Origin of the sequence: Veillonella sp. (genome assembly GCF_041333735.1) — a bacterium.
Taxonomy (GTDB): domain Bacteria; phylum Bacillota; class Negativicutes; order Veillonellales; family Veillonellaceae; genus Veillonella.
This window is the reverse complement of sequence record NZ_JBGKFB010000001.1, coordinates 576715-670000: the sequence shown is the minus strand read 5'-3', so window position 1 is coordinate 670000 and position 93286 is coordinate 576715. Positions and strand designations below refer to the sequence as shown.

The following is a 93286-nucleotide window of genomic DNA, read 5'->3' as shown; positions in this document are numbered from 1 at the left end:
AAACTAAATCTACACGGTAACGCGGCACGACGTGCCAATGTTACCGAACCGTAAATCAGTTGGGTAACTCTAAATTTGTGTAAATACAACTCCTTTCAAAGTATTTATTTATAAACATATTAAAACCCCTATAATCCATCATATCGGCTTATAGGGGTTATTTTTTATACTAAGCTTATCTTTACTTGTTTATCTAAGGCAAATGCAATTTTGCACATAGTAGTTAAACTTGTATTGGCTCCTTTTTCTATACGGGCAATTGTTGACTGTGGAACACCAGATTTTTCAGCTAAATCACGCTGTGTTAAACCCGCAGCCTCTCGTGCTTTTAAAACGGCTAACGCGTTTTCTAATTTGGCTTTCTCTTCTAAATAGTTTTCTGTTAAGGCTGGATTATTTATATCTTTTTCAAATATCTTATCTAAAGTCTTTAGTGGCATAATATTCCTCCTCAAATTCGTTATGACCATTTGGTCTAGTATAAGATATGAATTTAGGTTTCTCCATCCCAATCCTTCTTTCTCTCATGATAGCATATATGCATTCAAACCTCAATTTGCCTATCTATAATAAGTATTAATTAACGTGTTTTGGGATACGTAATTTTTCAATAGATATGTTATACTAAAATTCAAATTATATTTTCATAGGAGGTCTTATGACTAAGAAAATTGCAGTTCTAGTGAATGAAGATACAATGCAACGCTGTTCTTGTGGCGGTTGCTTAAAAGCATTTATGAATAAAGCGGATTCCTTTGAGCGTTATGCAGATGAGGATATTGAGTTGATAGGCTTCACCCATAGTGGTGGCGATCTAGCCAAGAAAATCGAGTCTTTCAAGAGTAGAGGGGTTACTACGGTGCATCTTTCTACGTGTACACGTGGTAAGAATGAAAATTATGAAAGCATCGCAGAGCAGTGTGCAGAAGCGGGCTTTGATGTAGTTGGCTATACGCATGGCGGCGCCATTTCTAAAGATGGTAAAGAAGCGGTTATACTTTCAGCTAAACCAGTACCATCTGATGAATAGTTTGCAACATTTTATTCACTTGTTATAGATGAATCAGCTGTATTGAGTGTATTAGTTGTGATAGATCAATTATTTAGAACTATCACGCAATTGTTTATAGCTTAATGATGGCTGATAAATGAATGATTGTTCCATTATTCATTCTATATTTACCATGAAGAGATACTATATACATAGTGTGTAAATCTAGTGTGATAATTTGTTTTATTACTATATGGTTAATCAATTCGAGAGGTTGAGAGAATGAACAAGAAACTTACAGCAGCTACGTTATCTGTGGCTATGGCAGCAACAATGGCGCCTGCTATTATGCAAACAGCACCTGTGAATGCGGCATCTAGTGCAGTACAAACATTGGCTGGTGGCGCTGTTGCTATGGCTTATGTATCTACTGCATTAAATAAAATGGATAACTCTGAACAAGGTCAACAAGAAAGCTTGGCACGTACTAAGGAGAAAACTGGTTACTTGAACGATAGTGCAGCGCAAGCACGCGTACAACGTATCCTGAAAACCTTAGAGGCTTCTCCTAGCGTAAAACGTTCTTATGTTGTCTATGCCAACCCTGATACAGAGTTTAATGCCTTTGCAACGCTTGGTCGCGTTATGTCTGTTAATAAAGGTGCTTTGGATACCCTTGATGATGATCAATTGGCCTATGTAATGGCCCATGAAATTGCTCATGGTGAGCATAAAGACATTATCAATGGTGCTAAAAAGCAAATCGGCCTTTCTACAGCTGTAGGTATTGCGGCGGGTGGTAGCGAAGGGGCCGCGTTATTATCTAACGTAGCAGGCAACTACTTGTCTAACCAAGTATTTACAATGAGCCAAGAAAAAGCAGCCGATGAACTAGGATTCAAGATTTTAAGCGAATCTCCATATAATGTGGGCGGTGCAGCTGGTTCTATGGCGGTTCTACGCAACAAGGTAGGGGAACACTATCGTGAAGGGCTTTCACAAGTAGTGGCACCTAACAACCATCCTAAGTTGTCTGATCGTGTAAATAACAATATTTCCCGCATGTACACATACTCTGGAAATCACGTAAACGTGTCTAATGGCGCTGTTTACGTCAATGGCGATAATATCTATAGCCCAGCAGGCAGTGGCCGCTATACAGGGGAAGAACGGGCGTATTACATGGCTGGTAAATTGGCACGGTTGTACCATAACAACCAAATTACACCAGGCTCTGCATCTTACAGCGGTGGTACTGTAACAGTAGCAGGCCAATCCATCGTATCTACGCCAAACTCTGACGTAGCATTACAAGTGGCGACAAACCTTAATAATGCCTTTGTTAAACCAGCAGGTGCGGCAGTTAATGCTAAAAACCCTGTGAAAGTGAAACAAGAGAAACCCAAAAAGGTAAAACAAGAAAAGGCTAAACCTGTGAAAGCAGAACAAGCTAAACCTGCTAAAGGTAAAGAAGTAAAACCTGTGACTAAGGCTTCTACAACAAAACATACTGCTAAAGCTACAAATCATTCAAACTCTACGAACAGTGGACGTAAAACAATCGATAGATAATTTAACTATTTAATTGTTCGATTGTTCATGTCGTATGCAAGACCGAGCTCAATGGGGCTCGGTCTTTTCTTTGTATCAATGATGATATCCCGTGTAGACCGCGCTTAGTTTCATACTGTATACTTAACATATAAATTATCCTTAAATCGTAAGTTGTAGATGAGAGAGGGCTGCTTATGAATCAGAAATCGAGCATACTTAAAGCCTTAAAATGGATTGTATTTAATTATGTCTTTTTAGGTATCCTTATAGTGATTGGTTTGGTTATTGCTATATCACCTGGATTATTAGGCGATGTTATACCAAGACATGGCACGGTAGGCAAATGGTTAGCCGCGAGGAACCAAATGGAGGTTGTAGATAATCAGGGGACGTCTATGACAGTACCTGATTATGTGGAACGTATCGTTACACTAGGGGAGAATACGGTCGATATTGTCGAATCTGCAGGTGGGGATTATTACATTGTCGCCAGTGATGGTTCTTCCTATGCAAGTTCGGTTAAGATTAATGGTCGCGTAGAGCAAACGGTAGATTCTATTAAGTCCTATGACCCACAGGTTGTAGTCGCATCTGATACGGTGCCACCGAGCTTTGTGGCTTCATTGCGGTCAGCAGGTATTCCTGTCTTTGTATATACAAAAAAGGACAGTTTAGATGGCATCATAAAGACAGCGCAATCGATGGCGAAGCTATTCCATGAGAAAGATCGGAGCAGCGCATTTTCCGGATATACTCGGATGGTTAAGAAATATGTAGAACCGCACCAAAATGATAAAAAGCCAGTTATTGCTTTGTATAATAGCAATCATGGCGTGTATCGGTCGGGCATTGTGCGGGACATGATTGAAACAGTACATGGTATAGATGGTGCTGGGAACCTTGTTATATTGGAAAGCGGCAAGGACCCTAATATGTTATCTGATGTTTGGTGGTATCGTGATCATAAAACGACGGTGGATATGACGAAATCGATGGGCACAAAAGCAGATTTAATCCGTATTAATCCTGATGTTATCTTTGTGCCGACACGCTATCTAGATAAGTTGCCTGAATACAAACAAGATGTAGAGGCCATTATGAAAGATCCGGATTTACAGAATATAACAGCTGTTAAAAAAGGCTATGTATATCCTATCCATGAAATGTCTTTGATGAGTTATTCCACAAAAACCTTTTCAGCGATGGAACAAATGGCAAAATGGCTCTATGGACCTAGCACCTATGAGGGTATTGTTAAATATAATGGTATATGAGGAGAGAGCATATGCAGTTAAAACGTTTATTAATCATATTAGCCGTCTTTGTAGGCGTATTAGTAGTGGCTATTATGGGCATGTATAAGTCTTGGAATGCTTTCACCAGTGGCGGAATCTTTGGCATGTTGAGCTCAAAGGGCATTTATAAGATGGTAGATGGCACGAGTGAGACGGTCATCCTTGATCATAAGGCAGAGCGCATCGTAGCAGTGGGGCCTAATGCAGCAGATCTTGTATCTGAACTAGCTGGTGATTCTATGGTGGCTAGCACTGCAGCACCGTACCAAACATCGAATGGTGTAAAGCAGCGCGTGGCGCCTAATGTGAAAGCTATTGAGGCATTAAAACCAGATATTGTAATTGTTGAAGATGACAATGGAGCTACAGACCTCGTTAGGCCTCTACGAGAAGCAGGTGTAAAGGTAGCACTGTTAAGAGCGCCTAAGACGGTAAACGAGGTAGAGGACCAAACAAAAGCAGTAGGTCAGCTATTGGGTCGTGAAGATAAGGTGGCAACGTTAGTTGGAACTATGATGAATTATATTCGGGATACAGAATCACTGCGCTTTGCTCGTCGTGATGAGCAAAAGAAGACCGTTGCCGTTTATAATGAAAATGGCCTATATGGGGCTCCAGATACACTGATTCAAGATATGCTCAAATATGTAAATGTAGACAATGCGGCCACTAAAGTCGGTGTGAAAAGGTCTTATGTAGGTAAAAAAGACGATCTTATCAAGGCTGACCCCGATGTTATCATCGTGCCGATGGACATAAAAGCAGCAGATTTTAATCGTGATGCGGTACTCAATAGCTACTACAATGATCCTACATTAGCAAACCTTAAAGCCATTAAAAATAAAAAGGTCGCTATTCTAGCTAATGAATCAATACTAGCTAAAACCTATCATATTGGTCGCGGTATTTACTTCATGGCACAAATGGTATATGAAAGATAAGAACATAAGTCTGTATTATAAAACTATAGATTTTCTATAGTAAAAGCACTATAATATTAGGTATCTATATATATCAATATATTAGTACTTTATCTTTGTAAAGAACAGAACTACGGCATGTATGTAGTGGTTTTGTTACTTTTACAGTTAATATAGCCTCCCTATCGAGGCAGTTTCTTTTTTAGAGGAGTTGGATCTGAATGAAACAACCAGAATTGTCGCCGTATATGATGGCTCGAAAGCCATCTGGCATTCGCCTAGGACAAATTAAATTCTTGGAACGTAAGAACCCACCAATTTTGGTGAATGGTTCTATTGGTAATGTAATGCGTCCTATGCATCCCGCCATGCAGCGTCGGTTGTTCGATTTGGGCGGTGTGAATAGCCCGTTCCACACAGGCATTGTACCGTATGTACCAACTACAGGTACCGATGAATGCCGCGAAGCATTCCTTCATATTTTACGCAGCCAAGGCTTTGATACAACAGGACTTAATGTACTTGTAACAGACGGTGCATCCATGGCCATGGAAATTATCATGCTTGGCGTATGTGGTGGTGCTGGTGAAGAGGAACGTCCTCTATTAATGTTCAACCCATCCTATACAAACTATGATGCGGTAGGTCTTCGCATTGGTCGTAAAACAGTTACTGTGGAGCGTCAACTTAATGAAAATGGTGAATTTGAATTGCCATCCGTAGAAACTGTAGAACAACGTATCATCGATACAAAACCAGGTGCGTTGCTCATCATTCCTTACGATAACCCAACAGGTCAATTATTCAGTAAAGAAACTTTGATTGAATATACAAAATTATGTGTGAAACATAATTTGTGGATTATCTCTGACGAAGCCTATCGCGAATTGGCTTACGAAAAAGGGAAAGAAACATCTAGTATTTGGGCTTTAACTGATAAGGATGTGCCTGGCATTGAAGGCCGTCGTATTAGTCTTGAAACAGCTAGTAAGGTATGGAACGCTTGTGGCCTACGTATTGGTGCCATCATTACGGATAACAAATTATGCTATGAAAAATCTGTAGCCGAATATACAGCGAACCTTAGTGCTAATACATTAGGTCAATATATCTTTGGTGCTTTGGCTCATGAAAGCTATGCAGAGCTTCATAACTGGTATGAGCAACAACGTGATTACTACCGTCAAATGATTTTTGAACTTCACGAAGGATTCAAAGCGGTAGAACCTGATTTCATCGTATCTCGTCCAGAAGCGTCGATTTACTTCGTTATTGACGTACGCAAGGTAGCGAAACCTGGCTTTGACGGTGTGGAATTTGCCTCTTGGTGTGCTGAACACGGTGCTATTAGTCTTGATGATGGTAAAGAATATACACTTCTCATGGCTCCACTCAATGGTTTCTATAGTGGTAAAAAAGGCGAAGATAATCCAGGTAGAACACAATTGCGCGTATCCTTCTGTGAAAATCCAGACCTATTGCGCTTGGCACCTGAATTATTATCTAAACTATTCAGAGCCTATGAAGCACAACGATAGAAGAAGTATAATTCTAATATAATAGATGCCCTCCTGTTGGAGGGCATTTTTAGTTGAACTATTGATTGCCATAATATTGTTAGTAAAATTAATAAAATAATGATAGAATTATGATATAAGGAGGTGTATATATTGATTAATATTAGACCTGTATCAGACTTGCGTAATAAATTTCCTGAAGTTGAAGAAACCGTTATTACAACAAATTCGCCTGTATTTTTAACTAAGAATGGATATGGAACTATGGTGTTAATGAGTATTGAACAATATTCAGCATTAACAGATCCTATTGAGTACGCCTTGGATGAAGCTGATTCTGCAGCAAAAGAAAGTAAAATTCGATACTCTGGTGCCGATGTATTTCGTCGCGTAAGGGAGAGAATCGATGGAGCGGAAATATAAACTTACGATTTTACCATTATTTGAAGAGGAGCTTAATCATATTGTTGATTATATAACTTATGTTCTGCATAATAGAGAAGTCGCTCATCAACTAATTACAGATATTGAGGCTGCTATATACACAAGATTAAGTTGTCCAGAATCTTTTGCCGTATATCCGAGTAAGAAAATGCGTGAGTATCCATATTATAAAATTATAGTACGTAACTTTTATATCTTTTATGTAGTAATTGAAGATGTAATGGAGGTTCGTCATATTTACTATAATCGGCGAGATTTACAAAATATATTAGATGAGTAAAAATCAAAAAGAGCTATAATTACATGTATTATAGCTCTTTTTCTTTTATCCCTAAGTATAGTGAATAAGGGAGAATTTTATTTTCTGTTTTCATCATAATCGGATCCCTTAGTATTGATTTCGGCAGCGAATTGCTCGCCAGGTGCAGAGGTTTCCTCTGTTGTAGGATACGAAGTGTCTTCTAAGTTAAGCGTTTTTAATAATTTATCGATATCATCCGATTGAATGAATACCTCTTTATCATCCGATTGGATGGATACCTCTTTGTTATACCATTCGCCGAACTCACGAATTACTTTTTCGTTACGGCGGAAATAGGTATACTGATCAATTTTGCGAGACTCTACGAGTTCCGCATTTTCTAAGATGCTCATAAATGTAGAGATGGAAGATTGAGATACACCACAGCGCTTTTGAATACTCTTAACGCTCACACTGTTAGGGAAATCGATAAGAGTTTTAGTGTGTACTTGTACACCGAATTCTTTCTCTGGGTGCTTTAGCCACAATATAATATCTAACCGATGTGGATTTGATAATGCTTTCAAGATTCTTAACGGGTCCATATGGCCTCCTCTGGTAATTCCAAAATAATGAGTGCCTAACCTTGACCGTGGTCTTGCATTATGCGGTCGTATTATACGCGTGTTGCTCCGTATAGGGTTTTTCCTACTTTTATCATACGCTACTTTGACTGTGAAAGCTAGATAAACTTATAAATTTCACGAATTGATGAATTTTGTTGCACCTGTTGGTAATGAATAGTATGCAATAGTATAAGTATATAATGAGTATATATACATCCTATAGAGCTATTTACAACATAATGTTAAAAAATATAGAATATATTCATTTTTCTGTGGTAATTTTTAGAGGTATTTTGGTTCTTAATAGAGAAATATATATACTATATGAACTTATGTAAGTCTAAGCTTTGATTTAAAGGAGCTGAGTATATGGCAATTGATCGCAATGAAACATTTGACGTTATCGTTGTTGGTGCAGGCCCAGCAGGCTCTGCGGCGGCGTTACGCCTCGCGGAGCAACGGGTAAAGGTTTTACTCATTGAACGCGGTACCGCACCAGGCGCTAAAAATATGATGGGTGGACGTATCTATACGCATTCTTTAGAACGGTTAGTACCGGACTTTAGAGACCGTGCCCCATTGGAACGTAAGGTAACAAAAGAACGCATTTCTATTGGCGCTGGCAATGAAATGACGACTATTGAATACAGCTACGAAGATGGACAACCTAACGAGGAATCCTACGTAGTATTACGCGCCAAATTCGATAAATGGCTCGCTGAAGAGGCTGAGAAAAAAGGGGCTCTTCTCGTATCCAATGTACAGGTAACAGACCTCATTACTGAAGGAGAAGGCAAAAAACAACGTGTTGTAGGCGTTCGCTGCCACGATGATGAAGTATATGCAAAACTCGTTATCATCGCAGAAGGCTCCAATACATTATTATTAGAAAAGTCTGGCCTCATAGCTCCTACTGATCCAAGTACAATGGCAGTAGGTGTAAAAGAGGTATACAAACTAAAGAAAGAAGATCTTGAAAATCGACTCATGCTGTCTGGTGATGACGGGATGGCATGGCTCACTTTAGGCGATATGACCTCTGGCTTATTAGGCGGTGGTTTTATTTACACAAATAAAGATAGCCTTTCTGTAGGTATGGTTGTAGGCCTTGAAGATATTGGCAAAGCCGATCGTTCTGTAGACGATATGCTGTCAGCTTTCACAAGCCATCCAAGAATCGCACCATTATTGAAAAATGGCCAATTGAAAGAGCATAGTGCCCATCTCGTACCAGAAGGTGGCTATAAATCTATGCCTAAGTTGGGCGGTAATGGGTATATTATCGTTGGTGATGCGGCGCGTATGTGTATGAACCTTGGCTATACTATTCGTGGTATGGACCTTGCCATCGAGTCTGGTATGTGTGCAGCAGATGCGGTTAACGTAGCGTTGCGCGACGAAAATATGGACCGTGTGGCTAAGTTGTATGAACGTCAAATCAAGGATTCTTGGTTGCTGAAGGATTTGAAGCGTTACAAGAATATGCCAAAATTCCTTGCTACACATCCGCGTATTTTCAATGAATACCCAGCATTTGTTAACAATTTGATGCACGACGTATTCACTGTAAACGGTGATGGTGCAGTGCCAATGATGAAAAAAATTATGCGCCGTGTCGGAGACATTGGCCTATTTACCTTGATTCGTGATGCTTGGAAAGGGGTGCGTTCCCTATGAAATTAGAAGAGCGTTTGGGCGCCAATAAATATTATGTAGATGAAACGTCTCCTCATATCTTGGTGGATGGCGCTGGTTTTAGCCACGAAGAGAAAATGAAACTCGTAAACGGCTGTCCTGCCGGTCTATATACATTACAAGAGAATGGCGATTTAGCCTTTGATTTCGCTGGTTGCTTAGAGTGTGGTACATGCCGCGTTCTTTGTGGTGAAACAATCGTAAAAACATGGAAATATCCGCGTAACGCTAAGGGCGTAGAATTTAGACAGGGGTGAGTGTATGGAGTTATTAGTATGTATCAAACAGGTTCCAGATACATCTGAGATTAAGCTGGATCCGGAAACAAATAATCTCATCCGCACAGGCTTGCCTAGCATTGTAAACCCTGACGATATGCATGCGTTAGAGGCGGCATTGGCGGTAAAAGACCAATATGAAGGTAGTCGTGTAACAGTTGTCAGCATGGGGCCTCCACAAGCAGAAGAAGCACTTCGTCAATGTTTAGCCCTCGGTGCTGATGATGCGGTACTCGTTACAGACCGTGCGTTCGGTGGTGCAGATACATTGGCTACAAGCTATACCATTGCGTCTGCCATCCGTCATATTCAACGGACTATGAACCGTCAGTTCCAAATCATTTTCTGTGGTAAACAGGCAATCGACGGCGATACGGCACAAGTAGGCCCTCAAATTGCAGAGGAACTCGGTATGGCACAAGCTACTTATGCTTGTGAATTATCTGTAGATCAAGCAGCTCAAAAAGCAGTGGTGAAACGACAACATGAAAATGGCTATGAAATCGTAGAGGTTCCATTGCCGTTATTGGTTACAGCCACAGCTGAGCTCAACGAGCCACGCCAACCAGGCCTTTGGAGCTCTATTTATGCAAAACGTTATACCATTACTCACGTTACATTGCGCGATATGCCGCATATTGATGAAAGCCGTATTGGTCTTAACGGTTCCCCTACGCGTGTGCGCAAGGTGTATCAACCACCTCTCCGCGGCAAGGTAGAAATGTTACCATCTATAGAGGAAGGGGCTAAAAAGGTTCTCGAATTGGCTTATCATATTAAGCCAGAAAAATTTGCTCATCTATTAGTGCCAAATGATGCACCTGTTGAGGTGGCTGAGGACAATGATGAGGGTGTAGATGTAAAAGACCCTGTGCAACGGGCTGCGTCTGTTGAAAGCGTATCCCCTAGTGAGTTTAAGGCGGTAGCAGCTGCTAAAGGTGATGAAGGTTCTAAAGGAGGTGACCGGTAATGGCCGTGACAAATTTTGATGAATATAGAGACGTCTTTGTCGTAGCTGATACCATCGATGATGTGGTACATCCGGTTACGTATGAACTGATTGGCCAAGCTCGCCGTATCGCTAAGGAATTGGGCCAACTCGTTCAAGTTATGCTATTGGGCGAGAATGTTCAAACCGAAGCAGAGGAACTCGTAGCACATGGTGCCGATATTGTTCACGTTTTTGAAAGTCCCCTTTTGAAATACTATACAACGGATGGCTATACGAAGGTCTTAACAGACTTCTTTGAAGATCATAAGCCTAATATTCTCTTGATTGGTGCCACTAACAACGGTCGTGACTTGGCGCCTCGTATGTCTGGTCGCATGCAAAACGGCGTTGTGGCAGACTGTACAATCTTAACGGTAGATACGAATGAAGGCCTTGTTGAATGGACACGTCCTGCCTTGGGTGGCAATATTTTGGCGGAAATCATTTCTCCAAACCATCGTCCTCAAATGGGTTCCGTACGTCCTAATGTATTTAAAAAGCCTGAACGTATTGCAGATAGCTGGGGCCGTATTCAAATTGAACAATTTGACCTCAAGCCTGAAGATATTCGCATGAAGCGTCTCGATTTCATACCGTTCAGTAAAGATGGTTACAATATCCAAGAAGCGGATATCATCGTAGCTGGTGGCCGTGGCATGGGTTCTAAAGAAAACTTTGATAAGCTTTATGAACTAGCCGATGCTATCGGTGGTGTTGTAGGGGCTACACGCCCACTTGTGGAAAAAGGCTGGATTGAATTGCCATATCAAGTAGGTCAAACAGGTAAAACTGTAAGCCCTAAACTATACTTGGCATTTGGTATCTCCGGTGCTATCCAACACGTGAGCGGCATCTCCGGTGCAGACACAATCGTGGCTATTAACAACGATCCAAACGCAGAAATCTTCCAGCACGCTAACTATGGCATCGTGGGGGATTGCATGGAAGTGTTAAATGATATGTTGGCGCATCTGAAATAAAAGCTAGCGTATTTGAGCTCTATAAATTAAATTAAATAAAACAATAGGGATACCTATCCTCAGCCTTCATGGGTACGCGTAGCGCCCAAGGCGGCTTCGAATAGGTATCCCTATTTGCTTTCTAACTGTAGTAGAGCTCAAATATTTTGTCTTACATACAGATGCGCCAGCATATTATTCTAGGGAATAGTAGAAGGCTCTAAAGCGAGCTAAGTCGTTTTCAGAAAGGGTATCCTCTTTTTATTATCATATTCATAAATCCATAAGCCACTTTATGTATTCTTTTAAATCCTATCTGCGCCGACATATCATTTAGGGGAAAAGGAGAGAATGCTACGCGTAGCGCCCAAGGCGGCTTCGAATAGGTATCCCTATTTACTTTCTAGCTGTGGTAGAGCTCAAATATTTTTGTCTTACATACAGATGCGCCAGCATATCATTCTAGAGAATAGCGGAAGGCTCCAATGTATACACTATTTTTATCGATTATAGGGGGTAGGGTAGCGTTTTTTTATTTTCATAATGGTATAATTAACTTATTAGAATAAAACGGATTGATGATGTGGAGGCTTTTATGGCTCATAATATTTTTGTCACTGGTGCAACGTCTGGTATCGGTCTTTGTATTGCTGAGGCTTATGCAAAGCATGGCGATAATGTGTTGATTTCTGGTCGTCGTGCTGAGTTATTGGGCGAGGTACAGGCTCGTTTGTCTAAGGAATATGGCGTGCGTGTTGAGACTTTAGTTCTTGATGTGCGTAGTCGCGAGGATGTTGAAAGCAAGGTTCCTGCAGCTATCGAGGCTTTTGGTGGCGTCGATGTGCTCGTTAATAATGCGGGTCTTGCACAAGGGCTTGATCCTTTCCAAGATAGTGCTGTTGATGATGCGGTGACTATGATTGATACCAATGTGAAAGGCCTTTTATATGTAACAAAAGCAGTACTGCCTTTTATGATTGATAAAAATGAAGGTCATATTGTAAATATGGGTTCTACTGCAGGCATTTATGCATATCCTAATGGTGCAGTGTACTGTGCTACAAAGGCGGCGGTAAAGACATTAAGCGATGGCATTCGTATGGATACCATAGCTACAGATATTAAGGTTACTACCATTCAACCAGGCATCGTAGAAACTCCATTTAGCGAAGTACGATTCCACGGTGATGCGGAACGAGCTAAATCTGTGTACGCTGGCATTGAGGCTGTTCAACCAGAGGATGTGGCCGATGTAGTATTGTATGTAACGAACCAACCTAAACGCTTGCAAATCTCTGATGTGACCATTATGGCGAACCAACAAGCGGCAGGCTTTATGGTACATAAGAAATAGCTTAATACTTGATAGTTTGGGTAAAAGTAACTAGTCATATCATAGTTGATAAATGATTTTATTTACCTATATTAATAAAAACCGATATATGATGAATATTACTTGAATTCCCCAATTATTTAGGATATATTTATTAAGCGTGTTTTGATAAATATAATTTTGCAAAATGTATTTTGTGGAGTATATTATTATGACCTCAATACTAAAGAAATCTTTTTTGATGGCGTTAGCTTGCATCTGTATAGGTACCTATGGAGTTGTTAAGGGTCAAGATGCTATGGATGCACAAACTAAAGTTTCTGGCCCCTTAGAAATGTCTGTTGAAGCAGCTGTTCCTGGCGTTGTTATGCCAAGTCCTGTACATGTGTTCACCACTGTAGAAGCAGCGTCTGAATATATAGGGTTTAGACCTCAGATGCCAAAGCTGTTGCCAGTAGGATTTAATATTCAATCTGTCATTACTATTGAGAAAGACATTTTGCAGGTTGTGTACGTGTATGAACCCGGTATAGATCCGTACGTAAATAAGGCCGGTGGTGCTCTTATTTTTTATCGTACCTCTACTACATTAAAAGGTGATATCAGCGATGACCATAAGATTCATAAGGTTATAGAAACTGAAAGTGTAGATGGTACAAAGGTTACTTTCAAAGGTGGTAAGAAAATGGTTTATCTTGCATCGTGGATGAAAGATGGACAAAATCACTCTTTAGAATTTCAGCGTCCCGTTACACGAGATGTGGCGAAGGCTATTATCCATAATATTGTTGAGGAAAAATCACATACAAAATAAATGTGTTTTTAATAATATTTTTATTGACCGAAGGGAGATTATACTCATGGTTAAAAAATTTGTATTAATGGCAGTTGCATGTGCTTGTGTAGGTTCTTACACTGTTGCTGGTGCACAAGGTACTTTTGATGTAAAGCCAGATCCAGCTAAACCTGTAGTTGCAGAACAGGCAGCGCCAATGGTTGGTATGCCAAGCCCAATTCATGAATTCGCTACTATTAATGAAGCTGCTAAATACATGAATATTATGCCTCATCTACCTAAAGTATTACCTGTAGGCTATAATATTGAGTCTGTAAGCACAATCAATAAAGATGTTTTGCAAGTTGTGTATGTTTACCAAGCTGGTGAAGATACAACGCGGAACCAAGCGGCAGGCAAACGTATTGTGTATCGCGTAGGTACTACAAAAGGTGATATCAGTGGTAATCATAAGGATTATCGCGTTACAGCTACAGAAAAGGTAAACGGTACAAAGGTTACTTTCAAAGGTGGCGAAAAAATGGTATATCTCGCTGGTTGGACAAAAGATGGTCAAAACCATGCGATGTACTTTGAACGCCCTGTAAATCGCGACATGGCAAAAGCGATCATTGCTAATACTGTAGCACCTACAGCACATACAGCATATACAAAATAATATAACAGTCTAGCCTAGTGGGATAGGCATGCGAGCTGTGGTGAAGCACTCGCATGGACACTGTAAGGGTTATATAAGAAGCGGCTCCTCTCACGAGGGGCCGTTTTTGTATATAAAAAGGCCATCAACAGTGTGTCGATGTCCTCTTAATAGGTAATATATTGTTAAGCAATTTCCGTTTTCAAATCGATAATATTTTTTGCGGCTACGCAACTAGGGCAGTCACAGAATTCTGCGCCTTCTGCTTTGATGTCTTTAGCGTGTTGTAATAGGTTAGCAGCACCTTCTTTGCCAAGGATTTGTGTAGCGAGCTCAGAGCCTGCAAAGCCAATTGTTTCGTCGATGAGGGCAATGTTTTGTTCTGCTACGGATACGAGTTGTTTTGTAAGCTCTACTTGTTTTTCTGTGCCTTCTGCATCAAGCCAAGATTGAGCGAATTCTTTTACTTTAGGATTGCTTTGTGGTGCATCTAATAACGCTTGTACGAGTTGTGTTAATTGTGTATGTGTCATGATTATTTCCTCCATATAACTACTAACTATAGTTTTGGAATAGTGCATTTAGTATCATATGGGCACCTGCTCCTTTTGATGGGGCCATTATAACATCTACGGTTATTTTGAATAGTAGAATAATTTACGATAGATACTATCAAATATGATAGATTTATTGCAAATTCTACATAAAATTTTATTAGATCAATTATGAAGGGATTTTCATAATTTGTGGCGAATAATAAAATGTAAGTGTTTAGGACTCGTATTATCTTAGGTGTATCATTGGGGGCTAACTATGTGTATATCTGTAAATAGAATTATTTCGTGTCAAGACTTATTAGATTTAAAGCCAGATGAATTTAATCCTTGTGCTGTAATTATTTCTGACAGTTTACCTGTTGATATAGTTTTAGATTCAGAAATATTTATACATGAGGCTTATGATTATATAGTTGTAGGGGATAAAGACGAATTTATTAATCATATCTATGAAGATAAATTGAAGAAGTATTGTCAGGATAAAATTATACGTGAACGACACATCACCCCCATAATTAAACATCTGGAGAAGATTATAAGAACAATACCTTATGAGTATATTGAAGGTAATGAAGACGATCTAGAACGACTTAATTATGATATTACTCATATGCTTTTATTTGAATTAAAAATTAGTATGGATAAGTATCAGGCATTAACTTTTGAAGCAAATTATGAGGATGAAGACTATAGTCCAAATTGGGATTCTGATACAATTTATTCGAGAGCAGGATATACTGTAAGATATGGTGAGCATGCTTCTAAACGATTATCTATTTTATTTAAATTAAGTGATCTTTATGGTAGAAATCTTAGGTGGGATTTTGAGCGGTATTGTTGGTTTATTGAAAAATACCGTAGCAATTCTAAAGCTGTTTATGCTAACAAACGTCGAAGAAGAGACTTAGAGGCTTTACGATATTATGAATCTCATGATGGGCTTATAAAATATACAGAAGACTTTGGTCATAACATAGAGTAAGCTGAATGATTAGAGGAGCTGTGTAGCTTTGAATTTGAACAAATACAAATGATACAATCAGTAATGAATCAGAATATTTGATGATATCATTGTTAAGGGGTATGGTTAGTAAATGAGAAAAAATTATTTTGAAATACTAAAAGGGACTAGCGTAAATCCTGTTGTAGAATTGAATAAGTTGCAGGGGTTACTAAAAGAAAAGTTTTGGGGTGAGCATTATCCAGAATCTGTCTATGAACTAATCTCTAATAATTTTAAAGAATATAAACATAGAGGGCATATATTATCTTTGGATGAACTACTAGAGACTATACTCGCAATTCCCATGACTGAAGAAGAACGATTATTTTGTTTTTCTGAAATGTACTTGGATTTATTATCAATACTTCCCTATAAAAAATCTATAAATCTAATTCGTCAGGTACACTGTATTGAGGAACAAATAGAACGGACGGTTAATTTATTGGGACATAAAGTGATTTATATAGATAATAAAAGAATTATTATTGAAGATAATGTATTTGCTAATGAGTCTGCTCAGGTTGTAACAGAATTTGCTGATGAAAAAGAGGCATTAAGCATTCTAGAGTATAATCACTTTTCTAATAAAGGGAATATTGAGAGAAAGAAAGAGATTCTCAAGAGAATTGCTGATCTATTAGAACCTTGGAGAAAACCACTTAATAAATCTAATGAATTAAAAGGTTTATTAAAGGTAAATAATGATAAAATTCAAGCTTTAGAGAAGTTGTTCTATATGTACAATAAATTTAATATTCGTCATAATAATGAGGAACAAATGCTTACTGGGTTATCTAATCAAGAAATTGAATCTTGGTATGATAAGGTTTATACATTATCTTTATTTATAATATTAGGTAAAGATGTAGCTCAAATTTTAACTGACTTCAGTAAGTTGACTGAATAAAAATTTTATTTCAGCGTATACAGAAGTCTTAAAATATAAAGGTAAAGTAAATGAAAAAGACTATATGGATTCTACTTGTATTAGCTTTTATAGGTTCCATCAATGTTGTTTCCGCAGATGATTTGATGCGGTTCCGTCTTAATGGTAATTCGATTTATGACCAACCTTATGGTGATCGGAATGAGTTTCCTTGTCCAGATAGACTTGGAAGTTGTACTATGACTGATGAGGATTATAGAAGCACTCGTAAAGGTCAATCGCTAGAGGTGTTTGATACTATATATGAGGCTAAGCAACATTTGAACTTTAAGCCGCAGTTACCAAGTGGTTTAGAGGGATTACGTCCTGTACATGTATCTATTGTGGATCACGATGTATTACAAGTAGTGTATGCCTATCATGAGCTTTTAAAAGGAAAATACTTTGACCGTGTAGATGATATGCCAAAGTATATTAAATATCGCGTATCGACTCTATCAGGTAATATCGCAGGTGACTATAAAGATTACGTGCCTCAGAAAATAGAGGTTATAAATGGCATAACCGTGACTTATCGAATGGTAGATGGCGCCGTTTACTTAGCATCTTGGGAACATGAGGGGCAGAGCCATGTGTTCTTATTTAATGAGCCTATTTCTGTTGAGCGGACTAGAGAAATGATTAATAGTGTAAGTATAAATTGAGCTATTTATTGTACTATCTTTTTAAGTAAGATTAGCTTATTATATACATATAAAGAGCGCCCCTTAACGTGATTAGGGCGTTAGGCTCATCTAAAATTGAACAAAATTATGATGCCGCCTAACCTGTTAGAGGACTGCACTCCTCAATATGTTAGGTGTTTATCGTTGTACTATTTAAGTAGTGCAATGATAGTGACTACTGATAACAGAACTATGATAATTACATAGGTAACTTCATGTTTGGTCATAGTCTCATATGAACGAAAAATAGCAGGGTGGTAGCCCTGCTATTTTTATTATTGTCTTTAGACTGGTTCGTGACGTAGTCGCGAATCATAAAACCACCCGCTATGCGGGTGCGGCAACGAAAGTTATACAAAAAAATCACCTTGCTTAAGTATAATGTAGGTGTTCAAGCCGCATTATATGCAAAAGAAAGGTGATTTTATATGGCAACAAAGACACAGAGCCTTGCGCACACAAAATGGTTATGCAAATATCACATAGTATTTACACCTAAGTATAGACGTAAAGTTATATATAATCAATACAGAAATAGTTTACGTGAAATATTGAGACGTTTATGTGAATATAAGGGCGTCAAGATTATAGAGGGGGAGCTTATGGCTGATCATGTGCATATGCTAGTATTAATCCCACCCAAAATATCAGTATCATCTTTTATGGGATATTTAAAAGGTAAAAGTGCACTAATGATGTTCGATAAACACGCAAACTTAAAGTATAAATTTGGAAATAGACACTTTTGGTCCGAGGGTTATTATGTTAGTACAGTAGGTTTAAATGAGGCTACAGTAAAGAAATATATACGTGAGCAAGAGTTACATGACCAAATGAAAGATAAACTTAGTGTAAAAGAATATGAGGACCCTTTTAAGGGTAGCAAGTAATACACATCCCCTTTAAGGGGAACGTTACGAGTCAATGGCTATGCGGCTTGAACGTAGTGAAAGCCAGCGCCTTTAGACGCTGGCCTAGTACTACGGGCTTATAGCCCGTGAGCAAACCACCCGTTTTACGGGTGGTTCTGATTGAAAAACTATTTTAAGTGTAGTATATTCTAGATAGCCAATTGATAGTTGTGCAATTAACTACAAAATCCCCCGGAGCGGCAACTCCGAGGGATTTTGTACATTATATATGAAAATGAAGTTATTCATAGTGACAGTATTTTACTTTTTATGGTAGAATAACGATAGAGCAAAGTGTTGATTAAATGCACTAAAGAAGCCCTTGCAAAGGATGCCGGTCCTAGCAAGGGCTTTTTTGTCAGATAGTGGTGACAAACCAAGGTTAGTTACCAATGATCGATAGTAGCCAATCTAACCATTTGCAAATATAATAACTTATTATATTTACCATGATAGCTACAAGAATCGTTGAGAGCGTGTTGATTTAAATGCACCTCCTTTCCGTTACCTGATTTGGAAAGGAATTGGTAACACCTATAGTATAGCAAAATACTTTTTACACAAATAGCGATATACAGTCCTCTTTGTTGTGGTTGATATTAAAAATAACGGAGCTTTTATGAACGCAGATAATTACAAGATTTCAACGTTGCCATATATAGAAAATGCTAGCAATGAGATAATGGAAAAGTACAATATAAAAGCACAATATGAAACGGAACCACCTCATGGAGATGCTATATATTCTATTTCTATAAAGGGGAAAGTATTACCGTTTTGGATTTATGGTAGGGACGTTACTTTCATAGGTAATAGTATGGTTATGGTCGAGTCTGTAAGATGCAAAACCTGGGATTCCATTGAAACCATTATTATTGATTTAGAGAATGAAGTGTATGCTAGTTTAAAGGAATGGTATACAGATATTTCATTTGTTAATAATCGAATAGAGTTTTCCAATCAAGTGGTAAAAATGGATAAACGAATTTTAAATAATTTTGAGAATTTAGAGTGGATAAGCTTTTAAGAGTGATTGCGTAGAGGATTTATTGACTACACTATAGTGAAGTGTTATTCTATATATGACAAGGGATGTCAATATGTGACATAGTCTCATATGAACGAAAAAATAGCAGGGTGGCAGCCCTGCTATTTTTATTGTGCTAGTTACTAACGAGAATGGGGTTATAGGACAAAACGTGTTGGTTTTATAGGCGATGGAGCCAGTAAATTACTGGCTCCATCGCTATTTTAAGTTCTTTTGATAAACTTAGAGGGTGGACAAAATGTGTTGGTAAAAAGTCCCAAAATCCTTGATTTTACTGGCTTCAATAAGGTTATATCTTCTTAGAAAATCGTGTTCTAAGTGGAGGGAATAATCATGCTGGTAAGATGTATAAATTGTGGATTTTCTTGTCAAAAATATGGGAAAACTAAAGCTGGATCACAACGATGGCATTGTAAGCAGTGTAACATCACCTTTACACAAACTATTGATAATACTACTAAATGTTTTCATCGATTTCTAAATTGGTTATTTAGTAAAGAAACATAACAGGACATGCCTGGGCAGGGCCGTACATTTCGTAGACAGATAGCTGATTTCTGGCAAATATGGCCTATGCCGCCCAAAATTGAAACCTCGAGAGATGTGGTATTCGTTGATGGTATTTACTTAGCTAAAAAAGCTTGTATTTTGATCTGTTATGATGGTGAATATGTATTAGGGTGGTATTTATGTAGGTCAGAACAGTCTCGCTTATGGCAAGCTCTTATGCAGCGAATAGCGACCCCCATTGTGGTCGTTTCTGATGGTGGACCTGGTCTTAGAAAAGCATTAAAAAAAGTTTGGCGTACCGCCAAGCTTCAACGTTGTATTGTTCATGCCGTATGGTAAGTACATCGTTACACTACTAGGCGGCCTAAGACATTAGCAGGCATTATGTTAAAAGATTTAGCAAGCGATTTATATAACGTAAAAACACAGGAAGATGCAAAAATATGGATTCAACGATTATTTAATTGGAGGGTGACTTTTAAAGAGTTTCTAAATGAAATGACACGTGATAGTAATGATAATTTAAGAGCTACGCATGAACGATTACTAAAAGCCTATAACTCTCTAGTGGTATTAATTAATACAGAGACAATGTTTCGATATTTAGATGAAACATTGGTGTTGGATAAAGAATGTCCGAGGACTAATAACCCTATTGAAGGCGGAGTAAACGCACAACTCAGACGTTTATTGCGTTACCATCGAGGAATGTCTGTAGAAAAACGTATAAAAGCGGTCTTTTGGTGGTGTTATTTACACTCACCAAGACCGCTTTCTGCAAAAGAAATACTTAAGGTAATGCCAACTGATGCAAGTATTTCTACAATATAGAGTTCTATGAATGAAAGAGCCCAACTTCAAGGCATAATTCCAACTTGGGGGGATGCCATTTCTTGGGGTGATTTGCATAACTATGACAAATTATCTTTCAATGATTGGGATTAAAGTACCAACACGTTTTGTCCTATAACCCCCATTTTCAGATGAGATATTAATAGGTCGAGGTATTACCTCTAGAATTAATATATTCCCTCGTGCTATATTACATATGAGTAGTATTTTTACGTTCATATGTATAAGGAGATACTCTATGTTTAACTTTTATAGTGAGTTATTATTACGTTTACAGAAACAATTTGTATCCGAACATGAATCTGATTTCAAATCTATTGAGGATTTGTTAGAAGCATTTATGACTCAATATAATCGTGGTGATTTTAATAATACGATAGAAATGAAATTACGTGATTTATATGAGGCTGCAGAAGAGGCTGATACGAATGAGAAATCAAGGAAGTTATACAATGAAATCCTTGCATTATGTCCAGATGAAGTAGATGCTAAACGAGAACTCATAGCCCTTGAGTTACATCCAAGCTTTCAAATTTATCAGTTGAAACAGCTAGTAGAATCGTTGAAAAAACCAAAGAAAATAGATTGGAATATAATAGAGACGCGTCCTTATATGCGTTGCCTCATCGACATGGGGATGATATATTTAGAATATAATATGTATAATGATGCGATTGCCTGCTTTACGCCAGTTTTTCACGGAGACAAGCAAGATCATTCAGGATTTCTTGTGTATATGATGGTTGCTTGTTGTGGCGCTGCCAACTGGGATCGCGGCCGCAAGGTATATCAGCGATATCTTGCGTGTTGCGATGATATACAAAATGCATTTAATCAGGCTCCGGATATCATGTTGCCTATGCATATGCTGTATATTCTATTGGCTTTGGAGTGTGGTGAAAGCAAGATAGCCCATGATGTATTAGCAGATCTTGTTGATGAATATGAAGATATTGATTGGTTATTACAAGATGCAACGCGCTGGAACGATTTTGTAGAAGATCATTTAGAGGCTATTATGTATATGGTAGACCAAGTGAGCAACATAGATTATGACCCACGAGAATTAATAAGCTTATATACTGCTATCTCATTTTTACCAACTCAATTAGTGGATTTTGAAAGTCCATTATGGCAGACTCTATATGATGCGTATGAACGTGTTACCGGTCGAACTGTTATAAATCGGTACTCTAATGATAGTTATATGGGAAAACGCGAGTCCGCTCATATGAGCCCCGTAGAGGTTGCTAAAGGTGGGGCTTTGCGTGGAAATCCGGTATATGACAATATACGGTTCGGTGCACAAATTACACTTTCACAAGCCGGCCTATACACAGTAGATGATTTTAAAACAATTACTAAACAAGAAGTATTGATGCTACCGGGCATTGGTAAAAAAACAGTGGAACAACTAGAGCATAATGGTGTTATATTTAAAGCCTAAGATGTGACTTGAATTTAATAGCGATCCTAGGATAACGAAGGGCTATTTGTCTTTTTCATAATTAATATAATCCCTTTGATGAGTATCTTGGTACTGATCAAGGGGATTTTAAATTACTACAGGGTTGTACTAATTTTTGTCCTATAACCCCATTATTACGCTAATGTTAGAGCGTTGGGCTAGTTGCTAAATAAAAGAGCTAGAAAAGCGTCTAACCACTTGCAAATGTAGTAGGCGAATACATTTACCATGACGGCTAGCCAAAACAAATAAAATAGCTGCCACAAATACGAAATAGACATCGTAATTTATGACAGCTATTTGGCAGTACATGGTCGATCTTATAGTGTAATTATTTAGTTATATTCTATTTTTTAAAAGCCTCACCGATGGAATAAATTCCGTCAAATAAGAAACCGAAAGCGATAAAGTAGATAAATACCTCACCGGAAGCAATCGGCTTAAATATGAGTAATAGGCCTAATAGTAAAAGAATTAGTGCAAGCCATTTTGCATTACGTCCCATGAGTGATACCATGCTGTCGGACTTTCTTGATTTAATGAAAATAAAGATGGCGTCAATTACCATCCAGATGCCGATTGTGCTTGGGAGTACTAATGGTAGGAATGCAAATCCGCCGGATATTAAATAGATACCGAATAGAGCATTGATAATGCCGCTGATAAGATACCAGCCGCTACGTAATTCAGACGATAACGTAAAATAATTTATAATAGAGCTGACCGCACTGACGAAAAAGATAATAGAAAAAAGCCAGGCAAAAGCTATGAGATTAATAACGGGATTTAAGAGTAAGAATATCCCCAGGATAATGCTTACAATACCCGATAAAATAAAGAAGAATTTACTTGAACCACTCATAATAATTCCTCCAATCATTGGTACTGCCTATTTACACTATACGTGAGATCATGGGGGATGACGTGAGATCATGGGGGATGTCAAATTGTAACGATAAAACTGTGTTTTCACAAAACTCACATGTCCATCCTGTTGACACAGTTCTATAGAATACCGTATAATACCTTTATATCTTAAATACGAGCTATGAATGGGTATAAAGGTTTACAAATCCTGCTTTCAGAGAGTTGCCGGTTGGTGCGAGGCAATAGAGGTTGTACGCTGACACTCTCCCGTGAGCTTTGGTGGCGAATGCAGCAGTAGTCATCGACGGTGGTTCCGTTATACCCGCAACGAGTCCCAATTAGGGTGGTACCGTGTTATGAATATAACGCCCCTTTGAGCAACGACAGTTGTTCTGAGGGGCTTTTTTTATTGTAAAAGTCTAGTAAAATTACTGATTTGATGTATCTACATTGGCTTCAGCCGAAATAGCGTTGAAATCGGCGATTTTACTAAACTTTCACAATAAATAGATATAATACAGCGTTATGTTTTATTAGTATAGAAAAGGTGAAGATTATGGATCAAAATCGCGTATATTTCTTCGATACAACCCTTCGTGATGGGGAACAAACACCAGGTGTGTCTTTACAAACTCCTGAAAAAATTGAAATTGCGAAAGGCCTAGTACGCCTCGGCATCGATGTAATCGAGGCTGGTTTCCCAGCAGCATCCCCTGGGGATTTTGAAGCAGTACAAACGATTGCACGCGAAGTGAAAGGCGCAACAATTTGTGCGTTGGCACGTGCTAATGAAAAGGACGTACAAAAAGCGATTGATGCGTTGAAAGATGCGGAACGTAGCCGTTTGCATGTATTCATTGCTATTTCTGAACTTCATATGGAATATAAATTAAAAATGACTCGCCAAGAGGTATTGGATAAGGTTAAATCTGTATTGGCATATGCAAAAGGTAAGGTTGATGAAATCGAGTTCTCCGGTGAAGATGCGGCACGCTCTGATTTAGATTTCGCATGCCAAGTATTTGGTGTTGCCATTGCTGGTGGTGCAACAATTATTAATGTACCAGACACAGTAGGTTACATGAACCCTAATGAGTTCGGTGATAAGATTCGTTACATCAAAGAACATACACCAGGTATTGAAAATGCAATTATCTCTGTTCACTGCCATGACGATTTAGGTCTTGCTAATGCAAATACGTTAGCCGCTATTAAAGCAGGTGCACGCCAAGTAGAAGGCACAATTAATGGCCTAGGCGAACGGGCTGGTAACGTAGCGATTGAAGAAGTTGTAATGGCTCTTAAAACACGCCATGATTACTTCGGCAATCTTCAAGTGAACATCGATACAAAACAATTTACGAAAGTTTCTAAACTAGTAAGTCGTTTGACAGGTGTCGTAGTTCCACCAAACAAACCAATCGTAGGTTCTAACGCTTTTGCTCATGAGTCTGGTATTCACCAACATGGTATGATGAGCAATCCTGAAACATATGAAATCATGACTCCTGAGTCCGTAGGGGCTGAAAAAACAGACCTCGTATTGGGCAAACACTCTGGCCGTCATGCCTTCGCTGATCATTTGGCAAAACTTGGGTTCCAATCTTTCACAGAAGAGAAAATCAACGACCTCTTTGCTAAATTCAAAGAATTGGCAGACCGCAAAAAACAAGTATACGATGATGATATCATCGCTCTTGTAGTAGACAACTTACATCACAAAAAAGCATTTGAGCTTGTGGCTCAATACTACAAATTGGGTGAAAAAGGCTATGCTTACGCAGACGTTCGCCTCATGACTCCAGAAGGTGAAAAAGCCGATGCTGCCGTTGGTGACGGTCCGGTAGACGCATCCCTTAAAGCGGTTGAACGTGTGGTTGGCTTGCCAATCAGCTTAAAAGACTACCAAATCCGTGCTATTACAGCAGGTAAAGATGCCCTTGGGGAAGCAACCCTTAAGGTAGAATATAACGGTCGTTTGTACCATGGTCGTGGTATCAGCACCGATATCGTTAAATCAAGTGTAAATGCATATATTAATGCAGTAAACTCAGTATTCCTAGCTATGGAGCTAGAACAAGAGGAGGAAAAATAATATGGGTATGACCATTACTGAAAAGAATATGGCTCGCCACGCGGGTCTTGATGTTGTAAAACCGGGCCAAATCATCGAATGTCATTTGGACGCTGTTTTGATGAACGACATCACATTCCCACCAGCTCGTAAAGAGTTCTTGAAAATTGGCAAACCTGTATTTGACCGTCATAAAATCTACTTGGTACCTGACCATTTCACACCAAATAAAGATATTCAATCCGCTACACAAGCAAAAGTAATGCGCGATTTCGTACGCGAACATGGCATTACAAACTACTTTGAAGTTGGTCGCATGGGTATCGAGCACGTTATTTTGCCAGAAAAAGGTCTTATCGGTCCTGGCGAAATGATGATCGGTGCTGACTCCCACACTTGTACATATGGTGCGGTAAATGCATTCTCCACAGGCGTAGGCTCTACCGATGCGGGCGTTGCTATGGCAGAAGGTAAAACTTGGTTCAAAGTACCTGAAACTATTAAGGTTGAACTTATCGGCAAACCTAACAAATGGGTAACTGGTAAAGACGTAATCCTTGATTTGATTGGTCAAATCGGCGTAGACGGTGCTCGTTACATGGCTCTTGAATTTGCTGGTGAAGGCGTACAACATATGACTATGGCTGATCGCCTTACAATCTGTAACATGGCTATCGAAGCAGGTGGTAAATGTGGCGTATTCCCTTACGATGCAGTGACTGAAGAATACATTAAAGGTCGCGTAAATCGTCCTGTAGAACCTATTAATGCTGACCCTGATGCAGTATATGCCCAAACAATTACAATTGACTTGTCCAAATTACAACCAGTGGTAGCGTTCCCTCATTTGCCATCCAACACACATTACATCAACGAAATCGACAAAGATATTAAAATCGACCAAGTTATCATCGGTTCTTGTACAAATGGCCGTTACGAAGACTTGGTGGCTGCTGCGGAGATCTTCAAAGGTCGCAAAGTAGCTCCATTCGTTCGTTGTATCGTAATCCCTGGTTCCCAAGATGTATACGACCAAGCTATGAAAGATGGCTTGTTAGACATCTTCATTCAAGCTGACTGCGCTGTGTCCACACCAACATGTGGTCCATGCCTAGGCGGTTACATGGGTATCATGGCTGAAGGGGAACGCACAGTTTCCACAACAAACCGTAACTTCCGTGGTCGTATGGGTCACGTTGATTCTGAAGTATATTTGGCAAGCCCTTACGTGGCAGCAGCAAGTGCTGTATTAGGCCGCATTGCAGGCCCTGAGGAGGTTTAATATGGATTTTGAAAGCAAAAAAATCTGGCGCTATGGCGACGATGTAGATACAGACGTAATCATTCCAGCTCGTTACTTGGCAATTGCTGATTGGAACGAATTGGCTGAACATGCGATGGAAGATATTGATACAACTTTCGCTCCTAATGTGAAAGCTGGCGAAATCATGGTAGCAGGTAAAAACTTTGGTTGCGGTTCCTCTCGTGAACACGCACCAGGCGTTATCAAAGCAAAAGGTGTACCTGTTATCATTGCACACTCCTTTGCACGTATCTTCTTCCGTAATGCCATCAACATCGGCTTACCTGTAATTGAAATCGGTGAACAAGTTGATCGTATCGATGCAGGCGATGCTATCGGCGTAGACTTGTCTAAAGGTATCGTGTACAACTTGACTAAAAACGAACAATACCAAGGCACTGAATTGCCACAATTCATTCAAGATATTGCGGCAGCTGGCGGTCTTGTGAACTTTGCGAAAAACCGCAAGTAAGGGCGAGCCGAACACTCGCCTCAAGCCTCCACTGGCCAGGTCTGACTTCGGCCTGCGGCCTCCGCAGGGCCAAAGTCGTTTTCGACGAGCATTCGGCTCTCGGGAGTGTGAAGGCTCGGCACCGGCTATATAGACCTGAATAGTGCAATAAAGGCTGATGCGTTTGTGGTTCATCTATGAGCATTTGTTATATGGAGAGGTATTATGAGTGAAAAGAATATCGTATTGATTCCTGGTGATGGTATCGGTACTGAGATTATTGCAGCAGCGAAGGCTGTGTGTGATGTGGCTTTTGAGAAAGCCGGTGTAAAGGTTAATTGGATTGATAAAAAAGCAGGCGGTGCGTCTATTGATGCATACGGCGTTCCTTTGACTGAGGATACTATCGAGGCTTGTAAAGCAGCTGATGCTGTATTGCTTGGTGCTGTAGGCGGTCCTAAATGGGATAATGTAGATCCTTCTATCCGTCCTGAAAAAGCAATCCTTGGCCTTCGCAAGGAGCTTGGTTTATTCTGTAACTTGCGTCCTGTAAAAATCTATCCGTCCTTGCAAGAGTATTCCCCACTTAAAAAGGAACTCGTACAAGATGTAGATTTTGTTATCGTTCGTGAGTTGACTGGCGGTATTTACTTCGGTGAACGCGAAGAGGCACAAGGCGAAGGTGCTAACGAGTTTGCTTGGGATAAAGAAACTTACAGCCGTTACGAAGTAGAGCGCATCATGGACATCGCTATGGAAACAGCTCGTAAACGTAACAAAAAGGTTGTATCTGTAGATAAAGCAAACGTATTGGCTTCTTCTCGTTTGTGGCGTAAAATTGCCCAAGAGAAAGCGGCAGCTAATCCAGATATCGCAACAGATTACTTCTATGTAGATAATACAGCGATGCAACTCGTTGTAAATCCTGCACAATTCGACGTTATCGTGACAACAAACTTGTTCGGCGACATCTTGTCCGACGAAGGCGCTGTTATCTCCGGTTCCATCGGGCTTTTACCATCCGCATCCATGGGGACAGGCACAGCATTGTACGAGCCAATCCACGGTTCCGCACCAGACATCATGGGCCAAAACTTGGCGAACCCATTGGGTACCATCTTGTCTGCAGCTATGATGTGCCGTCATTCCCTTGATTTACCTCAAGTGGCTGATGCTATTGAAAAAGCTGTTGAACAAGTGCTCGTTGACGGTTACCGCACAGGCGATATCTACCGCGAAGGCTTGAAACGCGTAGGTACCACAGAAATGGCACAAGCTGTTATTGAACGACTTTAATATTATGAAAGAAGAGAGAGGGAAAGTCCCTCTCTTTTTGACAGGAAGATGTCATGTTACCATATTTTTTATTAGCTTTATCAATTGGGTTAGAGTTATTTGCAACGACAATGTTAAAAGCATCTGATGGCTTTACTAGACCGTTGCAGACCATTGCGTGCGCACTGGGATATGTAGGATCTTTTTATACGTTAACACATGTGTTGAACTATATTCCGCTAAGTGTTACGTATGCTACTTGGTCTGGTGTGGGTCTCGTGGTGACGACATTGATTTCTGTCTTTATATTTAGTGAAGGAATTAATATTTATACTGTATTGGGAATCGCCTTAATTGTAGTAGGCGTTGTGATTCTTAATTTATGGGGTCGATGATCTTTCCTGATATGGTTTAAAATGTGTAGGTATGACAGAAGTGGCACAAGCTGTTATTAAACGTTTGTAGTCATGTAAGGCCGTGCATCTTGACTAGTTCTCTGATTTCTGTCATATAGTCAGATGCATGATCCTATATCATGTGCGGTAAAAGAACGCTTACGACATTGCATCGCATTTGGTGAGGTATTTTTTAGCTTGTATTTAGTATAGTTTTAAAATGAGGTGTTTACCATGAAATCAACTATGTACAGAAATCTCACTATTACTGCGTTATTAATGGCTTTAGCAATTATGATTCCTATCATAATGCCATTGAAAGTCGTCATACCACCAGCCTCTTACACACTGGCGAGTCACGTGCCAATCTTTTTGGCTATGTTTATGTCGCGTAAATCGGCAGCCTGTGTAGTTATTGGCTCTACGTTAGGGTTCTTTGTAGCAGGATTTCCTATCGTTATTGTTATGCGTGCAGCATCACATATCTTTTTTGCTTTGCTAGGTGCCTGGTATCTTAAAAATCACAAGGAAGTATTATCTAATGCTTTTTCCTTTGTGACTTTTAACTTTGTGTGCGCTTTGATTCATGCTGTTGCAGAAGTATTAGCTTGTTTGTTATTTTATACTACAACTACTGCTCCAAATATTGATATTATTTATGTCGTATTTGTTCTTGTTGGTGGTGGTACTATCATTCACAGCATGGTTGATGGATATATTGCATTATATATCTATAAAGCTATCCCAGGATTATCTAAGACTGGGAATGAATAATCGGACGTTATCCTAGATTATCTAAGCCAGATAATAAGCAATCCACTATTAAAACTGCATATAGTCGAACCACTCATGGGAAATCTATTGTACGCTAATGTATAGAATTTGATTATCTATGAGTGGTTTTTTAGAATAATTATCAAATCTGTACCTGCAGATACAGACTTAATTATGCGATATGATTATAATAAAACCATAGTTAATGACCGAGTTGTGATATATGCATAGGTATATAGATGAACGCACATATATATAGATATATAAGTCAACATATATATACATAAATACCACATAGGCCATACATAGTATTGATTGTGAAAGACTTTCACAAGAATTATGGAGGTTATTATGAGAAAGCATATAAAAAATAACGTATCTTGGGTTGGTAAAATTGACTGGGAATTACAAGAGTTCCACGGTTCTGATTACAGTATTAATAATGGGTCTAGCCAAAACGCATACTTGATCGAAGAGGAAAAGACTGTCCTCATTGATACTGTTTGGAAACCTCATTCCACAGAGTTTATCGATAATTTGGCATCTGAAATTGATTTAAATAAGATTGATTTCATCGTATGTAATCACGGCGAAGTCGATCACAGTGGTTCTTTGCCAGCATTGATGGAAAAAATCCCTAATACTCCGATTTATTGCACAGAAAATGCGGTTAAGTCCTTGGTTGGTCAATACCATCATCCAGAATGGAATTTCAGAACTGTAAAAAAAGGAGATTCCGTAGATATCGGCAACGGTAAGTCCTTGGTATTTGTGGAAATGCGCATGCTCCACTGGCCTGATTCTATGGCAACGTACATGACTGGCGACAATATCTTGTTCTCCAATGATGCTTTCGGTCAACATTTCGCCGTAGAAGAGTTGTGGGCCGACAAGGCTGATCAATGTCGTTTGTGGGCAGAGGCAATGAAATACTATGCCAATATTTTGAACCCGTTCTCTCCATTGGTAAAAGCAAAGGTTGAAGAAATTCAAAAGCTAAACTTGCCAATCGATATCATCGCTACAAGCCATGGTGCTATTTGGCGTGAAAACCCATTGCAAATCGTAGAGAAATATTATGAATGGTCTCAAGCATACCAAGAAGACCAAATTACAGTTGTATATGATACTATGTGGGATGGCACTAAAAAACTAGCCCATAAAATTGCCGATGAGGTCGCTAAACAATCCCCTGATACACGGGTTAAGATCTTTAATATCAGTAAAACCAATAAAAATGACATCATGACAGAGGTATTTAAGTCTAAAGCCATTGCTGTTGGATCTCCAACAGTAGGAAATAGCGTTATCTCTTCTGTTGCAGGCTGGCTCGACTTCTTACGCGAGTTGAAGTTTAAAAATAAAAAGGCTGCTGTATTCGGTACCTACGGTTGGTCTGGTGAATCTACAAAGGTACTTCGTGAAGAATTAACTAAATATGGTTTCTCTGTGGTAGAACCTGAAATCAAATGTAACTGGAACCCAGATGCTGATGATTTTGGCAAAGCAGAAGACCTTGTAAAAGCCTTGTTGGCTTAATATATAAAAAGCTCCTAACGTTCATATAACGTAGGAGCTTTTTAGTTTTATGCTGGATATGGAAAGAGTGTTGACGATTTACATATAGAGTTAGACGTATTTTTGTAAACTTATGCGAAATATTTAGGTGATTTGTGTATACTTATCTACTTATTTAATCAGATGTGTTATGCTGTTATGAATAAAAATAAAAATAGTATAAAATCCAAAAAAATGATTAAATATTCTGTTCCGTAAAAATTCAGAAAATGTTCATGAAGTTAATGTGAACAGGGAATAATTGGTAAGTCTAAATATCTGTTTATCTTATTAAAGTAATAATAATTTATAAGTTATACAAAGTATATTCTGTAGAATCCTTAAAAGTATGTGATTTTTATTACTCATAAGAAAAAATGATGAAAATATTAATATAACAAAGAATAGTAGTAATCATGCTATTTTTTTGAATTATGAAGAGTTATTAATGAACTTTATATGGGAAAAAGGCTTGTTTATATCGTAAAACTTTGATATTCTAGGCTAGTAAACAATATAAATTTTTCTTAAATTGAATTGAATATATTTCTTATGTGAGAAGTGAGAAGTATATTTTTTCAGCCCGTGGAGAGAGGCGGAACTTAGAGAGATTGAAAAATTGTATTGTGTTTGGTTAAGAATTTTAATTAAGTGAGGGTGTAAGATGAGAGAAAACAAACATTCCAAAAAATTAGCGTTTGCTGTATTGGCTGCTGCTGCAGCTGTAGGTGCTACGGTTACTCCTGTAAGTGCCGCTAATCCTGTAACTGAAGCTAATGGTTTCATTACTGCTGCTGTAGGTGATCAAGTAAATCAAACACCGGCTGCACACAATGCTGTAAGCTATGGTTTTGTTGCAAATAACTCAGCTACAAGCATCGCTGTAGGTCAAGATAATAAAATTACAAGTGCTAATGGTTCTAGCAGTGCATATGGTAACCAAAACACAGTTAATGGTGATCAAGCTAACGCATTTGGCGATGGCAATACTGTAGAAGGTGCTTATGCACAAGCATTTGGTGATAGCAATGTTATTAATGGTACACATGCTATCGGCTATGGTTACAAAAACACTGTAAAAGAATCTGATGCTAATTTCCGTGACCGTGATTATGATAATGAATCTGATGACCGTACTAAAAAACTTGGAGATTGGAGAAGTAACTCCGTTGCTATTGGCTCTGAAAATACAGCAGCTGGTAGTTCTGCACTAGCAGTAGGTCATGAATCTAAAGCTTTGATGAACGAAGCTATTGCTGTTGGTCATAGTGCTAATGCTGAACGTACTTGGTCTACTGCAATTGGTACACGCGCTAATGCATCTGAAGTTCGTTCTCAAGCTATTGGTTATGAAGCAAAAGCCGCTGGATACAAGGCTAACGCTATTGGTTCTGGTGCTCAAGCCACTGGTGCACATACTAATGCAATCGGTTCTTCCGCTATTGCTTCTGGTGATCATGCTCAAGCTTATGGTGCTGGTGCACAAGCTCAAGGTGAACGTGCAAATGCTTTCGGTTCTGATGCACATGCTACAGCTAACTATGCTATGGCAATTGGCGATCATTCTGTGGCGACTGATGCAAACTCAGTTGCTATTGGATATCAATCTCAATCTGCTCCGGCAACATCCGTAAGCAGTGCTTCTGTTGCGACAACTAGCATTACAAGTGGTGCTCCAATTGCAACTCATACATATGGTAACTTTGCTGGTGTAGGGTCTGCAGCTAAAGGCTCTGTATCTGTAGGTCAAGTTGGTCAAGAACGTCAAATTAAAAATGTAGCCGCAGGTGAAATCTCTGCTACATCTACAGATGCTGTTAACGGTAGCCAATTGTTCTCCGTGGCAAAAGACTTACAAAATCAAATAGATAATTCCACACCAGGTGCAATTAATAACAATATCACTAATTTGAACAACCGTGTTGGTGATGTTGAAAAACGCGTTAATAAAGTAGGTGCAGGTTCTGCTGCATTGGCTGCATTGCATCCATTGGACTTCAACCCAGATGACAAATGGACAATCGCTGCTGGTTATGGTCACTACCACAATGCTAACTCCGCTGCATTAGGTGCTTTCTACCGTCCTAACGAAGACACAATGTTCTCCGTTGGTGGTACAGTAGGTACTGGCGAAACTCAATTGAACGCTGGCGTATCCATCCGTCTTGGTAAACGTTCTCCTGAGTCCCGCTCTCGTGTAGCTATGGGCCGTGAAATTGCTGAATTGAATGCACGTCTTCAAGATATGGAAAACAAATATAACAACTTGTTACAAATCTTGACTCCACATGCAATCGACCCTAGCAAAACTGCTGAATTCCCAGATGTTCCTCGTAATCATTGGGCTTACCAATACATTAGCCAATTGGCTGGTAATGGTATCCTTGTTGGCTACCCTGATGGCACATTCAAAGGCGACGTTAAGATGACTCGTTACGAATTCGCTACTATGTTGTACCGTGCACTTCAAAATGGTGCTCCTATCGATGACAACATGAAACGTGCTATGGATGAATTTGGTCCTGAATTACAAAATATTCGTCTTAACCACTTCCGTGTTGACCGTATTTCTGGTGCTGACAACGATCGTCATAAAACAGAACGTGTTCGCGTTAACAATGAACCTCATAACCAACGCGACGTATACGGTTCCCGTATCAATCAATAATATATTGATAACTTCCCCTCGAGCTTGTGAAAGCTCAGAAACAGGATGTATCTCGGTGATACATCCTGTTTTTTTGTGCTTATGTAGAATTGATATATTAATCCTGAAATATAAATAGTAAAATTAATATTTATACATCTTATGTATATTGGATAACTTTCATAATAGAAATATGCTAGTATTACAATATATCATTCTGTATTTTCTTAATAGATATAAAAACTTCATATAATATTTATGTAAAAAGATTGCAAGTAAATACATATAGGTGTATAATAACGTTCATAAGTAATAAATATACATAGTTAGTGAATAAAAATATAGATATGAGGGAAAGACCATGAAAGAATTTAGACAATTAACACTAGCAGATACAGCGGAATACCATAAGGTATTAATTGACGGGTATGCAGCTATTAAGGACTATCCAATTACATTCGATGCCATTGACTTTACAGAGGAAGAATCTAAGGATTGGATCGAAACCTATCCTGTATATGGATTGTATATAGATGGACATCTTGTTAGCTCCATTACATTCTGTATGCCATGGGTGAAATATTCTACACCAGATAAATTTCCACATATTGCTCACTTTGTAACAGCACCTGAGTTTAAAGGAAAAGGCTATGCTCGGGAAATTCTTGGCTATGCGGAAGAATTATTGATCAAGAAATTTAAAACGCCAGCTGTTACATTGGGGACTGCCAAAGAACATCCTTGGTTGCCTAAGATGTATGAATCCTTCGGATTTAAAGCATATGACCAAGTGCATTTTAGAGGAAAACAACATACAACCGTATTGTTTAAAAAAGATTTGATTTAATTGCGTTAAAAACGTGGAAATGACAACTTTCATAGTGAAAAATAGTAACAAAAAGGACTGCTCTTGAACTGCACCCCAAAAATTGGACACAATTTTTGGAGGTGCAGTTTTTTTATGTCAAAATATTCAAAAGAAGTAAAAGAAAAGGCTATCTATCTTTCTGAAAAAGGATGGGGTCGCTTTAGAATTGCTAAAGAGCTTGAAGTTCAAGAAAGTACTGTAAGAAATTGGCTATACAAGTTTAAACTTAGTCATAATTTGACCCATAAAATTGGTAAACAAGTATTTTCAGCAGATTTTAAACGTAAAGTTCTTGAAACTAGGTGGAAGAATAAGTTATCCTTTAATGAAACAGCAGAATTATTTAATTTAGATAATCCTAGTCTAATTTCTATATGGCAAAAGCGGTATTTAGACGAAGGAATTTTGGGGTTGTACCCCAAGCCTAAAGGTATACCATCTATGAAACCGAAAGAACTAATATCTCCCACAAAAGAGCAAAGTATTAAATCAGACAAAGAACGGATTAAAAAACTAGAAGCTGAAATTGCTCGGTTGAAATATGAAATGTCTTTTTACGATGACTTTATGAAAGAAATGCGTGAAATTGCTAAACCTAATAGAGCTGTAAAAAAAAAGCACAAACAATTGCCATCGAAAGATTAAGGAAAATATATCCCCTTCAGTTTATGCTTGAGTACTTTAGTATTAGTCGTAGTACATATTATGCACGTTTAGCTAGCATAAAAAAGGGAGACAAATATGCAGAGGAACGAGAAGCTATTCGCACACTTGTGGCGATGAATAAAGGTCGTTATGGGTATCGCCGAATTACAATAGCATTACATAAATTAGGTATTCATATAAACCATAAAGTTGTAATGCGTATTATGAAGGAAGAAAACTTAACATGTAAAGTTCGACTAAAGAAATACCGTTCATATAGAGGTACTGAAGGAAAAATTGTTCCTAATATTATTAACCGAAACTTTACTGCAACAAAGCCAGATCAAAAATGGACCACAGATATTACTGAATTCCACTTGTTTAGGCGTAAGGTTTACTTGTCACCAATCTTAGATATGTATAATGGTGAAATTGTATCTTATGAAATATCAGAACGACCTGTATTAACACAGGTATTATCTATGCTGGATAAAGCCTTTAGGAATAGACCAAATAGCAAAGGCTGCATCCTACATTCAGATCAAGGTTGGCAGTACCAGCATAGTACTTATCAAAAAACATTAAAAAATCACGCTATCATCCAAAGTATGTCTCGAAAAGGTAACTGTTTGGATAATAGCGTGATGGAAAACTTCTTTGGTTTGTTGAAGTCAGAGTTGTTATATTTAGAAAAGTTTGCTTCCTACGAAGATTTTATCAACAAATTAAAGGATTATATTAATTATTACAATACCAAACGCATTAAGCTCAAATTAAAAGGAATGAGTCCGGTAGAATACCGAACTCATTCCCATAAAGTAGCTTAATTATATCTGTCCAAGAAAATGGGTGCAGATCATCTAGGCAGTCCTTTTATGGTATAATTATGTATAAATATTATATTGGCGAAAATCGATATATAAGAAGTGTTGTAGAACGGATGTAGGTATATCAGTATAGTGAAAGAGAAAGGAAGACTATGAAAGAATTTAGACAATTAACAGACGCAGATGTGAATGTATATCACGAGGTATTACTTGCTGGTTATGAAGAGACAAAGGATTATCCAATCTCTTTTGATGCTGCGGATTTTACGCTTGAAGAGTCTCGTGAATGGGTTGAAACGTATCCTGTATACGGTTTGTTCGTAGATGGCGAGCTTGTTAGCTCCATTACACTTAGAATGCCGTGGGTCCGTCATTCTACGCCGGATGTGTACCCGCATATTGCGCATTTTGTAACATCCCCAGCCCATAAGGGGAAAGGCTATGCCCGTGAAATGCTCGCATCTATTGAAGACTTATTGCGTACTGTGTATAAAACGCCATATGTTACATTAGGCACGGCTGCTGAACATCCATGGTTGCCTAAAATGTATGAAAGCTTTGGATTTAAAGAGTTTGATCGCGAGCGTTTTGCCGGAAAATTACATACTACCATCTTCTTTAAGAAGGCTCTATAATCTATACACCTCGTGAGGAAATTCCTTATGAGGTGTATTTTTTTGTACAAGATAATACAGAATTTTTACATTTGGATATATAATATATACATATATATTATATCTATGCGTTCAGCTTTGAATGGTAGATGGTTTTTGAAAGGATGTGAGACTATGTTAGTCTTATCTGGTATTTTAGTGATGGTCATCGGTTTGATGCTACGCTTTAATGCCTTGTTAGTTGTCGTAGCCGCAGGTTTTGTAACGGGCCTTGCAGGTGGTCTCAGTATCAACGATATCGTTGGTGCCATTGGAGAGGCTTTCGTTAAAAATCGTTATATGTCATTATTCATTTTGATTTTACCTGTTATTGGTCTTATGGAACGTCACGGCTTGCGTGAACGGGCAGAAATTTTGATCGGTAAGATCAATGCTGCTACTGCTGGTCGTATCTTTATGATTTACTTATTTGTACGCCAAGTAACAGTAGCCTTTGGTATTAACATGTCCGGTATGGTTGCTATGGTTCGTCCATTGATTGCGCCTATGAGTGAAGCTGCGGTAGCGCAAGGTCGTCCAGTATCTCAACGTACCCTTGATAAGGTGCGTGGTATAGCTGCTTCTGCAGATAATACAGGTAACTTCTTTGGTCAAAACTTGTTCCTTGCTGCTGGTGGCTTGTTGCTCATCAAAGGCGTTATGGAACAATTAGGCTATTCTGTGGAGTTAACAGATATGGTATTGTACGGATTGCCAACTGCTGTTTGTGCATATATCGTTAACTTCATTCGCTTTATTATCTTCGACAAAACAATTCAAGCCTATGTAGCTCGTGACGAAGCGGATATGAAAGCTGGTAAATTAGTACCTAATGAATTTAATATCCTTGTTACACCAGAAGAATTAGCGAAAGGGGGCAAATAATATGTTAGAAATACTCTATAAAATGCAGCCCTTAGATTATGTATATCTTCTTGTAGGGATTATTCTATTTATCTTTGCCATTCAATCATTTTTAGATAAAGAACATAAATATCGCATCGGTACAGGATTATTCTGGCTCTTGTACAGCGTGTCCTTTATTTTTGGTTCTTATCTTTCTAAGGAAATTAATGGTTGGCTCGTAATTGCTATGGCAGTTATCGTGTTGGTAAAACAACTTGGCAAGGGCAATTACTTTGAATCTGCTCTCGAATTTAAAAAAGGCGAAGCACTTCGTATTGGCAATGTTATTTTCGTACCAGCTTTGCTTGTTGGTATCATTACCTTCGTAATCGGCTTCTTTACTAAATTAGGCGCTCTTGTAGGTCTTGGCATTGCTGCAATTATTGCAATGTGTGCTGCTCTTTACATCACTAAGGGTTCACTTAACCAAGGTTTCCATGAAGGCCGTCGTCTTATTGATGCTATCGGTTGGACTGCTATTTTGTCCCAATTATTAGCGGCCCTAGGCTATCTATTTAATTTGGCTGGCGTTGGTAAAATTATCTCCAGTGCCGTAGCAAGCGTAGTGCCTGCAGATAATGTATTTCTCGTAGTTGTAGCATACTGCATCGGTATGGTTATCTTCACCATGATCATGGGTAACGCTTTTGCAGCCTTTGCGATGATTACAAGTGCTATCGGTATTCCAATGCTCGTTGTAGCTCATGGTGCTAACCCAGCTGCTGTTGGTGCTATTGCAATGCTTGCTGGTTATTGTGGTACATTGATGACACCTATGGCGGCAAACTTTAACATCGTACCAGTAGCGCTCCTTGAAATGCGCGACCAATACGGCGTTATTAAAGCCCAACTTCCAATTGCATTAATTATGCTCGTATTAAACATCCTATTAATGTATTACTTTATTTAACCTTTATCTTTGAAAGAACGATATTCTTATGATATTGGATGCTATATACAATCTACTATCTACTATGATGTAGTTTTGTGTATGATTGTTTTTATGAAAACATGTGCTTATTGATATAAATCATAGAATATCGTTATGAGGTAGTGTGATGAAAACAATTTTGATTACCGGTTTTGATCCATTCGGCGGTGAACCTATTAATCCTGCTTGGGAAGCGGTAAAAACAATGGATGGTTATACTGATGGTGATTATAAGGTAGTGACTCAAATGGTTCCTACTGTACGTTATACATCTGTTGATACTGTGAAAGCAGTGGCTGAAGAGTGCCAACCAGATTCCATTCTATGTGTTGGTCAAGCAGGTGGTCGTCCTGATATTACAGTAGAACGCGTTGCTATTAACTGTGATGATTTCCGTATTCCAGATAATGGGGGCAACCAACCGGAAGATGAACCTGTTGTAGCCGATGGTCCTAGTGCATACTTTGCGACATTACCAATTAAAAACATCGTTAATGCATTGCACCAAAACGGTATTCCAGCTAAGGTTTCTAATACAGCAGGTACCTTCGTATGCAATCACTTGATGTATGGTGTATGTCATTATGCAGCGCAAAAGGGCAATATCAAGGCGGGATTCATGCATATTCCGTACTTGCCATCCCAAGTAGTGGATAAACCAAATCAACCAAGCATGGCTGTTGAAACTGTACGTGCCACATTGGAAACTATTGTTCACGTATTAGCTCATGGTGAAAGCTACAAGGCACAAGATATTAACTATACAACACCTCACGAATAAAAATCTTACAATTGTTAGTGGTTAATAAACATAATAGATTTTATTTTAGACATCAAATGTGTTTTGTATAAAATAATGTATAAGATATTGTGTGATATCTATATGAGAGAAGGTCTTTTTAATGAATAAAAAGTTGGTAGCAAGTTTAGTTTCCTGTATGGTATTGGGTTCTGTAAGTGTGTATGCAGCCAATCCATTTTCCGATGTAGATGCTTCTAGTTGGGCGTATCAATCTGTTGAGCAATTAGCAAATGCAGGTATTATTAACGGGTACCCAGATGGAACCTTCAAAGGTAACAATCCTATTACGCGATACGAAATGGCTCAAATGGTAGCTAAAGCGATGGCTAACCAAGATAAAGCCAATGCGGAACAACAAGCGATGATTAATCGTTTGGCCGATGAATTTGGAAATGAACTCAACACATTAGGTGTACGAGTAGCCAAATTAGAAAATCAAGTAGGGAATGTAAAGGTGACTGGTAACTACCGTTTGCGTTACCGTGGTAGCGAATTGAAAAATGATACCTATGCGTATGGTAAACATTCCTCCTTTGATTATCGTGCCCGTGTAATCTTCAATGCTAAAGTTAATGATAAAACCGATGCTGTTGTACGTATTCAAGGTTCTAGCGAATTCGGCAATAGCAATGCTACACAAGGTAAAATTAATCTTGCCTATGTAGATCATCATTTCGGTAAAGACACAACATTGCGCGTAGGTCGTCAATTATATACACCAGGTCTAGGTCTTATGTATGATGATCTCGTTGATGGTGCTCGTCTTATGTACAAACATGGCAAGCTTGATGTATCCGCTAGTTATGGTTACTGGTTGGGCGGCGCTCCTACTTACCAAACCAGAGAAAATACAGTTACGGCAGCTATGGTTGAAGTTAAAGGTAAACTTAATAAACATGTTACCCTTGGTGGTATGTATGGTCGTTTCCACGATGGTAAATTGTACCAAGGCCAAGATGTGGATGCACTTACTGGTAAACAAGTTAAATCCTTTATTGATTCTCCATACAAAAATATTTGGGGACTCAATGCTAATATGAACTTTAAACGTTGGAATGTATTCGGCGAATGGCTTACAGCACCAGGTGTTTCTGACTCTCATGCTTGGATGGCTAGCCTTGGCTATGGTAACTATGACATTAAGAAAGCTCATACTTATAGCGTTCGCGGTCAATACTACTATGAAGAAGCAAATTCTCCAATCTTCAGTAGTGCCTTTGCTCCTGCCTATAGCTTCTACAATCAACACTATGTAGATAATAAAGGTGTCGGCCATGTACGTAATGGCTTTAAAGGCTTCGTAGCTAATGTAAACTACGTACCATTCCAAAACGTATCTATCGGCGCTTACTATGGCTTCGGTAATAAAGATATGGATGGTAATAAATTAGGTGATTACTGGCGTACAGATGTAAACTTCATGTTCTAATTACATAATCTAAATAAAGCTCGAGTTATATCTAGAAAAGATTTAGCTCGGGCTTTTTATTTTCAATAATCATTATAAATTTTAAATACCTATTATTGACATAGGTATTTAAATAATGTAATATAGTCGCATAATCATATTAAATTAGTAGGAATAAGTGAGGGATATCACAGTAGCTTTCAAAATAAGAATTGTAAAGCGAATCGAGATGACCTCTATAGGAGTATAGAATGAGTGAACACGTAGATGTAAGCAACATCAAGGATCCTAGTATCGCGGCAGCTCGAAAAGAAGTTGAGTTCCAACGTGCTATGAATCCTTGTCCTATCGATTTTTCTGAGTTTCAGTCTAGTAATCCTCGTTCTCAAGGGGAGCAAAAGGAGTATGAAGGTAAAGATGCATCGAATTTTAACCGTCGTCAAAAATATTCTGATAGCGAAGAACCTCAATTCACAACACCTTTTGGGAGTGAACCAGGGCTTCTACCTGTAGAAAAAGACCGTTACCGTCTTGTATGGTCTAAACATTGTCCTTGGGCTCACCGCATTGCCATCGCTATCGATTTGCTTGGCTTAGATACAGTAATCTCTAAAGGCACAGTTGATCCATTGCGTCCAGCAGGGGTTATTGCAGACTGGTTCTTTACCCTTGATAAAGATGAAAAGGATCCGGTACTAGGCATTCACTCCTTAGGTGAAGCATATCGCAAAGGTGATCCGAACTACGACGCACGTTCCACAGTGCCAGCCATTGTAGATGTTACAACTGGTGCGGTAGTAAACAATGACTACCATGCGTTGACCACTGAATTAGCATTGGGCTTTAAAGATTTCATCTCTCCTGATGCACCAGATATTTATCCAGAGGAATTACGTGCCGATATCGATGCGTTGAATGTTATTATTTACGCTGATTTTAACTTAGCGGTAAACTTGGCAGCTCTTGTAACAAATCAAAAAGATTACGAGTACTACTACGATCGTATTTTTGCTCGTTTGGACTGGCTTGAAGAACGCCTTAGCAAGCAACGTTACTTGATGGGCGATACGATTACAGATCCAGATATCCGTATCTTCCCAACATTGGCTCGCTTTGACCTCGTATTCTACCAAAAATACTTAGTTAACAAAAAACGTCTCGTAGACTATCCAAACCTTTGGAACTACGCGAAGGATTTGTACTCCAATCCAGCATTCGGTGGTACAACAGACTTCGACTCTATGCGTAAACGTTTCTACTACGTAGACCATACGCCATTTGAAGATCTACCACGCCTTGTTCCAAAAGGTCCAGACGACTCTGTTTGGTTAGAACCAAACGACCGTGCTGAAAAATTTGGTAAATAATAGATTTAATTTTAAATAACTGAAAGGGAACCCATGGATTTAGTCACAAAGACGATTGTGAACTACATAGAACAAACGGATGTGACGAACCGTGAGGACCTCCTGTCAGTGGCTCGTATTGCCTTTTTAGATTATCTGGCATCCTTAGCTCCGGCTGAGACGGAACAGACCGTTCAAGACTTGGCTCGGTTCATCGGGACTAATGGAGAAAATGTATCTAAAGCCGATAAAGCCTTATATTATGGCTTTGCTTCGCATTATCTAGATTTTGATGATGCGCAGGCGAATTTGGCGGGTCACTTCAGTACTGTTTTATACTCTGCTTTATTGGCAGTGCTCGAGCCCACAGATACGTGGCATGATTTTCTTCGTGCCTATATCATCGGGGCCGAGCTTGAGGGGCTTATTGGTTCTCTCATCAATCCTGCCCATCGGACCCAAGGATGGCATTCTACGGGGACTGTTGGTGTGATTGGGGCAGCGGCCGCTATAGGCGCTTTGCGAGGCCTTCATGGTGAAAGCTTGGCTCAGCTCCTGTCTCTGGCTGCTACTCAATCGGCGGGCATGTTCTTTCAAAGTGGTACAGATGGTAAGCCGCTCCATGCGGGACTAGCAGCACGCAATGGCGTATGGGCTTACGAACTGTTACAACATACATCACTTCAAACAAGTACAAAACCATTTGACCCTGAACGGGGTTGGTTTAAGACCATCGGTAATATTACTGTTACATCAAATGACATCGCTAGCCGTTGGTTAGCACCAGGACAACTCATTGAGCCTGGTTTATGGATGAAAGTCCACCCGTATTGCTCGGCAGCCATTTGTGGCGCTGAAGCAGCAGAAATCGTGGCACATAGTATATATACTACATCTTCTTCGTATGTGTCTAAGCACTACAACGTTTCACCAGATGCAGAGGAGCAAGGTAAACGTAGACTATGTGCCACCCTCGTTTCTTCCCTTTGGGATGATATAGATAGAGTTACTGTTCATTTCCCACCTGGCGCTGATGCGGCATTGCGCTATACATCGCCAACAACAGGTCGAGAAGGGCAGTTTTCCATAGAATACGTCGTGTACCAAGTCCTCGCGTATGGGGCGGTACAGGATGAACTATTTAAGATAGATACCATAGACCAATCAGTACGAGACTATATGTCGCGTATAGAGCGTGTTTATGATGTGCCGAAGGTATCCCAAACTGAGCGGATTACGAAAGTAACCGTTACTTTGAAGAATGGTGATACTTTCACAGAAACGGTGAATAATCCAAAAGGATCGCCGAATAATCCTCTTACCTTGGAGGATATACGCATTAAATTAGGCCTTACATTAAAGGCTGATCAAATAGATAGAATGATTGAGGCTTTCACCCATACCAATGAGGTGGAGCCATTCCTGCAGACATTGCGAAAAGAAGGAGTTTTACATGTTTAATACAAAGAAATTAACGAAATTATTCGCCATCGGCGCATTGGCCCTAGGCGTGCTTATTGTTGCTGGTTGCGGCGACGATACGTCTAAGGACGCAAAGGTAAACCCTGATGCGAAAGTGATTAACGTAGCGACACGCGGTACGGTTCGCCCGTATTCCTACACAGATGATAACGGCAACCTTACTGGTTTTGACGTAGAATTGTTGAAAGAAATTGAGCGTCGTAATCCAGACCTTCACTTCAACTTCAAACCGATGGCCGTTGATGCTGCCTTCGTAGCAATGGATGCAGGCCAAGTGGATATGATCGCTAATCAAATGCGCCGTAATCCAACTCGTGAAGCAAAATACTACTACACAAACGAACCTAATAACTTCTCTACACGTAAATTAGTAGTTAAAAATGACCGCAACGACATTTCTAAACTAGATGATTTGAAAGGCAAAAAAATCGCCGTTACTACATCTTCTGAGTTCAACGAATTAGTAAAACAATTCAACGAAACAGCAAATCCACCAATCGACATTATCTACACAGATAAAGCGGGTGCTGAAACATTGAACCTCGTTGCTACAGGCCGTGCCGATGCAGCCGGTGAGTACGAATACGTTATTAATTCTGCTATTAAAGACCGTGGCTTGCCACTCAAAGCGGTAGGTGATGTATTGGCAGTAGTACCAACTTATTTCTTGTCTAAACGTACAGATGACATGAAACAAGTGAACGAAAAAATCGATAAAACGATGAAAGAAATGCGTGCTGACGGTACGTTGAAAAAACTTTCTGAACAATATCTTGGTGGGGATTACACATTCGATCCAACACAAAAATAACGAATAGGCCGCCTTGGCGGCCTTATTCTATTATGTCTAGAAGCGAGGTGCTATTGTGGGCAAGTATTTTGATGTGTCCTACATGATCCAAGCGTTTCCACAGCTCTTGAATTATGTGCACGTAACGGTGCTTATCACCGTTATTTCTGCCATCTTAGGTGTTATTTTAGGCTCTGTTATAGCCATCATTCGCCTCAAGAAGGTTCCAGTATTAAACCAATTATTTATCGTATTTATCTCCTTTATGCGCGGCACGCCGTTCTTGGTGCAGCTCTTCCTCATTTACTTTGGGGTACCAGAAATCATGTCCCACATGGGGCTTAACATGAAAAATGTGCCAGGCCTCGTATTCGTGTACGCCGTATTTACATTACATATTGCAGCGTATAGTGCTGAAATCATGCGTTCCAGTATTGATGCGGTGGCTCCTGGTGAGAAGGAAGCTGCTAAAAGTCTTGGTATGACGGAGTTCCAAAGCTATGTGCGCATCATCTTGCCGCAGGCTTTCACCATGAGCATTCCACCGTTGACGAACCTCGTTATCGGCATGTTGAAAGGGACAGCGCTCATCTTTAACGTCGGCGTTGTCGATATGATGCGTAAGGCGGACCTCATGGGCGGCAATAGTCAGCGCTATCTTGAGCTATTCGTCGATGCAGCCATCATTTATGGCATTCTCATTATCATCGTGTCCCTCTTGGGCCGATTGCTTGAAAAACGTTTTACCGTTGCGGGCAAGGAAACGCAACGCATTTTGATCAGTGAGGAGTAGGGGCTAATGGGACATATTATTGATTCAACCTATATTTATGGCACCTTCTTTGCTGTCATTCCTTATGTGAAAGTAACCCTCATGATTACCTTCCTCAGCGTTGGTTTAGGTACAATCCTAGGGCTATTAAGTTGCGTGCTACAACAAAATAAAGTACCTGTGCTCAGTCAGCTCAGCTACTTGTATGTATTATTGTGCCGTAGTATTCCGAACATGGTTCTCTTATACCTCGTGTACTATGGCTTGCCAATTTTATTCCTCGCACTAGAGGATCAAACTGGGGTACATGTGCCATTTGAAAAGGTGCCAGCTACCTTCGTAGCCGTTGTAGGCTTAACCTTGCATACAGGGGCGTATTTGAGTGAAATCTTCCGGGCTGCGTTGCAATCGGTACCGAAAGGTCAAATGGAAGCGGCTCAAGCTATTGGTATGACGTGGTTCCAAGCGTTTCGTCGTATCGTATTGCCACAAGCGACAGTCTTTGCATTGCCACTATTTACTAACCAATTCCTTAACACCATGAAGAGTACGAGCATCGTATTCGTTATTACTGTTATTGAATTGTTCGGTGCTGCAAAGTTATATACAGAGGAAAATTCGCAGTATTTTGAGGCCTACATCGTAGTGGCCGGTCTATTCTGGGTGATGGGGATTGTCTTTGAATTTATCTTCCATCGTTTAGAAGTCTATGCAAGCAAGTATAAACGAGGTAATGCATTATGATAGATATTAAACAAGTTCACAAATCCTTCGGGAACCGTGAAATTTTAAAGGGCATCGACCTACATGTGCCAACAGGGTCTGTAACGGTTATCCTTGGCCCATCTGGCAGCGGTAAGACGACGTTTCTTAGAACGCTCAACTTCCTTGAAAAGGCCGACGCAGGGACGATGCAATTGAATGATATTTCTGTAGACTTACATAAAGCGTCTAACAAGGAAATCTTAAACGTACGCCGCAATACATCTATGGTGTTCCAGTCTTATAACTTATTCTCTAATAAGACTGTTATTGAAAACATCATGGAAGGCCTTGTAACAGTTAAGAAAATGAAAAAATCTGAGGCTTGCCAGATTGCGCAACGCTTCCTCAAGGAAGTAGGCATGGAAGGTTATGACGATTACTATCCTGTACAATTATCTGGGGGCCAACAGCAACGTATCGGCATCGCTCGTGCCCTTGCGATGGATCCAGAGGTTATCCTCTTTGACGAACCTACATCAGCTCTTGACCCAGAGCTCGTAGGGGAAGTATTGGCTGTTATTCGCAAAATTGCTAAAGAGTTAGAGGTAACGATGATCATCGTAACCCATGAAATTGGCTTTGCTAAAGAAGTGGCTGACCAAGTCGTCTTCATGGAAGGCGGCGTCATCGTAGAACAAGGTGATCCTCAAGTGGTCCTTGAACATCCTAAAGAAGAACGAACACGTAAATTCTTGAGCCGTTACCTTACACTAGATAGTGAATTGCCTCTTGATAGCGCAGCTTTATAAACGAGGTACATAATGAAAGAATTTAGACAATTAACCGTAGATGATGCGGCTGAGTACCACGAGGTGTTGATTGCAGGATATGCAGAGAATAAGAACTATCCTATATCTTTCGATGCCATCAACTTTAGCCAAGAAGAGTCTCGTGCATGGATCTTAAAATATCCAGTATATGGCCTCTACGTAGATGGCTCTTTGGTATGCTCTATTTCATTCCGCATGCCTTGGATTCCCAAGGCTACACCAGATGTATATCCGCATATTGCGCACTTTGTGACGGCCCCTGAACATAAGGGAAAGGGCTATGCTCGTGAAGTCCTCGCCGAAGCAGAAGACCTACTGCGTAATGTATATAAAACACCAGCCGTAACGTTAGGCACTGCTGCAGAACACCCGTGGCTTGCCAAAATGTATGAAGGCTTTGGGTTTAAAGAATATAAGCGAGTACAACTACCAGGAAAGGTACATACAACTATATTCTTTAAGAAAACATTGTAATATTTCGCCCCGATATAATGGTATAATAAACAAAATATTGCTGTTTCTGGAGTGTGATGTACTATGTATGAAATCGTAAATGAACCAAATTTAACAATTGCTTTTGATATGGATGTAGAGCTATCTGAATTTGGTGTATTTGGCGTATATATTAAACGAGGCTATAATATCTGTTCTGGCTATATTGATCCTAGTGATTGGTCCGGAATTCGCAAAGGCTATCAAGAATTAGTTGATTTGTATGAGAACTGTAGAGGCAAAGCAACCTTTACATATGTATTAACTGGAGAAGGGGATACCCTAACATTCTCGTTAGATCAAAAGGGTGCTCTAACGATGGAGATTAACATCTGTACCACTTATAATTACAAATGTCATATGACTATTGAAAGTTTAGATCAAACGTATTTACCAAAGTTTATTGAGTTCTTTAAAGTGTTTTTAGAGAAAGAGCCGAAATAAAAAGAGTCGCGTCTTTAAGATGCGACTCTTTTTCTGTACCCAGTTTCTATATACAATTATTTTGTAACAACTTTAAGATCTACAGGGATTTTAGCTTCTACAGCTTCGCCTTTGATAACTTTTTGAGCTGTATCAATAGCGATTTTACCCATTTGGTCTGGTTGTTGAGCAATTGTTGCAGCCAATGTGCCGTCTTTAACAGCTTTGTCTGCATCAGCAGTACCGTCAAAGCCTACGATGAAGATTGTTTTGCCTGCGGATTTAGCTGCTTGGATAGCGCCCAATGCCATTTCGTCGTTATGAGCGAAGATAGCTTGTACATCAGGGTTAGCTTGCAAGATATTTGTTGCTACGTTCAACCCTTTTGTGCGGTCGAAGTCAGCACTTTGTTTTGCTACTACTGTTAAGTCTTTGTCAGCTACGTTGTGGAAACCTTGGCCACGTTCACGTGTAGCGGAAGCACCAGGGATACCTTCGATTTCTGCAACTTTTGCAGCTTTGCCTACTTTGTCAACGATAAGTTGTGCAGCCATTTCGCCGCCTTTTACGTTATCGGAAGCGATGTGAGCAACTACTTTGCCTTTGTCAGCAGAACGGTCAACAGTGATTACAGGAATGTTTTTAGCATTTGCTGCTTCTACGGAAGTAGAGATAGCTGCAGAGTCTACAGGGTTGATGATCAATACAGAAACGCCGCTTTCAAGCAAGTCAGAAATATCGTTTGCTTGTTTTGCAGGGTCGTTTTGAGCATCAACGATTTTAACTTTAAGACCAAGCGCTTTAGCTTGAGCCTCAACGCCTTCCTTCATAGTTACGAAGAATGGGTTGTTCAATGTGGAAACAGAGAAGCCGATAGTGCCGGATTTTTTGTCGCCGCCGTTATCAGCACTTTTACCACAGCCTGCTACAAGACCGATAACCATAACGGCCATCGCCAACAGTAACAATAGTTTTTTCATAGGAACCTCCTAGGCTTTCTTACGGTCTGCAAGAACAGCCAGTAAAATAACAATACCTTTTACAACTTGTTGATAGAAACTGGAAACGTCGAGAATATTTAACCCATTGTTGAGGGTACCGATAATTAGGGCACCAATTAATGTGCCAACGATATGACCACGACCACCAGCAAGGCTTGTACCGCCAAGAACTACCGCCGCGATAGCGTCAAGTTCGTAGCCTGTACCTGCTGTAGGTTGTGCAGAGTTAAGACGAGAAGTGATGATTGCACCAGCGATACCACAGAGCATACCAGTCAAGGCATACACGAAGATTTTAACGCGGTCAATCTTGATACCAGCAATGTAACTTACCTTTTCACTACCACCTACGGCATATGTTTTACGGCCTAAGGATGTGCGGCTCAATACAAACCAGAGGATGATGAAAGCGAGGAACATTGTAATGGCTGGAACTGGAAGGCCTGCAATATCCCCTTGGCCAAAGCCGTGGAATAGAGGGTCTTGTGTAAGACCGGAGATTGGGTTACCGTCTGTGAATACTAGCGTCGCACCACGGTAGATGGTCATGGTCGCCAAGGTAGCGATAAATGGAGCTACGCGGCCATAGGTAATAACGAGACCGTTAATACCGCCCAATACAAGGCCTGCACCGGCTGCTAATACGATAGCCAATACAGGGTCAGTACCAGTTACGATGAGGTTGGCCATCACTGCACTAGAGAGGGCGAGGATGGAACCAACGGATAAGTCGATACCACCTGTTAAGATGACGAAGGTCATACCAAAGGCGATGATCGCATTGATGGATACTTGACGCAATAAGTTACGCAAGTTAGAGAATTCAAGGAAACTGTCGTTCATGACAGAGATAATTACAAATAATAGGATGAGGCCGATGAGGGGGCCTAATTTTTTTACATATTGTAGCGCTTTGCTGTCCATTATTGTCCTCCTGTGGCTAATGTCATAATCGATTCTGGTGTTGCATCGCAGCGGTCCAAGATACCTGCTACGCGACCTTCATGAATGACCATAACGCGGTCGCTCATGCCTAGCACTTCAGGTAACTCAGAGGACACCATGATAATGGACACACCATCGTTCGTTAATTCGTTCATTAAATCATAAATATCACGTTTTGCGCCGATATCGATACCTCGCGTCGGTTCGTCCATGATGATAATGGATGGCTTTTTACCAACCCATTTAGCGATAACTACCTTTTGTTGGTTACCACCAGATAGGGAGGACGCCGGTTCGTGAATAGATTGTGTTTTAACGCCTAGTTTTTTAGACAATTCGTCAGCAAAGGAATTGAGCTTGCCACTATCAAGTACATGAGATGGACAAATTTCGCTAAGGTTCGGCAATGTAATATTGGAACCGATGGAAAAATCGAGGATCAAGCCTTCGCTCTTTCTATTTTCTGTGATGAAAGCAATGCCAGCTTTGATGGCATCTTCTGGTTTTTTACAGTTCAGAACGGAGCCGTTAACTGTTACGGTACCGCCATTGTGTTTATCTACACCAAAGATAGCGCGCATGATTTCTGTACGGCCAGCGCCCATAAGACCTGCTACGCCGAGGATTTCGCCTTTGCGCAAGGAGAAGGAGATTTCGTTGTCGAAACCTTCTGGTTTAAGGTTATCGACGCTCATCACAACTTCGCCTGGTGTAGTAGTACGAGCAGGGTAGAACTCGTCAATAGAACGACCTACCATGTGGCGTACCACTTCGTCTACAGAAATCTCAGCTGTTGGTTTTGTAATGATGGTGTGACCATCACGCATAACCGTGATGGTATCGCATTCACTAAATACCTCTTCCATACGGTGAGAGATATATACGATAGCCACGCCGCGGGCTTTCATTTTGCGCATCATTTTGAACAATGTCGCCGTTTCACGCTCTGTGAGGGCTGCTGTCGGTTCGTCCATGATGACAACCTTGGCATCTAACATCAAGATACGAAGGATTTCTGTCATCTGTTGGTGACCGACGGAGCAAAGGCCTGCTTCCGTTGTGAGTGGCAACTCGATGCCTAGTTCTCGGCATGTATTTTCCGCCTCAGCGAGCATCGCTTTTTTATCGAGCATACCGAATTTATTGCGCTTGGGTCTCATTAAATATAGATTTTCTAACAATGTTAGATTTGGCCAAATGTTGAGCTCTTGGTGGATGAACGCCACGCCGTTTAGCTCGGCCTCTCTCGGGTTCGGGAAGGTGCGCTCTACGCCGTTAATGGTGATGGTACCAGCGTCCGCCTTGTGAATACCGGTGAGGATATTCATGAGCGTGGACTTGCCGGCCCCATTTTCGCCCATCAAGGCGTGAACCTCGCCCTCCTTGAGGGTAATACTTACATCGCGCAGAACTTGGTTTGTACCAAATGCCTTCGCAATGCCTGACATAACAATTTCCATAACTACTCCTATATGACTGGTGAAAGTATCGTTTACTTATGCGTTACGTTTCATATGCGCTTGTCTTACGGACGGTCGCTAAAGATGCAATCGGCACGTAAGATAATATTTGCATATGGAGATGCTTCACCAGTTCGAATGATGCATTTGCATTGTTTTGTGGCTTCTTTGAAAGCTTCATGGCTTGTTTCAATCCATTCGTATTGATCGGATGGGAAGGTAGACTCCAAGAAGTCGTAAGCCTTAGGATTATTTTCTTTAATTTCTCCTGCCACATGAACTGCTTCGGATTTCATATGCTTAGCGATGATGGATACTACTTGCTCGAAGCTTGGTACGCCAAAATCTAAGGCTAAGTCAATTTTTTGAACCCCTTCAGGTACTGGTAATCCACAGTCTGAGATACAAATTGTATCTGTGTGACCAAGATCTGCAAGCACCTTAGCGATATGACTATTTAAAATGCCGTGTCGTTGCATGGTAAACTCCTTTTTCTATTCAATAGGTTAATTTTCCGCTAAGAATGCAGCGACCTCGTCCTTTGTAGGCATGCCGCCTTGGGCACCTAATCGTTGGATGGAGAGGGCTGCGGCCGCGTTACCGTAGTGCAATGCATCGGCTAAGCTTTTACCATTAACGATAGCTGTTGCAAAGGCACCGTTGAAGGTATCGCCTGCGCCAGTAGTATCTACCGGTTCAACCTTGAAGCCAGATACAGTGTGGATTTCACCGTTGTCGGCGTAGCCTACACCCTTGCTACCAAGGGTAACGATGATTTTGTTTTCGTTCGCTAGTAATGTTTCCTCTGTAGATTGGTTAGGGTAGAGGGCAGATAGCTCGTGCTCATTTGGCGTAATATAGGTTGCCAATTCTAACCACTCAGGATTGAGGTCAGCCGCTGGAGCTGGATTTAAGAGGACTTTCACATTAGCCTCGTGGCAACGACGAACGATGTATTCGATTGTGGGAATAGGAATTTCGTTTTGCACCATTACGAGATCCGCTTGCTCGATAGCAGACCAAGTGTTATCTACTACGCTTTTGTTGACCTTGGCATTAGCGCCTGCAATCACGATGATGCTATTATCGCCTTCAGCCAATGTGATGTGGGCTGTACCTGTTGTAGTATTCGGCACAGTAACGATGTAGTCTGTATTGATATGATTTTCCTTTAGGTTATCCATAATCATTTGGCCGTATGCATCTTCGCCGATGCAACCAACCATAGTAACCTCTGCACCGAGACGGGCGGCAGCTACCGCCTGGTTTGCACCTTTACCGCCATGTGCGATATGCAATTCGTTGCCCATGATTGTTTCGCCTGCCGCCGGACGTTTATCGGCGAGCACTACAATATCCATGTTGCAACTACCAATAACAACAATGCGATTCATAATAACTCCTTAATAAGCCTTAGCCCAAAGTGGGACTAAAAATGGATATCATTAATTTTTATACATAGAGTAACAGACGTTTTATACAGCAAAATGTATATATAAATGTAATCGATAACCGTAGAGACGGCTACTTTCACATATCTATTAGTATAACTTAATCATTTATTAGTATAGCGTAAATAAGCAACTTTATCTATATAAATAACTATAAAATATGGGCATAAGAAAAGGTATACCCAAAATCTATATTACATGAGTAAAAATGTACCGATTAGATTTTGGATATACCTTATTATTTAAGAATTAATATAGTTATATATTAGTGAAAGCTTGGTTTGTCGTAGTGTGTGCCTGGTTCGCCAATACCGATGCTTGCACGATGGAATGGTGTTTCGTCATCTACATGTAAGATGTCGAAGATGGCTTTTACTACAGCTTCCCGTGTAACTTGGGCATCGTTAAATTGAACGCCTTCAGGGATGAGTTCATAATTTGTATTTTCTGGATCATTGTAAAGCCATGTAAGGCGTAAGATTGTGTAGTTTAAATTGGATTCGCGCAACACATTGCGTGCTTGACGTTCGCCTTGGACATAGCTGATAGGCAAGCTGTCGAAGGTCCATTTTTCAAGTGCTGCAGGGAATTCACCAGAAAGACCAGCCATAGAAAGACCGATAACACGGCGTACGTTTTTACGGCTCAATGCTTTCACAATAGCCGCCATATCGCTACCAGACTCCATAGCACCTACAAATACAATCTCTGCATTTGTTACAGCTTGTTCTAGTTTTGCAGGATTTTGGAAGGAACCCTCGATAACAGTAACGCGTTCATGCTCTAAAATCTCTGGGTGTAAACGAGTACTCAATTGGCGACCATATAATGTAAGGTGCATATCTGTATATGTTAATAATGTAGCAGTCAACTTTTGTGCAATTTGGCCAGCGGCCCCTAAAATTGTAATATATTTGTACATATAGACCTCCTATGTCCTAGGCATAAGTATTTATACGCATTATATCACAACTATATGACGAGAAAGTGAGAATAGAAATTTAATTATGATAGTAAAAGTTAGTTTTCTAAGCTGTAATATATTATTAGATGTGGTATAATACAAAACAAGAAGAGCCAATTAACGTTCTGGAATGCGTTAGGCTCATCTCCTGGGAAATAAGAAAATGAGAAATGGCCTAACGTCCAATTTGGGGTGTTAGGTCATTCTTATTTTACAATAAGAATGACTAATGTTGCGAATGCAATCATTAACGATATGGCTTCAAATGTTTTGGGAGAAATAGTAAAGAAAGAGATGTAATTATGGATATTCAAGATTATGAACGTGTAATGGCTACGATAAAACTTATGGGCACTTTAGAGGCGGGTCGTAAATCTGGTGAAGAACAAGGCTGGATTTCAGCAGATCAACTAAAGAGTGAATTGGGGATTTAATAATGAATAATCAAATTAACTATGCACCAAAAGCACTATCGTTAATAGATGGTGCTTTTTATCATATGATAAACATAATGGCTATTGATAGCATCTAGTCTCTCACAAATCCTCAAAGAATGTTAAATCAAATACTATATATTTATATTAAGAAATAGTAGATTTATAAAATGATTTTAATGATAGCATGAAGATGTATGGATATTCTTTATAATTGATATAAATTATGATTTAATGATATAAAAGCTAGATTTTATTCAAATTTAATCTGCAATTGAAAGAGAGAAGATATTCATTACAAAATTAATTGGAGGGAATTAATATGAAGTTTCTAGATCATTTAAACGATGCCGTAAAAGAGGTGAAAGGCGTAGTAAAAGAAAAAGCTGGTGTAGTTAAAGAGATGACTGCTGATGCGGCGCAAGATATTAAGGTCCTAGTGAAAGAAAAAGCAGAAGATGTAAAAGGTAAATCTGCTGATGCAGCACAAGAAATTAAAGTGCTCGTAAAAGAAAAAGCAGAAGACGTAAAAGGTAAATCTGCTGAGGCCGCTCATGAAGTAAATGAATTAGTGAAAGCTAAATCTGCGGTAGCAGCGAAAGATCTTGAAGTAGCCCTTAAAGAAAAGAAGGAAGAGTTAAAACATAAAGCTAAAGAAGTAAAAGCCATTACTACAGGTGTTGCCCTCGACATTAAAGAAACTGTTAAAGAAAAATCTGTTGATGCGGCAAAAGAAATTAAAGAAAAAGTTACGGAAAAACAAGTGACTAAAGAGAACAGTGAAGAAGTATCTGAAGTAGTAACTGAGGATGCTATAACAAACAGAGAAGAAAAGGCTTAGGAATCTGTATCAATGGCAGTTTTGCATGGTGAATCATAAGCTAATAAAATAGTTTGATCTTATTAATTTTATAAATTTACTAATATAGAAGTAGGTAATAAAAATGGTCTGATGTCCTAGAGATATTAGACCGTTTTTATTTTAAATAAGGGCAGACATAACTACAAAGTGATATAATTATATATAGAAATTTTGCTTTTGTTTGGTGTATGGTTATCGTTGTTTTGAAGGGAGCGACTGTATGTCAGATGGTCCATTTTTAACACCAAGAGAACAGGTAGAGCATAGTATATCTAAAGGTATTACTTTTAATAATATTACTGAAGCAGAAACAGAACAATATTTAGTAGAGAATAATAACTATTTTAAACTTAGAGCCTTCAGGAAGAACTTTTTAAAATCTACAAAATCTGGAAAATATGTAAATCTAGATTTTAGCTATTTAATTGATTTAGCATGTATTGATAATAGATTAAGACGAATCATGTTAGAGATGGCTATTGGGATTGAGCATTTTTCAAAAGTTCATTTATTATCTGTCTTACAGCAGAATAATATTGATCCATATGATATAGTTGAGGATTATATGAATCAGCTAGAGAAATCTAATTTTGAACAATTACAGCATGACTTATGGAAAAATAGTGGTAGCTTATATTGTGGTAATTTATACGCTAAATATATTGATGATGAAAATAAACGTTGTCCTGTATGGGCTTTTCTAGAAATGATTTCTTTTGGACAGTATTTATACTTCTACAAATACTGTGCAGACTTATTGCAAAATACTGAGATTACAGAACGATTATACTTAATGTATACCGTTAAAAGTTTACGAAATGCATGTGCTCATAATAATTGTATTATTAATGATATAAACTCTACACATAATAAAAGCATTAATGCTGATTTATCAAGAGAATGTGCTAAATTTATAAAATCGCCATCAAGCAGACGTAGACATTTGAGACATATTTCTACTTATCAAATCTTAACTACGATGTATGCTCATCAGAGAATATGTATTAGTACTGGTGTTCATAACCATATATGTAGTGAATTAGATGAACTTAAGCAACGCTTTTTCCGAGATAATGATTATAGATTACATGATAATATAAAAGCTACATTTGATGTGCTTATTAGAGCTATTGACACATGGTTTCACATAATGTAATATTTAGGTACATAGAAAAACCATTTTTGGTTTCAAGCGGCAGCATCGTTAATTCGGTGTTGCTTTATTTTTTATATAGGCGCCCTCAGGGGCGCTTTTTTATGCTCTAAACTTTCACAATACCCATATAAATGTTACAATAAACACTATATATTCATTTTTAGAAAAGAGGCTATTATGGAACGGATTCAAGATCTTGTGTACACGCATGTGCAGGGTGGCCAGTTTAGATGGGTTACTGTCAGCACATTGATGCTCGCATTGGGCACGATATTGCATTTGGTGAGCCCTAGTGTGGCTGGGGTAACGCCAAACTGGACAATTGCTACGTACTGCGTAGCTATTTTATTGACTCGCCCTAGTTTGAGTCAAACCTTGGGGATTGGCCTTGTGGCAGCCCTCATTAACGTATTGACGTCTAAGTCAGCATTCCCGTACGGCAACTTGTTGTCTGAACCAGGTGGTGCATTGACAGCCGCTCTCGTGACACGTGCTATGTTGTCCGTGAAGTTCCGCAAAATCGGTGGCTTTGATTTGACGCCAATCCTATCTGGCTTCTTAGCCACAGTTGTATCTGGTGGTATCTTCGTTACCCTCTTATGGAAAGTATTGGGTATGCCAGACAATGTGTACATATACGGTATGTGGCCAATGGTTCTTATCGTAGGTGCTTTGAACGGTGCCATTACGCCAATCTTGTACATTCCGGCGCAACGTTTATTCTCTAAACGTGGCATGTTGCCAAGCACAGATCAATTGACGTCTGACCATAGTCATATGACAATCTTGCCTGAGCGCCAAGCTAAGATTTCCATTGAGCACGTAAATTATTACCATCCAAAGGCGACTACGCCGTCCCTTGAAAACATCAATCTTGATGTACATGATGGGGACTTCCTCGTTGTGACTGGGCCTGCTGGTTGTGGTAAAAGTACTCTTTGCATGGCTATGGTAGGGGCTGTGCCTAAATTCTACGGTGGCCGCCTTGAAGGTATGGTGTTCGTAGATGGCAAAGCGACTACGCAAATGGAAATTCCTGAACTGGCTAATCACATCGGTGTCGTTCTTGCCGATTACGATACACAACTTGTAACGATGACTGTTCGTGAAGAAGTAGCCTTTGCTATGGAAAACCGCGGTTATGATCGTGAAACGATTAGAACTCGTTCTGAAGAGGTGTTTGCACAAGTTGGTCTTATCGGCTTAGAAGATCGCAAAATTACAAGCTTGTCCGGTGGTCAACGCCAACGTTTGGCGATTGCTTCCGTATTGGCTACGAACCCAACTGTTCTTGTTCTTGATGAACCAACGAGCTCCCTCGACCCAGATGGGACTGCCGAATTATATCGCCTCGTAGGTGATTTGAACAAAAAACACGGTATTACCGTTGTTGTTATCGACCATGACTTACACGCTGTATTGCCGTATGCAAACCGCATGGCTCTCATGGTAGATGGCTCTATTGCGTGCGACGACGATGTACCGACTACGCTTCGCTACATGTACGAACACAATATTCATGTAGATGCGTTGCCATCCGTGTTCACTACGTACATGGAACTTGAACAAGCGGGCTTCCACAGCGATGAACCTTGGCTTAGCATCGAGTCTGCTATCAAGGGCCTGCACCAAATTGAAATGGCTCACGCTATCCAAAAAGAGGTGCATGGTGAAAGCAGCTCTACAACAAATCAATCTAATACGGTAGTAAATAAACAACCAATTCAACGCGTTGATGATGTACAAGGAAAGGACGGTGGCGCTCATGCTTAAGGTTGAAAATATCCGCTTTGGCTATGTGCCATCTGTAGACATCTTCCGGGATGTGACTTTCACCATCGAAGGCGGCGAATATATCGCCATCGGTGGTCGCAACGGTTGTGGTAAAACGACTATCACTCGTTTGCTCGTTGGTCTTGAAAAATCTAGCGAAGGCCGCATGTACTATAACGGCACTGACATTACGTCTATGCCGCCATCCAAGCGTGGTCAATTTATTGGTTATGTATTCCAACAACCGGATCGCCAAATGTTCAGACCAACAGTAGCCACAGAGGTTGCCTTTGGTCCTGAATCATTAGGTCGCAGTAAAGCCGAAGTAAAACAAATCGTTGATGAAGTGTTGGAGCGCACAGGTATTACGCATTTACGCGAAGCGTACCCTCCAACATTGCGCCGCGGTGAAAAGCAACGCGTTGCCATCGCTTCTGCTCTAGCAATGCAATCTAAAATCCTCATCCTCGACGAACCGACAAGTGGTCAAGATGGTAAGGAAACTAAAGAGTTGTTAGCTTTATTGCGTCAACTTAATCAAGAAGGCATTACGATCCTTCTCATTACACATGATATGGAAATCATGGCTAGCGAATGTAGCCGTGCACTCATCATGGGTAACCAAACAGTTGCCTTTGATGGCACTCCAGAAGAATTATTCAAAAAATCTACGGACGAATTGCAAGACCTAGGCCTTACAAAACCGCCAAGTGTGGAACTTTCACTAGCGGTACCATCCCTAGGCTATTGCAAATCCATGGATGAATTGAAATCTAAGTTAGTGGCTCAGTTGAGCGGAAAATAGGAGGGACATATGGAACGTTTAGTACCGTTAACAAAAATTTTGATGACCCTCGCTGTATCCGTGTGGGCCATTCTATTGCGCGACTGGCCATCTCTATTGGCCTTGGTCGTTGTAGAGCTGGGTGTATTGCTTGTAGCTGGTTTGCTATTCAAACAACGCAAAGCCGTTGTAGCATTGACTAGCTTTGCTGTATTCCTTGGTATTGTTCAATTTCTCGGTAGTGGTGATGTAACATCTGCCATCGTATCCGGCTTGCGTATGCTCGCCATGACACTTGTATTCATCTGCTTGTTGGCAACTACAAAATTACAAGACCTTACAGCATCACTCGTAACACAATGCAAAATTCCTTATGAATATGCATTTATGTTCACTGCCGCACTTCGCTTCGTGCCTGATTTCATTGCTGAAAGCCATGCTGTACAAGAGGCACAAGCATGCCGTGGTTTATCCTTAGAAGGCAATTTCTTGAAGCGCATGAAATCTTACGCATCTGTGATCCAACCATTGCTTTTAAAATCCTTGGGCCGCTCTGAAACAATGGCGTTGTCCCTAGAACTACGTGGCTTTGGTGGACCTACACATAGCTTTGCAGCATCTGTAGGCTTGAAAACTATCGATTACGGCGTGATTGGGGCTTTGATTGTTATTACAGTACTTTTATTTCTAGTAGTTTAATCTTCTCATATATTTACAATTAAAACTTAAATACATAAACTGAGTGGTAAAAATTGATGTTTTTACCACTCAGTTTTGTTGTATTGGGTATATAGAAGTAAAATATGCAATTTTTACTTCTTAAAAATGCAGAAATATGAAATGGTATGTGCTACGAACAGTTCATCCTTTTTCTTGCGTATGTGGGCTCTTTTTATATATTATGTTAAATAGAAATAATGTTTTTTAGGATATCCACAATTTTGAGGAATACTTATGAGTGAATTAGTAATACGACCAATTACAAAGGATGATATAGCATCTTGTTTAGATATTTACAATTATGAGGTTGTAAACGGCGTAGCCACCCTTGATCTTGAGCCGCGTACGTTGCCAGAGTGGCAGGAGTGGTTCGGGGCGCATCAAACGGTGGAGCACTGCATTTTTGTAGGGAATATGGACGATGTTGTGGTAGGCTATGCATCGCTTTCACCATATAGAACAAAGGATGCTTTCAAAAGCACCGTCGAATTATCTATCTACATTCATCAAGAGTATCGCAGCAAAGGTGTGGCGTCTAAATTGATGGCCCATATATTAGAGCATGCTAAAGAAACAGAAACATTACATACGGTGGTGTCTGTCATTACGGCGGGAAATGCGGCAAGTACAGTACTACATGAACGGTTTGGCTTTACCTATTGTGGTTTAACACCGCAAGTTGGTTTCAAACATGGTAAATATCAGGATACCGAAACATACGCATTATTGGTATAATAAAACGTAGATAATAATATGATATATAAATTAGGTATATGAATTAGGTACATGAATTAGGTAAATAAATTAGATATATTAATACTATATATTAATAATGTACAGATGATAGATAAGGGTTCGCTACGGGTTAGGGCGAATAGGGTGATTGAATGAACATGAAAGATGAACGGCAGTTCGTTGGCTATAGTAAGTATCGCAGCCGACTTGTGGACGGTCATGTACATACAGAATTGTGTCCCCATGGTAGTGGCGACCGCACTGCGTTGATGATTGAAAAAGCCATTGAGTTGCGCATTGAAAAGGTGTGCCTCACTGAGCATGCGCCATTGCCTGCGGGCTTTGCTGCTGAATATGGTGGCGACAAAAAGGCGTATAACACGGCTTCTTTGAAATTGAATCAAGTAGATTCCTATTTAGAACTAGGCCGTCAATTACAACGTGCTTATGGTACGCATATCGATATCTCCCTCGGCTTTGAAGTAGATTACATTCCAGGCTTTGAGGCAGATATTCAAGAGTTCTTAGATCGTTATGGTCCGTTGACGGATGATAACATCTTGTCTGTTCACTTTATGGAAGGCGTTAATAATGCCTACTACTGCTTAGACTACAGCCCTAAAGAATTTGAAAAGGGCTTTGGTCCGTGGATTCAAAAGCAATATGAGTTATATTACAAATATTACTCTACTGTGCGCCAAGCTGTGCGCGCTGACCTCGGTGAATATACGCCAAAACGCATTGGTCACTTTGATTTGATTAAGAAATACCAACACCACTTTGGCTTTGAGCATCACTTAGATCGCCGCAATGCGCAGGTCGTAAGCGATATTTTGCATATCATGCGCGTACAAGGGCGTGAACTAGACTACAATATGAGCGGCTTCTTTAAACCGGACTGCCGTGAAATGTACCCAAGCCGCTTTATTCAAGGCATGGCTGCTGTTATTGGTGTGCCATTTGTACTTGGTTCTGATGCACATAGCGTGGCAGATATAGAAAAAATTTGGGGCTAGATTGATGAGAAAGCTTTTGTTTGGGATTATTATTCTGATTACTCTAATAACAGCTTTTATAGCTTATATGTTTTATCATGAACCATCATCAGATGAGCTGGTTGGCCGTAGTGTAGTTTTAGAGTTTGGGCCTAAGAATGAAATTTATATTAGCAAATTGGGTAGCCAATTTATTGTATCTGATACTAGTTTCTCTAACTCTAAATTTCCTTATTTCTTTGATGCCTTTGTAGAGAAAGATAAGGCTGGCAGCTCGTATCTATACTTATTATGTAAGGATAATATGATTGTCTTTGATAATAATATGAATTGTATTCTATTCTTCTCCAAACAAAACCAAGAGTCCAAAGCTTTATTAGATCATGTAAAGAAATATTATCATTTTGATGCAAGTAAAACGAAGTATAAGATTGAAGACTTAGATGAAGTTGATAGGTCTATATATCTATCGTTACAAAGTCAAAATTAATCCTTAATTATATGTATTTAACTATAGTATATAAGAGGATATAAGCCAACGGGGAGAAAATGAGTAAACTTGGAATATTAGGATATTTTTTTGTTTTTATATCTATATCATTATCTATAGGGTTATATAAAATTGAGATCCGTAAATGTTCATTTGATGAAAAATATGAATATATGAAAAAACATAGAATTTTAGGTAGCCTAACAAAGTATTTATCTATAATCTCTATTATAAGTTTAGTGGTATTAAATCTTAAATTTTTAATGGATAAAGATTATAAATTTATAGTAGATTATGGCAGTATTTGGTTGATTTTCTTCTTTTTTACAATACTCACGGGGTTTTGTCAAAAAAGAGATAGTATATATTTTAAAGAGGGCCTTATTGCAACGTTTTCTGCATTATGGGGGATTATCGTGTTTGCTTATGCATTTAGAAAAGCCCTTTTTTAAATAGAAAATATATATTGTTTTACTATATTAGACTAATGATATGGAATTCTTTAAGAAACCATAGCAAAGGGGCACCTCGAAGGAGGTGCCCCTTTAGTTATTAATAAGGAAAACTACACTTTATTAACAGGGAAATTCTTTATGCTATACTTTAAACTGTGTTAATATGATAAAATAAACGGTATAAATACTTCAACAACCAGGTTTATTACCTATAATGACCCATAATTAAATTTGAGTAATACTAACGGTTCTATTAACAATTCTATAGAACCGTTATATTATAATTTCATACTTTAACCAGATAAAGTGATAAAATAAAAAGTATCGATATAGGTAAATTTTTTCTCATAGATAAATGAAAGCCATTTAACTCGTTTGAAACTGATTATATGATGCTTTCACAGGTATGAGAAATGAAATGATAGAAAGGATGTTTACGATGGTACAGCAGCAATTACCTACGGGGTTCCGCGATGATATAGGGGCCGTAGCGGAGCGCAAGGATGATGTGAGTCAATATGTGCTTGGTTTATGTCGTAACCGCCAATACACAAAGATCTCTACACCTCTTGTGGAGTACAAGGATGTATTCAATGGCTATGCAATGGGGCGCGGTCAGCATATGTACGAGTTCATGGATAGCTCGGACGCGTCCGTCGTAATTCGTCCTGATTTAACTATGCCGATTGGTCGTTTCTTAGCGACCACTAATATTGAATTACCGTAGACGATCAATATACCTATTTCGTTCATTCCTATTATGTAGATACTGATCCTGAGTTTATTACATCTACTGCAAACTATGGTATCGATGTACCAGGTGTTGTTGAGCGCGGTAGAGTATATGGAATGCAATTCCATCCTGAAAAAAGTGGTGTCGTAGGTCTAAATCTATTGCGTGCATTTGGCAATATTACGGAAGACTATGGAGCGACGAAAAAATAGGAGGGCCACAATGTAAAAATGCTTTAGAATGGGTAAAAGAAGCGGTAGGCCATGGTATGGGTGAGTTATTGGTAACGAGTATCGATAGACATGGCACGGGGCTTGGATTTGATATTGAATTATATCAAGCTTTAGCAGAGGTTGTGGATGTACCTGTAACAGCCTTTGGTGGTGCTGGAAATATACAGTATTTTGTGGATTTATTTACAAAGACAAATGTAACTAGAGCTCTTGTAGGGGCGTTGTTACATAACAAAGTTTTAACTATAAAAGATATTAAAAAGGCCCTTCATAAATCAGGAGTCGTAGTAAGACAATAGATAATTACTATCAAAATAAAACGATAAAAGCATTCTCTAAGTAACGGAGAATGCTTTTTAGTTATGTTTTTAACTCATAATGTACATTCAAAATGAGAAATTGATAATTGACACTTCTATGTTTAGATATACAATATTATTGTAAGTACTAAAAGTTTTGAGAGCCAATGTGGCATGGATGTGCAAAAGATTTATCAGATATTTTTATATAACACCATGTCACACAAGACAATTGGAGGTGTTTATATGGTTATGAATGGTATTTACTTAGTTATAGCCTCCGCGTGTATTCTAATTTTAGCGTACCGCTTTTATGGGGCTTTCATAGCGGCGAAAGTATTAACATTGGATGAATATCGTCCAACGCCAGCTATGGTCCACAATGATGGTCACGATTACGTGCCCACAAACAAATGGGTAACATTTGGTCATCACTTTGCAGCGATTGCTGGTGCAGGTCCTTTGGTAGGTCCTGTTATCGCAGCCCAGTTCGGGTATTTGCCTGGTGCATTATGGATCCTTATCGGTTCCGTATTAGCCGGCGCTGTACATGACATGGTTATCTTGTTCGCATCCGTTCGCTATGATGGTAAATCTATTGCGGATATTGCACGTGAAGAAATCAGTAAATTCGCTGGTTTCGGTGCTATGCTTGCTACATTGTTCCTATTGATCATCACCCTTGCTGGTATGGCCGTAGTAGTAGCTAACGCATTGCATAACTCCCCATGGGGTTTCTTCTCTGTATTTGCTACGATTCCAATCGCTATTTTCATTGGTATTTATTTGAAATGGTTGCGTCCTGGTAAAATTCAAGAAGCAACTATTATCGGTGTAGCGTTGATTTTCGCAGCTATTATCTACGGTCCAAACGTAGCAGCTAGCGAATATGCTTCTTGGTTTACATATGACTTGCAAACCATCGAAATCATGCTTGCCGTATATGGTTTCTTTGCAGCAGCATTGCCGGTTTGGTTATTGCTTGCTCCTCGTGATTATTTGTCCACATACCTTAAAATCGGTACAATCGGCGCATTGGCTCTTGGTATTATCATTGTAATGCCTGAAATTCAAATGCCAGCTGTAACTCCTTACATTTGGGGTGGCGGTCCTGTATTGAAAGGTTCTGTATTCCCTTACATCTTCATTACTATCGCATGTGGTGCGTTATCTGGTTTCCATACTGTTATCGCAACAGGTACAACACCTAAAATGCTTACTAATGAAAAAGAAATCTTGCCTATCGGCTATGGCGCAATGTTAACAGAAGGCTTCATCGCTATGATGGCGTTGATCGCAGCCACTGCATTGCATCCAGATGATTACTTCGCAATTAACTCCACTGCTGAATCCTTCAAAGCGTTAGGCCTTCAAGTTCATGAATTGCCAGCATTGTCCGCAATGGTTGGTGAAGACTTGATGCACCGTCCTGGTGGCGCTGTATCCCTTGCAGTAGGTATGGCTCATATCTTCTCTAAATTACCTAACATGGATCACTTGTTGGGTTACTGGTATCACTTCTGTATCATGTTCGAAGCATTGTTCATCATGACTTTGATCGATGCTGGTACTCGCGTAGGTCGTTACTTACTTCAAGAATTATTAGGTCATTTCCATCCTAAATTCAACGACCAACATTGGGCTCCTGGCGTTTATGGTTGTGCAGCTTTAATTTGTATTTTGTGGGGCTACCTAGTTCTACAAGGTAACATCGGTATTATCTGGCCTCTATTCGGCGTATCTAACCAATTATTAGGTACTATGACATTGGCTGTAGGTACTACAGTTATCATGCGACTTGGTCGCAAACGTTATGCATGGGTTACAGGTATTCCTTGTATCCTCATGGCTATTGTTGCTATCGCTGCAGACTTTGAAAACGTATTTAACAGCTATATCCCAGCTGGTAAATGGATCCTAGTAGCATTCAGTGCTGCCATGTTCCTCATGATCCTTATCGTATTGGTAGAAGCTGTACGTAGTTGGATCCGCTTATCTAGCATTCCTCAAGATTACCGTACACAAGCTGAAATCGAAGCTGAAAGCCTCGTAAAATACGGTAAAGAAGCAAAAGCATAATATTGATTATTGCAATATATAAAGTGCACTCACCTTTGTGAGTGCACTTTTAATTTATAAATTTGCTGCTTTTTTTAGAAAATAGTAAACTATATATATGTAAGATGTATGTGTTTACATTAATTTGTATATGTGAGATAGAGAAAGTATTGGAGCGTATTATGAATATTAGAATGGCGATAATGGCAGCAGTTATTAGTTCTACTGCAGTTTTTACGGCACATGGTGCAGATGTATCGATTCCAGGGGCAAATCCTAAAATGCCTGCAGTCGTGTATAGTGATAACATCGTAGATCAAACTAAGATAGCTGAGTTGAGAAAAGATTTATCAGCTTTATATGATAAGCGGATGTCTTCACAGGTTCCTGTAGTGAATAAAAGTGCCGCAAAAGATAAAATCTTGGATAAAAGTATTATTGATTATAAGGCGCATAACTATAGTTCTTCCATTTATGTGTTATCTGGAGAAAATCGCTCTATTCAATTTATCTTGCCAGGTACATCTAATACAAGTTTAATGGTGAATCGAGGTAAAGGCCATACACAATATGCTAAGTCTAATCTTGGTATGATAGGCATTGAGGTGGAGCCTGTAAAGGATACAAGAATTTGGGCTGAATCTGGTAAAAGTTATGCTGAACTTACTGTAGAGGATATGAAGGCTGCTTTTGCAAAACATAATCCAGGTGCTAAAAATACTTTTATTGATGGTGGAAAGTTTACGTATCCAGGTATTGAAAATGGTACGTGGGATGTAGCGTCTTCAGAGGGTAACCTTGATAAAAGTACAATTAGTACGGTTAATTTTTCACTTAAAAATAAGCCGAATTATATGTACCATATTGGCATTATAACCACTGATAAGAATGCTAATTATAAACATACGTTAGGCTTATTGGCAAACTATACAATACCTTCAATTATGGAGAAACCTGAGATTACTATACCTAATACCGTAGATGCTTTGGGAGACTTTACATATCGTCGAATTGAAGGGACAACGTTAAAAAAAGATATAGCTAAAGGTGGTGGATTCGTTAGAGTATATGAAGCAGATGGGTTAGCTCAATTATTACTAGTTAATCCAATCAAGGAAGGAACTCGTCAAAATAAGATTCTATCAGATGCATTAAGAAATCAGATTCTTCATAGTAGAATTATAAAAGGCGTGAAAGTAAATACCTATACTGTATGGCATAACAATACACCAGGAATATTAATGGATATTCAGTATCCTGCTTTTAATGCAATGGAAATATCTTATATAACACGAAATGATAAGAATTTATTTATTCACACTATCATTGCTAATCGTAATAAGAAAAATATTAGTCGAGATGATGTGATTAACTTACTCATTGATGTTCAAATGAAAGGTGAGAGTATGGACTCCACTAGTGTGATATCTCCATTGCCTGAATATGGCTTTTAGCTTTATAGAAGCTTTTGTGCTTTATGTACATTAGAATTCAATAAATTCTATAGAATTTATTGACATGAATAGGAATGTAATATACGATGTATGTAGCGATATATATCGGAACAATAAAATAGTTAGGTAACGGCGCCTTGCATGCAGACTTTCTGCGAGCAAGGCGCTTTTTGTATGGAAAGGAGTTTCTTATGGTCAATATGATTGATACGGGCAACACCGCATGGGTCTTGTTGTGTGCTGCATTAGTATTTTTTATGACACCTGGTTTAGCGTTGTTTTACGGTGGGATGGCGCGTAGTAAAAATGTGCTAGGTACAATCATGCAGAGCTTCTTTTTGATTGGTGTCATTTCTGTTGAGTTTATTTTGATAGGCTATACATTGATTTTTGGTGATGATCTACATGGCATCATCGGCGACTTTAGTAAATTTGGTCTTGATGGTGCGGAGACAGCTGTCTTAAGTGATACACATATTCCTGAGCTTGCCTTTGTAGCATTCCAATGCATGTTTGCTGTTATTACACCAGCCATCATGAGTGGTTCTATTACAGGGCGGATGCGTTTTGCACCTTTTGTAATATTTGCTTTACTATGGTCTATCTTTATATATAATCCGATGGCCCATTGGATTTGGGGCGGTGGATTCCTCAGCGATTTAGGTGCATTAGACTTTGCCGGTGGACTTGCGATTCACGTGTTATCCGGTGTGTCTGGGTTGACCTTATGTATGTTGCTAGGACGTCGCAGAGGCTATGGACGGATGCCTATGCTACCTCACCATTTGCCGATGACGATTCTTGGAGCCGCTATTTTATGGTTTGGTTGGTTTGGCTTTAATGCAGGATCTGCTCTCGGCGTAGGATTTCTTGCGGCTAATGCAGTGTTAACTACACAAATCTCTGCAGCTGTTGGTATTGTAGGATGGGTACTAGTAGAAATGATGCATCGTGGTAAACCTACTGTGTTAGGGGCTGCCTCTGGTGGTGTATCTGGTCTAGTAGCTATTACACCAGCGGCAGGCTTTGTAACGCCTATGGCGGCCGTTATTATTGGCTTTATCGGTGCAGTCGTATGTTATCTAGCGGTAGCTATTATTAAAAATCGCCTTGGGTACGATGATTCTCTTGATGCCTTTGGTATTCATGGTGTAGGCGGCACATGGGGCGCTATTGCTACCGGTTTATGGGCTACAACGACGATTAATGCTGATGGGGCGAATGGGTTGTTCTATGGTGGTTCCTTGTTAGGGCCTCAATTGCTTTCACTCGTGATTGCTTATGTATTAGCCATTGTAGGCACATTTATACTATTTAAAATCGTCAGCGCTTTCATGGATATGCGTGTTAGCATAGGTTCTGAATCTTTGGGTATCGATATTAGTGAACATGGTGAAGGCGCTTATAATCAATCTGAATTTAAAAGCTCAGGTCGATTTATTTCATCCAATCAAACCTCTTTGTTATAATTGGTGATTGATAGATAGTACGCATAGGAGATACATATATGAAACGAATGAAAAAGGTAGATATAATCGCTCGTGCAGAGCAGCTAGAGGATTTAAAAGAGGCCTTAAACAAGATTGGTATTCAAGGTATGACAGTGTCACAAGTCTTTGGCTGTGGCTTACAAAAAGGCCATACCGAAGTATATCGGGGCCAACAATATGATGTGAATTTAATTCCTATGGTAAAAGTTGAAACCGTTGTGTGTGATGTGCCTGTAGATCTTGTAATGGATACAGCGCGAAACACATTACAAACCGGTGAAGTAGGGGACGGTAAAATCTTTGTATACGATGTAGAAGACGCTATGCGTATACGGACAGGCACAAGAGGTACCAAGGCCGTAACCGACGACGAAGCATAACAAAACTCGCATCCTCGACATGATATAATAGCTCTATGAAACATTACATACGTTCCTATTGGACAAAATATAAACAATTGTATAAGAAAGGCCTAAAAGGCATTGCTGCGTTTCTTGCCATTGGAGCGATTATTTTCTTTGTGTTGGCTACGATAGCAAGTCGCGGGATGGGTGTTATCTTTAACGAGGTTATGGCTCGACAAACGATGATGCGTGGTTCTGTAACAGTAGAGCGTTTAACTGCAACGCCGTGGGGAACATTATCCTTTACCGACTTGGTGTGGAGGGATTCAGAAGGTCGTGAATTGCTCACCGTTCCCAGTGGTAAAATTCGCGTCAATATGTGGGATGTTGTCACTCGTAACTTTAAGGCTTCTGCTATCAATGGAATTGAGCTCAACGATGCAACAATCGTAGTCGATCTAGATGATAACAACCGGCTCGATTTTGTGCCTGCTTCGCCTGATGTGAATAAGCCTCTCGATGAGGTGGACCCTCGCCCTAAGCCGCCTAAAAAGACGACGCAAGAGCGACAGGAGGAACTGGGTAAGAAGGTTCGTAATTTTAATTGGGAAGGCCAACATTTGGACCTTACCATTACGCTTAGAAATAATCAGCTAGAAATCTTTCAGAAAAATCGTCACTATGTGATGAAGAATGTAGAGGCTAAGATCCATCTCGATAGTAACCGTGCTATTCGCATCGATATGGAAACGGGTAAGTTCGGTGGTACAGCTATTGGCGATGGGCTTACATTGAAAGGTCGCGTCGATTTAAAGGATGTATCAAAGCATCGCATGCCTCAGCTAGATTTACAGTTTGATGTGAAAGGTGTAGACCCATCGTCACTTGGTTTTGGCGATAATATTCACGATTCTATGACCTTACTAACGCGAGTAACAGGTGATTTTAATCGACCGTTGGCTAAAGGCCGTGTAACGATGCCTATTTTACGGATTCCTGCACTTACCTTTGAAAATGTAGTGGGTGATGTAACGTACCAAGATGGCATTTTAAACTTTGAAAATGTTAATGCTAATGTGTACAGTGGCAAATTAGAGGCAAAAGGGGTATACAATTTAGATACAAGAGCCTATACGATTACAGGTGTAGCTAAGGATTTAGATAGTAGCGAAGCTCTTAAAACGCCTGAGTTCGTCGTCCCTGTATCGGCTAATTTAAACTTTAAAAGCGAAGGTAAGCCTCGTGATATGGAGGTATGGGGGAATTTCTGGTCTGGTGAAGGTCATTATATGCTCATTCCAATTAAAAATATTACAGGAAACTTTCACAATAAGGGGCGCCATTTATCCTTTAGTGATGTGACAGTCAATACAAATATTACGACCATTTCTACAGATGCGTTGCGTATCGATAATGGGCAGCTCACCATGGGGTCGCTCAACATTACATCTCATGGGGGTAGTAATTTTATCCTCTACGACGAATCCTTCGATGAGATCGATGAGAATATGGACCGGATTAAAGCGGGGATGAAGCAAGCTGGTGAAAATAGTAAACGTGCCTCTGAGTCAGCTAAAGGTATAGATAGCATCAAGGTTCCCGATGATGTAAAAGAATCTGTTGGTGATGTAAAACGCCAAATGGATGAGGTGAAAGATGCTTTCAAAGGTATCAAAATAAAGTGATAAATGAAAGATAAATGATATTAACCCTCTTTCATTGTGCGTTTATTTAGATAGTTTATAATAAATCTACGTTATCATAATTTTTGATAAAATACTTTTGTGTTATTTGGAGGTTTTTTATGAAAGCATCAAAACAATTCTCTATCGTTTTGGCCGCAGCTGTACTTGCTTTTGGCGCTGTTACAGTAGCACCACAACAAGCAGACGCTTCTTATGGCTACAAATATACTGATTCCCAACGTCCACCAGTATCTACTCCAACAGGTTATGTTAATCCAGCCATGGGTTCTACAGTAACTGTTACAGATCCTGCACCTACTACAAATAAATTGACTACTCCTAAAGCTAGTACTACTATTGAAAACATTACTGTGACTAATGTTGCACCAAAATACTCTGATTACAATGATATTGCAGCATACTCTCTAGCAGTAGCTGACTATTTCATGGCGAAGATTATGGCTATATATGGTAATGGTAATACAGCTCTTAACCGTTATGGTTTTGGCAGATAATATAGCCATCAAATTTAGTAAAACTAATTTCGGATAACTATATATGCTATATAATAAAAAGGTCCCGTATGGGACCTTTTTATTTGCATAAATTTTTTAATGCGTTGAGAGCTTGCTCAACAATCTCTTAATTTCGGTTATCGATCTAATCCGTTAGCACGTTGGTATTCAGATTTGTCTGTAGATTGAGCTTGATCGTCTGTAGTTACAGTATCTTTAGCTAAGGATTTCTTAATTTTAATAAGAGGTTTTTCTGTAGCCTTTGGATCTTCTTTTTTCTTTACATCATTTTGAGATGGTGGCAAGAATGTGTTGAGTTCATTCTTGTGAGTTACCTCTGTATTTGTAGTAGATGCTAATTGTGCGCGTTGAGGGGCGATGAAGATTTCGTCCTTTGTAATTTTTACATCGTTCAATAATAATTTGAATACTTGAGGTTTTACAAAGATAGTATCATCTACCTTGCGAGCTGCAGGCAAGAAGGATTCAGAAGTATCAAGGTTGATAATCTTCAATTTGCCATGGCGCACTACCTCTGCAGAATCAGGTTGGATAGCTAATGTAGCGATATTCATGTCTACTAATGCTGTTTTAGTAGGCTCATCCCATGCTACTTTATAGCCCAATGCTTCAGATACTTGGCGCAATGCTACGAGTGGTTGACCATCTACATAGATTACATTTTGTTGACCGTTAATAGGCTCAACAACCTTGCCATCTACATTGATATGATGGGCAGTCGTAACAGATACAGGCTTTTCAAGATTCATAGCTGGACCTGGATTCTCCATGCCAATAGCCGCCTGTGCAGGTTGTACTGCGCCAAATGTGAAAGCTAATGCACCTACAGCGATGCTAGATAAAATAAGCTGTTTTAATTTCATAAGGGACCTCCATAAGGTGTTATATTTCTCTGAATGTATTAACATTACCAAATGTATATGAATATTTTATTATAAATTTTAATTTTATACAATCTATATGTGAGCGCAATATAATTGAACTAGATTATGGGGATAGGATAGTTTATTTAGAGACATAGGATGAAACGGTCATTTAACTATAGTCTGAAATCGTTTATCTCTATAACTGGTGTATTCTTTTATATGCTATAATTAAGTGTTACATGAATTATTCAATATATCTAATTATAGAGTTCTAGAATGTATAGAAAGAGGTTCCTTATGGCATCCGGCAGATCTGAAAAAGAGTTACAAGGGGTAACGATGTTAGGTCACAAGACCGATTACCCAACTGATTATGCACCACAGGTGTTAGAGGCGTTTGATAACAAGCACCCTGATAATGATTACTTCGTTAAGTTTAATTGTCCTGAGTTCACTAGCTTATGTCCTATGACAGGTCAACCTGACTTTGCCACAATCTATATCTCTTATGTACCGGATAAGAAAATGGTTGAATCCAAGTCTTTGAAATTGTACCTATTTAGTTTCCGTAATCATGGGGATTTCCACGAAGATTGCATCAATATCATCATGAAAGACCTCATCAAGTTGATGGATCCTAAATACATCGAGGTATGGGGCAAGTTTACACCACGCGGTGGTTTGTCCATCGATCCATACGCAAACTACGGCAAGCCTGGTACAGAGTGGGAAAAGACGGCAAAAGAGCGCCTTCATTTCCACGATATGCAGCCTGAGCGCGTAGCATACCGTTAATATGGTATATGAATATATAACAATGGGCACATCGTTCATAATGTTTTTTATGATCGGTGTGATCTTGTCTATTCACCCTGCATCCATAATCGTAGGGGAGCATACGCAGTTGTCACATCTTAGTAGATGGGCTCGATGGAATGGGTATCTTATCTTTGTATTGACCCTGTTTATCGTAGATGTACTCACGACAAATGGTATATATGCTGCATTTTATGATGTTTATGGTAATCTATCGTCTTTGAGTGAGCTAACATTTGACCCGATGGCTCTATTCTTTAGTGAAAGCTTCCAAATAGGCGTTGTTTTCGTCTTTGTTTTAGTATTGTTACAAGTGTTAGGCCTCGTCGATTTGGCTCATGGCGAAAGAAACTTATCGTTTCATTATGACCAACTACATCAAGGCAAAGAACAACCGTCTTGGATGGAACGGTACATGGTGCATACAAAGGGCACATTGGGTTCAGGTATGGTTGGTCTGCTTTATATGTTGCGGATGACCATGAGAACTATGTGGCCTTATATTATATGTCTTATATGGTTCAAGCTTATAGCTATACTCGCTAATGTGTTACTTTCACCAGTTATCAATCGATTAATGCATGTTGAACCGATGACATCAACGCATATCATACTAGATCCTTATGTAGCGATATATTTGATAGCAGGATTTCTATGGGGCTATGTAGCACTGCACTATGACATAGATAAGGCGTATAATGTAGCGAATAGTACTGTTATAGCCATCATTCCGCGGCTTACCGTTATACTAGGGGCAGTCATCTTTATTGGGGTTGCGCTAGCTATCATTATGGTGCCTATTACCTGGGATATGGTGGTAGACACACTGGGAAATTTATAAATAAACCTAGTTATTTCCTATATTTTTAGGGTTTTAAAAGCGGTTCTCATTCTCTTGACAATGCATAGATGCAGGTGATAGAGTATGAGTGTATTTATGAGAATACACAAATGGTTATATCCAGTGTATAGAGAATAACAAGGTGAAAATCATATCGTCCTTGGGATGTTCCTGAGGACGATTTTTATCATCTATCGCCAAAAGGAGGATCAGATGAGCATAGTCACAAATCAAACAACTAAACTGATTGGTAAAACTCCGGTATATCAATTACCAAATACCAATATTTATGTAAAACTTGAAAAATATAATGTAGGCGGTTCTGTGAAAGACCGTGCTGTACTTGGCATGTTACAAGATGCTAAGGAAAAAGGACGCCTTCACGAAGATAGCATTATCGTAGAGGCCACAAGCGGAAATACAGGTATTGCTCTTGCCATGGTGGGCGCTATCTTGCATATTAAAACTGTTATTATTATGCCTGAAAGCATGAGTAAAGAACGTCGTGAGCTCATTAAAGCCTATGGTGCACAGCTCATATTAACACCGAAAGAAACGGGTATGAGAGGTGCTCTTGAACGCGCTAATGAAATTTTAGATAAATATCCAAATGCTTTCACATTGGGCCAATTCGTAAACCCTGCAAACCCAGATATGCATTATCGTACAACTGGTGCCGAAATTGTAGAACAAGTGCCAAATGTAGATGTTTTCATAGCTGGTATCGGTACTGGCGGCACTTTCACAGGCGTTGCAAAACGTTTGAAAGAACATAATCCTAACTTGAAGGCCATTGCCGTAGAGCCAACAGGATCTCCAGCCATTACGGAAGGCAAGGGTGGTCCTCACAAAATTCAAGGCATTGGGGCAGGTTTTATTCCTGAAAACTTTGATCAAAGCTTGATGGACGGAGTACAAACTGTAAGCGATGAAGAGGCTTTTAGCGAAGTGCAAACCTTTATGCGTGAAAGCGGTGTTTCTATTGGTCTTTCTTCAGGGGCGGCTATTGTTGCGGCAAAGCGTATTGCTCGAGAAGAGCCAAAGGCGAATATCGTGGTGATTGCGCCGGATGGGGTAGAAAAATATTTATCCCTCTTGGACTTCGCCAATAATGAATATGTAAAGTAACGGATTTCGCATAGATAAAGCATCTTATGTATAGGAATACATACCACATATGTTGTATACTATATATTATATATGAGTAGAGTTATTTGAGATGGAGTCGCTATGATACAAGGTTTACGCGAATTATGGGGCAAAATTCAATATAATATTAAGCGCGTAATGGATTCTGACCCGGCAGCAACAAATGTGTGGATGGTTATTTGGACATACCCGCATATTACAGCCTTGTTCTGGCATTTCTTTGCGCATCGCCTCTATAAGGCGGGATGGCCAACCTTGGCTCGTCGCGTAGCACTTCATTCTCGTCACGTAACCGGCATTGAAATCCATCCAGGTGCTACCATCGGTCGTGGTTTATTTATCGACCATGGCATGGGTGTCGTTATCGGTGAAACGGCAATCGTAGGGGATAATGTGACCTTGTTCCACCAAGTGACGTTAGGTGGCATGTCCTCTAAAAAGGTAAAACGCCATCCGACCATCGAAGATGAAGTACTCATCGGTACAGGTACGAAAATCTTAGGCGATATTACGATTGGGGCTCGTACCAAAATCGGTTGTAACCTCGTTATTAAACACGATATCCCTAAAGATATGGTTATCTTTGAAACAGATCCAGAAAATATGTATGTCCGTAAACCTCGTCGTACTAATAATGGCCAGGCAGAGGAAAAGAAAATTCCTGATGATTACATAGAATACTATATTTAATATAGTGTAATAAAACCGCATATAATATAGAAAGATAGAACCTCTAACTATTAGTTGAACTAGTAGTTAGAGGTTTTTTTATAAAAATATTCAAAAAAATCGATTTAATGTATTGACAAGGAAAATCATTATTGGTAAAATAAATTATGTAATCAATACTGATTACAAATTAGATAAACGAATTGATGGCATAGAAGCCGACTGGGTTTATTCTGCTTTTTGAATAAACTATATTTGAGAATTAAAAGAAAAAGGAGAATTACTATGAAAAACTTACAACAAGTAAACCAATATTTAGCAGATCTTTCCGTATGGAACGTAAAATTACATAACCTACATTTCAACGTAACAGGTCCACAATTCAAATCCATTCACGAATATTTGGAATCCATCTATGATGAAGCGTTTGAATACTTCGATGCAGTAGCAGAACACGTGAAAATGCAAGGTCAATTCCCATTGGTTAATTCTGCAGAATACGCTAAATTGACTAAAATTGAAGAATTGGGTCAAGAAGATATCCCTCAAGCGAAAGTAATTGAAATTCTTCTTAAAGACTTCAAATACATGAATGATCAAGCTGTAGCAATCCGTGCAGCTGCTGATGAAGAAGGTGACTTCTTGCTCGTAAGCATGATGGAAGATCACGTTGCATACTATGTAAAACAAATCTGGTTCATCGAATCCATGTTGAAATAATACGATTGACAATGCCTTATTGGGTATGATATGATTACCCAGTAAAGCATGGAGGATTACTCAAGAGGCTGAAGAGGACGGTTTGCTAAATCGTTAGGGCGGGTTACCGTCGCTAGGGTTCGAATCCCTAATCCTCCGCCATGCTGAGACCTCACATCACGCGATGTGAGGTCTTTTTGTTTATTGTGGAATTTACTGGGGATGGACCTAAAGGTGTAAGGGCTCAAGTGAGCCTGAGGTCTTGTGAATATTGATTTATACAGGTGTGTAAGGTTATAGAGTTGACGTATGACAAGGGGTTTCATATAATAGATTGTATAAAATGTAATTTTAAGGAGACTCTTATGAATATAAAATATACACGTCACATGAATTTACTTCGTCGCGCTGTTGGCATCGGTGCATTATGTCTCGTTGCCTCTGTTGGTTTCGCACATGCTGAAAGTATTGCTATTCCAAGCGCACGTCCTATGGTAGATGGCGTGAGTGCTGATGTAGAAACTGTTAGTAGTTCTAGCAAAGCTCAACATCATGTGAGTGCAGGTGTGATTACACCAAATGATTGGACGTATACAGCATTACAAACACTAGTTAAGCACGGTGCTATTACCGATACACATGGTTTTGCCTTTGATGGTAATACAAGCTATACAAAGGATGAACTCATGCCGCTTATCGACGAAGTTGTAACTAAACGGGAGCAAATGAACGAAAACGACCGCCAATATGCGTTGCGTATTTATCAAGAAAATATGCGTGATGTAATGGATTATCGTATTGCTCGCGATAAGAAGGTTACCCGAGAGCGCCGTCAAAAATTAGACGAAAAACGTGCTGAAAAAGCTAAGAAATCTGGTAAAACATACCAAGTATCTAAATCTCAACAAGAGGCTTTAGATGCAGCTAATGACGAAGTGGCAAAACCAGAAGAGCGCGCGTTAACTGATGAACAAATCAAAGAAAAAATGAAGAAGTTCAAAATTGATGACTCTCGCGTTAAAGTAAATAATAATGTGCGCATCCGTTATACCGGTGGTAAGGATACAAAATCTAAAACCGATGCTCGTATGCAAACGGAGATGACTTTCACTCTATAACCCTATTTAAGGAGTTATAATGATTGATTTTTTAAAGAAACAGCTGTTTACCGTCCACCAAAACGGTAAGCAGCAGGTGAGCGAGGTCTTTAAATATATAGGACCTGGCATCATCGTAACGGTTGGGTTCATCGACCCTGGCAATTGGGCGGCCAATCTCGCTGCTGGTGCTAGTTATGGTTATGAACTATTGTGGGTAGTTACGCTATCTACGATTATGCTTATTTTATTGCAACATAACGTGGCCCACTTAGGCATTGTACGAGGCCAATGTTTATCCGAATGTGCTTATGAATTCTTGCCGCGTTACGTGTCTAGGTTCGTATTGAGTACGGCGGGCATTGCAGCGGCAGCGACCGCATTGGCCGAGTTTATCGGTGCAGCCATCGCATTGAAAATGCTTTTTGGCATTCCTCTTTTGATAGGCAGTATCTTGACGGCTGTAATCTGTACCATTATGCTCATTACCAATTCCTATCGGAAGCTAGAGCGTATCATTGCAGGATTCGTATCCCTTATTGCGTTGGCGTACCTCGTAGAGGTCAATATGGTCAATGTAGATTGGGCAGCAGCTGGTATTGGTTGGGTAGATCCTAAGGTTCCTAATGAATCGATGCTCGTTATTTTGAGTATCTTAGGGGCTGTTATTATGCCTCACAATTTGTTCTTGCACTCAGAAATCATTCAAAGTCGCCAGTTCAACACACAAGATCCTTCTGTAATGAAGCGCCAATTGCGTTATGAATTTCTAGACACCCTATTATCTATGGGTATTGGCTGGATGATTAACTCTGCCATGATCTTATTGGCGGCGGCAGTGTTCTTTGCTCATGGCATTGAAGTAACGGAGCTTGAACAGGCTGAGGAGTTGTTACGACCTCTCATTGGACCTGCAGCAGGTACAATCTTTGCTATCGCATTGCTCTTTGCGGGCTTTGCATCGTCTGCTACGGCAGGTATGGCAGGGGCGAGTATCTTTGCCGGTATGTTTGGTGAGTCTTACGATATGAAAGACTTCCATACAAGATTAGGCTTGGCATTAACTTATATTCCAGCATTGCTTTTGATTGTATTCGTTACTGATTCATTCCAAGCCTTGTTGATCTCTCAAATGTTCTTGAGCTTGCAACTGCCTATTACGATTTTCTTGCAGCTCTATATGACAAGTAGCCGCAAGGTGATGGGGCAATATGCGAACCATACATATACAAATGTACTATTATGGGGCATTGGCATTGTAGTAACCGTTATGAATATCTACTTACTCTATGTAGGCGCATAAGATATAAGCTCATCATTTAAAGCTAATAATGATAGAGAAAAAGACCGCGTTGGCGGTCTTTTTTTTAGTAGGTTATGTATATTGATTATGTAAAAAGCGTATCCAAGAATACCCATGTGGGCTATAAAATATGTTACAATTAAAGATAGCATAATATCTGTAGGGAGGATTCCCTCACCAGTGTAATAGATAGAAATTAGGAGGACCTAATGGCAAAGGAAGTAAAAGTACAAGACGCAATGCAATCTGATTTCAGTGTTGTAGTAAACGATATTGCAGAGGAATTATTAACGCGCCTAAATATGGATGAGGATGGCTCTATTATCGACATGTTCCAAACAGGTTCTTTTGATCCTTGGCAATTATTTGTGTTCTTTGGCGCTTTAGAAAAAGCGCTCGTTGATTTTAGAACAGATAAACGCAAAAAAACAGTTATCGTTCACGCCCAACCTGAGGCCCTTATTGGTATTGGCCGTGTAGTGACACCTGTATCCACTATGCTCGAGCATGTGTTGATGTCTCGTTTGAACGACATGAGTGAAGGTCGTTTGGAAACAGGTATGCTTACAGTATCTGCTGGAAGCATCGACTACGAAGGTGTTAATCTAAAAGGCCGTCACGTTGTTATCGTATGCGACCTTGTAGATGAAGACTCTGATTACCTCAAAGAATGTATTAATTTATGTAAAGAAATGAAAGCTAGCCACGTAGTGGCTGTGCCTCTCATGTTGTGGAATCCTGAGTTGATTGATAACTTGACAGAGGAAACTATCAAGGCGGAGTTATCCCATGAAAATCGTCCTCTCTCCTAGTAAGACAAAAACGATTACCAATGCTACTAGCAACGATGGGGCAGTACATACTGCAGTCCGGGACGGTCAATTTCAACCGCACATTACACAAGATATTGTAAAACATGTGCAATCCCTTGATGTGGCGGCCCTTGGCAAGGCTTTAAAATTAAAGGATGATAAGGCGCAGGCACTCTTTGATTTCTATCAAGATTTTGAGTCTCATCCTGTAGGGCGTGCTTGTGAAAGCTACGATGGCATTGCTTTCAAATATTTAGACTGGTCGAACTTGTCTGATGAGGCTAAGGCCTTTGGTGAAAGCCACCTCGTTGTGATGTCTGCCTTGTACGGCGTTGTAGAGCCTACGATGGGCGTTAGAGACTATCGACTAGATATGGTCGATAAGGTAGGTATTAATTTATACGATACGTGGCGCGAAGCTGTGGATGCATACTTTCACAAGGAAGATTGGATCCTAAATCTAGCGTCTAAAGAATATGCGAAAATGGTGAACCATCCAAAGGTGGTAACCGTTGAGTTTTGGGAATTGCGAGGCGACACATTTAAACAGATGAGTACGTCCTCCAAAATGAGTCGTGGCATGATGGCTCATGCATGTTTGACGGAGCAAGTGAAGCATGTAAGGGATTTGCCCCGTGAAATTAATGGATTTATCTGTGTTACAGATATTGAATCCATTACGATACCAAGCGAATCGATGATGGTTCGTTATGAAAGGAAGTGATTGTTTGCAAGTGCAAGACATTCTTGCAAAAGACCTCGTTGGCGATGAATGGCTAACAGAGGATGAGCTAAGATTTCTCATGTCTGTAACTGATGAAGAACAGTTGCAGTTAATATATAAAAAGGCTTATGAAGTGAAGGCGAAATATGTAAAGCCTGTAGCGTACTATCGTGGCCTCATCGAGTTCTCGAACCGATGCATCAAAAACTGTAATTACTGCGGTATCCGTCGTGAAAATGACAAGACGGAACGCTTTGATATGAATCGTGAAGATATCATCAAGATGGCACAATGGGCGTACGACCATGAATATGGTTCTATTACGCTCCAATCTGGTGAACGCTGTGATGATGCCTTTGTGGATTATGTGGTGGATTTAATTCGCGATATTAAAGCCATTGGCGATGGTTCCCTTGGCATTACGATGTGCGTAGGGGAACAAAGCGAAGAGGCGTACCGCCGCATGCGTGAAGCCGGCGCTAGTCGTTATTTATTGCGCATTGAAACAACAAATAAAGAGCTATATCATAAAATTCACCCTCAAGATGAACTACACTCTTTTGAAACGCGCGTTGAATGTTTACGTAGCTTGCGCCGCGTAGGTTTCCAAGTGGGTACAGGTGTTATGATTGGTTTGCCTGGGCAAACCGAAGAAGATCTTGTAAATGATATCTTGTTTTATCGCGATATGGATATCGATATGATCGGCATGGGTCCGTATGTGGTACATCATGATACGCCGCTAGGCCAAGAGGCATTGGCGATGGGCATCGATGATGAAGCAGGTAAATTGCGCCGTATTCAATTGGGCCTAAAGATGATTGCGTTGACACGGTTATTCTTGAAAGACGTAAATATTGCAGCTACAACAGCATTACAAGCACTTGATAAATTAGGTCGTGAAAAAGGCCTTGCTGCGGGTGCTAATATTTTGATGCCTATCATTACCATTCCGGAACACCGTGCAAAATATTTGCTGTACGATAATAAACCTTGCGTAGATGATAATGCAGACAAATGTAAAGACTGCTTAACGCGCCGCGTAATGTCCATCGGTGATACCGTAGGTTGGAAGCAAAATGGCGACTCCAAGCACTACGGAAAACGTACGGGAGAGTTTTAGAGAGTTTTAGTTTGTATATGAGGTTGTATTATGGAGACAAAATGGTATTCTGATTTTTGGCGGTTGTTTGCAAGTCCTTTTAAAGGCGGTATTGATCAAGTGGTGCAATCGGGCACTTTGCAAAAAGGTTTCTGGGGCACTGTATTCTTGTGGGCTATTCCATATATTATATTGGCTTTATTTGGGACTATGTTAATTCCATTTCTCCCTCATAATGAATTTACTGGTTTAACCTATTTAATCGGTATCGGTGCAAGTTTTATATTTGTTTTTGCATGGCTCATCAGTATCGGTTGGTCCTTTGTAATGGTTGCCATCGGTTCTTATGTATATAACTGGGTTATTACTAAAATGGGTGGTACCGACAATGTACAAGCCATTATGAAAGTTAGTTGGTATCTACAAGGGTATGAAGTACTATTATTTAGTATTGGATATACGATAGTCTTGATCGTAATGGGACTATTAGGTCTTGTATTCGATAGTAGTGCTATTGCTGGTTTCGTATATTTTGTAGGAACCGTGGCATTAATTATTATTTCTATCTGGGTATCCTTAGAACTTATGGCAAGACAGGTCATGCTTACTAAAATGAAAGTTTTCATTGCCTGTATCATTACGTCCATTATCTTTGTTCTTATCTGGGCAATCTTCATGGCACTTCTTGGTGGCTGTGCCTCTTTAGTGAGTAGATAATACTGATATATAAATTAATATTAATAAAGAGTCCTCTTTTTTTGATAAATTTTTTCGGAAAAAGAGGACTTTTCTATTTGGGTGTCGAAATGTATTAGCAAAAGCCGTAATTTGCCATTAAGGAGGCGATTCCGATGAAAGAGTACAGTAGTGATAAAATTAGAAACGTTGCTGTTGTTTCCCACGATGGTGCAGGTAAAACAGCTCTTGTTGAATCCTTGTTGTTAACCTCTGGTGCGGTTGATTTCGTAGGTAAAGGCCAAGACAATAAACATATTATGGACTTTGAACCTGAAGAAATTAAACGTAATGTAACAATCCAATTGGGCATGGCTCCATGTGAATGGCATGACCATAAGGTTAACTTCGTAGATACTCCAGGCTATAATGAATTCCATGGCGAAGTTCGTGCCGCTTTGCGTGCGTGCGATGGTATGTTGATGGTACTATCCGCCACATCTGGTGTAGAAACTGACACAGTTCGCGCTTGGGATTATGCAGTGGAATTACAAATGCCACGCATGGCATTTATCAATAAAATGGATGTTGATGGTGCTGATTTCTTCGGTACTATTGAAAGAATGCGGGAATTATTTGGCAAAGGCATTATGCCATTGCAGATTCCTATCGGTGAAGGCGCCAACTTTGAAGGCGTCGTAGACGTAGCTAAAATGACTGCGTTTACTTACAAGGACGGCCAACCAACAGAGATTGCTGTACCAGCTCACCTTATCGAAAAGGCTCAAGAAATTCGGGAAATGACCGTAGAAGCCGCGGCTGAAGGTAGCGATGAATTGTTGGAAAAATATTTAGAAGGCGAAGAATTATCCTTAGAGGAAATTCGCCAAGGCTTGCGTGAAGGGATGATTAGTGGCCGTGTGTGCCCAATCATGTGTGGCAGTGCCACATCTCGTATTGGCTTAGATCAAGTATTGGATCGTATGATCCGTTACATGCCGGATGCAACTAAAAAAGTGATGACCGCAACTGATGCGGAAACCGGCGAACAATGTGTAGTACATGTAGATAAACCGTTAACTGCATTCGTATTTAAAACATTGTTAGACCCATTCGCAGGCAAACAAAGCTTTGTACGTATCTTCTCTGGTGAACTAAAAGAAGGCGATCGCCTTTATGATGTAAACCAAGGTGTAGAAGAAAAATGGGGCAAGATGGTTACCCTTATCGGGAAGCAACAAATCCCTGTATCTGCCGCTAAAGCTGGCGATATCGTAGTGATACCGAAATTGGCTAATGCTAAGACTGGCGATACATTAACTGCTCCTGACTTTAAAGTGACATACGATGCTATCCGTTTCCCTCAACCTCTATACACAGTGGCATTAGAACCTGTGAAAAAAGGTGAGGAGGAAAAATTAGCTGGTGCTGTTCTAAAAGTAGCAGAAGAAGATCCTACTTGCGTAGTAGTGAAAAATGCTGAGGCCCGTCAACTACAAATCGATTGTATGGGCGAGGTTCATCTCGAGCATATCCTCAACAAAATGGATCGTAAATATGGCGTACAAGCTAAACTTGTGACTCCATACATTCCATACCGCGAAACCATTAAAGGCTCCGCTGAAACCGAGTCTAAATATAAGAAACAAAGTGGCGGTCATGGTCAATATGGTCACGTTAAGATTCAAGTGGACCCATTATATGATGGTACCGAATTTGCGTTCGTAGACAAAATCTTTGGTGGTGCTGTACCTAAACAATACATACCAGCAGTGGAAAAGGGTGCCAAAGAAACCCTAGATAAAGGCTTAATTGCGGGATATCCTATGATTGGCGTGCAAGTGACACTCTTGGATGGATCTTACCATAGCGTAGACTCCTCAGAGTTAGCATTCAAAGTAGCTACGTCACAAGCTATCAAGGATGTAATTCCTAAGGCGAAACCAGTCCTATTAGAACCAATCTATGAAGTTAACGTGTTTGCACCAGATGCTTTCATGGGCGACATCATGGGTGATTTAAATAGCCGTCGAGGTCGTGTATTAGGCATGGAACAAAGTGAAAGAACAGGTATTTCTGTTGTTAAAGCTCAAGTACCATTGGCTGAAATGGCCGACTATGTGACTGCATTGCGCTCCATCACTCAAGGACAAGGCGTATTTAACCGTCAGTTCTATACTTATGAAGAGGTTCCACATAAGCAAGCGGAAGAAATTATCGCTGCTCATAAAACTCAAGAATAAAGTTAAGAACATGTCCACGTACTGTATCAAATACAGTTAGAATCACTACAACTGAATAGATAATTGCATATAGTAACAACTTAATAGCATAACAATTGACGTAAGTCATAAATTTGAATAGTATTTTACAGGAGTCCTCCATATATGTAGCGTATGGAGGGCTTTTACTATATATGCTTTACTATATATGCGCCTTATATAAAGCGTATAGTGTCTAGTCCTTTATGTATATATGTGCTAACATTAAAGGTAATATAATTGCTTATATATCAGGTGTTATTTCCATATATCGGGAAAGGATCGTATATGTTTTTCTCTAGCATTACTGCAGATTATACAAAAATGGGCTATCCTAAAGCCATCGTACGAGCTTTAGATTTCTTAAAGAATACAGATTTGAAAGCATTGCCAGGCGGTCGTCATGAAATTGAAGGTGACATGATGTATGCCAATGTGGACGATGTGGAAACAAAACTATTTGAAACTACAAAACCTGAATCTCATCGCAACTATGTAGATATTCAATTTATGGTGAGCGGCGAAGAAAATATGGGCTTTTTTGTAGATAAAGGCCTCGTTAAACCTGTTGAATCCTATCCAGAACGAGATTGCTATTTCTATCCAAATGAATCGGTTGATGAAGGGCACATCCACTGTCCAGAAGGGTATTATACGGTATTCTTCCCATCTGATATCCATAGACCTTTGTTAGCGGTTAATGATAAGCCTATTAAAATCCGCAAGGTTGTTGTAAAAGTGCACGTGGATCTCTTAGGCGAGTAATCCTATGAAGCGATACGAAGTTATAGGTGTTCTACTAACCCTATTAGGTGCCATTTTATGGGGCGTATCAGGTGCTTCAGTACAATTCCTAAGCAACTTTAGGGATATGAACTTAGAATGGCTAGTTACCATGCGCTTAATTACAGCAGGGCTATTAACCGTTATCTATGCGTGGTTTAAGTATGGTAATGCTATCTTTGACGTCTTTCGAAATTTGAAAGATATAGTAGGCCTTATCGTTTTTGGCGTATTTGGTATGGCCTTGTGCCAATATACATACTTTAAATCCATTGCTTTGGCTGGGGCTGGCATTGCGACGGTACTCCAATACTTGGCGCCATCCATGATTATTATTTATATGCTAGCACGTTATGGTAAACGGCCCTCTAAAGGGGAGATTATTTCTGTTATATTGGCCTTGGTAGGTACGATTTGTTTGATGGGGAATGATGGCTTTTCTTTTGAAAGCTTCCCTCTGGCCGTGCTTATGTGGGGCCTCTTGTCTGCCGTGGGGGTAGCTGTATATAGTGTTTCTCCTGTAGATTTACTATATAAATATGGGACCTTACCGATTGTAGGCTTTGGCATGCTTCTCAGTGGTATTGTGGCAGCTATCTTGTTCCACCAACCAAATTCCTATGCTCTGTGGGATGTGTGGACTGTTATTGGCTGTTTCAATGTTGTCTTTCTGGGGACCATTGTTTCGTTTAATGCTTATTTAGAAGGTGTTAAACGAATAGGTGCTGTACCAGGATCCATCTTGTCATCTATTGAGCCGATTTCGGCGGCTTTCTTTGGATGGGCTTTTTTAGACAACCAATTTAGTGCATTAGGGCTAATTGGCATGGCTATTATCATTGCTACTGTTATTATTATTGCTCTAGAAAAACGTAATTAATCTATAGGTGATTGATTTGCGTTAACTTATATTGATTTAAACATATCTATAATTTAATGTTAGAGGTTTCATCTCGATGTATTGCAGAGGTTGAGGCCTCTTTGTTATTATGTTATAGTATTTTAATGTCGCATTAGATGGAGGAATTAGATGGGGGAGAAACAGTGGATTGGCATGGCGTTAGCCATTCTAGGAGCCTTGTTTTGGGGACTTTCAGGTACATCTGTACAATATCTGGAAGGGGTAAAACACTTAAATGTAGAGTGGCTACTAGAGGTTCGGCTGCTGGTGGCCGGGTTCTTGACGATTATATTGGCCTATATGCAAGATGGAATGCGCATCTTTGATATTTTTAAAAATAAAAAAGACTTTGGTAAACTGCTCATCTTCGGTGTTCTAGGCATCGCTTTAGCGCAGTACACGTACTTTAGAGCCATCGCTATTTCTGGGGTTGGTGTTGCTACGGTACTTCAATATGTAGCGCCGACGTTGATTATTATTTATCTCTTCCTACGATACTTTAAAAAGCCGTCTTTTGCGGAGTCTTGTTGTGTTCTGCTAGCTATGGTTGGTACGGTATGCATTGTTTCCCAAGAGGGGCTAGATTTTTCTAAAATTAATGGGGAAGCTATGATTTGGGGGCTTGTATCGGCAGCCAGCATCTGTGTCTATACATTGCAACCTATTGAACTATTAAAGAAATATGGCACTACATCGATTGTTGGTTTTGCCATGTTTATCTGTGGATTTATTTCGTTAGCCATGTTCCAGCAAATCGATTCTGAAGCAATTTGGGATGGTATGACATGGCTTGGATTATTCGCCATTATTATATTGGGGACGGTTGTATCCTTTAATGCTTATATCGAAGGGGTGCGACGGATTGGTGCCGTACAAGGCTCTATTCTTTCTTCGTTGGAACCGATTTCAGCCGCTCTATTTGGCTGGGCATTATTGGGGAATGAATTTACCCTTGTAGGGATTATAGGTATGGTTTGTATCATTGCTACCGTATTCATTATCGCCTGGGATCGACAACGACAAATCAAACGAGAAGTACTAGAAAAACTGAATAAAGTAGAAATGAAATAAACAAACGAAAACACATATACCATGCGGTATATGTGTTTTTTGTAATCAAATATTATATTTTTTGCTAAGTTAGGATCTAGAATATTTTGTTTATTTATTAATACAAATGAATTTTCATAGGTATAGAAATTATCTAAATCTATGTACTGGTAACCTTCGTATTGGTTTTTAGCCAATTTGTAGTTCCTTCCTTCTGTTTGTAACATAATTTTTTAATTCTAGAACTGATTCAGTTGTAGGAGTGAAGTCTTCAATCATAGATGAACCTATGGCATACCAAACTGCATCAAAGTCCTCATAAGTATCAAATTGTACATCTAAAATGGTGAGTTTTTCTTTATTTACATTTAATGTCATAGGCACCTCCTTTATTACTATTATTATAGCATAGCTCGTCTCTTTATTTTGTATACATGACCTATTTTGTTGACTATTTACTTATCTATTCATATAGTTAATAGGTAAGTACTAATTAATTTTTAGGAGGTTCCTATGTCTGTAAAAGATTTCGTACAACAACGCCGCGATGATTTTATCGCTATGCGTCGTGATTTTCATATGTATCCAGAGCCAGCTTGGCTTGAATATCGTTCTGCTTCTAAAGTAGCTGAAAAGTTAATTTCTTTAGGGTATGATGTAGCACTTGGTGCAGATGTACTCGATTTAGATTCTCGTATGGGTTTACCTAGCGAAGAGGTTATGAAAGCAGCCATGGCTCGCGCTATGGATGAAGGCGCTGATCCTGAGCTCGTAGAAAAAATGGGCTATGGTAAAACAGCTATCGTAGCAACTATGAAGTTCAGTGATGATGGTCCTGTAGTGGCATTCCGTGCAGATATGGATTCTAATGATGTTATCGAATCTAAAGCATCTAACCATATTCCTGCTAAGAATGGTTTCCGTTCCCGCCATGAGAAGGCTATGCATGCTTGTGGTCATGATACACATATGACAATGGGCCTTGGCCTTGCTGAATATATTGCTACACATAAGGATGGCTTGAAGGGTACTATTAAACTAATCTTCCAACCAGCAGAGGAAGGCGTACGTGGTGCTAAAGCGATGGTAGAGGCTGGCGTAGTAGATGATGTAGATTTGATGTTCGGCATGCATATCGGATTTAATGAACAGTTATCTAATTGCTTTGCTTGTAGTGATCATGGCTTTTTAGCGACTACAAAACTTGATGCTGTATTCCATGGTTATTCTTCCCATGCAGGTGGTTCTCCTGAAAAGGCTCAAAATGCCATGCTTGCAGGCTGTACAGCTGTTATTAACTTACAAGCCATTGCTCGCCATAGTGGGGGTGCATCTCGCATGAATGTAGGCGTTTTTGAAAGTGGTACAGGTCGCAATGTTACACCTGATGTAGCTGTTCTTAAATTAGAAACTCGCGGTGCTACTACAGAAATCAATGACTACATGATTGAACGCACTAAAACTATTATTAAAGGTGCCGCAGAAATGCATGATTGTACCTTTGAAATTACAAAACAAGGCGAAACACCAGCCGGTCGTATCAGCGATGACTTAGCTCGCGAAGTACAAGAAATCATTGAACCATTAGGTATCTTTAAAGAGGTACCGTTCGATTATAGCGGTGGCGGTAGTGAAGACTGCGCGTACTTCTTGAACCGTGTTATTGACCGTGGCGGTCGAGCAACATATATGGTATTAGGCTCTGCTATTAAAGCACCTCATCATAATCCATTATTCGATATCGATGAAGAAGACATGCTAAACGGTATTGTTGCATTAGGTACAATTGCTACTCACTATTTAAAATAGGACATATTGATTGAGATATTGTGATTCATACATCTAAACTATAGGTACATAACTATATAGATGTATGCATCGAAATATGTATAGTGTGCTATATATTAGATGTAATATGGGTATTAGATTGTGAGGTGTTATATGATTCAACGAGAGCGTTTAGCTAAAGATTTTGAAGCTATGGCACAGCTGACTGCACCTGGAGAAGGTATTAATCGCCTAGCTTTCACCGATGCAGATTGGAAGGGGCGCCAATATATCATTGACCGTATGACTGATGCGGGCTTGACTGTTGAAATAGATGATTTCGGTAATGTTATGGGCTATAAGGTTGGTAAAAAATCTGAGCTACCGATTGTTATGGTTGGCTCTCATACGGATAGCGTCCCGAATGGTGGCAACTATGATGGTGTTGTAGGCGTATTATCTGCTATCGAAGCTATTCGCAGTATGATGGATGATGGTTTTGAACATGACCATACCATTGCAGTAGTGGACTTTATGTGTGAAGAATCTAGCCGCTTTGGAGCTGCCACATTGGGCAGTAAGGCTATGCGTGGTGAATTGACATTGAAAGATTTACAACGCTTAGTAGATAAACAAGGTGTGTCCTTGTATGATGCTTTGAAAGAACGTAATTTAAATCCAGATGCTATTGAGCATATGGAATATGAACGACCTGTAAAGTCTTTCACAGAAATTCATATCGAACAAGGTAAGGTGCTAGAGCATGAAGCAAAACCCATCGGCGTTGTAACTGGTATTGCCGCACCAGAGCGGTTCTATGTAACCATTCGTGGGAATGCGGACCATAGTGGTGCTACGCCAATGAATTTGCGTCATGATGCCTTATGTGGGGCTTCAAAAATAATCCTCGGCATTGAGGAGATTGCATCCATGCAAGAGGAGCCTCCAGTGGTAGGCACAGTCGGTGTTGTTGAGGTAACACCGGGTGCGATGAACGTTATCCCTGGGGCTGTGAAGATGGGAGTCGATATTCGCAGTATTTCTAAGGTGGCCCGTGATTCTGTAGTTACCCTCATTAAGGAATTTATTGATGTTATTGCAGAGAAACGAGGCTTATCCTATACGATTGAGCCTATCGCACAGGATCATCCTGTAGCGATGCATCCGGCCATGATTCGAGAAATCGAAGAGGCTGTTAAGTCTGTAGGTGTAGACTATATGACCATGCCAAGCGGTGCTGGTCATGATGCTATGCACTGGGCCGATGATGTTCCAACAGGGATGATTTTTATCCCATGTCGTGAAGGTATTAGTCATAATCCGGCTGAATTTGCGGAAATGGATGACATCGTTACGGGCGCTAAGGTACTGGATACAGTACTTAGAAAACTTAGTTTAGAAATGACAAAACTTGTGTAAGTAGAGATATCCGTTGATATCAGATTGTGTAAAAGTGTAATTCAGCTCTAAGATTGAACAGTGTTTTTTAGTAATTTTGAGCTGACATTACACAGATGGGAGAGATTATGGTTATTGCTGGTATTGTTATTGTAGTGGCGACATTTATTGCCATTATTAAACAGTTTGAAACACGGCTCGTTTTATTGCTATCGGGCTTATTAATGTGCTTTATTGGTGGGCAGCTTGGTGCTGGTACGACAGCCTTTGTAAAAGAGCTTACAAATCCAGGTCTTGTACCAACCATTTGTACAGTGCTTGGTTTTAGTTATGTTATGGAGTATACAAAATGTACAGAGCACATGGTATATTTCATCTCTGCAGGCCTTAAAAAGATGACTAAAATTATCATTCCTGGTGCTGTTATTATTACGTTCTTGATCAACATTGCGTTACCTACAGCGGCAGGTTGTGCAGCTGCAGTAGGTGCTCTATTAATTCCTGCACTTATTCGCTCCGGTGTGCATCCAGCGATGGCAGGCTCTGCTATTTTCTTAGGGACTTGGGGTAGTGCATTGAGTCCTGGTCTTATGTTTAACCCTCAAGTGGCACAACTCGCTGGCGAAGATGTAATGACCGTTATTGCTAGCTTCTCTATGCAAGCCATTATTGGCATTGTCGTAGCAGCTATTTTGCTCAATATCGTAGCTATCGTTAAGAAAGAGCATACAGGATATGTATTGAAAGATGCTAACGAAGAAGAAGGTAAAGAATTTAAGGTAAATTACTTATATGCCATCATCCCAATCATTCCACTTGTATTACTTGTACTCGGTAGTAAACAAGTAGCAGTGATTCCAGAGATTTCTGTTCCTGTGTCCATGTTAATTGGTACGGCGATTGGTATTATTGTGGTACGACCTAATGTAACAGATGCAGTTAAGAAATTCTTCCGTGGTACTGGCGATGGCATGTGCGATGTAGTAGGTCTTATGGCTGCGGCGGCAGCCTTTACTGCGGGTATGCAGTACATTGGGCTTACAAGTGCACTTATTGATGGCATGAAGAACTCTCAACAAATTGCTCAGATTGGTGCTGCCTTTGGTCCGTTCTTATTGGCAGTTATCTCTGGTTCTGGTAATGCAGCAGCCCTTGCGTTTAACGGTGCTGTTACACCGCATGCGGCAGACTTTGGGTATGGCATTATGCAATTGGGCTCCATGGCCCAATTAGGTGCTGGCATCGGTCGTAGTATGAGTCCAGTAGCAGGTGCAGGTATTATTATTGCCGGCCTTGCTGGTATTAACCCTATGGAAATGGCGAAACGTAATGCTGTACCATGTATTATTGCTACAGTAGTGATTATGCTATTGTTACTATAATTAAATACTAATGTAGTTGGTCAATTATAATTCAATAAAACATAGTTGTTCTAGGACTCTAAAGTTAAAACTCGCAATAAAAGAACCCCATTATGATTAACATCATGATGGGGTTCTCTTTATATTGTAGAGTTCTATTATTTAAGTTTGAAACCAATCCATAGAGCGGAAATAATAAATAAGCCACCACTAACCCAGAATAGTGTAGTAAAGCCTAGCCATGCCATAAGGCTAGCACCGCCAATGGATCCTAAGAAATAACCAAAGAATAGACAGGATTGATTATAGGAGAATACTTGGCCTGTAAATTCTCGAGGTGTTTTTGAAGATAGGTAGGTGTTTAAAGCAGGAAGCATACCGCCTAACCCAAAACCTTGAAGGAATCTAATGATGGCAAGTTGATATACATCGGAAACATAGGCTTGAGGGATATTTAGAATCCCTACATAGATAAGAGATACTACTAATACTTTACGGGGGCCAATTTTATCGACCAATTTACCTAGTGGAGAGCTACTCATAAGTTGGGCAATACCCATAGCGGAGAATACGGCACCTGCAATAAATGCGAGATTTTCTGTATTGCTAGGAACGATTCCTTTAATATATACAGAGATAACAGGTTGTAAGGACATGATGCATATTGCATAGATAAAGGAGGCCACACATAGAGCGACAATACTATTAAATTCCGGTATTTGCTCTTTCAACTTGCGGATAGAAAGTTTTTCCGGATTAGGCTGTGGTACATAATTTTCATGGATGAATATAGTGGCTAGCACACCAGCTAAGCCCATGAGGGCACCGACGATGATAAAGTCATTGCGAATACCAACTGTATCTGCAATGTAGCCACCTAATAGAGGTCCAATCAGTGAACCAGCAAGGTTGGCAGAAGCTAGTAGACCTAAAGCCCAACCAGTTCGTTCGATAGGTGTTTCTGACGCAATCAAGGTGATTGATGCAGAGTAAAAGCCACTTACAAGCCCTTGAATTAAACGAATTAGTACGACTCCCTCTGGGGTTGTTTGAAAGGCAATCAAAACATTACATAAGGCCATACCAAAGCTAGATCGTATTAATGTAATTTTACGACCTTTTTTGTCAGCAACACGCCCCCAAAATGGAGCAGCCAAGCAAACGATTATGTAGGTTGCACCGGTTGCTAAACCAGACCATAAGGACATTGCTTCTGGTGTTTGGACGCCTAAATCATGAAAGTATAAAGGTAGGATTGGAGCTAGCTGACTTACACCAAAGGCTGTACAGAATACACAGACTAAACTGATGTATACCGTTCGTTTCCATGTTTCCATAAAGACTCCTAAATAAATAAATGAATACTAGTATGTATCTTATAGTATAACGTGATATAGGTTGTTATGCATTATAAATATTAGAAAATAAATTAATAAATTAGTCTAGAATTATGCGGATAGTTGAGATTTTTCTTGACTTTCATTCTATAGAAACATTATAATCAGATTATAATTTTATACTCGCCTAAAAGAAACCGATGAGGTGGAGATAAAAATAGGAAATGCACTCACAGAGAGCGGGATTAGCTGAGAACCCGTAGTACGCAGCTTATTAAATGGACCACCGAGGGCGCATGGAACAGAATGAACTTTCATTCCTAGTATGGTGCGACGTCACACGAGCGTTAGTCGTGAGGGATATGTTAGTATCCTGCGAAAGGGGAATGCACTGCATTCAAACAAGGTGGTACCGCGATTTATAGCATAATACAAGTATTTTCTAATACTCTTGTAAAGATAGAACTATAGACTCGTCCTTGACGTTACATTGTCATGGGCGAGTTTTTTTATTGGCAAACGCCAGATGGAGGTTTTCATGATTTTCCCTAGTCTTGACCGTGTGAAAGCTATCGCACCGGGCTACGATATCGTGCCTGTATATATGGAAATTTTATCCGACGTACGCACACCAATTAGTGTGTTGAAAGCGTTAAAACAAGTGAGCAGTCATACGTACTTGCTTGAAAGTGCGGATAATAGTAATCATTGGGGTCGTTACTCCTTTTTAGGCTACGACCCTAAGATTGAGCTTTTCTGTAAAAATCATAAAATGACTATAAAAGACGGTACCACTCGTACTTTTGAGTGCTCTGATCCTGCCGCAGAAATTCGCAATATTTTGAGCCAATACAAAAGCCCTCGCTTAGAAGAGTTGCCAACCTTTACAGGTGGCTTTGTAGGGTACTTTGCTTGTGAATATATCCGCTATATCGAGCCAACATTGGACTTCCCAACACTAGATGATGACTCTGCTATGGTGAACGATGTAGACCTTATGCTCTTTGATAAGGTCATCGCTTTCGACCATTATAAGAATAAAATCTACTTGATTGCTAACATCAGCACAAATGATTTAGAACGTAACTACAACAAGGCTGAGCTTGAACTTAAAGCACTAGCTGATCTCGTAGTAAACGGCAAAGAGGCGGAAGTTCC

Annotated in this window: 94 protein-coding genes, 1 tRNA gene, 3 pseudogenes and 1 other annotated feature (1 of these 99 cut by a window edge); of the genes and pseudogenes, 84 read left to right on the top strand and 14 right to left on the bottom strand. The window is 39.7% G+C overall.

The genetic code is table 11. The features are described 5' to 3' along the window. Positions 1-164: 164 nt before the first annotated feature. The gene (locus tag ACDF53_RS03100; protein WP_308518822.1) at positions 165-440 is read right to left on the bottom strand and encodes a helix-turn-helix transcriptional regulator; all 276 of its coding nucleotides are present in this window, start codon (positions 438-440) and stop codon (positions 165-167) included. Positions 441-658: 218 nt separating this feature from the next. On the opposite strand from ACDF53_RS03100, the gene ACDF53_RS03095 reads away from it, so the two are divergent. The 7 genes from ACDF53_RS03095 (at position 659) to ACDF53_RS03065 (ending at position 7001) form a co-directional block, all read left to right on the top strand. Then, the gene (locus ACDF53_RS03095; RefSeq protein ID WP_370815446.1) at positions 659-1030 is read left to right on the top strand and encodes a CGGC domain-containing protein; all 372 of its coding nucleotides are present in this window, start codon (positions 659-661) and stop codon (positions 1028-1030) included. Positions 1031-1273: 243 nt separating this feature from the next. Continuing rightward, complete coding sequence (locus ACDF53_RS03090) at positions 1274-2563, top strand: M48 family metallopeptidase (RefSeq protein ID WP_227720696.1); 1290 nt, start codon at positions 1274-1276, stop codon at positions 2561-2563. Positions 2564-2739: 176 nt separating this feature from the next. Continuing rightward, entirely contained in the window at positions 2740-3819 is a 1080-nt protein-coding gene (locus tag ACDF53_RS03085; RefSeq protein WP_227720695.1) for an ABC transporter substrate-binding protein, read from the top strand. Positions 3820-3830: 11 nt separating this feature from the next. After that, entirely contained in the window at positions 3831-4781 is a 951-nt protein-coding gene (locus tag ACDF53_RS03080; RefSeq protein WP_227720694.1) for an ABC transporter substrate-binding protein, read from the top strand. A gap of 200 nt (positions 4782-4981) precedes the next feature. After that, positions 4982-6298 (top strand): pyridoxal phosphate-dependent aminotransferase, encoded by a 1317-nt coding sequence (locus ACDF53_RS03075; protein WP_227720693.1) that lies wholly within the window; start codon positions 4982-4984, stop codon positions 6296-6298. Positions 6299-6430: 132 nt separating this feature from the next. Next, positions 6431-6700 carry a type II toxin-antitoxin system Phd/YefM family antitoxin gene (locus ACDF53_RS03070; RefSeq protein WP_039969464.1) on the top strand — a complete coding sequence of 90 codons (270 nt, stop codon included), beginning with the start codon at positions 6431-6433 and terminating at the stop codon, positions 6698-6700. Then, a complete protein-coding gene (locus ACDF53_RS03065; RefSeq protein ID WP_303881351.1) occupies positions 6684-7001 on the top strand; it encodes a type II toxin-antitoxin system RelE/ParE family toxin in 318 nt (105 codons plus the stop codon). Before ACDF53_RS03070 ends, ACDF53_RS03065 begins: the two co-directional genes overlap by 17 nt. A gap of 77 nt (positions 7002-7078) precedes the next feature. Here the strand turns inward: ACDF53_RS03065 and ACDF53_RS03060 are convergent, their stop codons facing one another. Beyond that, entirely contained in the window at positions 7079-7567 is a 489-nt protein-coding gene (locus tag ACDF53_RS03060; RefSeq protein ID WP_295805502.1) for a helix-turn-helix transcriptional regulator, read from the bottom strand. Positions 7568-7957: 390 nt separating this feature from the next. Here ACDF53_RS03060 and ACDF53_RS03055 point away from each other — a divergent pair, with 390 nt between their 5' ends. The 7 genes from ACDF53_RS03055 (at position 7958) to ACDF53_RS03025 (ending at position 14298) form a co-directional block, all read left to right on the top strand. Beyond that, positions 7958-9265: an FAD-dependent oxidoreductase gene (locus ACDF53_RS03055; protein ID WP_303882386.1), complete on the top strand. Its 1308-nt coding sequence runs from the start codon at positions 7958-7960 to the stop codon at positions 9263-9265. Then, entirely contained in the window at positions 9262-9540 is a 279-nt protein-coding gene (locus ACDF53_RS03050; protein ID WP_005387378.1) for a ferredoxin family protein, read from the top strand. Before ACDF53_RS03055 ends, ACDF53_RS03050 begins: the two co-directional genes overlap by 4 nt. Positions 9541-9544: 4 nt before the next feature. Further along, complete coding sequence (locus tag ACDF53_RS03045; RefSeq protein ID WP_119206636.1) at positions 9545-10531, top strand: electron transfer flavoprotein subunit beta/FixA family protein; 987 nt, start codon at positions 9545-9547, stop codon at positions 10529-10531. After that, positions 10531-11532 carry an electron transfer flavoprotein subunit alpha/FixB family protein gene (locus tag ACDF53_RS03040; RefSeq protein ID WP_060924160.1) on the top strand — a complete coding sequence of 334 codons (1002 nt, stop codon included), beginning with the start codon at positions 10531-10533 and terminating at the stop codon, positions 11530-11532. Before ACDF53_RS03045 ends, ACDF53_RS03040 begins: the two co-directional genes overlap by 1 nt. Positions 11533-12106: 574 nt before the next feature. Then, positions 12107-12865: an SDR family NAD(P)-dependent oxidoreductase gene (locus tag ACDF53_RS03035; RefSeq protein ID WP_105089558.1), complete on the top strand. Its 759-nt coding sequence runs from the start codon at positions 12107-12109 to the stop codon at positions 12863-12865. 190 nt (positions 12866-13055) lie between these two features. Beyond that, entirely contained in the window at positions 13056-13658 is a 603-nt protein-coding gene (locus ACDF53_RS03030; RefSeq protein WP_303884133.1) for a hypothetical protein, read from the top strand. 46 nt (positions 13659-13704) lie between these two features. After that, positions 13705-14298: a hypothetical protein gene (locus ACDF53_RS03025; RefSeq protein ID WP_060924163.1), complete on the top strand. Its 594-nt coding sequence runs from the start codon at positions 13705-13707 to the stop codon at positions 14296-14298. 164 nt (positions 14299-14462) lie between these two features. On the opposite strand, the gene ACDF53_RS03020 is transcribed toward ACDF53_RS03025, so the two are convergent. Then, positions 14463-14810: a hypothetical protein gene (locus ACDF53_RS03020; protein ID WP_370815445.1), complete on the bottom strand. Its 348-nt coding sequence runs from the start codon at positions 14808-14810 to the stop codon at positions 14463-14465. Between the two features lie 280 nt (positions 14811-15090). Between ACDF53_RS03020 and ACDF53_RS03015 the strand changes: the two genes are divergently transcribed. The 7 genes and pseudogenes from ACDF53_RS03015 to ACDF53_RS02985 all read left to right on the top strand — a co-directional run bounded on the left by ACDF53_RS03015 (position 15091) and on the right by ACDF53_RS02985 (position 22216). Continuing rightward, positions 15091-15816: a hypothetical protein gene (locus tag ACDF53_RS03015; RefSeq protein ID WP_370815443.1), complete on the top strand. Its 726-nt coding sequence runs from the start codon at positions 15091-15093 to the stop codon at positions 15814-15816. Between the two features lie 112 nt (positions 15817-15928). Continuing rightward, positions 15929-16744, top strand: coding sequence for a hypothetical protein (locus ACDF53_RS03010; protein ID WP_370815442.1), 816 nt, complete (start codon positions 15929-15931; stop codon positions 16742-16744). A 50-nt stretch (positions 16745-16794) separates the two neighbouring features. Next, a complete protein-coding gene (locus ACDF53_RS03005) occupies positions 16795-17427 on the top strand; it encodes a hypothetical protein (protein ID WP_370815441.1) in 633 nt (210 codons plus the stop codon). Positions 17428-17876: 449 nt separating this feature from the next. After that, positions 17877-18338 carry an IS200/IS605 family transposase gene (gene tnpA, locus ACDF53_RS03000; RefSeq protein WP_005380067.1) on the top strand — a complete coding sequence of 154 codons (462 nt, stop codon included), beginning with the start codon at positions 17877-17879 and terminating at the stop codon, positions 18336-18338. Positions 18339-18978: 640 nt separating this feature from the next. Then, positions 18979-19386 carry a hypothetical protein gene (locus ACDF53_RS02995; RefSeq protein ID WP_316586139.1) on the top strand — a complete coding sequence of 136 codons (408 nt, stop codon included), beginning with the start codon at positions 18979-18981 and terminating at the stop codon, positions 19384-19386. Between the two features lie 354 nt (positions 19387-19740). Next, a pseudogene (locus tag ACDF53_RS02990) lies at positions 19741-20862 on the top strand (IS1249 family transposase). A gap of 145 nt (positions 20863-21007) precedes the next feature. After that, entirely contained in the window at positions 21008-22216 is a 1209-nt protein-coding gene (locus ACDF53_RS02985) for a hypothetical protein (RefSeq protein WP_370815440.1), read from the top strand. 367 nt (positions 22217-22583) lie between these two features. Here the strand turns inward: ACDF53_RS02985 and ACDF53_RS02980 are convergent, their stop codons facing one another. Further along, positions 22584-23099 (bottom strand): DUF308 domain-containing protein, encoded by a 516-nt coding sequence (locus tag ACDF53_RS02980; RefSeq protein ID WP_370815439.1) that lies wholly within the window; start codon positions 23097-23099, stop codon positions 22584-22586. A gap of 177 nt (positions 23100-23276) precedes the next feature. After that, positions 23277-23480: a binding site (T-box leader), on the top strand. A gap of 180 nt (positions 23481-23660) precedes the next feature. Between ACDF53_RS02980 and ACDF53_RS02975 the strand changes: the two genes are divergently transcribed. From ACDF53_RS02975 to ACDF53_RS02860, 24 genes are all read left to right on the top strand, one after another. After that, positions 23661-25199, top strand: a complete 1539-nt coding sequence (locus ACDF53_RS02975; protein ID WP_295821314.1) for a 2-isopropylmalate synthase — start codon at positions 23661-23663, stop codon at positions 25197-25199. 1 nt (position 25200) lies between these two features. Further along, the gene (leuC, locus tag ACDF53_RS02970) at positions 25201-26460 is read left to right on the top strand and encodes a 3-isopropylmalate dehydratase large subunit (protein ID WP_105089573.1); all 1260 of its coding nucleotides are present in this window, start codon (positions 25201-25203) and stop codon (positions 26458-26460) included. A gap of 1 nt (position 26461) precedes the next feature. Continuing rightward, complete coding sequence (locus ACDF53_RS02965; protein WP_005387442.1) at positions 26462-26953, top strand: 3-isopropylmalate dehydratase small subunit; 492 nt, start codon at positions 26462-26464, stop codon at positions 26951-26953. 204 nt (positions 26954-27157) lie between these two features. Further along, entirely contained in the window at positions 27158-28228 is a 1071-nt protein-coding gene (gene leuB, locus ACDF53_RS02960; RefSeq protein ID WP_105092464.1) for a 3-isopropylmalate dehydrogenase, read from the top strand. Positions 28229-28281: 53 nt separating this feature from the next. Then, on the top strand, positions 28282-28602 hold the full coding sequence (locus ACDF53_RS02955; protein ID WP_370815438.1) for a multidrug efflux SMR transporter: 321 nt from the start codon (positions 28282-28284) through the stop codon (positions 28600-28602). A gap of 234 nt (positions 28603-28836) precedes the next feature. Then, a complete protein-coding gene (locus ACDF53_RS02950) occupies positions 28837-29376 on the top strand; it encodes a hypothetical protein (protein ID WP_370815437.1) in 540 nt (179 codons plus the stop codon). Between the two features lie 351 nt (positions 29377-29727). Continuing rightward, positions 29728-30915 (top strand): MBL fold metallo-hydrolase, encoded by a 1188-nt coding sequence (locus tag ACDF53_RS02945; RefSeq protein ID WP_370815436.1) that lies wholly within the window; start codon positions 29728-29730, stop codon positions 30913-30915. 682 nt (positions 30916-31597) lie between these two features. Continuing rightward, the gene (locus ACDF53_RS02940) at positions 31598-33601 is read left to right on the top strand and encodes an S-layer homology domain-containing protein (RefSeq protein WP_370815435.1); all 2004 of its coding nucleotides are present in this window, start codon (positions 31598-31600) and stop codon (positions 33599-33601) included. Positions 33602-33941: 340 nt separating this feature from the next. Continuing rightward, positions 33942-34427: a GNAT family N-acetyltransferase gene (locus ACDF53_RS02935; protein WP_370815434.1), complete on the top strand. Its 486-nt coding sequence runs from the start codon at positions 33942-33944 to the stop codon at positions 34425-34427. 114 nt (positions 34428-34541) lie between these two features. Continuing rightward, positions 34542-35093, top strand: a complete 552-nt coding sequence (locus ACDF53_RS02930) for a helix-turn-helix domain-containing protein (protein ID WP_370815433.1) — start codon at positions 34542-34544, stop codon at positions 35091-35093. A gap of 23 nt (positions 35094-35116) precedes the next feature. Further along, positions 35117-35920 carry an IS3 family transposase gene (locus ACDF53_RS02925; RefSeq protein WP_370815432.1) on the top strand — a complete coding sequence of 268 codons (804 nt, stop codon included), beginning with the start codon at positions 35117-35119 and terminating at the stop codon, positions 35918-35920. 152 nt (positions 35921-36072) lie between these two features. Next, positions 36073-36555, top strand: a complete 483-nt coding sequence (locus tag ACDF53_RS02920; protein ID WP_370815431.1) for a GNAT family N-acetyltransferase — start codon at positions 36073-36075, stop codon at positions 36553-36555. 153 nt (positions 36556-36708) lie between these two features. Then, positions 36709-37458 (top strand): DUF969 domain-containing protein, encoded by a 750-nt coding sequence (locus ACDF53_RS02915; RefSeq protein ID WP_039969492.1) that lies wholly within the window; start codon positions 36709-36711, stop codon positions 37456-37458. Between the two features lies 1 nt (position 37459). Continuing rightward, positions 37460-38389 (top strand): DUF979 domain-containing protein, encoded by a 930-nt coding sequence (locus tag ACDF53_RS02910; RefSeq protein WP_370815430.1) that lies wholly within the window; start codon positions 37460-37462, stop codon positions 38387-38389. 148 nt (positions 38390-38537) lie between these two features. Continuing rightward, a complete protein-coding gene (pcp, locus tag ACDF53_RS02905) occupies positions 38538-39191 on the top strand; it encodes a pyroglutamyl-peptidase I (RefSeq protein ID WP_370815429.1) in 654 nt (217 codons plus the stop codon). Between the two features lie 121 nt (positions 39192-39312). Next, on the top strand, positions 39313-40641 hold the full coding sequence (locus ACDF53_RS02900) for an S-layer homology domain-containing protein (protein ID WP_370815428.1): 1329 nt from the start codon (positions 39313-39315) through the stop codon (positions 40639-40641). Between the two features lie 230 nt (positions 40642-40871). After that, the gene (locus ACDF53_RS02895) at positions 40872-41987 is read left to right on the top strand and encodes a glutathione S-transferase C-terminal domain-containing protein (RefSeq protein WP_370815427.1); all 1116 of its coding nucleotides are present in this window, start codon (positions 40872-40874) and stop codon (positions 41985-41987) included. A gap of 33 nt (positions 41988-42020) precedes the next feature. Beyond that, the gene (locus ACDF53_RS02890) at positions 42021-43427 is read left to right on the top strand and encodes an MmgE/PrpD family protein (protein ID WP_370815426.1); all 1407 of its coding nucleotides are present in this window, start codon (positions 42021-42023) and stop codon (positions 43425-43427) included. Continuing rightward, entirely contained in the window at positions 43420-44259 is an 840-nt protein-coding gene (locus ACDF53_RS02885; protein ID WP_370815425.1) for a transporter substrate-binding domain-containing protein, read from the top strand. The genes ACDF53_RS02890 and ACDF53_RS02885 overlap by 8 nt, the downstream gene beginning before the upstream one ends. A gap of 55 nt (positions 44260-44314) precedes the next feature. Next, complete coding sequence (locus tag ACDF53_RS02880; protein ID WP_370815424.1) at positions 44315-45031, top strand: amino acid ABC transporter permease; 717 nt, start codon at positions 44315-44317, stop codon at positions 45029-45031. 6 nt (positions 45032-45037) lie between these two features. Further along, on the top strand, positions 45038-45754 hold the full coding sequence (locus ACDF53_RS02875) for an amino acid ABC transporter permease (RefSeq protein WP_008603263.1): 717 nt from the start codon (positions 45038-45040) through the stop codon (positions 45752-45754). Then, on the top strand, positions 45751-46524 hold the full coding sequence (locus ACDF53_RS02870) for an amino acid ABC transporter ATP-binding protein (RefSeq protein WP_370815423.1): 774 nt from the start codon (positions 45751-45753) through the stop codon (positions 46522-46524). Before ACDF53_RS02875 ends, ACDF53_RS02870 begins: the two co-directional genes overlap by 4 nt. A gap of 12 nt (positions 46525-46536) precedes the next feature. Then, complete coding sequence (locus ACDF53_RS02865) at positions 46537-47019, top strand: GNAT family N-acetyltransferase (RefSeq protein WP_227283407.1); 483 nt, start codon at positions 46537-46539, stop codon at positions 47017-47019. Between the two features lie 63 nt (positions 47020-47082). Then, positions 47083-47481 carry a hypothetical protein gene (locus ACDF53_RS02860; protein ID WP_370815422.1) on the top strand — a complete coding sequence of 133 codons (399 nt, stop codon included), beginning with the start codon at positions 47083-47085 and terminating at the stop codon, positions 47479-47481. Positions 47482-47537: 56 nt separating this feature from the next. Here ACDF53_RS02860 and rbsB read toward each other — a convergent pair whose 3' ends face one another. The 7 genes from rbsB to ACDF53_RS02825 all read right to left on the bottom strand — a co-directional run bounded on the left by rbsB (position 47538) and on the right by ACDF53_RS02825 (position 53595). Further along, positions 47538-48440, bottom strand: a complete 903-nt coding sequence (gene rbsB, locus ACDF53_RS02855) for a ribose ABC transporter substrate-binding protein RbsB (protein ID WP_005387469.1) — start codon at positions 48438-48440, stop codon at positions 47538-47540. A 9-nt stretch (positions 48441-48449) separates the two neighbouring features. Beyond that, positions 48450-49385 (bottom strand): ABC transporter permease, encoded by a 936-nt coding sequence (locus ACDF53_RS02850; RefSeq protein ID WP_370815421.1) that lies wholly within the window; start codon positions 49383-49385, stop codon positions 48450-48452. After that, a complete protein-coding gene (locus ACDF53_RS02845) occupies positions 49385-50866 on the bottom strand; it encodes a sugar ABC transporter ATP-binding protein (RefSeq protein ID WP_370815420.1) in 1482 nt (493 codons plus the stop codon). Before ACDF53_RS02845 ends, ACDF53_RS02850 begins: the two co-directional genes overlap by 1 nt. A gap of 65 nt (positions 50867-50931) precedes the next feature. Further along, entirely contained in the window at positions 50932-51345 is a 414-nt protein-coding gene (gene rbsD, locus ACDF53_RS02840) for a D-ribose pyranase (RefSeq protein WP_119207039.1), read from the bottom strand. 27 nt (positions 51346-51372) lie between these two features. Next, the gene (gene rbsK, locus ACDF53_RS02835; protein WP_370815419.1) at positions 51373-52260 is read right to left on the bottom strand and encodes a ribokinase; all 888 of its coding nucleotides are present in this window, start codon (positions 52258-52260) and stop codon (positions 51373-51375) included. Between the two features lie 322 nt (positions 52261-52582). Continuing rightward, positions 52583-53239 (bottom strand): NAD(P)H-binding protein, encoded by a 657-nt coding sequence (locus ACDF53_RS02830; protein WP_295259759.1) that lies wholly within the window; start codon positions 53237-53239, stop codon positions 52583-52585. Between the two features lie 248 nt (positions 53240-53487). Then, positions 53488-53595, bottom strand: a complete 108-nt coding sequence (locus ACDF53_RS02825; protein ID WP_370815418.1) for a putative holin-like toxin — start codon at positions 53593-53595, stop codon at positions 53488-53490. Between ACDF53_RS02825 and ACDF53_RS02820 the strand changes: the two genes are divergently transcribed. The 19 genes and pseudogenes from ACDF53_RS02820 to ACDF53_RS02730 all read left to right on the top strand — a co-directional run bounded on the left by ACDF53_RS02820 (position 53584) and on the right by ACDF53_RS02730 (position 70496). Further along, positions 53584-53715 (top strand): hypothetical protein, encoded by a 132-nt coding sequence (locus tag ACDF53_RS02820; protein ID WP_370815417.1) that lies wholly within the window; start codon positions 53584-53586, stop codon positions 53713-53715. The two genes, ACDF53_RS02825 and ACDF53_RS02820, sit on opposite strands and share 12 nt — an antisense overlap. A gap of 322 nt (positions 53716-54037) precedes the next feature. Further along, positions 54038-54556, top strand: coding sequence for a surface exclusion protein (locus ACDF53_RS02815; RefSeq protein WP_370815416.1), 519 nt, complete (start codon positions 54038-54040; stop codon positions 54554-54556). Between the two features lie 241 nt (positions 54557-54797). Continuing rightward, entirely contained in the window at positions 54798-55733 is a 936-nt protein-coding gene (locus ACDF53_RS02810) for an Abi family protein (protein ID WP_370815415.1), read from the top strand. A 177-nt stretch (positions 55734-55910) separates the two neighbouring features. Then, positions 55911-57506 (top strand): tryptophan transporter, encoded by a 1596-nt coding sequence (locus tag ACDF53_RS02805; protein WP_370815413.1) that lies wholly within the window; start codon positions 55911-55913, stop codon positions 57504-57506. Further along, a complete protein-coding gene (locus ACDF53_RS02800) occupies positions 57499-58311 on the top strand; it encodes an energy-coupling factor ABC transporter ATP-binding protein (RefSeq protein ID WP_370815412.1) in 813 nt (270 codons plus the stop codon). Before ACDF53_RS02805 ends, ACDF53_RS02800 begins: the two co-directional genes overlap by 8 nt. 9 nt (positions 58312-58320) lie before the next feature. Next, positions 58321-58989: an energy-coupling factor transporter transmembrane component T gene (locus tag ACDF53_RS02795; RefSeq protein WP_370815411.1), complete on the top strand. Its 669-nt coding sequence runs from the start codon at positions 58321-58323 to the stop codon at positions 58987-58989. Positions 58990-59244: 255 nt separating this feature from the next. Further along, complete coding sequence (locus ACDF53_RS02790) at positions 59245-59745, top strand: N-acetyltransferase family protein (RefSeq protein WP_370815410.1); 501 nt, start codon at positions 59245-59247, stop codon at positions 59743-59745. 152 nt (positions 59746-59897) lie between these two features. Next, positions 59898-60761 carry a histidinol-phosphatase HisJ gene (gene hisJ / locus ACDF53_RS02785; RefSeq protein WP_370815409.1) on the top strand — a complete coding sequence of 288 codons (864 nt, stop codon included), beginning with the start codon at positions 59898-59900 and terminating at the stop codon, positions 60759-60761. Positions 60762-60765: 4 nt separating this feature from the next. Beyond that, a complete protein-coding gene (locus tag ACDF53_RS02780) occupies positions 60766-61230 on the top strand; it encodes a hypothetical protein (RefSeq protein ID WP_370815408.1) in 465 nt (154 codons plus the stop codon). A gap of 59 nt (positions 61231-61289) precedes the next feature. Next, the gene (locus tag ACDF53_RS02775; protein ID WP_370815407.1) at positions 61290-61682 is read left to right on the top strand and encodes a hypothetical protein; all 393 of its coding nucleotides are present in this window, start codon (positions 61290-61292) and stop codon (positions 61680-61682) included. Positions 61683-62124: 442 nt separating this feature from the next. Next, a pseudogene (locus ACDF53_RS02770) lies at positions 62125-62409 on the top strand (ATP phosphoribosyltransferase regulatory subunit); the annotation flags it as partial. Continuing rightward, positions 62409-62630, top strand: a pseudogene (gene hisH / locus ACDF53_RS02765) (imidazole glycerol phosphate synthase subunit HisH); the annotation flags it as partial. The pseudogenes ACDF53_RS02770 and hisH, both read left to right, overlap by 1 nt. After that, positions 62579-62950 (top strand): HisA/HisF-related TIM barrel protein, encoded by a 372-nt coding sequence (locus ACDF53_RS02760; RefSeq protein ID WP_370816184.1) that lies wholly within the window; start codon positions 62579-62581, stop codon positions 62948-62950. The pseudogene hisH and the gene ACDF53_RS02760, both read left to right, overlap by 52 nt. A 246-nt stretch (positions 62951-63196) precedes the next feature. Beyond that, positions 63197-65029, top strand: coding sequence for a carbon starvation protein A (locus ACDF53_RS02755; protein ID WP_296007735.1), 1833 nt, complete (start codon positions 63197-63199; stop codon positions 65027-65029). Positions 65030-65190: 161 nt separating this feature from the next. Further along, on the top strand, positions 65191-66462 hold the full coding sequence (locus ACDF53_RS02750; protein WP_370815406.1) for a hypothetical protein: 1272 nt from the start codon (positions 65191-65193) through the stop codon (positions 66460-66462). A 191-nt stretch (positions 66463-66653) separates the two neighbouring features. Then, positions 66654-67931, top strand: a complete 1278-nt coding sequence (locus ACDF53_RS02745; protein ID WP_370815405.1) for an ammonium transporter — start codon at positions 66654-66656, stop codon at positions 67929-67931. A gap of 38 nt (positions 67932-67969) precedes the next feature. Beyond that, complete coding sequence (locus tag ACDF53_RS02740; RefSeq protein WP_105086369.1) at positions 67970-68332, top strand: P-II family nitrogen regulator; 363 nt, start codon at positions 67970-67972, stop codon at positions 68330-68332. Between the two features lie 35 nt (positions 68333-68367). Continuing rightward, positions 68368-69981 (top strand): membrane biogenesis protein AsmA, encoded by a 1614-nt coding sequence (locus tag ACDF53_RS02735; protein WP_370815404.1) that lies wholly within the window; start codon positions 68368-68370, stop codon positions 69979-69981. Positions 69982-70100: 119 nt separating this feature from the next. Next, positions 70101-70496 (top strand): hypothetical protein, encoded by a 396-nt coding sequence (locus ACDF53_RS02730; RefSeq protein ID WP_005387504.1) that lies wholly within the window; start codon positions 70101-70103, stop codon positions 70494-70496. A 137-nt stretch (positions 70497-70633) separates the two neighbouring features. On the opposite strand, the gene ACDF53_RS02725 is transcribed toward ACDF53_RS02730, so the two are convergent. Next, positions 70634-71380, bottom strand: coding sequence for a stalk domain-containing protein (locus ACDF53_RS02725; RefSeq protein WP_370815403.1), 747 nt, complete (start codon positions 71378-71380; stop codon positions 70634-70636). 300 nt (positions 71381-71680) lie between these two features. On the opposite strand from ACDF53_RS02725, the gene queF reads away from it, so the two are divergent. From queF to ACDF53_RS02645, 16 genes are all read left to right on the top strand, one after another. After that, positions 71681-72178: a preQ(1) synthase gene (queF, locus tag ACDF53_RS02720; RefSeq protein WP_005387511.1), complete on the top strand. Its 498-nt coding sequence runs from the start codon at positions 71681-71683 to the stop codon at positions 72176-72178. 40 nt (positions 72179-72218) lie between these two features. Then, positions 72219-73040: a hypothetical protein gene (locus ACDF53_RS02715; RefSeq protein ID WP_370815402.1), complete on the top strand. Its 822-nt coding sequence runs from the start codon at positions 72219-72221 to the stop codon at positions 73038-73040. Between the two features lie 213 nt (positions 73041-73253). After that, the gene (gene cysK / locus ACDF53_RS02710) at positions 73254-74168 is read left to right on the top strand and encodes a cysteine synthase A (protein WP_024066061.1); all 915 of its coding nucleotides are present in this window, start codon (positions 73254-73256) and stop codon (positions 74166-74168) included. A gap of 102 nt (positions 74169-74270) precedes the next feature. After that, positions 74271-74879 (top strand): serine O-acetyltransferase EpsC, encoded by a 609-nt coding sequence (gene epsC, locus ACDF53_RS02705; RefSeq protein WP_005387517.1) that lies wholly within the window; start codon positions 74271-74273, stop codon positions 74877-74879. Between the two features lie 264 nt (positions 74880-75143). After that, positions 75144-75578 (top strand): DNA starvation/stationary phase protection protein, encoded by a 435-nt coding sequence (locus tag ACDF53_RS02700; protein ID WP_005387520.1) that lies wholly within the window; start codon positions 75144-75146, stop codon positions 75576-75578. A gap of 50 nt (positions 75579-75628) precedes the next feature. Next, positions 75629-75719, top strand: a tRNA-Ser gene (locus tag ACDF53_RS02695). 203 nt (positions 75720-75922) lie between these two features. Beyond that, positions 75923-76675, top strand: coding sequence for a hypothetical protein (locus ACDF53_RS02690; RefSeq protein ID WP_227283435.1), 753 nt, complete (start codon positions 75923-75925; stop codon positions 76673-76675). A 19-nt stretch (positions 76676-76694) separates the two neighbouring features. After that, the gene (locus ACDF53_RS02685; protein WP_227720648.1) at positions 76695-77957 is read left to right on the top strand and encodes an Nramp family divalent metal transporter; all 1263 of its coding nucleotides are present in this window, start codon (positions 76695-76697) and stop codon (positions 77955-77957) included. Positions 77958-78166: 209 nt separating this feature from the next. Continuing rightward, positions 78167-78769, top strand: a complete 603-nt coding sequence (locus ACDF53_RS02680) for a hypothetical protein (protein WP_295203987.1) — start codon at positions 78167-78169, stop codon at positions 78767-78769. Continuing rightward, entirely contained in the window at positions 78747-79493 is a 747-nt protein-coding gene (locus tag ACDF53_RS02675) for a YaaA family protein (protein ID WP_370815401.1), read from the top strand. The genes ACDF53_RS02680 and ACDF53_RS02675 overlap by 23 nt, the downstream gene beginning before the upstream one ends. Further along, positions 79480-80616, top strand: a complete 1137-nt coding sequence (gene hydE / locus ACDF53_RS02670) for a [FeFe] hydrogenase H-cluster radical SAM maturase HydE (protein WP_005387530.1) — start codon at positions 79480-79482, stop codon at positions 80614-80616. Before ACDF53_RS02675 ends, hydE begins: the two co-directional genes overlap by 14 nt. Before the next feature lie 30 nt (positions 80617-80646). Further along, on the top strand, positions 80647-81312 hold the full coding sequence (locus ACDF53_RS02665) for a hypothetical protein (protein WP_024066000.1): 666 nt from the start codon (positions 80647-80649) through the stop codon (positions 81310-81312). A 134-nt stretch (positions 81313-81446) separates the two neighbouring features. Further along, a complete protein-coding gene (gene fusA, locus ACDF53_RS02660) occupies positions 81447-83513 on the top strand; it encodes an elongation factor G (RefSeq protein ID WP_298696311.1) in 2067 nt (688 codons plus the stop codon). 306 nt (positions 83514-83819) lie between these two features. Continuing rightward, on the top strand, positions 83820-84296 hold the full coding sequence (locus ACDF53_RS02655) for a YhcH/YjgK/YiaL family protein (RefSeq protein WP_370815400.1): 477 nt from the start codon (positions 83820-83822) through the stop codon (positions 84294-84296). A 4-nt stretch (positions 84297-84300) separates the two neighbouring features. Continuing rightward, complete coding sequence (locus tag ACDF53_RS02650) at positions 84301-85194, top strand: DMT family transporter (RefSeq protein ID WP_370815399.1); 894 nt, start codon at positions 84301-84303, stop codon at positions 85192-85194. Between the two features lie 150 nt (positions 85195-85344). Continuing rightward, on the top strand, positions 85345-86286 hold the full coding sequence (locus ACDF53_RS02645) for a DMT family transporter (protein WP_370815398.1): 942 nt from the start codon (positions 85345-85347) through the stop codon (positions 86284-86286). Positions 86287-86454: 168 nt separating this feature from the next. On the opposite strand, the gene ACDF53_RS02640 is transcribed toward ACDF53_RS02645, so the two are convergent. Then, positions 86455-86643 carry a hypothetical protein gene (locus ACDF53_RS02640; protein WP_295867163.1) on the bottom strand — a complete coding sequence of 63 codons (189 nt, stop codon included), beginning with the start codon at positions 86641-86643 and terminating at the stop codon, positions 86455-86457. 135 nt (positions 86644-86778) lie between these two features. Here ACDF53_RS02640 and ACDF53_RS02635 point away from each other — a divergent pair, with 135 nt between their 5' ends. From ACDF53_RS02635 to dcuC, 3 genes are all read left to right on the top strand, one after another. Further along, the gene (locus ACDF53_RS02635) at positions 86779-88074 is read left to right on the top strand and encodes an amidohydrolase (RefSeq protein WP_370815397.1); all 1296 of its coding nucleotides are present in this window, start codon (positions 86779-86781) and stop codon (positions 88072-88074) included. A 132-nt stretch (positions 88075-88206) separates the two neighbouring features. Further along, complete coding sequence (locus tag ACDF53_RS02630; protein WP_370815396.1) at positions 88207-89451, top strand: M20 family metallo-hydrolase; 1245 nt, start codon at positions 88207-88209, stop codon at positions 89449-89451. A 107-nt stretch (positions 89452-89558) separates the two neighbouring features. Next, entirely contained in the window at positions 89559-90812 is a 1254-nt protein-coding gene (dcuC, locus tag ACDF53_RS02625) for a C4-dicarboxylate transporter DcuC (RefSeq protein ID WP_370815395.1), read from the top strand. Positions 90813-90949: 137 nt separating this feature from the next. Here the strand turns inward: dcuC and ACDF53_RS02620 are convergent, their stop codons facing one another. Beyond that, positions 90950-92128, bottom strand: a complete 1179-nt coding sequence (locus ACDF53_RS02620; RefSeq protein WP_370815394.1) for an MFS transporter — start codon at positions 92126-92128, stop codon at positions 90950-90952. A gap of 538 nt (positions 92129-92666) precedes the next feature. Here ACDF53_RS02620 and ACDF53_RS02615 point away from each other — a divergent pair. Further along, positions 92667-93286: the beginning of an anthranilate synthase component I family protein gene (locus ACDF53_RS02615; RefSeq protein WP_370815393.1), read on the top strand. 850 nt of this gene lie beyond the right edge of the window; the window shows 620 of its 1470 coding nt (coding positions 1-620); it begins with the start codon at positions 92667-92669; the stop codon falls past the right edge of the window.

Coding starts and splice junctions, on each gene's coding strand:
- ACDF53_RS03100 (WP_308518822.1), bottom strand. CDS start 440: ATGCCACTAAAGACTTTAGATAAGATATTTGAAAAAGATATAAATAAT.
- ACDF53_RS03095 (WP_370815446.1), top strand. CDS start 659: ATGACTAAGAAAATTGCAGTTCTAGTGAATGAAGATACAATGCAACGC.
- ACDF53_RS03090 (WP_227720696.1), top strand. CDS start 1,274: ATGAACAAGAAACTTACAGCAGCTACGTTATCTGTGGCTATGGCAGCA.
- ACDF53_RS03085 (WP_227720695.1), top strand. CDS start 2,740: ATGAATCAGAAATCGAGCATACTTAAAGCCTTAAAATGGATTGTATTT.
- ACDF53_RS03080 (WP_227720694.1), top strand. CDS start 3,831: ATGCAGTTAAAACGTTTATTAATCATATTAGCCGTCTTTGTAGGCGTA.
- ACDF53_RS03075 (WP_227720693.1), top strand. CDS start 4,982: ATGAAACAACCAGAATTGTCGCCGTATATGATGGCTCGAAAGCCATCT.
- ACDF53_RS03065 (WP_303881351.1), top strand. CDS start 6,684: ATGGAGCGGAAATATAAACTTACGATTTTACCATTATTTGAAGAGGAG.
- ACDF53_RS03060 (WP_295805502.1), bottom strand. CDS start 7,567: ATGGACCCGTTAAGAATCTTGAAAGCATTATCAAATCCACATCGGTTA.
- ACDF53_RS03055 (WP_303882386.1), top strand. CDS start 7,958: ATGGCAATTGATCGCAATGAAACATTTGACGTTATCGTTGTTGGTGCA.
- ACDF53_RS03050 (WP_005387378.1), top strand. CDS start 9,262: ATGAAATTAGAAGAGCGTTTGGGCGCCAATAAATATTATGTAGATGAA.
- ACDF53_RS03045 (WP_119206636.1), top strand. CDS start 9,545: ATGGAGTTATTAGTATGTATCAAACAGGTTCCAGATACATCTGAGATT.
- ACDF53_RS03040 (WP_060924160.1), top strand. CDS start 10,531: ATGGCCGTGACAAATTTTGATGAATATAGAGACGTCTTTGTCGTAGCT.
- ACDF53_RS03035 (WP_105089558.1), top strand. CDS start 12,107: ATGGCTCATAATATTTTTGTCACTGGTGCAACGTCTGGTATCGGTCTT.
- ACDF53_RS03030 (WP_303884133.1), top strand. CDS start 13,056: ATGACCTCAATACTAAAGAAATCTTTTTTGATGGCGTTAGCTTGCATC.
- ACDF53_RS03025 (WP_060924163.1), top strand. CDS start 13,705: ATGGTTAAAAAATTTGTATTAATGGCAGTTGCATGTGCTTGTGTAGGT.
- ACDF53_RS03020 (WP_370815445.1), bottom strand. CDS start 14,810: ATGACACATACACAATTAACACAACTCGTACAAGCGTTATTAGATGCA.
- ACDF53_RS03015 (WP_370815443.1), top strand. CDS start 15,091: ATGTGTATATCTGTAAATAGAATTATTTCGTGTCAAGACTTATTAGAT.
- ACDF53_RS03010 (WP_370815442.1), top strand. CDS start 15,929: ATGAGAAAAAATTATTTTGAAATACTAAAAGGGACTAGCGTAAATCCT.
- ACDF53_RS03005 (WP_370815441.1), top strand. CDS start 16,795: ATGAAAAAGACTATATGGATTCTACTTGTATTAGCTTTTATAGGTTCC.
- tnpA (WP_005380067.1), top strand. CDS start 17,877: ATGGCAACAAAGACACAGAGCCTTGCGCACACAAAATGGTTATGCAAA.
- ACDF53_RS02995 (WP_316586139.1), top strand. CDS start 18,979: ATGAACGCAGATAATTACAAGATTTCAACGTTGCCATATATAGAAAAT.
- ACDF53_RS02985 (WP_370815440.1), top strand. CDS start 21,008: ATGTTTAACTTTTATAGTGAGTTATTATTACGTTTACAGAAACAATTT.
- ACDF53_RS02980 (WP_370815439.1), bottom strand. CDS start 23,099: ATGAGTGGTTCAAGTAAATTCTTCTTTATTTTATCGGGTATTGTAAGC.
- ACDF53_RS02975 (WP_295821314.1), top strand. CDS start 23,661: ATGGATCAAAATCGCGTATATTTCTTCGATACAACCCTTCGTGATGGG.
- leuC (WP_105089573.1), top strand. CDS start 25,201: ATGGGTATGACCATTACTGAAAAGAATATGGCTCGCCACGCGGGTCTT.
- ACDF53_RS02965 (WP_005387442.1), top strand. CDS start 26,462: ATGGATTTTGAAAGCAAAAAAATCTGGCGCTATGGCGACGATGTAGAT.
- leuB (WP_105092464.1), top strand. CDS start 27,158: ATGAGTGAAAAGAATATCGTATTGATTCCTGGTGATGGTATCGGTACT.
- ACDF53_RS02955 (WP_370815438.1), top strand. CDS start 28,282: ATGTTACCATATTTTTTATTAGCTTTATCAATTGGGTTAGAGTTATTT.
- ACDF53_RS02950 (WP_370815437.1), top strand. CDS start 28,837: ATGAAATCAACTATGTACAGAAATCTCACTATTACTGCGTTATTAATG.
- ACDF53_RS02945 (WP_370815436.1), top strand. CDS start 29,728: ATGAGAAAGCATATAAAAAATAACGTATCTTGGGTTGGTAAAATTGAC.
- ACDF53_RS02940 (WP_370815435.1), top strand. CDS start 31,598: ATGAGAGAAAACAAACATTCCAAAAAATTAGCGTTTGCTGTATTGGCT.
- ACDF53_RS02935 (WP_370815434.1), top strand. CDS start 33,942: ATGAAAGAATTTAGACAATTAACACTAGCAGATACAGCGGAATACCAT.
- ACDF53_RS02930 (WP_370815433.1), top strand. CDS start 34,542: ATGTCAAAATATTCAAAAGAAGTAAAAGAAAAGGCTATCTATCTTTCT.
- ACDF53_RS02925 (WP_370815432.1), top strand. CDS start 35,117: ATGCTTGAGTACTTTAGTATTAGTCGTAGTACATATTATGCACGTTTA.
- ACDF53_RS02920 (WP_370815431.1), top strand. CDS start 36,073: ATGAAAGAATTTAGACAATTAACAGACGCAGATGTGAATGTATATCAC.
- ACDF53_RS02915 (WP_039969492.1), top strand. CDS start 36,709: ATGTTAGTCTTATCTGGTATTTTAGTGATGGTCATCGGTTTGATGCTA.
- ACDF53_RS02910 (WP_370815430.1), top strand. CDS start 37,460: ATGTTAGAAATACTCTATAAAATGCAGCCCTTAGATTATGTATATCTT.
- pcp (WP_370815429.1), top strand. CDS start 38,538: ATGAAAACAATTTTGATTACCGGTTTTGATCCATTCGGCGGTGAACCT.
- ACDF53_RS02900 (WP_370815428.1), top strand. CDS start 39,313: ATGAATAAAAAGTTGGTAGCAAGTTTAGTTTCCTGTATGGTATTGGGT.
- ACDF53_RS02895 (WP_370815427.1), top strand. CDS start 40,872: ATGAGTGAACACGTAGATGTAAGCAACATCAAGGATCCTAGTATCGCG.
- ACDF53_RS02890 (WP_370815426.1), top strand. CDS start 42,021: ATGGATTTAGTCACAAAGACGATTGTGAACTACATAGAACAAACGGAT.
- ACDF53_RS02885 (WP_370815425.1), top strand. CDS start 43,420: ATGTTTAATACAAAGAAATTAACGAAATTATTCGCCATCGGCGCATTG.
- ACDF53_RS02875 (WP_008603263.1), top strand. CDS start 45,038: ATGGGACATATTATTGATTCAACCTATATTTATGGCACCTTCTTTGCT.
- ACDF53_RS02870 (WP_370815423.1), top strand. CDS start 45,751: ATGATAGATATTAAACAAGTTCACAAATCCTTCGGGAACCGTGAAATT.
- ACDF53_RS02865 (WP_227283407.1), top strand. CDS start 46,537: ATGAAAGAATTTAGACAATTAACCGTAGATGATGCGGCTGAGTACCAC.
- ACDF53_RS02860 (WP_370815422.1), top strand. CDS start 47,083: ATGTATGAAATCGTAAATGAACCAAATTTAACAATTGCTTTTGATATG.
- rbsB (WP_005387469.1), bottom strand. CDS start 48,440: ATGAAAAAACTATTGTTACTGTTGGCGATGGCCGTTATGGTTATCGGT.
- ACDF53_RS02850 (WP_370815421.1), bottom strand. CDS start 49,385: ATGGACAGCAAAGCGCTACAATATGTAAAAAAATTAGGCCCCCTCATC.
- ACDF53_RS02845 (WP_370815420.1), bottom strand. CDS start 50,866: ATGGAAATTGTTATGTCAGGCATTGCGAAGGCATTTGGTACAAACCAA.
- rbsD (WP_119207039.1), bottom strand. CDS start 51,345: ATGCAACGACACGGCATTTTAAATAGTCATATCGCTAAGGTGCTTGCA.
- rbsK (WP_370815419.1), bottom strand. CDS start 52,260: ATGAATCGCATTGTTGTTATTGGTAGTTGCAACATGGATATTGTAGTG.
- ACDF53_RS02830 (WP_295259759.1), bottom strand. CDS start 53,239: ATGTACAAATATATTACAATTTTAGGGGCCGCTGGCCAAATTGCACAA.
- ACDF53_RS02820 (WP_370815417.1), top strand. CDS start 53,584: ATGGATATTCAAGATTATGAACGTGTAATGGCTACGATAAAACTTATG.
- ACDF53_RS02815 (WP_370815416.1), top strand. CDS start 54,038: ATGAAGTTTCTAGATCATTTAAACGATGCCGTAAAAGAGGTGAAAGGC.
- ACDF53_RS02810 (WP_370815415.1), top strand. CDS start 54,798: ATGTCAGATGGTCCATTTTTAACACCAAGAGAACAGGTAGAGCATAGT.
- ACDF53_RS02805 (WP_370815413.1), top strand. CDS start 55,911: ATGGAACGGATTCAAGATCTTGTGTACACGCATGTGCAGGGTGGCCAG.
- ACDF53_RS02800 (WP_370815412.1), top strand. CDS start 57,499: ATGCTTAAGGTTGAAAATATCCGCTTTGGCTATGTGCCATCTGTAGAC.
- ACDF53_RS02795 (WP_370815411.1), top strand. CDS start 58,321: ATGGAACGTTTAGTACCGTTAACAAAAATTTTGATGACCCTCGCTGTA.
- ACDF53_RS02790 (WP_370815410.1), top strand. CDS start 59,245: ATGAGTGAATTAGTAATACGACCAATTACAAAGGATGATATAGCATCT.
- hisJ (WP_370815409.1), top strand. CDS start 59,898: ATGAACATGAAAGATGAACGGCAGTTCGTTGGCTATAGTAAGTATCGC.
- ACDF53_RS02780 (WP_370815408.1), top strand. CDS start 60,766: ATGAGAAAGCTTTTGTTTGGGATTATTATTCTGATTACTCTAATAACA.
- ACDF53_RS02775 (WP_370815407.1), top strand. CDS start 61,290: ATGAGTAAACTTGGAATATTAGGATATTTTTTTGTTTTTATATCTATA.
- ACDF53_RS02755 (WP_296007735.1), top strand. CDS start 63,197: ATGGTTATGAATGGTATTTACTTAGTTATAGCCTCCGCGTGTATTCTA.
- ACDF53_RS02750 (WP_370815406.1), top strand. CDS start 65,191: ATGAATATTAGAATGGCGATAATGGCAGCAGTTATTAGTTCTACTGCA.
- ACDF53_RS02745 (WP_370815405.1), top strand. CDS start 66,654: ATGGTCAATATGATTGATACGGGCAACACCGCATGGGTCTTGTTGTGT.
- ACDF53_RS02740 (WP_105086369.1), top strand. CDS start 67,970: ATGAAACGAATGAAAAAGGTAGATATAATCGCTCGTGCAGAGCAGCTA.
- ACDF53_RS02735 (WP_370815404.1), top strand. CDS start 68,368: ATGAAACATTACATACGTTCCTATTGGACAAAATATAAACAATTGTAT.
- ACDF53_RS02730 (WP_005387504.1), top strand. CDS start 70,101: ATGAAAGCATCAAAACAATTCTCTATCGTTTTGGCCGCAGCTGTACTT.
- ACDF53_RS02725 (WP_370815403.1), bottom strand. CDS start 71,380: ATGAAATTAAAACAGCTTATTTTATCTAGCATCGCTGTAGGTGCATTA.
- queF (WP_005387511.1), top strand. CDS start 71,681: ATGGCATCCGGCAGATCTGAAAAAGAGTTACAAGGGGTAACGATGTTA.
- ACDF53_RS02715 (WP_370815402.1), top strand. CDS start 72,219: ATGTTTTTTATGATCGGTGTGATCTTGTCTATTCACCCTGCATCCATA.
- cysK (WP_024066061.1), top strand. CDS start 73,254: ATGAGCATAGTCACAAATCAAACAACTAAACTGATTGGTAAAACTCCG.
- epsC (WP_005387517.1), top strand. CDS start 74,271: ATGATACAAGGTTTACGCGAATTATGGGGCAAAATTCAATATAATATT.
- ACDF53_RS02700 (WP_005387520.1), top strand. CDS start 75,144: ATGAAAAACTTACAACAAGTAAACCAATATTTAGCAGATCTTTCCGTA.
- ACDF53_RS02690 (WP_227283435.1), top strand. CDS start 75,923: ATGAATATAAAATATACACGTCACATGAATTTACTTCGTCGCGCTGTT.
- ACDF53_RS02685 (WP_227720648.1), top strand. CDS start 76,695: ATGATTGATTTTTTAAAGAAACAGCTGTTTACCGTCCACCAAAACGGT.
- ACDF53_RS02680 (WP_295203987.1), top strand. CDS start 78,167: ATGGCAAAGGAAGTAAAAGTACAAGACGCAATGCAATCTGATTTCAGT.
- ACDF53_RS02675 (WP_370815401.1), top strand. CDS start 78,747: ATGAAAATCGTCCTCTCTCCTAGTAAGACAAAAACGATTACCAATGCT.
- hydE (WP_005387530.1), top strand. CDS start 79,480: ATGAAAGGAAGTGATTGTTTGCAAGTGCAAGACATTCTTGCAAAAGAC.
- ACDF53_RS02665 (WP_024066000.1), top strand. CDS start 80,647: ATGGAGACAAAATGGTATTCTGATTTTTGGCGGTTGTTTGCAAGTCCT.
- fusA (WP_298696311.1), top strand. CDS start 81,447: ATGAAAGAGTACAGTAGTGATAAAATTAGAAACGTTGCTGTTGTTTCC.
- ACDF53_RS02655 (WP_370815400.1), top strand. CDS start 83,820: ATGTTTTTCTCTAGCATTACTGCAGATTATACAAAAATGGGCTATCCT.
- ACDF53_RS02650 (WP_370815399.1), top strand. CDS start 84,301: ATGAAGCGATACGAAGTTATAGGTGTTCTACTAACCCTATTAGGTGCC.
- ACDF53_RS02645 (WP_370815398.1), top strand. CDS start 85,345: ATGGGGGAGAAACAGTGGATTGGCATGGCGTTAGCCATTCTAGGAGCC.
- ACDF53_RS02640 (WP_295867163.1), bottom strand. CDS start 86,643: ATGACATTAAATGTAAATAAAGAAAAACTCACCATTTTAGATGTACAA.
- ACDF53_RS02635 (WP_370815397.1), top strand. CDS start 86,779: ATGTCTGTAAAAGATTTCGTACAACAACGCCGCGATGATTTTATCGCT.
- ACDF53_RS02630 (WP_370815396.1), top strand. CDS start 88,207: ATGATTCAACGAGAGCGTTTAGCTAAAGATTTTGAAGCTATGGCACAG.
- dcuC (WP_370815395.1), top strand. CDS start 89,559: ATGGTTATTGCTGGTATTGTTATTGTAGTGGCGACATTTATTGCCATT.
- ACDF53_RS02620 (WP_370815394.1), bottom strand. CDS start 92,128: ATGGAAACATGGAAACGAACGGTATACATCAGTTTAGTCTGTGTATTC.